The organism is Streptomyces rapamycinicus NRRL 5491 (assembly GCF_024298965.1).
GTDB lineage: Bacteria > Actinomycetota > Actinomycetes > Streptomycetales > Streptomycetaceae > Streptomyces > Streptomyces rapamycinicus.
Genome location: NZ_CP085193.1, coordinates 2,460,201 through 2,575,543 on the forward strand (window position 1 = coordinate 2,460,201; position 115,343 = coordinate 2,575,543).

The 115,343-nt window shown below is 71.4% G+C and carries 36 protein-coding genes and 1 pseudogene (2 of these 37 cut by a window edge); 21 read left to right on the top strand and 16 right to left on the bottom strand.

The features are described 5' to 3' along the window. Window positions 1-2,115: the beginning of a non-ribosomal peptide synthetase gene (locus LIV37_RS09870; protein WP_276063796.1), read on the bottom strand. Its footprint begins 14,448 nt before the window's first position; 2,115 of the gene's 16,563 nt are visible here — the first part of the coding sequence; it begins with the start codon at window positions 2,113-2,115; its stop codon lies off the left edge, out of view. A 535-nt stretch (window positions 2,116-2,650) separates the two neighbouring features. On the opposite strand from LIV37_RS09870, the gene LIV37_RS09875 reads away from it, so the two are divergent. Together LIV37_RS09875 and LIV37_RS09880 are read left to right on the top strand one after the other, a co-directional pair. Further along, window positions 2,651-17,242, top strand: coding sequence for a non-ribosomal peptide synthetase (locus LIV37_RS09875; protein ID WP_254807099.1), 14,592 nt, complete (start codon window positions 2,651-2,653; stop codon window positions 17,240-17,242). After that, window positions 17,242-26,544, top strand: a pseudogene (locus LIV37_RS09880) (amino acid adenylation domain-containing protein); the annotation flags it as partial. The gene LIV37_RS09875 and the pseudogene LIV37_RS09880, both read left to right, overlap by 1 nt. Before the next feature lie 90 nt (window positions 26,545-26,634). Here LIV37_RS09880 and LIV37_RS09885 read toward each other — a convergent pair. After that, a complete protein-coding gene (locus tag LIV37_RS09885) occupies window positions 26,635-45,135 on the bottom strand; it encodes a non-ribosomal peptide synthase/polyketide synthase (protein WP_121825641.1) in 18,501 nt (6,166 codons plus the stop codon). Next, window positions 45,132-49,805: a non-ribosomal peptide synthetase gene (locus LIV37_RS09890; RefSeq protein WP_121825640.1), complete on the bottom strand. Its 4,674-nt coding sequence runs from the start codon at window positions 49,803-49,805 to the stop codon at window positions 45,132-45,134. The genes LIV37_RS09885 and LIV37_RS09890 overlap by 4 nt, the downstream gene beginning before the upstream one ends. 242 nt (window positions 49,806-50,047) lie before the next feature. Here LIV37_RS09890 and LIV37_RS09895 point away from each other — a divergent pair, with 242 nt between their 5' ends. Together LIV37_RS09895 and LIV37_RS09900 are read left to right on the top strand one after the other, a co-directional pair. Continuing rightward, entirely contained in the window at window positions 50,048-51,250 is a 1,203-nt protein-coding gene (locus LIV37_RS09895) for a cytochrome P450 (protein WP_020866973.1), read from the top strand. A 148-nt stretch (window positions 51,251-51,398) separates the two neighbouring features. Further along, window positions 51,399-51,755: a DUF779 domain-containing protein gene (locus tag LIV37_RS09900; protein WP_020866974.1), complete on the top strand. Its 357-nt coding sequence runs from the start codon at window positions 51,399-51,401 to the stop codon at window positions 51,753-51,755. A 70-nt stretch (window positions 51,756-51,825) separates the two neighbouring features. Here the strand turns inward: LIV37_RS09900 and LIV37_RS09905 are convergent, their stop codons facing one another. Beyond that, on the bottom strand, window positions 51,826-54,132 hold the full coding sequence (locus tag LIV37_RS09905) for a putative bifunctional diguanylate cyclase/phosphodiesterase (protein WP_020866975.1): 2,307 nt from the start codon (window positions 54,130-54,132) through the stop codon (window positions 51,826-51,828). 700 nt (window positions 54,133-54,832) lie between these two features. On the opposite strand from LIV37_RS09905, the gene LIV37_RS09910 reads away from it, so the two are divergent. The 15 genes from LIV37_RS09910 to LIV37_RS09980 all read left to right on the top strand — a co-directional run bounded on the left by LIV37_RS09910 (window position 54,833) and on the right by LIV37_RS09980 (window position 89,672). Then, window positions 54,833-56,656, top strand: coding sequence for a PucR family transcriptional regulator (locus LIV37_RS09910; protein WP_020866977.1), 1,824 nt, complete (start codon window positions 54,833-54,835; stop codon window positions 56,654-56,656). A 63-nt stretch (window positions 56,657-56,719) separates the two neighbouring features. Continuing rightward, entirely contained in the window at window positions 56,720-57,352 is a 633-nt protein-coding gene (locus LIV37_RS09915) for an HhH-GDP family DNA glycosylase (RefSeq protein ID WP_020866978.1), read from the top strand. A 208-nt stretch (window positions 57,353-57,560) separates the two neighbouring features. Beyond that, window positions 57,561-58,844, top strand: coding sequence for an NAD(P)/FAD-dependent oxidoreductase (locus LIV37_RS09920; protein ID WP_121825639.1), 1,284 nt, complete (start codon window positions 57,561-57,563; stop codon window positions 58,842-58,844). Between the two features lie 39 nt (window positions 58,845-58,883). Continuing rightward, the gene (locus tag LIV37_RS09925; protein WP_020866980.1) at window positions 58,884-60,143 is read left to right on the top strand and encodes a cation:proton antiporter domain-containing protein; all 1,260 of its coding nucleotides are present in this window, start codon (window positions 58,884-58,886) and stop codon (window positions 60,141-60,143) included. 112 nt (window positions 60,144-60,255) lie between these two features. Then, entirely contained in the window at window positions 60,256-63,063 is a 2,808-nt protein-coding gene (locus LIV37_RS09930; RefSeq protein WP_020866981.1) for an AAA family ATPase, read from the top strand. An 85-nt stretch (window positions 63,064-63,148) separates the two neighbouring features. Further along, window positions 63,149-64,810 (top strand): NAD(P)/FAD-dependent oxidoreductase, encoded by a 1,662-nt coding sequence (locus LIV37_RS09935; RefSeq protein WP_020866982.1) that lies wholly within the window; start codon window positions 63,149-63,151, stop codon window positions 64,808-64,810. A 160-nt stretch (window positions 64,811-64,970) separates the two neighbouring features. Next, on the top strand, window positions 64,971-71,342 hold the full coding sequence (locus LIV37_RS09940) for a type I polyketide synthase (protein WP_121825638.1): 6,372 nt from the start codon (window positions 64,971-64,973) through the stop codon (window positions 71,340-71,342). A gap of 59 nt (window positions 71,343-71,401) precedes the next feature. Then, the gene (locus tag LIV37_RS09945; protein WP_020866984.1) at window positions 71,402-80,809 is read left to right on the top strand and encodes a type I polyketide synthase; all 9,408 of its coding nucleotides are present in this window, start codon (window positions 71,402-71,404) and stop codon (window positions 80,807-80,809) included. Between the two features lie 11 nt (window positions 80,810-80,820). Next, window positions 80,821-83,280, top strand: a complete 2,460-nt coding sequence (locus tag LIV37_RS09950; protein WP_020866985.1) for a beta-ketoacyl synthase N-terminal-like domain-containing protein — start codon at window positions 80,821-80,823, stop codon at window positions 83,278-83,280. An 8-nt stretch (window positions 83,281-83,288) separates the two neighbouring features. Next, complete coding sequence (locus tag LIV37_RS09955) at window positions 83,289-84,065, top strand: thioesterase II family protein (RefSeq protein WP_158634925.1); 777 nt, start codon at window positions 83,289-83,291, stop codon at window positions 84,063-84,065. Window positions 84,066-84,076: 11 nt separating this feature from the next. Continuing rightward, window positions 84,077-84,676 (top strand): flavin reductase family protein, encoded by a 600-nt coding sequence (locus LIV37_RS09960; protein WP_020866987.1) that lies wholly within the window; start codon window positions 84,077-84,079, stop codon window positions 84,674-84,676. Then, entirely contained in the window at window positions 84,666-85,904 is a 1,239-nt protein-coding gene (locus tag LIV37_RS09965) for an AMP-binding protein (protein ID WP_020866988.1), read from the top strand. The genes LIV37_RS09960 and LIV37_RS09965 overlap by 11 nt, the downstream gene beginning before the upstream one ends. A gap of 83 nt (window positions 85,905-85,987) precedes the next feature. Further along, the gene (locus LIV37_RS09970) at window positions 85,988-87,406 is read left to right on the top strand and encodes an FAD-dependent monooxygenase (RefSeq protein WP_020866989.1); all 1,419 of its coding nucleotides are present in this window, start codon (window positions 85,988-85,990) and stop codon (window positions 87,404-87,406) included. Between the two features lie 70 nt (window positions 87,407-87,476). Further along, window positions 87,477-88,427 carry an alpha/beta fold hydrolase gene (locus tag LIV37_RS09975; protein ID WP_020866990.1) on the top strand — a complete coding sequence of 317 codons (951 nt, stop codon included), beginning with the start codon at window positions 87,477-87,479 and terminating at the stop codon, window positions 88,425-88,427. A 45-nt stretch (window positions 88,428-88,472) separates the two neighbouring features. Next, on the top strand, window positions 88,473-89,672 hold the full coding sequence (locus tag LIV37_RS09980; RefSeq protein WP_020866991.1) for a cytochrome P450 family protein: 1,200 nt from the start codon (window positions 88,473-88,475) through the stop codon (window positions 89,670-89,672). 79 nt (window positions 89,673-89,751) lie between these two features. On the opposite strand, the gene LIV37_RS09985 is transcribed toward LIV37_RS09980, so the two are convergent. The 3 genes from LIV37_RS09985 to LIV37_RS09995 form a co-directional block, all read right to left on the bottom strand. Next, the gene (locus tag LIV37_RS09985; protein ID WP_020866992.1) at window positions 89,752-91,728 is read right to left on the bottom strand and encodes an AfsR/SARP family transcriptional regulator; all 1,977 of its coding nucleotides are present in this window, start codon (window positions 91,726-91,728) and stop codon (window positions 89,752-89,754) included. Window positions 91,729-91,781: 53 nt separating this feature from the next. After that, the gene (locus LIV37_RS09990) at window positions 91,782-93,149 is read right to left on the bottom strand and encodes a salicylate synthase (RefSeq protein ID WP_373920603.1); all 1,368 of its coding nucleotides are present in this window, start codon (window positions 93,147-93,149) and stop codon (window positions 91,782-91,784) included. An 827-nt stretch (window positions 93,150-93,976) separates the two neighbouring features. Next, complete coding sequence (locus tag LIV37_RS09995) at window positions 93,977-95,509, bottom strand: MFS transporter (protein WP_020866994.1); 1,533 nt, start codon at window positions 95,507-95,509, stop codon at window positions 93,977-93,979. Between the two features lie 134 nt (window positions 95,510-95,643). Between LIV37_RS09995 and LIV37_RS10000 the strand changes: the two genes are divergently transcribed. Beyond that, window positions 95,644-96,354, top strand: a complete 711-nt coding sequence (locus LIV37_RS10000; RefSeq protein ID WP_020866995.1) for a TetR/AcrR family transcriptional regulator — start codon at window positions 95,644-95,646, stop codon at window positions 96,352-96,354. A 176-nt stretch (window positions 96,355-96,530) separates the two neighbouring features. Continuing rightward, window positions 96,531-97,196: a TetR family transcriptional regulator gene (locus LIV37_RS10005; RefSeq protein ID WP_121825637.1), complete on the top strand. Its 666-nt coding sequence runs from the start codon at window positions 96,531-96,533 to the stop codon at window positions 97,194-97,196. A gap of 53 nt (window positions 97,197-97,249) precedes the next feature. Here the strand turns inward: LIV37_RS10005 and LIV37_RS10010 are convergent, their stop codons facing one another. From LIV37_RS10010 to LIV37_RS10050, 9 genes are all read right to left on the bottom strand, one after another. Next, window positions 97,250-98,848: a (2,3-dihydroxybenzoyl)adenylate synthase gene (locus LIV37_RS10010; RefSeq protein ID WP_020866997.1), complete on the bottom strand. Its 1,599-nt coding sequence runs from the start codon at window positions 98,846-98,848 to the stop codon at window positions 97,250-97,252. A 45-nt stretch (window positions 98,849-98,893) separates the two neighbouring features. Then, window positions 98,894-99,712, bottom strand: a complete 819-nt coding sequence (locus tag LIV37_RS10015) for a thioesterase II family protein (protein ID WP_020866998.1) — start codon at window positions 99,710-99,712, stop codon at window positions 98,894-98,896. Beyond that, window positions 99,709-104,370 carry a non-ribosomal peptide synthetase gene (locus LIV37_RS10020; RefSeq protein WP_020866999.1) on the bottom strand — a complete coding sequence of 1,554 codons (4,662 nt, stop codon included), beginning with the start codon at window positions 104,368-104,370 and terminating at the stop codon, window positions 99,709-99,711. Before LIV37_RS10020 ends, LIV37_RS10015 begins: the two co-directional genes overlap by 4 nt. 16 nt (window positions 104,371-104,386) lie before the next feature. After that, window positions 104,387-106,096, bottom strand: a complete 1,710-nt coding sequence (locus LIV37_RS10025) for an ABC transporter ATP-binding protein (protein ID WP_020867000.1) — start codon at window positions 106,094-106,096, stop codon at window positions 104,387-104,389. Continuing rightward, window positions 106,093-107,967: an ABC transporter ATP-binding protein gene (locus tag LIV37_RS10030; RefSeq protein WP_020867001.1), complete on the bottom strand. Its 1,875-nt coding sequence runs from the start codon at window positions 107,965-107,967 to the stop codon at window positions 106,093-106,095. The genes LIV37_RS10025 and LIV37_RS10030 overlap by 4 nt, the downstream gene beginning before the upstream one ends. Before the next feature lie 171 nt (window positions 107,968-108,138). Beyond that, a complete protein-coding gene (locus LIV37_RS10035) occupies window positions 108,139-109,758 on the bottom strand; it encodes a B12-binding domain-containing radical SAM protein (protein ID WP_020867002.1) in 1,620 nt (539 codons plus the stop codon). A 119-nt stretch (window positions 109,759-109,877) separates the two neighbouring features. Beyond that, window positions 109,878-110,270 (bottom strand): cupin domain-containing protein, encoded by a 393-nt coding sequence (locus LIV37_RS10040; RefSeq protein WP_121825636.1) that lies wholly within the window; start codon window positions 110,268-110,270, stop codon window positions 109,878-109,880. 115 nt (window positions 110,271-110,385) lie between these two features. Further along, window positions 110,386-111,504: a saccharopine dehydrogenase NADP-binding domain-containing protein gene (locus LIV37_RS10045; protein WP_020867004.1), complete on the bottom strand. Its 1,119-nt coding sequence runs from the start codon at window positions 111,502-111,504 to the stop codon at window positions 110,386-110,388. Next, window positions 111,504-115,343 carry the 3' portion of a non-ribosomal peptide synthetase gene (locus tag LIV37_RS10050; RefSeq protein ID WP_020867005.1) on the bottom strand. The gene runs 1,716 nt beyond the window's last position, so only the last 3,840 of its 5,556 coding nucleotides appear in the window; its start codon lies off the right edge, out of view; the stop codon is at window positions 111,504-111,506. The genes LIV37_RS10045 and LIV37_RS10050 overlap by 1 nt, the downstream gene beginning before the upstream one ends.

Consider the following 115,343-nt stretch of genomic DNA (forward strand, 5'->3'; position numbering starts at 1 on the left):
CACCGACACCCGCCACCGCCTGACCAACCCCGACAACGCCACCGGATCACCCACCTCAGCATCCGAAGCCACCACCACCCCCGCCCCACACACCAGCGGCAAAAACACCTCCAACGCCGCAATATCGAACGAAACCGTGGTCACCGCCAACAACCGATCCCCAACACCCAGCGACACCCGCTCCCCCACCGCAGCCAAAAACCCCTCAACAGCCCCCCGGGACACCACCACACCCTTCGGAACACCCGTCGACCCCGAGGTATAGATGACATACGCCGGATGCCGAGAATCAAGCGAACCGATGCGATCAGCGTCCGTCAGATCGGTGGCCGATGCCTGAGCCAATCGCTGCTGAGTGTGCTGGTCATCCAACACCAGCAACCGCAGACCGTCCGCTGCCGGTACCCGCTCGGCCGTCTCCGCCGTGGCCAGCACCACCTCCGGCCGGGCATCGCCCAGCATGAAGGCGATCCGGCTCGCCGGATAACGCGGATCGATCGGCACGTACGCCCCACCAGCCTTCACCACCGCCAACAACGCCACCACCATCTCCACCGACCGCGACACCACCAACCCCACCCGGGACTCCGGCCCCCCCCCCCACCCCACCAACACCCGAGCCAGCCGATTCGCCCGCTCATTCACCTCCCCATACGACACCTCACACCCCTCACACACCACCGCCACCGCACCCCGATCACGCCGCACCCACCCCTCAAACAACCCCGGCAAAAGTCCGTGACCAGCACCGTCGTCACCAGACGTGTCTTCGCTCCACGTCTCCAGCAGCTCCCGTTCCTCGCCCGTGAGCACATCGATCCGCCCCACCAGACACCCCGGATCAGCAGCAATCGCCTCCAGCACCCGCACAAAGCGAGCCGCGATCACCTCCACCGCATCCCGGTCGAACACATCAGGCCGATATCCCCACCGCACCTGAAGCCGCTCACCAGGAATCACCGTCAACGCCAACGTGTAATGCGTGGCATCCCGGCCGTCACTGGCCCGGAACCGCACAGCGTCATCCCCCGCCGCCCCAGGCGCGACCGGATAGTTCTCGTAAATCACCACCGTGTCGAACCGGGCCCCCGCACCCACCGCAGCCTGGATCTCCGGCAACCCCACGAACTGATGCTCCGACAACCGCGCCTGCGCCTCCTGCAACCCCGACAACAACCCCAACACCCGCACCCCAGCCCCAGCCCTGACCCGCACCGGCACCGTATTGATACACAACCCCACCAACGACTCAGCACCCGCCAACTCCACCGGCCGCACCGCCACCGTCGCCCCGAACACCACGTCTTCCCGACCAATCAATCGGCCCAGAAGGATCCCCCACGCCCCCTGCACCAACGTGTTCAACGTCAGCCCCAACCCCCGACCACGCTCCACCAACCGCCCCGTCAAACCCTCCCCAACCTCACACCACACCTCACCCGGCACCACCCCACCACCACCAGAAACCACCGGCCCCAACACCGACGACTCCTCCACCCCCGTCAACACCCCACACCACGCCGCAACCCCCGCACCCCGATCCCGCGACCCGTACCACGCGAGATATTCGCGCCAGGGCACAGCGGGGGCCAGCGTGGAGGCGGGGGCCTCGGGCTCCTGGTGGTAGAGGGTGGACAACTCCCGCATCAGAAGTTGGGTGGACCAGCCGTCCAGCAGGATGTGGTGGTTCGTCATCACCAACCGGAAACGGTCCTCGCCGAAACGGAACAGCGCGAACCGCAGCAACGGCGGTCGCGCCAGGTCGAAACGGTCGGCCCGGTCCTCCGCCAGCCACCGCTCGAAGACGTCCCGCGCCTCGACCTCCGCCAGACCCCGCAGATCCTCCTCCCGCCACGGCACCCGTACACGCCGTGCGATGGCCTGTACGGGCCGGGGCACGCCACGCGTCATGAATCCCGCACGCAGACTCATATGGCGATCCACGATCGCCTGTGCCGCAGACCGCAGGCGTTGAGCGTCCACCGGACCGTCGAGATCGAAGACCAGCTGCACCATGTACACATCCGGCGCGCCGTCGTCATAGACCGCGTGGAACAGCAACCCCTCCTGCAACGGGGTCAGCGGCAGAAGCTCTTCGATCCGGGATCGGACCATGGGAATCCCCCTGTTCGGACCGCTCGCACTGATGCACTACGCGCAGATCGCACGGAGATGGATAAGGAGAAGAAGGAGCAACGAGGAGTGCGGTGGACACGCGGGCATTCACTCTGTCCGAATAATTCAACGTAACCGAGCCGGGCGAGCCCGTCAACGATCTCGAATAGACGCCAGAGCATTCCAACGGGCATTGTTCTCGGCGATTACCGGCAATGCGGACAGGTGGCACCTAGATGCCTTCGCTGGTTCTCGACGTCTCTCGACGCAGCGCTTCTGAGCTGCACGTTCTCCCTGTTGATGGCAGCGTGTCATACCGGGGTGGACCGGCGAAGACGGCGGGGGCGCCACTGCACCAAGCTGCCATTCACTTGCTCATGAGATGTCGTCCGGCGACGCTGGTACAAGCGGGCAAGGACACTCAAAACCGGGCTGGATTCAAATAACCACTGATTCAGATAACCACTGGATTCAGATCACTACCCTTACGCGTCTCTCTACGTGATGCGACTCCCCGATGAATTGGCTGGGTGGAATGGTGGAGAACACAGCGCTTTCAGCATGCACTGATCCGGACAGGGTGTCGTTGTCGGGGTTGTTCGAGGGGTGGGTGGAACGGGCCCCGGACACGGTGGCCGTGGTGTGCGAGGACCAACGGTGGACATACCGCGAGGTCAACGAACGCGCCAACCAACTGGCCCGACTCCTGCTGCAAGCCGGCGCCGGACCCGAACGGCGTATCGCCCTGGCCCTGCCCCGCTCCGCACAGACCATCACCGCGATCCTCGCCGTACTCAAAACCGGCGCCGCCTACGTGCCACTGGACCCCGACTACCCCCAAGAACGCCTGGCCTACCTGCTAAACGACAGCGAACCCACCACCCTGATCACCACCACCGACATCACCACCACACTCCCCACACCCAACCAGACCACACCACGCATCCACCTGGACGACCCCCACACCACCACCCGACTCCAAGAACTGCCCACCACCAACCTCACACCCACCGAACAACCCACCCCACCCGACGCCCGCCACCCGGCCTACCTCATCTACACCTCCGGCTCCACCGGCACCCCCAAAGGCGTCACCATCCCCCAAACCAACCTCATCCACCTCCTCACCGCCACCCACCACTACTTCACCCACCCCACCCCACAAACCTGGTGTCAATTCCACTCCTACGCCTTCGACTTCTCCGTCTGGGAAATCTTCGGCCCCCTCCTCCACGGCCACACCCTCATCATCCCCAACCACAACACCACCCGCTCCCCCCACGACCTCATCAACCTCATCCACCAACACCACATCACCACCCTCTGCCAAACACCCACCGCCCTCTACCACCTCATCAACACCCACCAACCACACCACCAACCCCTCCCCCTCCACCACATCATCCTCGGCGGCGAACCCCTCGACCCCACCCGCCTCACCACCTTCCACCAACACCACCCCCACACCACCATCACCAACATGTACGGCATCACCGAAACCACCATCCACGCCACCCACCCCCCCCTCAACCCAAACACCCACCACACCCCCAACACCCCCAGCCCCATCGGACAACCCCTCCCCCACCTCACCACCCACCTCCTCAACACCAACCTCCAACCCACCCCACCAGGCACCCCCGGCGAGCTCTACATCACCGGACCCACCCTCGCCCGCGGCTACCACAACAACCCCACCCTCACCGCCACCCACTTCATCGCCAACCCCCACGGACCACCCGGCACCCGCCTCTACCGCACCGGCGACCTCGCCCCCCCCCCCCCCACCACCCACCAACTCCACTACCACCACCGCACCGACAACCAAATCCAACTCCACGGCTACCGCATCGAACCCGCCGAAATCGAAAACACCCTCACCACCCACCCCCACATCACCCACGCCGCCACCACCCTCCACCACGACCACCACAACAACAAACACCTCATCGCCTACACCACCACCAGCCGGAGCGTTCACCGGGCGGCGGACGTGGTGGAGCAGCAGGTCGAGGAGTGGCGCGCGGTCTACGACTCCCTCTACGGGGACCGGGCCGCCACTTCGCTGAGCGAGGACTTCGTCGGGTGGGACAGCAGCTACGACCAGCAGCCCATCCCCCTCCGGGAGATGCGGGAATGGCTGGCCACGACCGTGGACCGCATCAGCGCGCTCGGCCCTCGCGATGTCCTGGAGATCGGCGTCGGCACCGGGTTGCTCCTGTCACGTCTGGCTCCGGACTGTGCGAGCTACTGGGGCACCGACGTCTCGGCCTCCGCCATCGACGCGCTGGACCAGCGTGTGGCGCGGGATCCCGCGCTGGGCGCGGGCGACGGCCGGGTGACGCTCGAGTGCCGGCCCGCCCATGACTTCAGCGCGCAGCCCGAGGGGCGCTTCGACACCGTCGTCATCAACTCCGTCGTCCAGTACTTCCCGAACGTCGACTACCTGACCGATGTCATCACCCATGCCATGGCGGTCCTCAAGCCCGGCGGGAAGCTGTTCATCGGGGACGTACGCAACCATCGCCTGCTGCGCTGCTTCGCCACCGCGGTCGCCCTCACCCAGGCGTCCGCGGGGACCACGCCGGAGAGCTTGCGCGCCACCGTGGACAACGCCATCCGCCTGGAGCGGGAGCTCCTCGTGGACCCGGAGTACTTCACCACCCTCACATCCGCAGTGCCCGCCATCGGCGCCGTCGACGTCCGCGTCAAACGCGGCTCGGCGCGCAATGAACTCACCCGGCACCGCTATGACGTCATCCTCACCAAGGGTCCCGTCACACTGCTCGCCACCGACCGTGCGCCGCATCTGCGCTGGGGCGAGGACATCCGTACGGTGGACGACCTGCGCGACGCGCTGACGGGAGACCGCCGCCCACGAGCACTGCGGGTGTCCGGTATCCCCAACACCCGACTGACCGGTGAGCTCACCGCCCTGCACCGGGTCGACACCGGTGCCGACCCGGACGACGCCCGGCACCACCTCACGGCAACGGCCCAGACGGCCGGGCACGACGGCTCGGGGACGGATTCGGGCACCGAGCCGGACACGAAGCTGGACGCGGAGCCGGACACGACACCGGACCCGGAGGCGCTCCACCGGCTCGCCGAGGCGCACGGCTACGACCTGGCGCTGCGCTGGGCGGCCGATGAAGGGCGTCTCGACGGTGTGTTCATCGACCTCAACGCCGACCGGCGTAGGACGACCCCCGATAAGGCCATCCGCGAAACCGCCACCCCCGACGGGCCCACTGTCGGCGCCCCCACCCTCGACATCGCCGCACCGCCCTCCACCACACCCCGCCGTCCCGCCTCCGCCTACGCCAACGAACCCGGACTCGCATACGGGAACGGTGCGATAGTCGCCTCGCTCCGCTCGTATCTCAGCGAGCGGCTGCCCGCCCATATGGTGCCCTCGGCGGTCATCGCACTCGACCGGATGCCGCTCACGGCGAACGGCAAGCTCGACCGCGCGGCCCTCCCCGCACCCGACTTCTCCGCGCTCGCTTCGGGACGGCCGGCGGCCACCCCTCTGGAGGCACGGCTGTGTGCTCTCTTCGGCGAGGTGCTCGGCATCCCCGATGTGGGCGCGGACACGAGCTTCTTCAACCTGGGTGGCGACAGCGTCCTCGCCATGCGGCTGGTCAGCCGCGCCCGCGCGGAGGGCCTCGTCGTCACACCGGGGCAGGTCTTCCAGCACCGGACGCCGGAGGGCCTCGCTTCCGTCGCCCACTCCGGGAACGGCCCGGCGGCCCCGTCACAGGAGCTCACCGCCGGGAAGGCGGGATCCTTGGTGACCCTCACCCCATCCGAATACGCGAGCCTGCCGGCGAATGCCACTCACGCCACCGACGCGGCCGAGCTGCTGCCGCTGGCACCTCTCCAGAGCGGGCTGCTGTTCCACGCCGTGTACGACGAGGCGGCCCCGGATGTCTATCTGGTGCAGTTCACCTTCCACCTCGAAGGGGAGGTCAGCGGCGCACGCTTCCGGCGGGCGGCGGACGCCCTGCTGCGCCGCCATCCGAACCTGGCCGCGTCCTTCCATCACCACGGACTCTCCCAGCCCGTACAGGTGGTGGCGCCCGCTGTCCCCTCCGTCTGGCACGAGCTGGATCTCGGCGACCTTCCCGATGAGCAACGCCCCGCCGCGTTCGACCGGTGGCTGGCCGAGGACCGCGCCACGCGGTTCGACCTCACCCGGCCGCCACTGATCCGCTTCGCCCTCGTCCATTGGGGCGCGGATCAGTACCGGGTGGTGATGACCAGCCACCACATCCTGCTGGACGGCTGGTCCGTGCCGCTCGTCGTCCAAGAGCTGTTCACGCTGTACGAGCGGGACGGGGACGATTCGGGCCTGCACGCCACCGCGCCCTACCGGGAGTACCTGGACTGGCTGCGGCGGCAGGACCGGGACGCGGCCCGCGCCGCCTGGCGCACGGCGCTGGCCGGTGTGGAGGAGCCCACCCTGCTGGCACCGGCCGATCCGGGCCGTACGACCGTGGCCCCCGACGAGACGGCCGTCGATCTGTCGGTGGAGCGGACCGCCCAACTGGCGCAGCGTGCCCGGCGGATGGGGCTCACCCTCAACACACTGGTGCAGACCGCGTGGGCCATCCTGCTGGGCCGGCTGACCGGCCGGGAAGACGTGGTGTTCGGTACGACGGTGGCGGTGCGCCCGGCGGAGGTGGCGGGCATCGAGTCGTTGGTCGGGCTGTGCATCAACACGGTGCCGGTACGTGTCCGGGTGCCGGTGGGCCGACCGGTGGAGGAGTTGCTGGCGGCTGTACAACGCCAGCACGGCGAGCTTTCCGCACACCACCATCTGGGGCTGTCGGAGCTGCGGCCCGCCGCCGGGACGGGCCAGCTCTTCGACACGGTGGTGGTCTTCGAGAACTACCCCGTGGGCGCCGGGGCCCATGCGCAGGCGGCCCGCGCCGGGCTGCGGCTGACGGCCACCGATGGTCGGGACGCCACGCACTACCCGTTGGCGGTGGTCGTGGTCCCGGGCGAACGGCTGCGGCTGCGCCTCGGTTACCGGCCGGATGTGTTCGAGGCCCCGGCCGTACGGGCGGTGGCGCAGCGGCTGGTCCGCGTTCTGGAGGCCATCGCCGACGATCCGGGCCGGAACGTCGATCGGATCGATGTGCTCTCGGAGGACGAGCGGAAGCGGCTGATACCGGGCCGGGACGCCCGTGTCGCGGAGATCGACCCGAAGGTGTCGTTGTCGGGGTTGTTCGAGGGGTGGGTGGAACGGGCCCCGGACACGGTGGCCGTGGTGTGCGAGGACCAACGGTGGACATACCGCGAGGTCAACGAACGCGCCAACCAACTGGCCCGACTCCTGCTGCAAGCCGGCGCCGGACCCGAACGGCGTATCGCCCTGGCCCTGCCCCGCTCCGCACAGACCATCACCGCGATCCTCGCCGTACTCAAAACCGGCGCCGCCTACGTGCCACTGGACCCCGACTACCCCCAAGAACGCCTGGCCTACCTGCTAAACGACAGCGAACCCACCACCCTGATCACCACCACCGACATCACCACCACACTCCCCACACCCAACCAGACCACACCACGCATCCACCTGGACGACCCCCACACCACCACCCGACTCCAAGAACTGCCCACCACCAACCTCACACCCACCGAACAACCCACCCCACCCGACGCCCGCCACCCGGCCTACCTCATCTACACCTCCGGCTCCACCGGCACCCCCAAAGGCGTCACCATCCCCCAAACCAACCTCATCCACCTCCTCACCGCCACCCACCACTACTTCACCCACCCCACCCCACAAACCTGGTGCCAATTCCACTCCTACGCCTTCGACTTCTCCGTCTGGGAAATCTTCGGCCCCCTCCTCCACGGCCACACCCTCATCATCCCCAACCACAACACCACCCGCTCCCCCCACGACCTCATCAACCTCATCCACCAACACCACATCACCACCCTCTGCCAAACACCCACCGCCCTCTACCACCTCATCAACACCCACCAACCACACCACCAACCCCTCCCCCTCCACCACATCATCCTCGGCGGCGAACCCCTCGACCCCACCCGCCTCACCACCTTCCACCAACACCACCCCCACACCACCATCACCAACATGTACGGCATCACCGAAACCACCATCCACGCCACCCACCCCCCCCTCAACCCAAACACCCACCACACCCCCAACACCCCCAGCCCCATCGGACAACCCCTCCCCCACCTCACCACCCACCTCCTCAACACCAACCTCCAACCCACCCCACCAGGCACCCCCGGCGAGCTCTACATCACCGGACCCACCCTCGCCCGCGGCTACCACAACAACCCCACCCTCACCGCCACCCACTTCATCGCCAACCCCCACGGACCACCCGGCACCCGCCTCTACCGCACCGGCGACCTCGCCCCCCCCCACCCCACCACCCACCAACTCCACTACCACCACCGCACCGACAACCAAATCCAACTCCACGGCTACCGCATCGAACCCGCCGAAATCGAAAACACCCTCACCACCCACCCCCACATCACCCACGCCGCCACCACCCTCCACCACGACCACCACAACAACAAACACCTCATCGCCTACACCACCACCAGCCCGGAACACCGCGATACGCCGCCGGAGGAGCTGCGGTCGTATCTGGCGGAGCGACTACCGGCCCATATGGTGCCCTCCGCGGTCGTCGTCCTCGACGCGCTGCCCCTCACCCCGAGCGGCAAGCTCGACCGCGCGGCGCTGCCCGCGCCCGTCCGGAGCGCCGAAGGGGCCGGTGGGCGCCCGCCGTCGACACCGGGCGAAGAGATCCTCTGTCATCTGTTCGCCGAGGTGCTGGGGGTGCCCGAGCCGAGCGCGGAGGAGGGGTTCTTCGCACTGGGCGGGGACAGCATCCTGTCCATGCAGCTGGTGAGCCGCGCCCGCACGGAGGGGCTGTCGCTCACCCCCCGCCAGGTCTTCCAGCACCAGACCCCCGCCGCCCTGGCGCGCCTCGCCGCGCCACCCGGCGCCCCGGCCACGACGGACGCCCCCGCCACCTCGGGCGGTCCGGCCTCCGCCGCGCTCCCGCTGCCCTCCCTCACCACCGAGGACATGGCCGCGATCGAGCAGAGGTTTCCCGGTGCCGTCGACACGTTGCCGCTGACCGCGTTGCAAGAGGGGCTGCTCTTCCACGCCGCGTTCGACGAGGCGGCCCCGGACGTCTACATGGTGCAGTTCGCCTTCGATCTCGAGGGCGACGTCGACGGCGTCCGCTTCCGGCAGGCGGTGGACACTCTGCTGCTCCGCCATCCCCATCTGCGGGCCGGGTTCCTCCACCACGGCCTGTCCAGGCCGGTCCAGGTCGTGCCCCGACACGCGCCGACACCGTGGCAGGAGATCGACCTCAGCGGTTTCTCTCCCACCGAGCAGGAGGAGGAGTACGACCGCTGGCTGGCGGAGGACCGCGCCACGCGGTTCGACTTCGCCCGGCCGCCACTGATGCGGTTCACGCTGTTCCGCCTAGGCGGCGGGCGCAGCCGCCTGGTCATGACTCACCATCACATCCTGCTGGACGGCTGGTCGACGCCGGTCCTCGTACAGGAGCTGTTCTTCCTGTACGGGGAGGCCGGGGACGACCGTCTGCTGCCCCGCCCGGCGGCCTACCGCGACTACCTCGCCTGGCTCACCGCGCAGGATGCCACCGCCGCCCGCGAGGCGTGGCGCGAGGCGCTGGCCGGGGTGGCGGAGCCGACGTTGCTGGCGCCGGAGGCGTACGGGAGTACGGCGGTGGTCCCCCGGGAGTTCTGCCTGGATGTGCCCGCCGAACTGACGGCACGGCTCACCCGGCGCGCCCGCTCCTCGGAGCTGACGCTGAACACGCTGGTGCAGGTGGCGTGGGGGCTGCTGCTGGGGCGGCTGACCGGGCGAGACGATGTGGTGTTCGGGGCCACGGCCGCGGTGCGGCCACCGGAGGTGCCCGGTGTCGAGTCGCTGGTCGGGCTCTGCATCAACACGTTGCCGGTACGGGTGCAACTCGCCCCGGAACAGGGGCTGTCGGAGCTGCTGGAGGAGGTGCAGGGGCGCCAGGCGGCGCTGTCGGAGCATCAGCATCTGGGGCTGTTCGAGGTGCAGTCGCTCACGGGGGTCGGCGAGCTCTTCGACACGGTGCTGGTCTTCGAGAACTATCCGGTGCGGCCCGAGCGGGTGGGCGCGCCGGAGGACGGGCTGCGGGTGGTGGGCAGCACCGGCCGGGACGCCACCCACTATGCGCTGGCCCTGGTCGTGATCCCGGGCGAGTCCCTGCGGCTCCAGCTGGGCTACCGTCCCGATGCCTTCGGCCACTCGGCCGTACGGGAGCTCGCGCGGCGTCTGGTGCGGGTGCTGGAGAGCGTGGCGGACGCCCCGGAGCGGACGGTGGCGCAGCTCGACGTGCTGGCCCCGGCCGAGCGGGAGCGCCTGCTGCGGCAGTGGGGCAACGCCTCGCACAGCGTGACCGGAGCCGATGACACGGTGCTGCTGCCGGAGGTGTTCGAGCACCAGGCCGAGCGCACTCCGGCCGCTGTGGCCGTGGTGTTCGAGGAACAGCACCTCAGCTACCGGGGGTTGAACGAGCGGGCGAACCGGCTGGCCCGGGTGCTCGTCGCGGCGGGTGCCGGGCCCGAGACCCGGGTCGCCCTCTCCCTGCCCCGTGGCCCGGACCTGCTCATCACCGCGCTGGCGGTCCTCAAGGCGGGTGCCGCCTTCGTGTCCGTCGACCCGGACTACCCGTCGCGGCGCATGGCGTTCATGCTCACCGACAGCCGTCCGACCCTCCTGGTGACGACCCAGGCGATCGCCGAAACCCTGCCCGCGGAAGCGGCCACGATGCCACGACTGCTGCTGGACACGGCGGACACGGCGGACGGGTTGGCACAGGCGGGGACGGCCGACCTGACGGACGCGGACCGCGGGTGCCCCCTGCTGCCGGACCACCCCGCGTACCTCTTCTACACCTCGGGTTCCAGCGGCAGGCCCAAGGGTGTGGTGGCGTCCCGGAGCGGTCTCGGCGGGTTCCTGCGGGCCATGGCCCGGCGCACCCCGCTCACCGGGGCGGACGCGGCGCTGGCAGCCTCCACGCCATCGTTCGACGTGGTGGTGGTGGAGTGGTTCATGCCGCTCGCTGCAGGGGCCCGTATCGTCCTCGCGTCGGCGGCCCAGACGCACGATCCCGCCGCGCTGCTGGGGTTGATGGGCCGCCACGGGGTGTCGATGGCGCAGGCCACGCCCACGCTGTGGCAGGCAGTGCTCAGCGAGGTGCCCGACGATGGCGGCGATCAGGCGAGGGTGCTGTCAGGGGTGCGGATCCTCAGCGGTGGCGAGATGCTGCCCTCCCCGGTCGCGCGACGGCTGCTCGCGCTCGGCGCCGAGGTGGAGAACCTGTACGGGCCCACCGAGACCACGGTCTGGTGCACCACGGGCGCCGTCCGGGCCGATGACGACGGCGCGCCACGGATCGGGACACCGCTGGACACCACGCGCGCGTACGTCCTGGACCGGCACCTGGGCCTGCTGCCACCGGGCGTGGTGGGTGAGCTGCACATCGCGGGATCGGGTGTGGCCCGCGGGTACTTCAACCACCCCGGCCTGACCGCCGAGCGGTTCGTGGCCGATCCGTACGGCCCGGCCGGGTCACGGATGTATCGCACCGGTGACCTGGTGCGCTGGGGCGAAGACGGGCGGCTGGAGTACCTCAGCCGGGCCGACCGCCAGGTCAAGCTGCGGGGATTCCGGATCGAGCCGGGAGAGGTCGAGGCGGTGCTGGCCTCGCATCCGCATGTGGCGCGGGCCGCCGTGGCGGTCCGCGAGGACCGGCCGGGTGACCCTCGGCTGATCGGCTACTCCGTCGCCCGGCCCGGCCATGAACCGGCCCCGGCCGAGCTGCGCTCCTGGCTTCGCGAGCGGTTGCCGGAGCACATGGTGCCGTCGGCGGTGGTTCCTTTGGACGCGTTGCCGCTGACGGCGAACGGGAAGCTGGACCGCAAGGCGCTGCCCGCGCCCGGCCCCGTCGGCGCCCCGGGCGCCGGCCGGCCACCGGCCTCCCCCTGGGAGCGGCTGCTGTGCGCGCTGTACGCCGAGGTGCTGGGTGTGCCCGAGGTGGGCGTGGCGGACAGCTTCTTCGAGCTGGGCGGGCATTCGCTGCTCGCGATGCGGCTGATGGGGCAGGTCCGTACCCGCACCGGCGTCGACCTGGGCATCCGTGCGGTGTTCCAGGCGCCGACGGTCGAGCGGCTGGCGGAGGTGATCCAGGGCGCGGAGCTGGGCGTGGCACGCCCGCCGCTGGGGCCGATGCCGCGCACGGGCCGCCTGCCGCTGTCGTACGCCCAGCAACGGCTGTGGTTCCTCGAGGAGTTGGAGGGCGATCGGGCCGCGACCTACAACATCGTGGTCGGCCTGCGGCTCCGCGGCCCGCTGGACCGGGAGGCGCTGATGGCCGCGGCGGGGGACGTCGTGGCCCGGCACGAGGTGCTGCGCACCGTCTACCCACACGGGGACGACGGCCGGCCGTGGCAGCGGGTCCTGGGCCCGGACGCGGCCCGGTCCGCGCTGCACGCCGTCGTGCGGGACATGCGGCCGGTGGCCGACGAAACGGACCCGGGCGGTGGCGCGGCCAGGGCCTCGGCCGGGGGTGCTACGGACGGCATACTCCCGGCGGCGCTGGCGGAGGAAGCCGGGCGTGGCTTCCACCTGGCCACCGAACTGCCCCTGCGCATAAGCCTGTTCCCGCAGGGCGACGATGAGCATGTGCTGCTCGTGGTGGTCCACCACATCGCGGCCGACGGCTGGTCGCTGGAGCCGCTCCTCACCGACCTCGCCACCGCCTACCAGGCCCGGACGGCCGGTTCGGAACCGCGCTGGAGCGACGAGCTGCCGCTGCAATACGCGGACTTCGGGCTCTGGCAGCGCCAGGTGCTGGGCGCGGAGGAGCGGGATGACAGTGTGCTCTCCCGGCAGCTCGCGTTCTGGCGGGAGACGCTCGCGGAGTTGCCCGAGGAGCTCCCGCTGCCGACGGACCGGCCACGGCCGCCGGTGGCCGGGCACCAGGGCTCGACCGTGGACATCGCCGTTCCGGCCCCGCTGCACCGGAGGCTGGCCCGGCTGGCCCGGTCCCAGGACGCCAGCGTGTTCATGGTGGTCCAGGCCGCCCTCGCGGCCCTGCTGACACGGCTCGGCGCCGGGACGGACATCCCCCTGGGCACGGCGTTCGCCGGTCGCGACGAGATGGCCGTGCACGACCTGGTCGGCCCCTTCGTCAACACGCTGGTGCTGCGCACCGACACCAGCGGGGACCCGGACTTCCTGACCCTCCTGGAACGGGTGCGGGAGACGGACGGAGCCGCGTACGCACATCAGGAAGTGCCGTTCGAACGGGTGGTGGAGGCGGTCAACCCCGTGCGGTCCCTGGCCCGGCACCCGCTGTTCCAGGTGATGCTCACCTTCCAGAACCTGCTGGCGACCGAGCTGTCCCTGCCGGGAGTGGCCGCCGAGCCACTGGAGGTGGCCACCGACACGGCCAAGTTCGACCTGGCCTTCGCGCTCGCGGAGACACACACCGCCGAGGGCGGGGAGCCGAACGGCATCCGGGGCAGCCTCGAGTACGCCACCGACCTCTTCGAGCACCGCACGGCCCAGGCGATCGTCGACCGTCTGCTGCGCGTGCTGGACACCGTCGCGAACCGCCCCGACCAGGCCCTGAGCCGGATCGACGTCCTCGGCCACGACGAGCGGGAGCGGCTGCTGGGCTGGAGTACGGGCACGTCGGTGGCGACGGCCGGGGCGGGAGCGGTGGCGGGAGCGGGACGGGTGCTGCCGGAGCTGTTCGAGGAGCAGGCGGCCCGTACTCCGCGGGCCACGGCGGTGGTTTTCGAGGACGACAGGGTGTCCTACGCGGACCTCAACGCTCGCGCCAACCGGCTGGCCCGGCTGCTCATCGAGCACGGCGCCGGACCGGAAACGCGGATCGCGCTGGCCCTGCCGCGCTCCGTTGAACTGATCACCGCTGTACTCGCCGTCACCAAAGCCGGAGCCGCCTACGTACCCCTCGACCCCGGCTACCCACCGGACCGCATCACCTTCATGCTCCACGACAGCGACCCCACCCTCCTCATCACCACCAGCACACTCGCCAACACCCTCCCCGCCAGCACCGCCACCGTGCCCTGGCTGCTCCTCGACACCGAAGACACCCACACCCGCCTGGGAGGCCATGCCGCGGGGGACGTGTCCGACGACGAGCGTCGTACCCCGGTGCATCCCGCGCATCCGGCGTACGTCATCTACACCTCAGGCTCGACGGGTATGCCCAAGGGAGTGGTCGTCTCCCACGCCAATGTGGTGGACCTGGTGGCCTGGGCGCTGGACGACCTCGGCGCGGACCGGTTGTCATACGTCAGGGCGACGACGTCCGTCACCTTCGACGTCTCCGTCTTCGAACTGCTCATACCGCTCACGCTCGGCGGCACGGTGGAGCTCGTCCCCGATCTGCTGTCCGCAGCCGCCGACCCCGGGCTGCTGACGGCCGGTGGTCTGCTGAGTGCCGTTCCCTCCGTCCTGACAAGTCTGCTCTCCGCCCAGCGGCAAGCTGAAGACTCGGCTCTCGACACGATCGTCCTGGCGGGCGAAGCCCTCTCGCCCCAGCTGCTGGCCACCGCGCAGTCCCGTTTCCCGGGGGCGCGCATCGCCAATGCCTACGGCCCCACCGAGGCGACGGTCTACGCCACGGTGTGGCACTCCGACGGGGCAGCGCACACGTCGGTGCCCATCGGCTCCCCGGTGCCGAACTCCAGAGTGTTCGTGCTGGATGCGGGGTTGGGGCTGGTTCCGGTGGGTGTGGTGGGCGAGTTGTACGTGGCGGGGGGTGGAGTGGCGCGAGGGTACTGGGCACGGCCCGGGCTGACCGCGGAACGGTTCGTGGCCTGCCCCTACGGTACGGCGAGCGGAGAGCGGATGTACCGGACCGGAGACCTGGTGCGATGGACACCTGGCGGACAGCTGGAGTTCTGCGGACGGGCCGATGAACAGGTCAAGGTCCGCGGATTCCGCATCGAACCCGGAGAGATCCAAGCCGCGCTCACCACACACCCGGGCATCGGGCAGGCCGTCGTGACCGTCCGCGAAGACCGCCCCGACGACCGTCGCCTAGTCGCCTACCTCACTCCCGCACTGGCCGGGGCGGAGCCACCGCCTGCGGCGGAGATCCGGGCCCAACTGGCCGACCGGCTCCCCCACTACATGATCCCCTCCCACTACGTCCCACTCGAACACCTGCCACTGACCGCCAACGGCAAACTCGACCACGCAGCCCTCCCCGCTCCGACACCGGCAACCACCGGCACCGGTCAAGGACGAGCCCCCGCCGATGCCCACGAACGCACACTGTGCCAGCTGTTCGCCGACGTACTGGCCATACCCGAGGCCGGCCCCGAGGACGGTTTCTTCGCACTGGGCGGCGACAGCATCCTGTCCATCCAACTCGTCAGCCGCGCCCGCCAAAAAGGACTACTCCTCACCCCACGCCAAATCTTCCAGCACCAAACCCCAGCCGCCCTCGCCACCACAGCAACCCACATCCCCACCACCACCGCGCCGGCCCACCACGAAACCGGCACCGGCACCCTCCCCGCCACCCCCATCATGCGAGAGCTCTTCGAACGAGGCGGACCCTTCACCATCTACCACCAATCAGTCCTGCTCACCGTCCCCGCCGACCTCGACCAACAACGCCTCGCCACCGCCCTGCAAACCGTCATCGACCACCACGACATCCTCCGCCTCACCCTCAACAACGCGGAAGGCGAAACCGAGCTCCGGATACCACCACCAGGCACCATCAACGCCGCAAACCTGCTCCACCACGCCGACCTCACCGGCCACCCCGACATCCCCACCGCCATCGCCCAACACCAGACCACCGCCCAAACCCGCCTCAACCCCACCCACGGCATCATGCTCCAAGCCATCCACCTCACCCTCGGACCCACCACCCCCGGACGACTCCTCCTCCTCGCCCACCACCTCGTCATCGACGGCGTCTCCTGGCGCATCCTCATCCCCGACCTCACCCACGCCTACCACCACACCCACACCACCCACCCCCTCGAACCCGTCCCCACCTCCTACCGCACCTGGGCCCACTACCTCACCCAACAAGCCCACCACCCCACCCACACCACCACACTCCACCACTGGACCCACACCCTCCAACCCCACCCAACCACCCCCACACCACCAAACCCCACACCCATCCCCACCAACCAACTACACCACCACACCACCACCCTCCCACCCCAACACACCCAACCCCTCCTCACCACCACACCCGCCCACTACCACGCCGGCATCAACGACATCCTCCTCACCGCCCTCACCCTCGCCCTCACCCACCCCGACATCAACACCAACCCCAACCCCGACAACAGCATCCTCATCAACCTCGAAAGCCACGGACGCCACGAACTCACCCCCCACCTCGACCTCACCCGCACCATCGGCTGGTTCACCCCCCTCCACCCCACCCCACTCCACCCCGGACCCGCCACCTGGCACGACATCACCCACAACACACCCCACCTCGGCACCGCACTCAAAACCATCAAAGAAACCCTCCGCACCACACCCCACCACGGCACCACCTACGGACTCCTCCGCCACCTCAACCCCACCACCAAAACCCACCTCACCCACCTCCCCCAACCCCCCACCACCTTCAACTACCTCGGCCGCTACACCCCCACCACACCCACAACACCCACAACACCACCAAACACACCCACCAACACCACCACCCAACCCTGGCCCCACGCACCCGAAACCACCCCCCGCAACGGCAACACCGACCCCAACCTCCTCCACCACACCCCCCTCGAAATCAACGCCCACACCCAAGACACCCCCCACGGACCCCAACTCACCACCACCTACACCTACAACCCCCACCACCACACCACCCACCACATCACCCAACTCGCCCACCACTGGCACACCGCACTCAAAGCCCTCACCACCCACACCCAACACCACACCACCGGCCGAACCCCCTCCGACCTCCCCCTCCTCACCCTCACCCAACACGACATCAACAACCTCGAAGACTGGTGGAGGAACGCCTGATGGACAAGCGCGAGCTGGAAGACGTCCTCCCGCTGACCGCGGTCCAGGAGGGGTTGCTGTTCCATGCCGTGTACGACGACGCCGCGCCGGATGTCTATCTGGTGCAGCTCTCCTTCGAGCTCGAAGGCCCCGCCGCCCCTGCGCGGTTCCGGCGGGCGGCCGAGGCACTCGTACGGCGCCATCCGCCACTCCGGGCGGGCTTCCTCCACCATGGTCTTTCGCAGCCCGTCCAGTTCGTACCGCGCGAGGTGCCCCTCCGCTGGCACGAGGCCGATCTCAGGGAGCTGGACGAGGAGGAGCGGCACAGCGAGCTTCAGCGGTGGTTGGTCGAGGACCGGGGCACCCGCTTCGATCTCACGCGTCCGCCCCTGATCCGGTTCGCGCTCTTCCGGCTGGGCGACGACCGCTTCCACTTCGTCCTGACGCATCATCACATCCTGCTCGACGGATGGTCGCTACCCCTGGTCGTCCAGGAGTACTTCGCCCTCTACGACCACGACGGCGATGAGTCGGCGCTCCCGCGGGCAGTGCCCTATCGCACCTATCTGGAGTGGTGTGGGCGCCAGGACCGCGACGCGGCGCGCGAAGCGTGGCGCGAGGCAATGGCGGGGCTGGAGGAGCCCACTCTGCTGACCTCCGCGGCCCCCGGCCGGACCACGGTCCCCCCGGAGGAGTTCTCGTTCGACCTGCCCGCCGAGCTGGCCGAGCAACTCGCCCTGCGAGCAAGGGGTTTGGGGCTCACCCTCAATACGCTGGTGCAGGCCGGGTGGGGGATTCTGCTGGGTCGGCTGACCGGGCGGGACGACGTGGTGTTCGGCACCACGGTCTCCGGGCGGCCCGCCGAGATCCCCGGTGTGGAGTCCATGGTGGGGCTGTTCATCAACACCGTTCCGCTGCGGCTGCGGATGGATCCGCGCGAGCCGGTGTCCGCGCTGCTCAGCCGGTTGCAGGAGGAGCAGGCGCGGCTGCTGGACCACCAGCATCTCGGGCTTGTCGAGATCCAGCGGCTGGCGGGCATCGGATCGGGCGAGATCTTCGACACCACCACCGTGTTCGAGAACTATCCCCTTGACGAGGGGCGGTTGCTGGATCCGACCACGGAGCTCAGAACGCTGTCGGTGGACAGTTACGACGCGACCCACTACGCCCTGGCGCTCATGGTGATTCCGGGGGAGCGGCTGCACATCCGGATGGGGTACCAGCCGGACCTGCTGGCGCGGGAGTCGGTCGAGTCGATCGCGGAGCGGCTGCTGCGGGTGCTGCGGATGCTGGTGTCGGACACCGATCCGCAGGTCGGAACGGTCGATCCGCTGGCGCCGGGCGAGCGCCAGCTGATGCTGCGCACATGGGGCGGGGCACGTACGGAGGCCGCCGAGCGGACGGACGCGGTGCTGCCGCTGCTGTTCGAGGAGCAGGTGCGCAGGGCCCCCGAGGCCGTCGCGGTGGTGCACCGGGACACCAGGCTGACGTACGCGGAGGTGAATCGGCGTGCCAACCGCCTCGCCCGGCTGCTGGTGGCTTCCGGAGCGGGGGCTGAGACGCGGGTGGCACTCGCCCTTCCGCGCTCGGCCGACATGGCCGTAGCCGTCCTCGCCGTACTCAAGGCCGGGGCCGCGTTCGTGCCGCTGGATCCGGACCACCCGGCGGAGCGCCTCGCCTTCGTCCTCGCCGACAGCCGTGCCACGCTGCTGGTGACCGAGGACGGCCTCGCCGAAGACCTGCCACCGGGCGCCCCGTCCGTGGAGCGCCTGGTCCTCGGGGCGGATGGCACCGTGGCCCGACTACGGGGGCTGCCCGCGCACGACCTGTCCGACGCCGAACGCGCGTTTCCGCTCGACGCCCGCCACCCGGTCTATGTCATCTACACCTCCGGGTCCACCGGCACCCCGAAGGGTGTCGAGGTCCCGTACGGCAATGTGGCGCGGCTGTTCGGCGCCGCCCGGGAGCAGTTCACCTTCGGTGAGACCGATGTGTGGTGTCTTTTCCACTCGTACGCCTTCGACTTCTCCGTCTGGGAGATGTGGGGGGCGCTGCTGCACGGTGGCCGGCTGGTGGTGCCGGACAAGGAAGTCACCCGCTCCCCCGAGGACGTACTGCGTCTGCTGGTCCGCGAGGGTGTCACGGTGCTGTGCCAGACGCCGTCGGCCCTGTACCAGCTGATCGCCGCCGACCAGGACCTGCCCTCGCTGGGCTCGGAGCTGGCCCTGCGGTACATCGTGCTCGGCGGGGAAGCCCTGGACCCCGCCCGGCTGGCGGGCTGGTACGTCCGCCACCGCGACGACGCCCCCGTCGTGGTCAACATGTACGGCATCACCGAGACCACGGTCCATGTCACCGCCCGTCGGCTCGGCCACGTGGACGCCGTACCGGGGACTCCGAGTGCCATCGGGCGGGGGCTCACGGATCTGGCGGTGTACGTACTCGATCCCGGGCTGCGGCTGGTGCCACCCGGGGTGGCGGGCGAGCTGTATGTGGCGGGCGCGGGGCTGGCGCGGGGGTACGCGGGCCGTGCGGCGATGACCGCCGAGCGGTTCGTCGCCGATCCCTTCGGCCCGGCGGGCACCCGGATGTATCGCACGGGCGACCTCGTGCGGTGGGACGGCGATGGCCGTCTGGAGTTCGTGGGACGCGCGGACGACCAGGTCAAGGTGCGGGGATTCCGTATCGAACTCGGTGAGATCGAGGCCGCGCTGACGGCACATCCCGAAGTGGCGCAGGCCGCCGCGACCGTCCGCGAGGACCGCCCCGGCCACCGGCGCCTGGTGGCCTACGCGGTGCCCGCGCGCCGTTCCGGCCCCGATGGCGACCCCGACGGCGACTTGGCCGGACGGCAGGTGGAGGAGTGGCGCACGGTCTACGAATCGCTGTACCGGGACCGCGCCACGACCGTCCTGCGGGAGGACTTCGTCGGCTGGGACAGCAGCTATGACCAGCGGCCCATTCCGCTGCCGGAGATGCGGGAGTGGCTGACCACGACCGTCGACCGGATCATGGAGCTGGAGCCGTGCCGGGTGCTGGAGATCGGGGTCGGCACCGGGCTGCTCATGGCGCGCCTGGCACCGCGATGTGAGGTGTACTGGGCCACCGATGTGTCTCCCGCGGTCATCGGCCATCTGCGGAAGGGGATCGCGGGCGATCCCGCCCTGGCGGACCGCACACAGCTGCGCGCCCAGCCCGCGGCCGACTTCACCGGTCTGCCCGCCGGCCGGTTCGACACCATCGTGCTCAACTCGGTCGTCCAGTACTTCCCCAGTGTGGAGTACCTGGTCGAGGTGGTGGCCGGGGCGATGCGACTGCTCGCGCCCGGTGGCCGGATCTTCATCGGCGATGTGCGCAACGCCCGTCTGCTCCGCTGCTTCGCCACGGCCGTCGCCCTGGCCCAGGCCGCGCCCGGCACGACGAACGAGAGCCTGCGGTCCACGGTCGACAAGGCGATCCGGCAGGAGCGCGAACTCGTCGTCGACCCCGCCCTCTTCGCCACCCTTCCGTCCCGGCTGCCCGGGGTGGCGGCGGTCGATGTGCGGATCAAGCGTGGCCATGCGAGCAATGAGCTCACCCGTCACCGTTACGACGTGGTCCTGGTCAAGGCGCCCGCAACGGGGGTTTCGGGCGCCGGGACAGGCGAGACGGCAGGGACAGGCAGCGCGACCGGGGGGCCCGGGACGTCTCGGGTGGTCGACACGGTGACGCGGCAGTGGGGTGAGGAGGTGCGCACCACCACCGAAGTGGCGGAGACCCTTGAGCGCCACCGGCCCCGGATGCTGCGGGTGAACGGCATCCCCAACGCCCGGCTCGCGGACGAGCTGGAGGCGTTGCGGCAACTGCGGCACGGAGTGGCGCCGGACGCCGTCCGCGAGACGGCCACCGCGGGGCCGGGGCCCGAGGCGTCCGCTCCGGAGGCCCTGCACGAGCTCGCCGCGGGTCTGGGCTACCATGCCGCCCTCACCTGGTCCGACAGCGACGGCTGTCTCGACGCGGTCTTCGTGGACACGGCGGCGGGTGTGGACCATCGCGTGCTCGACCAATCCGCGCCATCCGCGATGTCTTCGATATCTGCGATGTCTGCTAAATCCGCGTCGTCCATTCAGGGCAAGGATCTCCGTCCGCTGCGCTCGTACGCCAACGACCCCGGGGCCTCCCATGAGCTGGGCGGACTCGTGGCGTCCCTCCGGGCCCACCTCGCCGCGACCCTGCCCGACTACATGCTCCCGTCCGTCCTCATGACACTAGACGCGCTTCCGTTGACCGCGAACGGGAAGCTCGATCGCGCCGCGCTGCCCGTGCCCGACCCCGGGGCCGACCGAACCACCGGCCGGGCGGCGGCGACACCGCGCGAGAAGGCCCTGTGCGCCCTGTTCGCCGAGGTGCTGGGGCTCGCCGAGGTCGGAGTGGAGGAGGAGTTCTTCGCGCTGGGCGGGGACAGCATCATCTCCATCCAGCTCGTCAGCCGTGCCCGCCGGGAGGGGCTGGTGCTCACTCCCCGCCAGGTCTTCCAGTACAAGACGCCCGCGGCACTCGCCGCCGTGGCCCGTACGCCCGACGAGCCGGCCGCCGAGGGCCTCGGCCGCTCCGAGGCGGCACTCGTGCGGCTCTCCCGGGCGGAGTCGGAGAGCGTCGAGCGGAAGGCCCCGGGCAGTGTGGAGGTTCTGCCGCTCAGCCCGCTGCAGGAGGGACTGCTGTTCCACGCCGTGTACGACGACACGGCCCCGGATGTGTATCTCGTCCAGCTCTCCCTGGAGCTGGAGGGCCCCTTCGACGCGGGCCGGTTCCGCGCGGCCGCCGACGCGCTGCTGCGCAGGCATCCGCATCTGCGCGCCGCGTTTCTGCACGACGGCCTGTCCCATCCCGTCCAGGCCGTCGCCGGTGCGGTGTCCGTGCCATGGCGGGAGGTGGACCTCACCGCAATCGCGGAGGACGAGCGCCGGGACGCGGTGGAACGGTGGCTGGCCGAGGACCGCTCCGTACGGTTCGATCCGGCGCGGCCACCACTGGTCAGGTTCGCGGTCCTGCGCGGCGCCCCGGACCGGCACTGGCTGGTCATCACCAACCACCATCTGCTGTGGGACGGGTGGTCGGTGCCCCTGGTCCTGCGCGAACTGTTCGCGCTGTACGAACGGTCCGGTGACGAGACGGGCCTGCCGCGGCCGGTGCCCTACCGCGACTATCTGGCCTGGCTGGGGCGGCGGGACCAGGAAGCCGCCCGCGCCGCCTGGCGCACGGCGCTGGAGGGGCTGGCCGAGCCCACGCTGGTCGCCCCCGCCGCTCCGGGACGTGCCGCGATGTGGCCGGAGGAGTACTCCACCGATCTGTCCCCCGAGCTGACCGCGCGGCTCTCACAGCGTGCCAGGCGCTCGGGACTCACGCTGAACACCCTCGTCCAGGCGGCGTGGGGGCTGGTCCTCGGGCGGCTCACCGGGCGGGACGACGTGGTGTTCGGCACCACGGTCTCGGGCCGCCCCGCCGAGCTGCCGGGTGTGGAGGCCATCGTGGGCCTGTTCATCAACACCGTGCCGGTCCGGCTGCGCATCGACCCCCAGGAGTCGCTGGGCGGGCTGCTCTCCCGGCTCCAGGAGGAGCAGACGGAGCTGCTCGACCACCAGCACCTGGGGCTCGCCGAGATCCAGCGGCTGAGCGGATTGCGCTCCGGGGACCTCTTCGACACCACGACGGTCTTCGAGAACTACCCCATCAATCAGGACCAGTTGCTCGACCCGGGCAGGGAACTGAGGACGGTCGACATCACGGGGCGGGACGCCGTGCACTACGCCCTGTCCCTGCTGGTCGTCCCGGACGAGCGGCTGCACATGCGGCTCGGCTACCGTGCGGACCTGTTCGGGCACGAGGACGTCACGACTATCGCCGACCGCCTGGCGCGGGTGCTGGAGGCCATGGCCTTCGATCCTGATGTCCGGGTCGGGCGGGTCGACGGCTGCTCCGAGGAGGAGCGGGAGCGGCTGCTGGGCTGGGGTACGGGCGCCTCGGTGGCGACGGCCGGGGCGGGGGCGGGGGCGGGACGGGTGCTGCCGGAGCTGTTCGAGGAGCAGGCGGCCCGTACTCCGCGGGCCACGGCGGTGGTTTTCGAGGGTGACAGGGTGTCCTACGCGGACCTCAACGCTCGCGCCAACCGGCTGGCCCGGCTGCTCATCGAGCACGGCGCCGGACCGGAGACCCGTATCGCGCTGGCCCTTCCGCGCTCGGTTGAGCTGATCATTGCCGTCCTGGCCGTGACCAAAGCCGGAGCCGCCTACGTACCCCTCGACCCCGGCTACCCACCGGACCGCATCACCTTCATGCTCCACGACAGCCAACCCACCCTCCTCATCACCACCAGCACACTCGCCAACACCCTCCCCGCCAGCACCGCCACCGTGCCCTGGCTATTCCTCGACACCGAAGACACCCACACCCGCCTGGAACGCCATGCCCCGGGGGACGTGTCCGACGACGAGCGGCCGACACCACTCACGCCTGCGCATCCGGCGTACGTCATCTACACGTCGGGCTCGACGGGCACGCCCAAGGCGGTCGTGGTCCCGCACGGAGCCATCGTCAACAACCTGCTGTGGCGGATCGGGACCTTCGGCTGGACCGAACACGACCGCTTCCTCATGCGAACACCGATGAGTTTCGACGTCTCGGCGTGGGAACTCTTCTGCCCGCTGCTCACCGGCGGAAGCATCATCGGCACCGACCCCGACCACCACGCCGACCCCGGCCACCTGCTGTCCGCCATCGAACGTCACGGGGTCACGGTGGTGCACTGTGTGCCGACCCTGCTGCGGTTGCTGCTGGAGTGGGAGGGGGCACGGCGACTCTGCGCTTCCGTACGCCACGTCGTCTGCGGTGGCGAACCGCTGACAGCCGATCTGCGCGACGCCTTCGTCGCCACGCTTCCGCAGGCGCGGCTGCACAACTCCTACGGCCCGACCGAGACCACCGTCGACACGACGGGACACCTCACCACCCCCGAGGACACGGGCCCGCCACCGATCGGCACACCCATCGGCAACACCCGCTTGTTCGTGCTGGATGCGGGGTTGGGGCTGGTTCCGGTGGGTGTGGTGGGCGAGTTGTACGTGGCGGGGGGTGGAGTGGCGCGAGGGTACTGGGCACGGCCCGGGCTGACCGCGGAACGGTTCGTGGCCTGCCCCTACGGTACGGCGAGCGGAGAGCGGATGTACCGGACCGGAGACCTGGTGCGATGGACACCTGGCGGACAGCTGGAGTTCTGCGGACGGGCCGATGAACAGGTCAAGGTCCGCGGATTCCGCATCGAACCCGGAGAGATCCAAGCCGCGCTCACCACACACCCGGGCATCGGGCAGGCCGTCGTGACCGTCCGCGAAGACCGCCCCGACGACCGTCGCCTAGTCGCCTACCTCACTCCCGCACTGGCCGGGGCGGAGCCACCGCCTGCGGCGGAGATCCGGGCCCAACTGGCCGACCGGCTCCCCCACTACATGATCCCCTCCCACTACGTCCCACTCGAACACCTGCCACTGACCGCCAACGGCAAACTCGACCACGCAGCCCTCCCCGCTCCGACACCGGCAACCACCGGCACCGGTCAAGGACGAGCCCCCGCCGATGCCCACGAACGCACACTGTGCCAGCTGTTCGCCGACGTACTGGCCATACCCGAGGCCGGCCCCGAGGACGGTTTCTTCGCACTGGGCGGCGACAGCATCCTGTCCATCCAACTCGTCAGCCGCGCCCGCCAAAAAGGACTACTCCTCACCCCACGCCAAATCTTCCAGCACCAAACCCCAGCCGCCCTCGCCACCACAGCAACCCACATCCCCACCACCACCGCGCCGGCCCACCACGAAACCGGCACCGGCACCCTCCCCGCCACCCCCATCATGCGAGAGCTCTTCGAACGAGGCGGACCCTTCACCATCTACCACCAATCAGTCCTGCTCACCGTCCCCGCCGACCTCGACCAACAACGCCTCGCCACCGCCCTGCAAACCGTCATCGACCACCACGACATCCTCCGCCTCACCCTCAACAACGCGGAAGGCGAAACCGAGCTCCGGATACCACCACCAGGCACCATCAACGCCGCAAACCTGCTCCACCACGCCGACCTCACCGGCCACCCCGACATCCCCACCGCCATCGCCCAACACCAGACCACCGCCCAAACCCGCCTCAACCCCACCCACGGCATCATGCTCCAAGCCATCCACCTCACCCTCGGACCCACCACCCCCGGACGACTCCTCCTCCTCGCCCACCACCTCGTCATCGACGGCGTCTCCTGGCGCATCCTCATCCCCGACCTCACCCACGCCTACCACCACACCCACACCACCCACCCCCTCGAACCCGTCCCCACCTCCTACCGCACCTGGGCCCACTACCTCACCCAACAAGCCCACCACCCCACCCACACCACCACACTCCACCACTGGACCCACACCCTCCAACCCCCCCCAACCACCCCCACACCACCAAACCCCACACCCATCCCCACCAACCAACTACACCACCACACCACCACCCTCCCACCCCAACACACCCAACCCCTCCTCACCACCACACCCGCCCACTACCACGCCGGCATCAACGACATCCTCCTCACCGCCCTCACCCTCGCCCTCACCCACCCCGACATCAACACCAACCCCAACCCCGACAACAGCATCCTCATCAACCTCGAAAGCCACGGACGCCACGAACTCACCCCCCACCTCGACCTCACCCGCACCATCGGCTGGTTCACCACCCTCCACCCCACCCGACTCCACCCCGGACCCGCCACCTGGCACGACATCACCCACAACACACCCCACCTCGGCACCGCACTCAAAACCATCAAAGAAACCCTCCGCACCACACCCCACCACGGCACCACCTACGGACTCCTCCGCCACCTCAACCCCACCACCAAAACCCACCTCACCCACCACCCCCCACCCCCCACCACCTTCAACTACCTCGGCCGCTACACCCCCACCACACCCACAACACCCACAACACCACCAAACACACCCACCAACACCACCACCCAACCCTGGCCCCACGCACCCGAAACCACCCCCCTCAACGGCAACACCGACCCCAACCTCCTCCACCACACCCCCCTCGAAATCAACGCCCACACCCAAGACACCCCCCACGGACCCCAACTCACCACCACCTACACCTACAACCCCCACCACCACACCACCCACCACATCACCCAACTCGCCCACCACTGGCACACCGCACTCAAAGCCCTCACCACCCACACCCAACACCACACCACCGGCCGAACCCCCTCCGACCTCCCCCTCCTCACCCTCACCCAACACGACATCAACAACCTCGAGAGCGATCTCGAAGCCGAGTGGGCGGACCTGGAGGAGTGAGAGCCGCTCAGCGCCGGGGCGCCACGCCCCGGCGCGCTACGGCCGCTCGAGACCCCGGGCGACAACGGGACCGATGTGATCCAGTGCCCGCTGCGTCATCAGGTGGTCGTGAGTACTGGGCACATCGTGGGTCCGGATGTCTCCCTCGACGTACGGCGCCCATGAATCAGCCGTACGCCATGCTGCGGTCCGGTGGTCGGTGGGTTCCTCCGTCGCGATGAAGAGGTCCATCTCCCCGTGGTACCGCCGAGGCCGGTGTTCCTTGGCGGCTCGCTCGTGCTGGGCGTGGCTATGGCACAGCGCCGTCAGGATCTCCTCATCCAGGGAGTACGCCCCGTCCGCCAGGACGTCGAGGAACATGCCCCGGATATCGCGATCTCCCGCCTCTGGCAGCGATTCCTCCGCAGGCACGGCGGCCAGGGGGTAGGTGTCGAGCACGGCCAGCAAGGCCACCTCCTCACCCTCTTCCTGGAGCCGGGTCGCGATCGCATGGGCGACGATGCCGCCGAAGGACCAGCCGAGGAGGTGGTACGGGCCGTGTGGCCGCACAGTACGGATCTGGCGCAGATAGTCCGCCGCGATCTCCTCGACCGTGGCGTGTGGTGTCTCCGTACCGGACAACCCCCGGGCCTGGAGACCGTAGACGGGGTGGTCGGCATCGATATGGCGCAGCAGCCCGGAATAGGGCCAGCTGATCCCACCGGCCGGGTGGACGCAGAAGAGTGGTGCACGGCTGCCGTGTGGCCGCAGCGGCAGCAGGACATCGAGGCCCTTCCCACCGTCGCCACTCTCCAACCTGCTGGCCAGCGCGGCCACCGTCGGCGCCTCGAACACCGCCCCAATCGACAGTTCGACCCCGAGCTCCGACCGCACCCGTGACACCAACCGCGTCGCCAACAACGAATGCCCACCCAGATCGAAGAAACCCTCCTCGACCCCCACCCGCTCCACACCCAACACCTCAGCAAACAAACGACACAACGCCCGCTCCACCGCCGTACGCGGCCCACGACCCGAACCAGACCCCCCAACCTCCGGCACCGGCAACGCCCGCCGATCCAGCTTCCCGTTCGCCGTCACCGGCAACCGCTCCAACACCACCCACACACCCGGCACCATGAACTCCGGCAACCGCCCCCGCACAAACTCCCGCACCACGGACACATCACACCCAGCCCCACCCTCAGCAGGCACCACATACGCCACCAACCGCCGATCCCCCGGACGATCCTCCCGCACCACCACCGCCACCTGACCCACCGACGGATGCACGGCCGCCGCACCCTCCACCTCACCCAACTCAATCCGAAAACCACGCACCTTCACCTGATCATCCACACGCCCCACAAACTCCAAAACCCCATCCGACCGCCACCGCACCAGGTCCCCGGTCCGGTACATCCGCTCCCCCACCCCACCAAACGGATCCGCCACAAACCGCTCCGCCGTCAACCCCGCACGCCCCACATACCCCCGCGCCAACCCCACACCCGCCACATACAACTCACCCACCACACCCACCGGCACCAAACCCAACCCACCATCCACCACATACACCCGCGTATTGGCAATCGGCCCACCGACGGTCGGTGTTCCGTCCTCAGAGCAGCGGGAGAGCGTGGACCAGATGGTGGTCTCCGTCGGACCGTAGACGTTGACCACATGGGCCGCGCGGTCCCGCAACTCGTGTGCCAGAGCCGCGGGCAACGCCTCACCGCCGGTCAGGATCCGTACGCCGGTCAGATCGGCTCGGTGGTGTTCCAGCAGTGCCGCCCACAGCGTGGGCGTGGCCTGCATGATCGTCGTGCCGCTCTCGGTCAGCAGCGGGGACAGCCGCGCCGGGTCGTGGACCTCGTCCGTCGTCGCCAGGACGACCGTGGCGCCGGCCAGGAGCGGGCCGAACAGTTCGAGCGCGGCGATGTCGAAGCTGATCGTGGTGATCGCGAGCCAGCGGTCCTCCGGTACCAGGCCCAGCTCGTCGGCCATCCCCAGCAGCAGGTTCAGCAGGGACCGCTGTGTCACGGCGACGCCCTTCGGACGGCCGGTGGAGCCCGAGGTGTAGATGAGGTACGCCGTGTTCAGCGGATGGGGCGGGGCCGTTCGCTCGGCGTCATGGATGTCGGCGTCCGAGCGGTCCCGCAGAGCGGCCTCGGTATCGGCGGCGTCCAGCAGGAGGCACGGCACCGAGGCCCCGGCACCCGATAGCTTCGCCGCCCCGGCCTCGGTGGTCACGAGGGTGACGGGGGCCGCGTCGTGGAACATGAAGCGGGCCCGTTCGGCCGGTTGATCCGGGTCGAGGGGAAGATAGGCCGCCCCCGTCTTCATCACGGCCAGCAATGCCACGGCCATGTCCGCGGACCGTGGCAGCGAGAGGGCCACCACCCGCTCCGGGCCCGCACCTCGCTCGATGAGCACACGGGCCAGCCGGTTCGCCCGCGCGTGGAGTTCCGCGTAGGTCAGTACCGTTCCGCCCGTCACCAGGGCGTGCGCCTCCGGGGTACGTGCCGCCCGCGCCGCGAGCAGGTCGGCCACGGTGGACGGCGGCAAGGCCGCCTCGGTGGTGTTCGGCGCGGCAAGTTGCCGTCGTTCCGCCGCGGTCAGCAGGTCGATGTCGGCCAGTGGCCGATCGGGGTCGGCGGCCATCGCCGCGAGCAGTCGCTCCAGACGGCGGGCGAGCGAGGCGACCGTGGAGCGGTCGAAGGCGTCGGGGCGGTAGTCCAGGCGGAGGCGCAGGGAGCGCTGCTGCGTGGCGACCAGGCACAGCGGGTAGTGGGTGGCGTCGTGGCCCTCGAATGCGGCCACCCGCAGCCCGTCGGACGGGGAGCGGAGCGCCTCCGGGTCGAGGGGGTAGTTCTCGAAGAGTACGAGCGTGTCGAAGAGCTGGGGGTGGCCGGCCAGGCGGTGGATGTCCGTCAGGCCGAGGTCCTGGTGCTCGACGAGCCGGGACGCCTGCTCCTGCGCCCTGGTCAGCAGGGCGGACAGGGATTCGGCCGGGTTCAGGCGGATCCGCACCGGCTGGGTGTTGATGAAGAGCCCGACCATGTTCTCCACCCCGGGCAACTCCGGGGGACGGCCGGACACGGTGGCCCCGAACACCACGTCATCGCTTCCGGTGACCTTGCCGAGGAGGATGCCCCACGCACCCTGGACGAGGGTGTTGACCGTCCACCCCCGGCCACGTGCGAGCGCCGTCAGCGCGGACGTGGCCTCCGGAGACAGCTCCGTCAAAACCTCCTCAGGAGGGCGCGAGGCGCCGGACGGGCCCGCGGCGGGAGCGATGAGCGTCGGGCCCTCCAATCCGTCGAGTACCTGCCGCCACGCGGCCTCCGCCGCGCTCCGGTCCCGCTCGTCCCGTTCGGCCAGCCAGGTGAGGAAGTCGCGGTAGGGAGTGACGGGCGGCAGTTCGCCCGCCACTCCCCGATTCCGGTAGAGCTGGAACAGATCGCGCATCACCACCGGCAGCGACCAGCCGTCCAGCAGCAGATGGTGGTGTGTCAGCAGCAGGTGGTGGCGGTGATCGCCGAGCCGTATCAGGGTGAGGCGGAGGAGTGGCGGATTGGTCGGCTCGAACCGCCGGTCGCGTTCGGCCGCTGCCACGGCGCGTAGCTCCTCGCGCTGCCTGTCGCCACTTGGCTGCCTGTCGCCAGGCAGCTGCCCGTCGTCGCTGAGCTGCCCATCACCGCTTAGCTGTCCGTCACCGTCCAGCTGCCGGAGGTCGATCTCCTGCCAGGGGAGCGCCACGGTGGCGGGCACGACCTGGACCGGGCGTTCCAGCCCCTCGTGCCAGAATCCCGCGCGCAGGTTCGGATGGCGGCGCAACAGCGCCTCGGCCGCCTGGCGCAGGGCGTGGCGGTCCAACGGTCCGTCGAGGTCGAGGCCGAGCTGGACGACGTAGTCATCGGTGGCGCGCGCGTCGTAGAGGGCGTGGAAGAGCAGCCCTTCCTGGAGGGGTGTCAGCGGCAGGATGTCGCTCAGCACGGCCGGTGCGCATGCTGCTTCGACGCGTTCGATGTCGTCCTGGGTCAGCGCGGCCGGTTTCACATCGGAGGGGGTGAGTCCTCCGGCGCCCGGCCTGTCGGCGTGTTCGGTGACCGCCTGGAGGACACGGAACCAGGTGTGCGCGAGGTCGTCCACCTCCCGCTGGGTGAGTGCTCCCTCCGCCCAGGACCAGGTCGCCGTCAGGCAGGGGCCCCGCGAGGTGTCGACGGTGACGGCGTTCAGTTCCAGCACATGGGCTGGTGGCATTCCGGCGTCATCACCGGCCCCCGACAGGACCCCACCGTCGTCGATGGCCGACGGCATCCACGGTGCCTCACGGTCGGCCTCGGTGAAGCGGCCCAGGTAGTTGAAGCCAATGTCCGGGGTCGTGAGCGCGGCGAGCCGGGGGCCGGTACGGGGGTTGAGGTGGCGCAGCAGTCCGTAGCCCAGCCCTTGGTCCGGTACGGCCCGCAGCTGCTCCTTCACGCGTTTGACCACACGCCCCAGACCGGGGCCCGCGCCGGTGACGTCCTCCGATGTCACCATGCCCGCCTCCAGCCGCACGGGGTAGAGGGTGGTGAACCAGCCGACCGTACGCGCCAGGTCGACGTCCGTGGCCAGCTGGTGCGACCGGCCGTGTCCTTCCACGTCCACCACCACCGGTTCGCCCGCCACGGCCCGCCCATGGCGTACGCGCCAGGCGTCGACCGCCACCGCGAACGCGGCGAGCAGCACATCCTGCACTCCCGCGTGGAACACCGCGGGGACCCGCCCCAGCAAGGGCTCGGTGTCCGGGGCTGAAAGCCGCAGGGTGAGACTGGCGGTGCCGGGCCCGGCGGCCACCTCTTCGCGCCAGGACTGGAACTGGTCCCCGTCCGCAAGGGGCCGTACGTCGGTGAGGGTCCGCTCCCACCACGGCGACTCGGCCTCCCTGGCGGGATCGCACGACTCGGCCGTCAGCAGCGCGGCCCACCGGCGGAACGACGTGCCCACCGGCTCCAACGCCACCGGCCGGTCGGCGGCCACCGCATCCCAGGCGACCCGCAGATCGCGCAGCAGGATCCGCCAGGACACGCCGTCCACCACCAGATGGTGCAGCACGAGCAGCACCAGGCCCGGACGGTCCGGCCCTGCGTCGAAGTACACCGCCTGCCACATCACACCGGACCACGGGTCCAGGCGCCCCCGGGCAGCCATGAACTCCTCTTGGAGCAGCCGCCGCCCTACGTGTCCGTCCGCGCCACCGGACACCTGGCGCACCCGCGCCGCGGCGTCCACGGATCCGGCCGGGGGCACCTCGAGCGACCACCGTCCTCCGTCGCGGTCCGTCACCCTCAGCCGCAGCACGTCATGGTGGTCGGTCACGGCCCGCAGCAGTGCGCTCAGCCGGTCCGAGCCCGCCCCGGCGGGCACGGTGACCAGCATCGCCTGGCAGAACTCGCCGACGGGGCCGCCCCGTTCGCGCAGCCACTCCATGATGGGGGTCGTGGCCACTTCGCCGACCCCGGTGTCCGCCACCGGAGCCGCCGTCCCGGCTCCCTCCGGCGCTTCAGTCGCTTCTGCCACTTCCGCCACTTCCGCCGCGGAGGCCAGTCCGGCCACGGTCTTCCGCAGGAACACGTCCCGAGCGGTGATCACCACCCCGGCCGACCTCGCCCGGCTGACCAGTTGGATGGAGGAAATGCTGTCACCGCCCAAGTCGAAGAAGCTGTCCTCGGCATCCACCACTGCCACGCCCAGGACCTGTTGGAACAGTCCGCACAGGGTCTTCTCCACGGCCGTGCGCGGTGCGCGGCCGGAGGCCCGGGAGGTGAACTCCGGTGCGGGCAGGGCGCCTCGGTCGAGCTTGCCGTTGGCCGTGACGGGCAGCCGGTCCAGGACCACGAACGCCGCGGGCACCATGTACTCGGGCACTCGCTCCCGTACGAAGGCGCGCAGCTCCGTCACGTCCGGGACCGCCACGTCCAGACCCGCCGAGGTCGCACCGCCGTCCTCGGGCCCCGCGTCGGGCGCGTGCGGGTGCGGGTGCGGGTGGGTCTGGGTGGCCGGGACCGCATAGGCCACCAACCGCCGGTCACCCGGCCGGTCCTCCCGCACCACCACCGCCACCTGGCCCACCGAGGGATGCGAGGCCACCACGCCCTCCACCTCACCCGGCTCGATACGGATCCCCCGCACCTTCACCTGCTCATCGGCGCGGCCCAGGTAGTCGAGCTGGCCGTCCTCGGTCCATCGCACCAGGTCACCGGTGCGGTAGACGCGGGTACCTGGCGGCCCGTAGGGATCGGCGACGAAGCGCTGCGCCGTCAGCCCGGCGCGGGCGAGATAGCCCCGGGCCAGCCCCGGGCCGGCGATGTACAGCTCACCCGCGACCCCCGGTGGGACCAGTTTCAGCTCGGCGTCCAGGACGTAGGCGGAGGTGTTCGGCAGGGGTGTGCCCGTGAGCGCCGGGCGGGTGAGCGTCTCCTGCCCGGCCGAATGCCACTCCAGGCAATAGACCGTGGCCTCGGTCGGACCGTAGACGTTAGCGATCCGCGCACCCGGTACGGCCTGCCTGACCTCGTTGAACACGCGCGCCGGCAGCCCTTCGCCGGCGAACACCACATCCTGCGCGGCAAGCCGGGCGCCGGAGCCGAGTACCTGCGCGACGACCGACGGCACCCCGCTGATCAATCCGCCGGACCAGCCGCCCCGTTCCACCAGCACCGGAAGGTTCTCGACCAGCTCCACCTGCCCACCGACCGTCAGCGGTGCGAACAGCTCGAAGACCGAGACGTCGAAGTTCAGCGAGGTCGACAGCAACACCGACGACAGCCGCTCGGGCCCGAAGCGCTCCCGGGCCCAGGCCATCAACCCGACCACGGAGGAGTGCTGCACCGCCACGCCCTTCGGCGTTCCGGTGGACCCTGATGTGTAGAGGACGTACGCCAGGTTTCCGGCGGTGAGGGGCCCCGGCCGCTCCCCGTCTGCCACGGGCGTGGCGTCCTGCTCGGCACGGGCGCGCACCATGTCCGGGGAGTCGAGTACGCACACTGACGCTGGGGCGGGGTGTGAGGTCGGGGTCGGCGACGGCGACGGCGACGGCAGGAGTCGTACGGTGACGGAGTCGGCCAGGACCACGACCGGCCCGGCGTCGCCCAGCATGAAGGCGATCCGCTCGGCCGGGTACGCGGGATCGATCGGGAGATAGGCGCCGCCCGCTTTGAGTACGGCCAGCAGCGCGACGACCGCCTCCGGGGTGCGGGGCAGGCACACGGCCACCACGCGCTCCGGCCCCACTCCCCGGGCAATCAGCACGCGGGCCAGCTTGTTCGCTCGCGCATCAAGCTCCGCGTAGGTCATGACATCGCCGTTGTAGGTCAGGGCCGGTGCGTGAGGGGTGTGGGCGGCTTGGGCGGCCAGGAGGGCGGGGAGGGTGGTGGTACCGGGCGAGGGGTGGACGGTGGTGGGGTTGGCCTGGCGGAGGAGGGTGGCGCGCTCGGTGGGGGTGAGCAGGTCGATGTCGCTGACCGGCAGGTCGGGCTCGGTGAGGGCTGTCTCCAGCAGGCGGCGCCACCGCTGGGTGAGCGAATCGACCGTCCGCTCGGTGAAGATGTCGGAGTTGTACTCCACGGTGATGTCCAGCCCAGCGTGCGCGCCATCGTCCGCGTGACGCTCACCGACGCTGATCAGCAGATCCATCCGGGAAGTGCCCGCACCGACCTGCTCCACCTTCCCCTCCGCACCCGGCAGATCAAACCCGGCATGCGCGGTGTTCTGCAAGGCCAGCATCACCTGGAACAACGGATGATGCGCCAACGTCCGCGCCGGATTCAACGCCTCCACCAGATACTCAAACGGCACATCCTGATGCGCATACGCCTCCAGATCCACCACCCGCACCCGCCCCAACAACTCCCGAAACCCAGGACGACCCGACGTATCCACCCGCAACACCAACGAATTCACAAAAAGCCCGACCAGATCCTCCAACGCCTCATCCCCACGCCCAGCAATCACCGACCCCACCACCACATCCTCACCCGCACCCAGCCGCGTCAACACCGCCACAAGCCCCGCATGCAACGCCATAAACAACGTCGCACCCTCCGCACCCGCCACCCCAACCAACCCACCATGCAACCACCCCGGCCACACAAACCCCACCGTCGCACCCCGATGACTCGCCACCACAGGACGCGGTCGGTCAGTGGGCAGGGGGAGTTGTTCGGGGATACCGGCCAGGTGGGTGCGCCAGTAGTCCAGTTGGTCGAACAGCACACTGCCCGGCGCATCAGCCGCACCGAGCACCTGGCGCTGCCAGAGCGTGTAGTCGGCGTACTGCACCGTCATCGGCTCCCACCCCGGAGCCCGGCCCTCCCGCCGCGCGGCATACGCCCCGGCCACGTCCTGCCACAACGGCCCCAGCGACCACCCATCCGCCGCGATGTGATGCACGACCAATACCAATGTCCACGCCGGTTGTGGCTCGTCGGTGATGTCCTGCACCAGGACTGCCCGCAGCGGCAGTTCCTCCTCCAGATCGAAGGCGTGCCGTACCACCTCGGCCACCGCCCGCTCGGCCTCGGCCCTGTCGCCCACCGCGACCGTCTCCAGCCCCGGCCACCGCCGACCCGCCTCCTCCACCGACAACACCCGCTGGCACACCACCCCATCCACCTCAGCGAACAGCGTCCGCAAACTCTCATGCCGACCCACCACATCCCGCAACGCCCACCCCAACGCCCCACCATCCACCTCACCCGACAACCGCACCACCAACGGAATGTTGTACGTCGCCGACCGACCCTCCAACCGATACAGAAACCACAACCGACTCTGCGCGAACGACACCGGCAACCGCTCCGGCCGCCGATCACATCGCACGAGCTCGGGCCGCTCCCGGCCCGCCCGACCTCCCGCATTCCTGGCCAGCTTGCGGGCCAACGCCGCCACTGTCGGCGCCTCGAACACCATCCCGACCGGTAGCTCGACCCCAAGTTCTGACCGCACCCGCGACACCAACCGCGTCGCCAACAACGAATGCCCACCCAGATCGAAGAAACCCTCCTCGACCCCCACCCGCTCCACACCCAGCACCTCGGCGAACAAACGACACAGCAGTTCCTCGGCCCCATCCCTGGGCCCGGTGTACTCCAATCCACCACCACCCCGCGGAGCAGGCAACGCCCGCCGATCCAGCTTCCCGTTCGCCGTCACCGGCAGCCGGTCCAGCACCACCCACGCCCCCGGCACCATGAACTCCGGCAACCGCCCCCGCACAAACTCCCGCACCACCCCCACATCACATGCGCCCCCAGCAGGGACCACGTACGCCACCAACCGCCGATCCCCGGGACGGTCCTCCCGCACCACCACCGCCACCTGACCCACCAACGGATGCACACCCACCGCACCCTCCACCTCACCCAACTCAATCCGAAAACCACGCACCTTCACCTGATCATCCGCCCGGCCGACGAATTCCAGGGCCCCGTCCGACCGCCACCGCACCAGATCTCCGGTGCGATACATCCGCTCCCCCACCCCACCGAACGGATCCGCCACAAACCGCTCCGCCGTCAACCCCGCACGCCCCACATACCCCCGCGCCAACCCCACACCCGCCACATACAACTCACCCACCACACCCACCGGCACCAAACCCAACCCACCATCCACCACATACACCCGCGTATTGGCAATCGGCCCACCGATCGGGGGCACGTCCGGACCGGAGAGCTGCCCCGTGGCCGTGACGTACACCGTGGCCTCGGTGGGACCGTAGGCATTCACCATCCGCCGCCCGGCGGACCACCGTTGGACCAGTTCCCCCGGACATGCCTCAATCCCGATGATCAAGGTGCGGAGGTCGGGGAACGCGCCGTCGGGAATGCTGCCCAGCACGGTCGGCGACATGACGGCGTGGCTGATGCGTTGATCGCGCAGTACGACGGCCAAGTCCTCGCCCACGAGCCTCCGGGCGGACGGAACGATCAGCGTGGCCCCGGTGGCGACGGCCATGACCATCTCCATCATGGACACATCGAAACCGGGTGAGGCCAGTTGCAGGACCCGGCTCCCCTCGCCCACCTCGAATCGGTCGGCCTGCGTCAGGGCCAGGCTCGCGATTCCGGCATGCGGCACGGCGACCCCCTTGGGGGTGCCGGTGGAGCCGGAGGTGTAGATGAGATAGGCCGGGTGCAGGGGATGCAGAGGGTGCACGCGGTCCGCGTCGGTGACATCGGAGCCGGACAGGGCGGCGATCGTGTCAGCGGTGTACGGATCGCCGAGCGCCACCGTAGGAACGTCGTCGCACCCCAGATCGCCGAGGGTACGGCTGGTCACCACCACCGCGAGAGGGCGCGCGTCGCGCAGCATAAAGCTGATACGGGACGGCGGGTACGCCATGTCGATCGGCAGATAGGTGGCGCCCGATTTGAGGATCGCCAGAACCGCGATGACCATGTCGAGCGAGCGGGGCACCGCCACGGCCACCACCGCTTCCGGCCCGGCTCCACGCCCGATCAAATACCGGGCCAGCCGATTCGCCCTTACATCGACTTCCTCGTAAGTGAGGCACTCATCTCCCCATTCCACGGCGGGCGTGTGGGGAGTGTGGACAGCTTGGGCGGTCAGCAGGGCGGGGAGAGTGGTGGCGGCGGGTGAGGGGTGGGCGGTGGTGGGATTGCCTTGACGGAGGAGTGCGGTGCGCTCGTCGGGTTCCAGTAGGTCGATGTCGTTGACCGGCAGGTCGGGCTCGGTGAGGGCTGTCTCCAGCAGGCGGCGCCACCGCTGGATGACCGACTCAATCGTCCGCTCGGTGAAGATGTCAGTGTTGAACTCCACGGTGATGTCCAGCCCAGCGTGCGCGCCATCGTCCGCGTGACGCTCACCGACGCTGATCAGCAGATCCATCCGGGAAGTGCCCGCACCGACCTGCTCCACCTTCCCCTCCGCACCCGGCAGATCAAACCCGGCATGCGCGGTGTTCTGCAAGGCCAGCATCACCTGGAACAACGGATGATGCGCCAACGTCCGCGCCGGATTCAACGCCTCCACCAGATACTCAAACGGCACATCCTGATGCGCATACGCCTCCAGATCCACCACCCGCACCCGCCCCAACAACTCCCGAAACCCAGGACGACCCGACGTATCCACCCGCAACACCAACGAATTCACAAAAAACCCGACCAGATCCTCCAACGCCTCATCCCCACGCCCAGCAATCACCGACCCCACCACCACATCCTCACCCGCACCCAGCCGCGTCAACACCGCCACAAGCCCCGCATGCAACGCCATAAACAACGTCGCACCCTCCGCACCCGCCACCCCAACCAACCCACCGTGCAACCACCCCGGCCACACAAACCCCACCGTCGCACCCCGATGACTCGCCACCACAGGACGCGACCGATCAGTAGGCAACGGAAGCTGCTCGGGAGCACCCTCCAACTTGCGGCGCCAATACTCCAGTTGGTCGGTCAGCACACTGCCCGGCACATCAGGAGAGCCCAGTACCTCCCGTTGCCAGAGCGTGTAGTCGGCGTACTGCACCGTCATCGGCTCCCACCCCGGAGCCCGGCCCTCCTCCCGCCGCGCGACATAAGCACCAACCACATCCCGCCACAACGGCCCCAGCGACCACCCATCCGCCGCGATGTGATGCACGACCAACACCAGCGTGCATCCAACCCCCGCCGAGGCAGACTCCCGCACCATCACCGCCCGCAGCGGCACTTCCTCCCCCAGATCGAAGGCGTGCCGTACCACCTCGGCCACCGCCCGCTCGGCCTCGGCACGGTCACCCACCGCGACCGTCTCCAGCCCCGGCCACCGCCGACCCGCCTCCTCCACCGACAACACCCGCTGGCACACCACCCCATCCACCTCAGCGAACAGCGTCCGCAAACTCTCATGCCGACCCACCACATCCCACAGCGCCCACCCCAGCGCCTCACCGTCCACCTCACCCGACAACCGCACCACCAACGGAATGTTGTACGTCGCCGACCGACCCTCCAACCGATACAGAAACCACAACCGACCCTGGGCGAACGACACCGGCAACCGCTCCGGCCGCCGATCACACCGCACCAGCCCCGGCCGCTCCCGGCCCGCCCGACTCGCGCCCCTGGCCAGCCGACGAGCCAGCCCGGCCACCGTCGGCACCTCGAACACCGCCCTCACGGGCAGCTCCACACCCAACTCAGACCGCACCCGCGACACCAACCGCGTCGCCAACAACGAATGCCCACCCAGATCGAAGAAACCCTCCTCGACCCCCACCCGCTCCACACCCAACACCTCAGCAAACAAACGACACAACGCCCGCTCCACCGCCGTACGCGGCCCACGACCCGAACCAGACCCCCCAACCTCCGGCACCGGCAACGCCCGCCGATCCAGCTTCCCGTTCGCCGTCACCGGCAACCGCTCCAACACCACCCACACACCCGGCACCATGAACTCCGGCAACCGCCCCCGCACAAACTCCCGCACCACGGACACATCACACCCAGCCCCACCCTCAGCAGGCACCACATACGCCACCAACCGCCGATCCCCCGGACGATCCTCCCGCACCACCACCGCCACCTGACCCACCAACGGATGCACACCCACCGCACCCTCCACCTCACCCAACTCAATCCGAAAACCACGCACCTTCACCTGATCATCCACACGCCCCACAAACTCCAAAGACCCGTCCGACCGCCATCGCCCCAGGTCCCCGGTGCGGTACATCCGCGCTCCGGCCCCAGACCCAGACCCGGATCCAGACCCGGCGAAGGGGTTCGCCACGAACCGCCCGGCCGTCAGCCCGGGACGGCCCAGATATCCCCTGGCCAGGCCCGCCCCGGCCAGATAGATCTCCCCCGCCACTCCGGTCGGCAGCGGCTGCAACCACGCGTCCAGGACATACACCTGGGCACCAACGACCGGTACGCCAATGGTGGGCGCGCGACCGGCCGACGCATGGCGTTCGGCTTCCAGGACACCGGCCGTGGCCCACACCGTCGCCTCGGTGGGGCCGTAGGCGTTCACCATCCGCCGCCCGGACGCCCACCGCCCGACGAGTTCGGGGCCGCAGGCCTCGCCCCCGACCAACAGGGTCCGCAGCGAAGGGAGTTCGGTGGTTGACATTCCAGCCAGAACGGTCGGCGAGATCAACGCATGGGTGATCCCGTATCGGCGGATCACGCCAGCAAGCTCCTCGCCCGCCAGGACCCCCGACCGCTCCGGGATGACCAGCGCACCCCCTGAGGCCCATGCCATCAGGAATTCCATCACGGAGGCGTCGAAGCTCGGCGACGCCAACTGCAGGATTCGGGACGACGGGTCCAGAGCGAACCGCTCCGCCTGGGCCGTTGCCAGCCCCGCGATGCCGGAGTGGGTGACCACCACGCCCTTGGGGCGCCCGGTCGAGCCCGATGTGTAGATCACGTAGGCCGCGGCGGTCAGGCGCACGGATGGCACCGATACCGCCGGGGAGGTGGTCGGCTGCCGGCGGATGTCGGACATCGTCTCCGGCGTGTCCGTCACCACGGTGGAGACGGCCGCACTCGGCAGTGAATCCACGAACGCGCTCCGCGTGACCACCGCGCTCACCGCGCTGTCGGCCAGGACGAAGGCGATCCACTCCGCCGGATAGGCGGGGTCGACCGGCAGATACGCCGCGCCGGTCTTCAGCACGGCGAGTGCCCCGACCACCATGTCCACGGAACGGCCGAAGGCCAGCGCCACGCGCGACTCCGGCCCGATACCGCGCTGGGTGAGATGGTGGGCGAGTTGGTTGGCTCGGGCGTCGAGGTCCGCGTACGACAGGCGGAGCGCTCCGCACTCCACGGCGAGGGCGTCCGGGGACCTGCGCACCCGGTCCTCGAAGAGCGCACCGAACGACAGCCGTGGCAGATCCGGCCGCCCCGTGTCGTTCCATGCCACCAGGGTCCGGTGTCGCTCGGTGGCGTCCAGTATGTCGACGCGGCCGATCGGCGCGTCCGGGCGCGCCACCACCTCGTCCAGTATCCGCAGAAAGCGGTGGGCGAGCCGTTCGGCGGTCTCCTGGTCGAAGAGGTCGACGGCGTACTCCAGCACCCCGTCGAGTCCGGTGTGGGTCCCACCGTGGCCCTGGCGTGCGTTGACCATGAAGGCCAGGTCGAACTTGGCGGTCCGCGCCTCCGGCCATTCCGGCGTGGCTGTGGTGCCCGGGAGGGCGAAGTCCTGATCCCACGCGGTCTGCAACGCCAAGGACACCTGGAACAGTGGGTGGCGGGCGAGCGTGCGCTCCGGGTTGAGCGCTTCGACCAGTTGCTCGAACGGCAGCTCCTGATGCGCGTAGGCCGCGAGGGCGGTGTCGCGGACCCGTTCGAGCAGCGTCCGGAAGGACGGGTCGCCGGAGGTGTCCGCACGCAGCACCAGCGTGTTGACGAAGAAGCCGACGACATCGTCCAGCGCCTCGTCGGGCCGTCCGGCGACGGGGCTGCCGATCGGAACGTCCGTACCCGCCCCCAGGCGGGTCAGCAGGGCGGCCACGGCCGCCTGGAGCACCATGAACACGCTCGCGTCGGTCTCACGGGCCAGAGCCGCCAGTGCGCCGTGCGTCTCGGGGCCGACCTCGAACGCGATCCAGCGCCCTTGGTGGCTGGCCACCGGGGGACGGGGCCGGTCAGTGGGCAGGGAAAGTTGTTCGGGGATATCGGCCAGCTTGGCGCGCCAGTAGTCCAGTTGGTCGGCCAGCACACTGCCCGGCGCATCAGCCGCACCGAGCACCTGGCGCTGCCACAGCGTGTAGTCCGCGTACTGCACCGCCATCGGCTCCCACCCCGGAGCCCGGCCCTCCCGCCGTGCCGCATACGCCCCGGCCACGTCCTGCCACAACGGCCCCAGCGACCACCCATCCGCCGCGATGTGATGCACGACCAACGCCAGCGTGCATACGGGCTCCGACGCGAACTCCCGCACCAGGACTGCCCGCAGCGGCAGCTCCTCCTCCAGATCGAAGGCGTGCCGTACCACCTCGGCCACCGCCCGCTCGGCCTCGGCCCTGTCGCCCACCGCGACCGTCTCCAGCCCCGGCCACCGCCGACCCGCCTCCTCCACCGACAACACCCGCTGGCACACCACCCCATCCACCTCAGCGAACAGCGTCCGCAAACTCTCATGCCGACCCACCACATCCCGCAACGCCCACCCCAACGCCCCACCATCCACCTCACCCGACAACCGCACCACCAACGGAATGTTGTACGTCGCCGACCGACCCTCCAACCGATACAGAAACCACAACCGGCCCTGGGCGAACGACACCGGCAACCGCTCCGGCCGCCGATCACACCGCACCAGCCCCGGCCGCTCCCGGCCCGCCCGACTCGCGCCCCTGGCCAGCCGACGAGCCAGCCCGGCCACTGTCGGCGCCTCGAACACCGCCCCCACGGGCAGCTCCACACCCAACTCAGACCGCACCCGCGACACCAACCGCGTCGCCAACAACGAATGCCCACCCAGATCGAAGAAACCGTCCTCGATCCCCACCCGCTCCACACCCAGCACCTCGGCGAACAAACGACACAGCAGTTCCTCGGCCCCATCCCTGGGCCCGGTGTACTCCAATCCACCACCACCCCGCGGAGCAGGCAACGCCCGCCGATCCAGCTTCCCGTTCGCCGTCACCGGCAGCCGGTCCAGCACCACCCACGCCCCCGGCACCATGAACTCCGGCAACCGCCCCCGCACAAACTCCCGCACCACCCCCACATCGCACCCACCCTCAGCAGGGACCACGTACGCCACCAACCGCCGATCCCCCGGACGGTCCTCCCGCACCACCACCGCCACCTGACCCACCGACGGATGCACACCCACCGCACCCTCCACCTCACCCAACTCAATCCGAAAACCACGCACCTTCACCTGATCATCCGCCCGGCCGACGAACACCAACCGGCCCTGCCCGTCCCACCGCACCAGGTCCCCGGTCCGGTACATCCGCTCCCCCACCCCACCGAACGGATCCGCCACAAACCGCTCCGCCGTCAACCCCGCACGCCCCGCATACCCCCGCGCCAACCCCACACCCGCCACATACAACTCACCCACCACACCCACCGGCACCAAACCCAACCCACCATCCACCACATACACCCGCGTGCTGTCCGTGCCACGGCCGATCGGTACCACCTCGGCGGACGTTCCGCCCCTCACCACCCGGTGGTAGGTGGCGATCATCGTGGTCTCGGTGGGGCCATAGGCGTTCACCACGGCGGTGTCCGGGCAGGCGTCGGTCACCCGCCGCACCGCCGCGAGGGAGGCGGCCTCGCCGCCCGTCCACACCTCCTGGACGTTCGCGAAGAAGTCGGGTGACTCATCGGCGAGGCTGTTGAACAGCGCTGTGGTCGCGAAGACGCCCGTGACGCCGTGCTCGGCGATCGCTTTGGCCATGGAGGTGGTGTCGAGCGGGCCGTCGGGCATCAGAACGAGCCTGCCGCCACGGAGCAAGGGGACCCAGAGCTCGTAGGTGGACGCGTCGAAGGCGAAGGGCGAGTGCACCAGCACGCAGCCGTGTGCACTGGCATCGAACGCCTGGTCGCGGGCCAGCGCCACCAGGGCATGCTGCGTGATCACAACGCCCTTGGGGGTGCCGGTCGAGCCGGAGGTGTACATCACATACGCCGGATGTGATGGCCACAGCGCCGCCAGACGATCCGCGTCGGTCACCTCGCCATCTGGACGACTCGCCACCTCACGAACGGTCTCCGGATCGTCCAGCACCACTACCGGAACACCCAACGACGGCAACCGCCCCGCCACCTCACCCGACGCCACCACCAGCACCGGCCCGGCATCCGCCACCATGAACCGCACCCGCTCCGCCGGATACCCGGGGTCCACCGGTACATACGCACCACCGGCCTTCAACACCGCCAGCAACACCACCACCAAATCAACCGAACGCGGCATCACCACCGCCACCAACCGCTCCGGCCCCACCCCACACCCCACCAAAAACCGCGCCAACCGATCCGACCGCGACCCCAACTCCTCATACGACAACGCCACCTCCCCGCACACCACCGCAACCGCCCCACCACACCCCAACGCCCCCGGCACCGTCCCCGACGACACCGTCCCAACCCCGCCGCTCCCCCACCCCAACAACTCCTCACGCTCCGCCACCGAAACCAACGCCACGCCACCCACACAACGCCCCGCATCCACCACCACCGCCTCCAACAAGGTGAGGAGGCGCCTCAGCACGCTCTCGACCGTGGCGCGGTCGAACACATCGGCGCGGTAGTCCAGTCGTAGACGCAGGCTCTCACCGGGGAAGACGACCAGGCTGAGCGGGTAGTGGGTGCCGTCGTGACCGCTGATGTCGGTCACCCGGAGGCCGGTTTCCGGTGGGCAGACGGCGTCCGGGTCCATGGGGTAGTTCTCCACCACGACGAGCGAGTCGAAGAGTCGTGGGTGCCCGGCCAGTTGGCACACCTCGGTGAGGCCGGTGTACTGGCGGTCCAGGAGACGGACGTGCTCCTGCTGCACCCGGGCGAGGAGCGTGGCCAGGGTCTCGTCCTGGTCGAGCGTGATCCGCACCGGCACGGTGTTGATGAACAGTCCGACCATGCTCTCGACGCCCGGGAGATCCGGTGGCCTCCCGGCCGTGGTGATGCCGAAGACCACGTCGTCACGGCCGGTCAGACGGTGCAGCATGATGGCCCAGGCGCCCTGGATGACGGTGCCGAGGGTCAGCCCGTGGCCGCGTGCCCAGCCTTCCAGCCGCGTGGTGAGGTCGCCGGGGAGTTCCAGTGCGACCCGATCCCGCCGGGCCGGGCGTGCCGGGTTGGCGGCCGGGGCCGGGGCCAGCAGGGTGGGTTCCTGGAGTCCGGCCAGGGCCTGCCGCCACCCTTCCTCGGCGGCCCCCCGGTCCCGCGCCGCGAGCCAGGCGAGGTAGTCCCGGTAGGGGGTCACCGGCGGCAGGTGGCTGTCGTCGCCTTCGCGGGCGTAGAGCTCGAACAGTTCCTGGAGCAGGACGGGATAGGACCAGCCGTCGAGCAGGATGTGGTGGTTGGTGAGCGCCAGCAGGTGGCGGTCGGTGCCGATACGGATCAGGGTGAAGCGGAGCAACGGGGGGTCGGTGGGGTCGAACCGATGGTTTCGCTCGTCGTCCAGGACACGCTCGCATGCGGCGTGGCGCTCGGCTTCGGTCTCGGCTTCAGCTTCGGTCTCGACTTCGACTTCGACTTCGGCTTCGGTTTCGGTTTCGGTTTCGGTTTCGGTAAGGTCGATCTCCGCCCACGGCAGCTCGATCTCGCGGGGGATCACCTGGACGGGCTGGTCCATCCCCTCGTACAGGAAGGCGGCGCGGAGGTTCTGGTGGCGGTCCAGAAGCGTTTCGGCCGCCGCCCGGAGCGCGGCCGGGCGCAGATGCCCGTCCAGCCGGAGCACGATCTGGACGGTGTACCCGTCGCTACCGCTCCCGGCATGGGCGGCATGTACGTCATGCACAGCGTGGAAGAGCAGCCCTTCCTGCAAGGGCGACAGCGGCAAGACATCGAGCAGTCCTGACTGTGTCATCGTTTCTTCCTCCACACTGCCTCGAGTCGGTCGATCTGGTCCTGGTTGAGGTTCACCAGGGGGAGGTCGGAGGGTGTGCGGCCGCCCGCGTCCGGGCGTTCGGCATGCGCCCTGATGGCCTTCAGCACGGTGAACCAGGTCTGTGCGAGGTCGCTCACCTCCTCCTCGGTGAGCAGTCCACGAGCCCAGGACCAGTGCGCCACGAGGCACGGGCCGTCGGGGCCGTCGTACGTGACGGCGTTCAGCTCCAAGGCGTAGGGCAGCGGGGCATCGGCGTCCGCGCCCGCCATGAGCGGGCCGCTCGTACCGTCCCCGGCGGGTGTCCACGGTGCCGCGCCGCGCGGTGCGGCGATGCGGCCGAGGTAGTTGAACCGGATGTCGGGGGTCGGGAGCGCGGCGAGGCGGGGCCGGGTGCGGGGGTTGAGGTAGCGCAGCAGCCCGTAGCCGAGTCCATGGCCGGGGAGGGCCCGCAGTTGCTCCTTGACTCGCTTGACCGCACGGCCGAGCGCGGGACCGCCACGCCGGGTCTCCTCCTGGTCCACCCGGCCCGGTTCCAGCCGGACGGGATAGAGGGCGGTGAACCACCCGACGGTGCGCGAGAGGTCCACCTCCTCGGCCAAGGGGTGTGACCGGCCGTGTCCTTCCACGTCCACCACCACGGGCCCGCCGCCGGCGCCCCGGCCGTGGCGCTCCCGCCACATGCCGAGGGCCACGGCGAACGCGGCGAGCAGCACATCGTGCACACCGGCGTGGAACGCCCCGGGCACTCGGGTCAGCAACGGCTCGGTGTCCTCACCGGGCATGGGCAACGCCATGTTTCCGGCGGTCCCGAAGGTGTCGCGGTCGCCGCCGGTCCGACCCGACACCACGGGCCGTACACCCGCCACCACGGGCCGTACATCGGCCAGGACCCCCTCCCAGTGGCGCAGCTCCCTCTCCCGGACCTCCGTTTCCGCCTCGGCGGCCAGCAGTGCGGCCCAGCGACGGAACGACGTGCCCACTGGCTGCCACTCCACCGGTCGTTCCGCCGCCACCGCCGCCCAGGCGGCCGCCAGGTCCGGCAGCAGGACGCGCCAGGAGACACCGTCGACCGCCAGGTGGTGGATGACCAGCAGGAGCCGCCCCGGATGCCGCGCCCCGGCGTCGAAGTGCACCGCCTGCCACATCACCCCCGCCCTCGGGTCGAGGCGGCCACGGGCGGTGGTGAACTGCTCGGCCAGCAGGCTTTCCGGGAGCCGGCCGTCCGTGGTCTCGATACGGCGCACCCGCTGCGCGGCGCGTACCGTTCCGCCCGTCGCCACCTCGGCCGACCATGCCCCATCGAGGCGGTCCGCCAACCGCAGCCGCAGCGCGTCGTGGTGGTCGGTCATGGCCTGCAGAACGTCCGCGAGCTGTGGGGTACCGGCTCCGGCGGGTGTGGTCATCAGCATCGCCTGGCAGAAGCCGTCGACCGGGCCGCCCTGCTCACGGAGCCACTCCATGATGGGGGTCGGTGTCACCTGGCCGATCGGGACATCGGCCGCCTGGTCACGGGCCGAACCGGTCGCGGGCGTCGCCGTGTGCGCCAGCCGGGCCACCGTCTTGTGGGCGAACACGTCGGCCGGAGTGATGACCAGCCCGGCCGCTCTGGCCCGGCTGACCAGCTGGATGGTGGAGATGCTGTCGCCGCCGAGGTCGTAGAAGCCGTCCTCGGCCCCCACCCGCTCCAGGCCCAGCACCTCGGCGTACAAACGGCACAGCGTCCGTTCCACGGCCGTACGTGGCTCACGACCCGAACCAGACCCCCCGACCTCCGGCACCGGCAGGGCCCGCCGGTCCAGCTTGCCGTTCGCCGTCACGGGCAGCCGGTCCAGTACCACCCACGCCCCCGGCACCATGAACTCCGGCAACCGCCCCCGCACAAACTCCCGCACCACCCCCACATCACATGCGCCCCCAGCAGGGACCACGTACGCCACCAACCGCCGATCCCCGGGACGGTCCTCCCGCACCACCACCGCCACCTGACCCACCAACGGATGCACACCCACCGCACCCTCCACCTCACCCAACTCAATCCGAAAACCACGCACCTTCACCTGATCATCCGCCCGGCCGACGAATTCCAGGGCCCCGTCCGACCGCCACCGCACCAGATCTCCGGTGCGATACATCCGCTCCCCCACCCCACCGAACGGATCCGCCACAAACCGCTCCGCCGTCAACCCCGCACGCCCCACATACCCCCGCGCCAACCCCACACCCGCCACATACAACTCACCCACCACACCCACCGGCACCAAACCCAACCCACCATCCACCACATACGCACGCATACCGGCGATCGGCCCGCCAATCGGTGCGGCGCCCTCGGCCTCGCCGTCGCACCACCCGGCCGTCGCGTAGACCGTGGCCTCCGTCGGGCCGTAGGCGTTGAGCACCCGGCAGCCGGGCAGGGCGTCACCGATGGTGCGGGCCGCCGGGCCCGCCAGGGCCTCCCCGGCGCAGACCACGACGCCCGGGAAGTCCCGTGGTCCGATGGCCTTCGCGACCTGGGCCAGGGCCGAAGGGACGCCGCTCACCAGACTCGCTTCCGGCCGGTGGGGCAACCGCTCCACCAGGGCCACGGCATCGTCCACGATCTCCACACGCCCACCGCACGCGAGCGGAGCGAACAGCTCGAAGGCGGACACGTCGAAACTCGCCGAGGTCGACATCATCACGTGGGAGAGGGCCCGCGTCCCCAGGGTTTCGACGGCCCACTCGATGGTGTTGACCAGGCTCTGGTGGGACACCACGACGCCCTTGGGGGTGCCGGTCGAGCCGGAGGTGTACATCACATACGCCGGATGTGATGGCCACAGCGCCGCCAGACGATCCGCGTCGGTCACCTCGCCATCTGGACGACTCGCCACCTCACGAGCGGTCTCCGGATCGTCCAGCACCACTACCGGAACATCCAACGACGGCAGCCGGTCCACCACCTCACCCGACGCCACCACCAGCACCGGCCCGGCATCCGCCACCATGAACCGCACCCGCTCCGCCGGATACCCGGGGTCCACCGGTACATACGCACCACCGGCCTTCAACACCGCCAGCAACACCATCACCAAATCAACCGAACGCGGCATCACCACCGCCACCAACCGCTCCGGCCCCACCCCACACCCCACCAAAAACCGCGCCAACCGATCCGACCGCGACCCCAACTCCTCATACGACAACGCCACCTCCCCGCACACCACCGCAACCGCCCCACCACACCCCAACGCCCCCGGCACCGTCCCCGACGACACCGTCCCAACCCCGCCGATCCCCCACCCCAACAACTCCTCACGCTCCGCCACCGAAACCAACGCCACGCCACCCGCACAACGCCCCGCATCCACCACCACCGCCTCCAGCAAGGTGAGGAGGCGCCGCTGGTGGTCGGCCAGATCCTGGGGGCCGTAGAGGTCGGCGTTGCCGTTCAGGTCGATGCGGATTCCGCCGTCGGGCCGTTCGTAGGCCATGACCGACACATCGGGGATCGGGCCGTTGGCCAGATTGTGGTGGGTGGCCCGGCATTCGCCGAACTCCAGGTCCCAGTCGAACGACATGACGTTGACCTCGGGCCCCACGAGGGCCGGAACACCCCCGGTGAGATGGAGGTCGCGGGCCAGATCCTCGCCGCGATAGCGCTGATGCGACAAGGCCATGCGGACTTCCCGGGAAAGGCGTCGCAGCACATCGGTCCAGGTCGTCGCGGCGTTCAATTCCACGCGGAGCGGAAGTATGTTGGCCAGCGTTCCGGGAGTACGGCGGGAAATCGGGTCCTTTCGCGCCGAAACAGCGAAGCCGAGCGTGATGTCCGCTGCCCCGGTCAAGCGGTGCAGGTAAACCGCGACAACAGCGGTCAACACCACCGACCAGTGAGTCCGGGCGGCCCGCGCGGCCTCTCTGAGGCGGTCGGCCTCATCGGCTCCGATCAGGGTGGTATGGCGCAGGAAATCGCTGGGTTCGGTGCCGGGCTCGGTGGTGAGACGCGCGGCCTGGGGCGGGGAGGCAAAACGCTCCAGCCAGTACCGGCGGTCACGCTCGAATTCCTCGGATTTCCGGTACTCGGCTTCCTGGTCGAGCAGGGCGGCCAGTGAAGAGAATGGGGACTCACCGGCGGGTTCGCCTTTGTGGAATGCCGTGTAGAGTTCGGCGACCCGGCGGGCGAAGAGCGTGCTGCCCGCGCCGTCGGTCACGATGTGGTGATATCCCTGGTACCAGACGAACCGATCCGCCGCCGTCTTGATGAGGGCGAAGGAGAACAGCGGACCGCGCGCCAGGTCCATCGGCGTCCTGAGTTCCTCGCGCATCCACTGTTCGGCGGCGGCACGGGGGCCGGGGCCCCGGCTCAGGTCGAGGGTCCGCAGCGCCCAGTCGCCGGGCGGGCCGAGCACCTGATGGGGCACGCCGTCGATGCCGCCGTCGATGCCGCCATCATTGTCCGGGAAGCGTGCGTGCAGGGTGTCGGCCTCGGCGACGGCCCGGCGCAGCGCCGATTCGAAAAGGGCGGGGTTGAGGGGCCCGTGGATCTCGACATACTGGCCTACTTGGAATTGCAGGCCATCCGGGTTGATGCGCTGCGCCACCCAGATCTCCCGCTGGGCAGCCGATAGCGGGTAGCGAGACCCCTGAGGATAGCGAGACCCATTCATTCCCCCGTCTTGCACGAGCACCACCCATTGCCTAATATCGGGTCACTTCCCGGGCAGCAGCGCCGAATTACTTTCGAAATACTCATGTCATTTTGCATCGGGAGTCTAACCCCGCCGCTATATCGCTACAAGAGCCGTGGACAGGCCTGGGGGGCCGAATGGCACCATCCTGCCACTCAGAAAATTCCCTTCCCGCGAACAAGGTCACGAAGACTCGTGATCCGGACATAGAGGAAGATACGATGACGGACGCTCTTCCGATTCCCACCGGTGTGCCCACCACGCGTCGGTGTCCGTTCGAACTGCCCAGCGAACTCCTGCTCCTCAGCGAACAGGGCCCGTTGAGCCGTATGCGCTATTCCGACGGCCATCTGGGATGGCTGGTCACCGGATATTCGGCCGCTCGGCTGGTGCTCGGCGACAGCCGATTCAGCAACCGGGCCGACCTGGCCCGTATGCCGGTGGCGATTTCCTCCGAGGCCGAGCAGTCGCGGCGTGCGGTGCCGCCCGGTGTCTTCCATCGCATGGACCCGCCCGAGCACACGCGCTACCGTCGGCTGCTCACCCGCCACTTCACCGTGCGCCGCATGGACCGGCTGGTCCCGAGGATCGAGCAGTTGGCCGACGGGCGGCTGGCGGCGATGGAGCGGCAGGGGCCACCGGCCGACCTCGTGGCCGACTTCGCCATGCCGATGTCACTCGACCTCCTCACGGAGTTGCTGGGCGTACCGGACGAGGCCCGTGAGCGGTTCCGGAAGGAATCGGCGGCGCTGTTCGAACTCGACTCCGGCGCCGAGGAGATCACCCGCGCCACGCAGACGATCCACGAGCGGTTCCGCGAGCTGATCAGGCAGAAGAAGACCGGGACGGCGGAGGATCTGCTGGGGCATCTGGCCGCCGAGCCCGATCTGCCGGAGGACGAGGCCGCGACGATCGGCATGGTCATCCTCACCGCCGGCTTCGAGTCGACCGGCAACACCTTGGCCCTCGGCGCCCTCGCGCTGATGCGGAACGCCGGGCAGCTGGACGCGCTGCGGGCCGACCCGGCCGTGCTGGACTCCGCCGTGGAGGAGTTGCTGCGGTATGTCACCGTCACCCACTTCGGGCCCATCCGCACCGCCCTGGAGGACGTCCAGGTCGGCGACGACCTGATCAGGGCCGGGGACTCGGTCACCCTCGCGCTGCCCGCGGTCAACCGCGATCCGGAGCACTTCACGGCGCCCGACACGCTGGACGTCACCCGCCCGGCGGCCCACCACGCCGCGTTCGGCTACGGCATTCACCAGTGCCTGGGGCAGCAACTCGCCCGCTCGCTGATGCGCTGCTCGTACGCCAGACTCTTCGACCGGTTCCCCACCCTGCGGCCGGCCGTTCCGTTCGACGAAATCCATGTCCGTACGGACAAGAACACCTATGGGCTGCGCGAGCTGCCGGTGACGTGGTGAGGGCAACGCCGTGATGGCAACGTGGTGAGGGGAGCGTGGTCGGGGAAGCGTGGTGAGGGCAACGTTCTCGCAACGTGGCGGAGGGTTCGCTGGGCCGGACCTCTGACGGCTCGGTGAGCATGACCAGCATGACGGAGAGGGATCGCCCATGGACCGTATCGCGCTGACACCGGCCGCGGCCGAGCTGATCCGCAAGCTGCGGGCGGATCACGGGCCGCTGATGTTCCACCAGTCGGGCGGCTGCTGCGACGGCAGCGCGCCGATGTGCTATCCGCTCGGCGAGTTCCGTACGGGTGGATCGGACGTACTGCTCGGGGAGCTGGAGGTGGACGGGGTCGAGGAGCCGGTGGGCTTCTGGATGTCGGCCTCGCAGTTCGAGCTGTGGGCCCATACGCATCTCACGGTGGACGTGGTGCCGGGCCGCGGCAGCGGCTTCTCCCTGGAGGCGCCGGAGGGCGTGCGCTTCCTGATCCGCTCACGGCTGCTGGACGACACGGCGAGTTGAGCACGGCGCACCGCCGGACCGGCGCGAGGGGAACACCACCTCCTCCTTGCGCCCTCGGCCGACCGGGCACTCAGCTCGCGTCGGCCAGCGCCAGAGTGTGCAGCCGCTCGGGCGGGCCCGGCCGTGCGTAGTACCAGCCCTGCGCGGTGTCGCAGCCCAGCCCCCGCAGATGCTCGGCCTGTACGGCCGTCTCCACGCCCTCGACCGTCACCGCGAGGTCCAGCGTGTGCGCGAGCGAGACGATCCCCTCGACGATCTTGACGTCGACCGGATCGGCCGGGGCCCGCTGCATGCCCCGGGTGAAGGAACGGTCCAGCTTGAGCTGGGAGACCGGGAGCCGGCGCAGATACGACAGGTTGGAGTAGCCGGTGCCGAAGTCGTCCAGGGCGATGTCCACGCCGAGGTCGGCGAGTTGCCGCAGCGGCCGGAGGGCGGTCTCGTCGGCGCCGATGAGGTCGTTCTCGGTGACCTCCAGGCACAGCGCGCTGGGGCACAGCCCCGCGTTCTCCAGGACCGCCACCGTGTCGGAGACCAGCGTGGGATGGCTCAGCTGGCACGGCGAGAGATTGACGTTGACGCGCAGCGACTCGTCGTCCTCGGCGGCGTCGCGCCACTCACGCGCCTGCCGGGCCGCCTGTTCCAGGACCCAGCGACCGAGCGGGACGATCAGCCCGGTGTCCTCGGCGAGCGGGATGAACTGATCGGGGCCGAGCACTCCGTGCAGCGGGTGCAGCCAGCGTACGAGCGCCTCGGCGCCGCGCACGGTGCCGTCGGTGAGCCGTACCAGCGGCTGGTACTCGATGAAGAACTCGCCCTTCTCCAGGGCGGAGGGCAGCCCGTTGGTGAGGCTGTGGCGGGCGATCACCCGGGCGTTGGAGTCGGCGTCGGCGATCTCGAAGCGGTTGCCGCCCGCGGCCTTGGCCCGGTACATGGTGATGTCGGCGCTGCGCAGCACCTCGGCCCGGCCGATCTCCCCGGCCCGGCCGTCGACCACGCCGATACTGGCCCGTACCCGCAGCTCACGGCCCTCGATCCGGACGGGTTCGGCGAGCGCGGCGAGCATCCGGCGGGCCAGCCCGGCGCCGTCGGCCTGTGCCGCGGGGCCGGTGACCAGGGCGAGGAACTCATCGCCGCCGACCCGGGCGAGCAGTTCGGCGGGAGCCTTCACACAGCGCTGGAGGCGTTCGGCCACGGTCTTGAGCATCCGGTCGCCGACGACGTGCCCGAGGCTGTCGTTGACGGCCTTGAAGCCGTCCAGGTCCAGGTAGCACACGCCGAACCGCTCGGCGTCGGCGTCGGCGGCCAGCACCTGGTCCAGCCGCTCCAGGAACAGGGTGCGGTTGGGCAGTCCGGTCAGCTCGTCGTGGGTGGCCTCGTAGCGCAGCCGCTCCCGGAGCAGCCGGTGCTCGGTGATGTCCTCGGCGAGGGCGAGCTGGTACTGCGGGGCGCCGCTGGAGTCGCGCAGCAGGGTGACCGTCAGATTGGTCCACAGCTCGCTGCCGTCGTCGCGGTAGTGCGGCTTCTCGATGCGGAAGTGGTCGCGCTCCCCGTTGACCAGTTCGCGGTAGAGCTCATGGGCGCCGGGGACGTCGTCGGGGTGGACGAACTCGGTGACGTTGCGGCCGGGGCGGAAGAAGTCCATCCCGCCGAACATCCTGGCCATGGCGTCGTTGACGACGAGCACCTCGCCGTCGAGTCCGGCGATGCCCACGCCGATGACCGCGCCCTCGAAGACGGCCTGGAACTTGGCCTCGCTGGCGTGCAGCGCCTTCTCCGCCTCGGTACGGGCGGCCATCGCGGCACGCGAGATGGCCTCCTGCTCATCGCGCTCACGCTCGCGCAACTCGCGGACGAATCCGGCGGCGAGGGCGTGCTGCAGCCGCACACAGCGGGCCCGCGCCTCCTCGTCGGCCAGGGACTCGTGGGAAGGCCCATCGGCCAGGGACTCGTGGGAAGGCTCGTCGGCCAGAGGCTCGTGAGAAGGCTCGTCGGACGGGCCTGGGAACGATTCACCGGACGGCGGGGAGAAGGTCACTCCGGGCGGCGAGCAGGACACCAGATGCGCGTCGATGACGCCCAGGATGGCGGGCAGCGCGTCGGGCTCGGTGCACTGGGCGTCCACCAGCGCGGCCCCGACCTCGTACGCGGCCTCGGTGTCGAAGGGGGAGGAGCGCAGGGCGGCGCTCAACCGGTGGGCCAGCGGCAGCAGATAGCCCTCGAACTCCTCGGCGGTCATCGTGGTGGCGGCCAGTGGGTGGACGGCCCGGCACCAGATGCCCGCGAATCGCCTCAGCGGATCGTTCTCCCTGGGGGCGGGGTGTCCGGCGGCGTCCCCGGCGCCGCGGTCACATCTCGGCCCGCCCGATTCGGAAGTCATATCGTGCGCTCCCCGGGGCAGTCGCCATGGGCTGTGTCCCTGTAGCCTGCCGCGTCCTCGCCTGTGGCGTCGATGTCCTCCGGCCGCCAGTCCACGTCCTGCACTTCCTTCGCCCTCTTCCGGCTTCCGGGGCCGCCCTCGGGTCGTCCGCGTCCTCGGGGAAGTGGAGCACGACGAAGAGCGGCACGGCAACCCGCTGCTGAGGCGAGATTACTGATCAACCGTTCGATGAGGAAAGGAAAAACGGAAAAGTTCAATCCGGATCCGATCATGGAGACGGGCGCCGCCGGGGGCTGTCAAGCACCTGTCAGGGGCATCTGCCAGCGGCCCGAACCCCGCGCTGACCTCGGCCCTCCACAGGGCGGGCCTTTGAAAGCGCCTCGGCGAAACCCGTTCGGGAGACCCGTTCTGGTGGTGCGCCAACCCCCGGCGTGAGCAGTCGAATTAGGAAATCCATCACGTCCGCCGCGCTTGAACGTCACACCGGGATCTCCGCGGCCGAGGCAGTGGAGACCCGGCCGTACACCCGCTCCCCGCGCCCCACGGATCGAAATCCGTGCAGCCTTTTCGCCCTCATGCGGTGAATTGCCATGAATAGGGGTACTCGGCCGCCGGATCTCCACAAGGAGGCGCCCCCAAGGAGGCCCCACAAGGAGGCACGACGACGCACGGGACGCATAAGGACGCACGGAGTGACCGCATGGCCCCACCAGGTGTCGCCCAGGATCTGCTGCTGCGACGCTGTCTGACCCTGTTCACCGGCTTCGACAGGATCGACGGCGAGGACGAGGCGGGGATACTGCGCCGGGCGATGGCCCAGGTCGGCGCGGTCGGCACCGGCCGCGCCGAGGCGGGCTACCTACGGCTCGGCGAGCGCCTGGTCCGCTGTCCGTACGACGGTCAGCGGGCCACCGAGGCCCTGGACACACAGGTGAGGGAGCTGGCCGGACGGGACGGGCCGGTGCGGTTCCCCCGGCGGGCCTGGGGCTGGGCCTTCGGACTGCGCGAACGGGACGGCCTGCGCGGGCCGCATGAGCGGGACGGCCTACCTGGGCCACATGAGCGGGATGGCCTAGCCGGGCCACATGAACCAGACCGGCCCCACAAGCCGCATGCGCCGGACGGGCTGTACGGCGCCCTGGTGGTGAGCTACCGCGACCGGCCCGGCGAGGACGAACGGCTGCTGCTCACGCTGCTCGTACGGCAGACGGCCGCGGCGCTGTCCACCGCCGCCGCGCACCGCCGCGCCCGCGACCAGGCCCTGGAGCTGCGCCGGGCGTGGGACGAGCGGGAGGCGATACGGCGGCGGCTGGACTCCTCGCTGACCGACCTCTGCCATCTGCGGGAGGTGCATGACGCCCTGGCCCGCTCGGCGGCCCGTGGCGACGGCGAGGACGGGATCGTCCGGACGCTGCACCGGATCACCGGGCTCGCGGCCGCGGCCGAGGACCGGTTCGGCAACCTCAGGGCCTGGGCGGGGCCGGGTCGCCCCGACCCCTACCCCAAGCCCGATCCGGAGCGGCGCGAGGAGCTGCTGCGGGAGGCCGCCCGCCGGCCGCGTCCGGTGCGGGTGCGGGACCGGCTGGTCGCGGTGGCCGATCCGCGCGGTGAGGTGCTGGGCGCGCTGTCCCTGGTGGATCCGGAGGGCAGGGCCGATGACCGGGCCGTTCGCGCGCTGGACCACGCCGCGACCTCGCTGGGCCTGGAGCTGGCCCATGTGCGCGAGCTGGCCGAGGTGGAGCTGCGGCTGCGGCGGGAGCTGGTGGACGATCTGCTCTCGGGCGCGGGCGACACCCGTGCGGCGGACGACGGCAGTGCGGCAGGCGACACCAGTGCGTACGCCCGCGCGGAGGCGGTCGGCCACGATCTGCACGGTCCGCACCATGTGATCGTGGTGCGCTGGACCGACCGCCCGGCCGACGATGTCTTCCTCAAGGCGGTGAGCCGGGCGGCCACCGGTCTCGGCCTGCGGATCCTGCCCGCCCTGCGCGCGGACACCGCGGTCCTGGTGGCCCAGGGCGCACCGGGCGGGCGGTCGCTGCATTCGGCGCTGAGCCGTGAGCTCGGCACCGGCGGCGGGGCGATCGGGGTGGGCGCGTCCTGCGGCTCCCCGCACGAGGTGCCCCGCTCGTACCGGGAGGCGCTGCGGGCGCTGGAGGTGCGCCGCCGTTCGCACCGCCCGTACGGCATGACGTGCTACGACGAGCTGGGTCTTTACCGGATCCTGCCCACCGGGGACGACCACCGGGAGGTCGAGCGGTTCGTCCGGGAGTGGCTGGGCCCGCTGCTGGACTACGACGCCCGGCACCACACGGACCTGGTGGAGACCCTCTGCGAGTACTTCGACCGCGGCGGCAACTACAGCGAGACGGCCGCGGCGCTGGTGATCCACCGATCGACGCTGCGGTACCGGCTCCAGCGCATCCGTGAGATCGGCGGATGCGATCTGGCGGAGGTGGACAGCAGGCTCAACCTCCAGGTCGCCACCCGAATTTGGAAGATCTTGCGGAGCGGCCCCGAGTGAGCGGGGCGTCGCCGGGCACTCGTGACCGACGCAACGGCACCACACCACGAGGCGGGATGGGCAATGAGCGACAAGGACAAGAGTGTGGCGCGCGCTCTGCTCGACCAGCAGGGCACGACCTTCGCCGCCGAGGCCGGGATCAAGCTGCGCGACACCCCCGGCCCGCTCTACCAGTTGCTGGTGCTCGCGCATCTGCTGTCCGCGCGGATCAGTTCCGACATCGCCGTCGCCGCCGCCCGCGCCCTGTTCGACGCCGGGATGCGCGATCCGCGGCGGATGGCGGAGGCCACCTGGCAGCAGCGGGTGGACGCGCTGGGCGAGGGCGGCTACCGGCGTTACGACGAGCGGACCTCCAGCCAGCTGGGCGAGGCGGCCGAGCTGGTGAACCGGGAGTACGGGGGCGATCTGCGGCGGATGCGCGAGGCCGGGGACGTGAAGAAGCTGCTGCAGGGGGTCAAGGGCATCGGGCCGGCCGGGGTGCACATCTTCCTGCGCGAGGTGCAGGGCGTCTGGCCCGAGTTCGCCCCGTACTTCGACAGCAAGGCGCTGGACGGCGCCGAGCGGGTCGGGCTGCCGAAGAGCGCGCGGTCGCTGGCGGGGCTGGTGGCCGAGAAGGACCTTCCCCGGCTGGCCGCCGCCCTGGTCCGGGTCGCGCTCCACGCGGACGCCGCGCGGGAGGTGCGCGCGGCGGCGTGACCGGACGCGACGGCCGGGGAAGGTCCGGGGCGATCAGCGGATGTCGTGTTTCCCGGTGACGAGCCGTGTCGCCAGGAAGGGTCCAGACAACATGTAGAGCCCTTGCAGAGGTGGTCCTGCAAACTGGCCGCGCGTTCCGGTCGGACAGCGTCGCACAGGCTTTCCGGCCTCCGAACGCGACCATAAGGCCACTAGGGGAGGTCCCAGCATGTCGTCCGCTCTTTTCGGGGTCCCTGACGAGTACGACGTCATTGTCATCGGCGGTGGGCCAGCCGGAGCGACCACCGCCGGGCTTCTCGCGAAACGCGGTCGTCGTGTCCTCATCCTGGATCGGGAGCGCTTCCCCCGCTATCACGTCGGGGAATCCCTCATTCCCGCATTCATGCGCCCCATGCAGGAAATGGGGATAACCGAGCGCATGGACGCGCGGGGATTCGAGAGGAAGTACGGAGGCACCCTGGTCTGGGGAAACAAGCAGGTGCCCTGGAATTTCTCGTTCATCGAAGGCGGTGCGCACGAATACGCCTTCCACACGCGGCGTGCCGACCTGGACGCGCTGATCCTGGACCGGGCCAGGGAGCTCGGAGCCTTCGTGATCGAGGACGCCACCGTCAAGGAGCCCGTCGAGGTGGACGGCCGGATCAGCGGGGTCCGCTTCTCGCTGCGCGGCCTGGACGGGCTGCACGAGGTGCGGGCCCGGCTGGTCGTCGACGCCTCGGGGCAGGCACGTGTGCTCGGGCGCCGGCTCACCGAGGTCGAATGGCACGACGAGCTGCGCAATGTCGCGGTGTGGACGTACTTCGACAACTGCGAGCGACTGCCCGGCGACGAGTACACCAACATCCTGATCGAGGGGCTGGACGGCGGCTGGTTCTGGGCCATACCCATCGACAAGGGCACGATCAGCGTCGGCTATGTGACGCGCTCGGCCACCGCCGGGGAAAACGGCCACTCGCTGGAGGACTTGTTCCACACCGAGCGGCAGCGCACTACGAAGCTCAAGAAGATGCTGGCCGGCGCCCGGCAGTCCGCGGGATTCCGCACGGCGCGCGACTGGTCGTACCACAGCAATCGCTTCTACGGCGACGGCTGGGTGCTGGTCGGGGATGCCGCGGCCTTCGTCGATCCGCTGTTCTCCACCGGAGTCGCGCTCGCCACTCTCGCCGGCAGCACCCTGGCCAAGATCGTCGACCGGATCGTCGAGCACCCGCGGATCGAGGAGAAGGCGCTGGACCGGTACGCCACCGCCTACTCCGGGTTCTTCGATGAGATCCGGACGTTCGTGGAGCGCTTCTACGACCAGTCGAAATACAAGGAGTTCTACTACAGCCTCGCCCAGGAAATGGTCGACCCCGAGCGCAAGAACGAGCCGTCCGCGGACTTCGTGACCCTGATCTCCGGGCTCAGTGGCCGGCACCCGCTGTTCCACATCAGCCTCGACGACCTGATCGCGGACGCGGCGGCACCCGCCTCCGGTACCCCGCACGCCTGATCCGCGGTCGGGAGGAGCGGCGAACCGGACGACCTGGACATGACTAGTCATCAGCTGCAGCTGCTGTTCGCGGACCTCGCTTTGATCCTGCTACTGGCCCGTGGCCTCGGCTGGCTTCTCGCCCGGGTGGGCCAGCCGCCGGTCGTCGGCGAGATACTGGCGGGAGTGCTGCTCGGCCCCACGCTGTTCGACGGCGCGGTCGCCAGCACCTTGTTCCCCACCGACGTCCGCATGCCGCTGACCGGCATGGCGGACGTGGGTGTCGCCCTCTTCATGTTCATGGTGGGACTGGAGATCGACACCGCGTCATTGCGCGGGCAGGGACGGGTGACGGCCGTGTCGGCCTTCGGGTCCACGGTTGTTCCGTTCCTGCTGGGCACCGGCCTGGCCGTGTGGCTGCTGCACGAGCACGATTCCGCACAGCCGACGGCGTTCGTGGTGTTCATCGGTCTTTCGGTGTCGGTGACGGCGTTTCCCGTCCTCGCCCGCATCCTGGCCGACCGGGGGCTGTCCGCCACCGCGCTGGGCGGGATCGCGCTGGCGGCGGCCGCCATCGTGGATGTGGTGGCCTGGGTGGCGCTGGCCGGTGTGCAAGCGGCTGCCGGGGGCGGCGGGCATCACTGGCGGGTGGCGTTGATCGTGCCGTATGTGGCGCTGATGCTGTTGGCGGTGCGGCCCCTGCTGGGCCGGGCACTGCTGCGGGGCGGCACGGCCGTCCGGGTGACCGCCCCCGCCACCGCGATCGTGCTGATCGGGACGCTGATGTCGGCGACGGCGACCGAGGCGATGGGGATGCACTTCATCTTCGGCGCCTTCCTGTTCGGCCTGCTGATACCGCGGCAGGACACGGCCGGGCTGCGCGCCGAACTGCTCGACCACACGGGGCGGATCACGACCCTGCTGCTGCCCGTCTACTTCGTGGTGGCCGGGCTGCAGGTCGACCTCAGCCGGCTGCGCGGGGCAGAGCTGCTGCAGCTGGGGGCGATCCTGCTGGTGGCCGTGGTGGGGAAGTTCGGCGGCACCTTCGTCGCCGCCCGCTCCCAGGGGCTGCCGACGCGGCCCGCGGCGGCTCTCGGTGCGCTGATGAACACCCGCGGCCTGACGGAGCTGGTGATCCTCGGCATCGGGCTGCGGCTGAAGCTGCTGGACGGCACCTTGTACTCGCTCATGGTCGTGATGGCCGTGGTCACCACCGCCATGACGGGTCCCGTGCTGTCCCGCGTCTACGCCGAACCCGTGGAGGTGGGACGGCCCGCGGCGAGCCGCGAGCCGGATCCCGCCCGTGCGTCCTCGGTCTAGGAGGTCTTCGAGTCGGCCGCGACGCACCGTTGCCACCCGTCGGCCCGAGCCCGAAGACACGCACTGACGGCCCCCCATGACGCGCAGATGGCGCAGGAAGTGAGCCGAGACGATGCGGTTGGTGGAGCGGGCGGCGGAGCTCGCTCAGCTCTTGGAACTGCTCGGGAAGTGCGCGCCGGGCCGCGGCGGAGCCGCCGTGATCAGCGGTGGCATCGGATGCGGCAAAACAGAGCTGATGTCGGCCATACGCGACGCGGCGAACCGGGAGGGCTTTCTGGTCCTGAGCGCGGTCGGCTCCTGGGCCGAGCGCGAGTCGCCGGGCAGTGTCCTGTTCCAACTACTGCGCGGCGCGGAGGGACCTCTCGGCGAACGCGAGGAACTCACCGCGCTGCTGGACCGCGTCACCCGCAGGCACGACGGGCCCGATGCCGCAGACGGCACGGGGACGACCGCGGGGTTCGGGCAGCAGACCCTGGACGCGGCCACCACGGGCGCCCTGCACCGATTGTGTCTGGCGGTCATCGGCGCGGCCGCGCGTGTGCCGGTCCTGCTGTGTGTCGACGACGTGCAGTTCACCGACTCCCTGTCGCTGTACTGGCTGCTGCAACTGCTGCGCCGTGCGCCTTCGGCGCCGATCGTCGTCGTGGTGGCGGAGTGCACTCTGTCCAAGCCCGCCCATCCTCAGCTGCACGCCGAGTTGCTGTCCCGGCCCGGGTACCGCCGGCTCTCCCCGTCCCGGCTGTCCCCGGCGGGCGTTGCCGAGATGATCGCCGATCAGCTGGGAGCGCCGGCGGACCGGACGCCGGCCGCTGCCTGCCATGCGGTCAGCGGCGGCAATCCGCTGCTGGTGCGGGCGTTGGTGGAGGACTGCCGACGGACGGGCGAGCCGGCCGAGGGGTCCCGGCCTCGGCTCATGGTCGGTGAGGCCTACGCCGAGGCCGTGCTGAGCTGCATCCACCGCGGTCGCCCCGTGCTGCTGCGGCTGGCCCAGGCCCTGGCCGTGCTCGACGCGGACCCCCAACCGTCGCTGCTGGCCCGGCTGCTGGAGGAGGGCGAGGCCACGATGAGCCGGGGCGTGCTCGCCCTGGAGGCCGCCGGGCTGCTGGACTCCGGGCGGCTGCACCCGGTCGCACGGACGGCGGTGCTGGAGAGTGTGGCGCCGCGGCGGCGGGCCGAGTTGCACGCGCGCGCCGCCGAATTGCTGTATCAGGACGGAGCGCCCGCGACGACCGTGGCCCGTCTGCTGATCGCCTCCGAGGGCCGGGGGCGGCCGTGGGCGTGCGGCGTGCTGCGCGAGGCGGCGGACCGGCATCTGACGGGCAACCGGATCTCGGACGCGCAGGTCTGCCTGGAGGCGGCGCTGCGGGTGTGCGACGACGACGGAGACCGGATGAGTCTCAAGGCCCTGTTCGCCAGTACGGCTTGGATGCTCAACCCCTCCATCAGCGCACGCCATCTGGGCGAACTGGCCACCGCGCTCCACGACGGGCGGCTGCCGGACCGGCACGCGCTCACCCTGGCCAAGTTCCTGCTGTGGCACGGCCGTTTCGACGAAGCGCTGGAGGCCGTGGACCGCATCGGGGAGGGGCGACCGGAGTCCGACCCGGCGGCCGCGGCGGAGATCCGGGCGACGCGCGAGCTGCTGTCGGCGACCTATCCGGCCTCGGTGCGCCGACCGTCCGGCCGCACCGACGCACCGTGGCCGCGGGCCCGTGCGGGGGAGGATCCGCGGGTGCTGGGGGCGGCGGCGCTGTCCTACGTCCTCACTCACGGACCGGACGACGAGGCGGTCGCCGACGCGGAAGCCGCGATGCGGGCGATGCGGCTGAGCAAGGGCACTCAGGAGTGGATCGTCTGCGCCACCTCGGTGCTGGAGTTCGCCGATCGGCTGGAGGCGGCGGCCACCTGGTGCGACCACTGGCTGGAGCAGGCCCGTACCCGCCGGGTGCCGTTGTGGGAGGCGGAGTTCGCGTCGCTGCGGGCGCGGGTGGCGCTGCGCCAGGGGGCTCCGGTGGAGGCGCGCCGGCTGGCGCAGGCCGCGCTGGCGCAGGTGCCGGCGGAGAGCTGGGGGGTGTGCATCGGAGGGCCGCTGGCCAATCTGGTGCAGGCGGCCACGCGGACCGGGGACTACGATGCCGCGTCGGAGTACCTGGAGGTGCCGGTGCCCGCGGGGCTGTTCCGGAGCCGGTTCGGCCTGTACTTCCTGCACGCGCGGGGCCGCTACCACCTGGAGACCGGGCGCCCGTACGCTGCCCTGGACGACTTCACCGCCTGCGGAGACCTGATGCGGGCGTGGGGTTTCGATCAGCCGACCCTGGTGCCCTGGCGCTCTGAGTCGGCCCGTGCACACCTGGCCGTGGGCGACCCGCAGCGGGCCTGCGAACTGGCCCGGCAGGAGCTCGCCCTGGTGGGCGAACGGCCGTCGCGGGCGCGCGGGATCGCATTGCGCACGGTGGCCGTCTGCGGACCGGTCGACGCGCGGGTGGAGCTGCTGACCGAGGCCGTCACGCTGCTGCGCGGCTGCGGTGACCGGCTGGAACTGGCCGGTGCCCAGGCGGAACTGGCACACGCCCTGGTGTCGGCCGAGCACCCGGCGCGGGCCCGGCAGGAACTGCGCACCGCCGTCCGACTGGCCAAGGCCGCCGGAGCCCTGCCCCTGGTGCGGGCGCTGGCGGCACAGGGCGAAGCAGCGCCGTGGAGCGGCCCCTGGACAGCACACCTCACCGGGCTGGACGTGCTCAGCGGGGCCGAGCGCCGCGTCGCGGTGCTGGCCGCCAAGGGGCACACCAACCGGGAGATCGCCCGACGGCTGGCGGTGACCCCGAGCACTGTCGAGCAGCATCTGACCCGCGTGTTCCGGAAGCTCGGGGTGCGCACCCGGCAGGAGCTGCCGGCCCACGGCATACCGGTGGACGGGTGACGTGCCCGGCCCCGGGGACCGTGTCCCTCTCGATCGTCCCTTCTCCCACAGCCACATCCCACAGCCACAGCAGAAAGGCGAGGCCATGCAGAACAGTCGCGGCGCGCAGGGACGCGCGGACACTTACGACGTGGCGATACTCGGCAGCGGCATGGCCGGCGGAATGCTGGGCGCGGTGCTGGCCCGCAACGGTGTCCGGGTGCTGCTGCTGGACGCCGGCACCCATCCGCGGTTCGCCGTGGGCGAGTCGACCATTCCGTACACCTCGGGCATGACCCGGATCATCGCCGACCGCTACCGGGTGCCCGAGCTCAAGCCGCTGTCCAGTCACAAGGGGATCAGCCGACAGGTGTCGCGCTACTGCGGCCAGAAGCAGAACTTCGGCTTCGTGTACCACCGCGCGGGCACCCCGCAGAACCCGCGGGAGATCAACCAGTTGGTGGTCCCCTCTGCCATCCGCACCGAGACCCACCTGTTCCGGCAGGACGTGGACTCGTACCTGTTCCACACCGCGGTCAAGTACGGCGCTGAGCCGCTGCTGAACACCCGGATCACGGACGTGGACATCGACCCGGCATCGGGCGCGGTGCTGCGCACCGAGCACGGCCGGGAGTTCCGGGCGAGCTACATCGTGGACGGAAGCGGGTTCCGCTCGCCGCTGGCGGAGAAGTTCGCGCTGCGGGAGACGACGACCCGGGCCCGCACCCACTCCCGATCCCTGTTCACCCATATGATCGGGGTGCGTCCCTTCGACCAGGCGCCGGCCGCGCGGGAACACGATCAGCCCAACCCCTGGCACCACGGCACCTTGCACCACGTCTTCGACGGTGGCTGGCTGTGGGTGATCCCGTTCGACAACCACGCGGACTCCCTCAACCCGCTGTGCAGCGTGGGGCTGACGCTGGATCCCCGGGTCCTCCCCAAGGAGGACACACCTCCGCAGGCCGAGTTCGACGCGTTCCTGCGCCGGTTCCCGCAGATCGCCTGGCAGTTCCAGGACGCCCGGCCGGTGCGCCCCTGGGTGTCCACCGGGCGGCTGCAGTACTCGGCCAAGCAGGTGGTCGGCGACCGCTTCTGCCTCACCTCGCACGCGGCCGGGTTCATCGACGCGCTGTACTCGCGCGGGCTGACCAACACCCTGGAACTCGTCAACGCCCTGGGCTGGCGACTGATCGCCGCCGCCCGCGACGGCGACTGGTCGACCGAGCGCTTCAGCTATCTGGAGACGCTCCAGCAGGGCCTCTTCGACTTCCACGACGACCTGGTGTTCAGCTCGTTCGTGGGCTTCGGCGACTACGAGCTGTGGAACGCGGTGAACCGCACCTGGATGCTCGGCACGATGCTGGGCAACGTCATGCTGGAGGACGCCTACCACCGCTTCACGCGCAGCGGGGACACCGAGGTCTTCCGGGAGCTGGAGGACTCCGCACACCCCGGCTCCCCGCTTCCGGTGAGCCAGGGGTTCAACGCGATGAGCGCCCTCACGCGTGACCTGTGCATTCAGGTGGACGAGGGCTCGCTCGCCCCGCGAGAGGCGGCCCGACGCATTCTGGAGTGCGTCCGGGAAGCGGATTTCGTCGCCCCGTCCTTCCGTCTCGGGCTGCGCGACACCCGCTGCTTCAACATGTCGCCGGGGAAGATGGCGAAGAACGCGGTGTGGTGCCGCAGGGATGCCCCCGAGGAAATCGGACAGCGGATGATAAACGCAAGCAAGGGGCTGGTCCGGATGCGCCTTCTGGGCGGATAGAAACTCTCCGGATCGGGGGCGCCGATACCACCCCCTATTCCTGCGCTAGGGGCTTCGTCGCGGAATCCGAGAAAAAAGGGGGCTGTGTCAGGTGGTCACGTTCGCATAGATTTCCGATAGTGCGGCTGGAAGTTCCGGACTGCAGGAAGTGACTCGGATAATGACTGCGAATTTCGAGCGGGATCCCGCTGATCCCATTGCCGTCGTCGGAATTGCTGGACGATTTCCCGGAGCGCCGGACACGGAGAGTCTGTGGCGGCTGCTGATGTCCGGCGGCGATGCGATCGGCCCCGTTCCGGCAGACCGCTGGGACGCCACCGAACAGCTCGATCCCGAGCGGCGGATCCAGGGGGTCGGCGGATTCCTGGACGGAGTGGACCGGTTCGACGCCGGGTTCTTCGGCATCTCGCCTCGTGAGGCGGCCGCCATCGACCCGCAGCAGCGCCTGCTGCTGGAGGTGGGCTGGCGCGCCCTGGAGGACGCCGGGCAGCGTGCCTCCGACCTGGTCGGCTCCCGCACCGGCGTGTACGTCGGGGCCTCCTGGCACGACTACGAACTACTGCGCGAGGAGCGGGGGGCCCGTCCCACCCCGCACAGCCTGGTGGGCAACGCCCTCGACGTCATCGCCGCCCGCTTCTCCTACGTCTTCGGTCTGCGCGGGCCCAGCATGACCGTGGAGACCGGCTGCTCGTCCTCGCTCGTCGCCCTGCACCTGGCTGCCCAGGCCCTGCGGCAGGGCGAAATCGACGCCGCCGTGGTCGGGGCGACCAACCTCATGCTCGACCCGCATGTGACGGTGGGACTGACCCACTTCGGCGCCCTGTCACCAGACGGCCGCTGCAAGACCTTCTCGGCGTCGGCCAACGGCTTCGTACGCGGCGAGACGGTCGCCGCGCTGTATGTGAAGACGCTGCGCCGGGCACTGGCGGACGGCGACCGTATCCACGGCGTCGTGGTCCGCACGGCCGTCAACAACGACGGGGGCGGCGAGAGCCTGGTGACACCGAGCTCTGAGGGGCAGGAGGATCTGCTGCGCCAGGCGTACGGCGACGGACGCCTGCCGCCGAACGCGCCGACGTACGTCGAGGCGCACGGCACCGGCACCGGGCGCGGCGACCCGATCGAGGTCACCGCGCTCGGCAGGGTCCTGGGCCAAGGCCGGGGGGACCAGCCGCTGATGGTGGGGTCGGTCAAGACCAACCTCGGCCACTTGGAGGCCGGCGCGGGCATGGCCGGCCTGATCAAGCTGCTCCTCGCGCTGCGCCACCGCGCCCTGCCGCCAAGCCTGCACGCCGAAGAACTCAACCCGGCCATCCCGTTCGACGAGCTGGGGGTGCGGGTGGTGCGCGAAGCGGTGACGCTTCCCGCGTCCGGTCCCGTGTATCTCGGTGTCAACTCCTTCGGCTGGGGCGGCACCAACGCCCACGTCGTGGTGGCGAGCCCGCCGGAGGAGCCACCCGCCAAGACGGTGGTCCCGCCCCGGGTGCGTACGGACCGGGTCCGACCCCAGGCAGCCGGAGAGGGCGTGCCGGAGGTCGCGGCGGCGACCGGCGCGGTGACGGGTGAGGAGCTGCCCGTGTTCGTCCCGTTGTCGGCCCGGGACCGGACGGCCCTGGCCGAGCGGGCACGGGAGCTGACGACCTGTGTCCCGGAGACCTCCGACGGGATCGGCGCCCTGGCCGGCACCCTCGCCTGGCGCCGCGACCACTTCCCGCTCCGCGCCGCGCTGACGGCCGCTGGGGCCGACCGGCTGCGCACGGCCCTGTCCGCCGTCGCCACCGCGGCCGACCGCGAGGAACTCTCCGAGAAGGCGGCCGAGTTGCCCGACGCGGTCGTGGGGCGGGCCCGCCCGCACGGCCGCACCGCCTTCGTCTTCCCCGGGCAGGGTTCGCAGTGGAAGGGCATGGGCCGCGAGCTGTTCCGGGACGTCCCGCTGTTCGCGGAGGTGATCCGCCGCTGCGCCAAGGCTCTGGAGCCGTACATCGACTGGGACCTCACCGCCGTCTTCGAGGAAGGTACCGACGACACCTGGACGACCCGCATCGACATGCTCCAGCCCACGCTGTGGGCCATGTCCCTGGGCCTCGCCGAGCTGTGGCGGGCCGCCGGGGTGGAGCCCGACGTCGTCCTCGGCCACAGCCAGGGCGAGATCACCGCGGCCACCCTCGCCGGCATCCTGTCGTACGAGGACGCCGCACTCGTGATGGCCCGCCGCAGCGCGATCGCCCGCCGCACCTCGGGGCGGGGCCGGATGCTCGCGGTCGACCTGGACCGGGACGCCGCGTTGGAGGCGCTGGAGGGCTTCGAGGACACCGTGGCCCTCGCCGTGCACAACGGGCCCAGGGCATGTGTGCTGTCCGGTGCCGAGGACTCGGTGCTGATGCTCAAGGAGCTGTTGGAGGCGGAGGGCACGTACTGCGGGCTGGTGAACGTCGACTACGCCTCGCACAGCCCGCAGATGGACGAACTGCGCACGGACCTGCTTCAGGCCCTCGCTTCGGTCCGGCCACGGCCCGGGGCCATCGGCCTGCTGTCGACGGTGCGGGGCCGCATGCTGAACGGCCCGGAGATGGACGCCGCGTACTGGGTGGAGAACCTGCGCCGGCCGGTGCTGTTCGCCGATGCGATGAGCGCCCTCTTCGACGACGGTGTCACCCACGTCGTGGAGATCAGCCCACACCCAGTGCTGGCCCCGGCCGTCGAACAACTCGCCGCACCGCGGCCCGAACCCCCGGCCGTGCTGACCACGATCCGCCGCCACCAAGGCGATCAGGCGGCCCTCGCACTGGCCCTCGCCCGCGGTTACGTCGCCGGGCTCGAACCGTTCGGCGGCCTGTCCCGGCACGCGTGCGTACCGGTGCCCGGCTACCCGCTGCGGCCGGAGAGCCACTGGGTCCCGCGCCGCCCCCGTCGGTCCGGTGCGGCCCGTGGTTTCGCGGCGCCGCTGTCCCCGGCGCCGGGGACAGCGGGCACCTGGCACGCGTCGCTGGAGCTGTCCCTGACGGACCAGCCCTGGCTGGGCGACCACCGGGTGTACGACACGGCCGTGCTGCCGGGCGCTGCGATGCTGGCCCTCGCCGTCAACGCGGTTCGGACACACGGTCGTTCGGCACCGTTGCGGCTGACGGATGTCGCGTTCCGCAAGGAGGTGGCGCTGTCCGAGCAACCCGCCCGGCTCTCCGTCGAATGGCGCGAGGACATCGCCGACGGAGGGCGTTTCCGGCTGCTGGCGCTGCCCGAGGGCGACAGCACCTGGCAGGTCGCCGCCGAGGCGCGGGCGTACCGGTGGGCCGATGAGTCGGCCGCTCCCGAGTTTCCGGAGTGGGCGTCGGTGGCGGAGCCCGCGGATCCCGAGGAGTTCTACCACCGGTGGAGTGCGCGCGGGCTGGGCTATGGTCCGGCCTTCCGGGGCGTACGACGGCTGTTCCCCGGGCCCGAGGGGCAGGTCCTGGGCGAGGTCGTCCTGGCGGATGCCCTGCGGGAGACCAGCCGGCCGCGCGAACCGCACCCGGCCCTGTGGGACGGCGCGCTGCAGGTGGCGCTCGCCCTGTGCGGGGACGTGGGCGGGCAGGCCGCGCTGGTGCCCACGTCGGTGCGCCGGGTGCGGCTGCTGGGCGAGGCGGAGGAGCCGGTGACGACCGTGTGGTCACACGCCGTGCGCCATGCGGACGCAAGCGTGGACGTGCGCCTCTTCGACGCCGCGCAGGCGCCCCTGATGGTGCTGGAGGGGCTCCGGCTGGAGCCGCTGCCGGCCGCCGACGGCGTGGAAGAGGACTCCGGACGGCTGCACCACCTCGCTTGGCTGGACCTGGCCGAGGACACCGACGATTCGTCCGGCTCCCTGACGCGTGCCGCCTCCGCCGCGGTGGCGATGCGCTGGATCGTGTGCGGCGACGGCGCGGACGAGCGGGCACTGGCCGCGGCTCTGTCGGCGGCGGGGGCCGAGGCCGCCGTGTCCACCGGCGCCGGCGAAGATCCACTGGGGGATGTGCGGCCCGCCGAGGGTGTCGTCTTCCTCGCCCCGCGAGCCGCGGCCGGACCGGAGGCGCAGGAACACGGCCTCGGCCGGCTCGCCGACGTCGTGCGGAGCTGCGCCGAACGGGGCGAACCGCCCCGGCTGGCGGTGGTGACCGCGGGCGCCCAGGCGGTGTCCGCCGGGGACATACCCGATCCCGGCGCCGCCCTTTACTGGGGCTGGTCCCGGGTCCTGCGACGCGAACACGGCGAGCTTGCGCCCCGCGTGGTCGACGTGGCCGCCGACGCGACCGACTGGGCCGAACGCTGCGCCGCGGAGCTGCTCACCGACGACGGCGAGGACCAAGTGGTCCTGCGCCACGGGCGGCGGTTCGGGGCGCGGCTGGCCCGCGGTGCCGTACCGGAGGAGCGGCTCGCCGCCCTGCCCGCACAGCGCACCTGCCCGCAGCCGTTCCGGTACGGCGGCTCAGGGCCCGGCGGCGGCGCCCGGTACGTACCGTTGACGCGGCGCGCTCCGGGCCCCGGTGAGGTGGAGGTCGAGGTGTCCGCCGCCGCGGTCGAGCCCCCCGAGGCGGCGGCCGCTTCATCGGGGCGTACGGACGGCGCGGGACCCGTCGGGCACGCGTGCGCGGGCCGGGTCGTGGCCGTCGGCCCGGACGTCTCGAACCCCGCACCGGGAGACCGGGTAGTGGCCCTGGCCACCGGAACGGTCGCGACCCACGTGACCGTGCGGGCCGACCACACCCGGCCGGTGCCCGCCGGGTGGGCGGATCCGGACGCCGCGGCCCTCCCGCTGGCCCTGGCCACCGCCTGGTGCGCCCTGTCCGGCCTCGCCCGCCTCGACGCGTCGGAGACGGTGCTGATCCACTGCGGGGGCGGGACGACGGGGCCGGCGGCGGCGCAGGTCGCCCGGGCGCTGAGCGCCCGGGTCCTCGCCACCGCGCGGAATGCCGCCGAGCGCACGGCCCTGTGCGAGCTGGGTGTGGAGGAGGTGTACGACGCACGGGACCTGTCCTGGATCGATGCCGTGCGAGCGGCCACCGGTGGCCGCGGCGCGGACGTCATCCTCACACCACCGACCGGGTCCGATCTGGAACACGGACTCGCGGCGCTGGCCGAGGACGGCCGACTGCTCGCGGTCGGGCGCCCGACGGCCGACGGCCGGGACAGGGCAGACGGCTGCGGCTTCGCCCCGGCCGCCCTCGCCCGGGGCGCCTGCGTGTCGGGGGTGGACGCGGCAGGGCTGCTGCGCCGTGCGCCCGAACGGCTGGCGCGGGCCCTGGAGTCGGCTTGGGACCTGCTGGCCGGGGGCAGGCTGCGGCCCGTCGCCGTCCGCACGTCCTCCTTCGACAGGGCCGAGGAGGCGCTGCGGGAGCTCGCCGCGGGCCGCGATCCGCGGGCGTGCGTCCTGACGGGCCCGGAAAGCGTCGAGCGCGTGGAGCCGCTGGTGCTGCCCGACGGCGGGTTCCGCTCCGACGGCACCTACCTGATCAGCGGGGGCTTGGGGGCGCTCGGGCTGTCACTGGCGGAGTTCCTCGCCGAGCACGGGGCCGGCGCGCTCGTGCTGCTGGGCCGCTCGGCGCCGCACCCCGCGACCGCGGCCCGGCTGGCAACGCTGCGTGCCGCGGGCACGGTGATCGAGACGGTGCGCTGTGACGTGACCGACCTGACCGCGCTGAGGGCCGCGCTGGACCCGGTCCACTCCCACCTGCCGCCGGTACGTGGGGTGTTCCATGCAGCCGGTGTGTTGAACGACGCCACGGTCCGCACCGTGACGCCGGAGCAGATCGCGGACGTCGTACGGCCCAAGGCGGCCGGTGCCCGGAACCTGGAGACCGTCACCGCCGCTGATCCGTTGGACTGCTTCGTGCTGTTCTCCTCGGCCGCGGCTCTGTTCGGCAACGCCGGGCAGGCAGCGTACGCGGCGGCCAACGCCGGCCTCGACGCCTTCGCCGAGTCCCGGCGGCTGCGCGGACTCCCCGCCCTGAGTGTGCAATGGGGCCCGTTCACGGACATCGGCCTCGCCGCCGACGACGCCCGGCGCGGTGAGCGGCTGGCGGAGCGCGGCATGGGCGGCTTTCCCGCCGTGGAGGCCTGGCCCGCGCTGCTGCGGATGCTCCGGCGGGGCGACGTGGTAGCCGGCTATGTGCCGCTCGACCTCCGGCAGTGGTTCGACGCCTATCCCGAGACGGCCGCGTGCGGCAGCTGGCAGTGGTTGCGGGAAGCGGCTCACGAGGGCGGCGCCCATGAGGCGCACGCCGTGGAGTTCCGTGGCCTGCTGACGCGCACGGCGGCCGCGGAGCGGCCCCCGCTGGTCGAGGGCAGGATCCGCGAACTGGCGGGCCGTGTGCTGCGCATGGCGCCGGACGGCATCGGGCACGAGACGCCGTTCAAGGCCCTCGGCCTGGACTCCCTGATGAGTCTCGAACTGCGCAATCGCCTGGAGACGGCCTTCGGTCTCCGGCTCTCCCCGACCCTCCTGTGGGCCCACAGCACCCCCAGGGCGCTGGCCGCGGCCCTGACCGAGCAACTGACCACCACAGCCGGGGACGGCTGAATCGGGCCGCTCAGGCCCTGGTAAGGCTCCGTCGGACCCGATCGCGAGGAAATCTGTTCATGGCTCAGACCACCATCACCAGCGCGTCCGGCGAGCCGGAAGCGTCCGGCAGCGGAAAGCAGACCCCCCTCACCCGCGCCCTGGGCACGATCAGGACACTGCGCAAACGGCTGGAGGACCAGGAGGGTCGTCAGCCGATCGCCGTGGTCGGCATCGGGCTACGCCTGCCCGGCGGCATCGACACCCTCGACGGTTACTGGGACGCGCTGGCAGCGGGCCGTAACCTTGTCGGCCCGCTGCCCGAAGCGCGCAAGGGCCCGTTCGCCGACGCCTGGGAGGGCCTGCCCCAGCGCGGCGGCTTCCTGGAGGGCGACGTGCTCGCCTTCGACGCCGAGTTCTTCGGGATCAGCCCGCGCGAGGCCCGCCATCTGGACCCCCAGCAGCGGCTGTTGCTCGAGGTGACCTGGGAGGCCCTGGAGAACGCCGGCATCCCCGCGACCGCGTTCGACGGCACGTCGGCCGGGGCCTACCTCGGCATCATGTGGCAGGACTACCGAGAGTGGCTGGAAGCGGAGTCCGACGCGTACGCCACCACGGGAAACGGGCACAACTTCGCGGCCGGCCGCATCGCCTACGCCCTCGGCCTACGGGGCCCCGCCGTCGCGGTGGACACGGCCTGCTCCTCCTCGCTCGTCGCGGTGCACCTGGCGGCGCAGGCGCTGCGCCGCGACGAGTGCGAGATCGCGCTCGCCGCGGGCGTCAACCTCATCATGTCCCCGCGGTCGATGCGTCTGGTGCACGAGACCCGATCGCTGGCCCCCGACGGTCTGTGCAAGACCTTTGACGCCCGCGCCAACGGATTCGTCCGCGGGGAGGGCTGCGGTGCCGTCGTCCTCAAACGCCTTGACCACGCCCTGCGGGACGGCGACCGGGTGTACGCCGTGGTGCGCGGCACGGCCGTCAACCAGGACGGCCGCTCCGGCGGGTTCACGGCGCCCAACGTGCTGTCCCAGGTCTCGCTGATCGAGACGGCTCTCGCGCGATCCGGGCTGGAGCCACGGGACATCGGCTACGTCGAGGCCCACGGCACGGGCACCTCGCTGGGCGACCCGATCGAGATGGAGGCGCTGGCCACCGCGCTGGGCCGCAGGAACGGCGGTGCCCCGCTGCCCGTCGGCGCGGTGAAGACCAACTTCGGGCATCTGGAGAGCGCGGCCGGGGTAGCGGGCCTGGTCAAGGCCGTGCTGTGCCTGCGCCGTCGCCAGGTGCCGCCACTGGTCCACTTCCGCACCCTCAATCCACGGATCGACCTGTCGGGGACCGGGATCACGGTGCCCGCGCGACTGCTGGACTGGCCGGCGGAGAGCGGCCGGTACGCCGGAGTCAGCTCATTCGGGATGAGTGGCACCAACGCCCATGTCGTCGTGGGCCCGGCGCCGGATCAGCCGACCACGGCGGCCGGCGCCCCGGTCACCGGCTTCGAGATATCGGCCCGGACCACCACCGCGCTGCACGAGCTGGCCGCCCGGTACGCCGACCACCTCGCGGCCGACACGCACGGGACCGAGCCGACCGGCTACGCGGCGTTCGCCCGCACGGCTTCGTACGGACGCGCTCGGCTCCCGGTACGCGCCCGCGTCACGGCGCCGGACGCCACCACCGCGCAGGCCGCGCTGCGCGCCCTCGCCTCCGGAGAGCCGCACCCCGCCGTCGCCCTCGGCGCGGCGCACCGCGCCGAGGGCGGATCTAGCACCACCGTCGGCGAGCCGGACGATGCCGAAGCGAGCGGCGCCGTGCCGCCCCGGCGAGTGGTGGACCTGCCGTCGTATCCGTGGCAGCGGCGGCGGTACGCGCCCGAGCGGTGGCCCTCGACCATCGTGCGTCCGACCGCCGGTACCGGGACGGATCAGGCCGACCCGCCCGCGGCGCACGAGGTCGTGTGGGAGACGGCCGGGCCGGGCGGTACGGACCCCGACGCCCGGTTCGTGGTGGCGGGCGACGACGACGAGCTACGGGGGCTGCTGGTGACCGAGGCGGCGGCACGCGGCGCGCGCGGCACCGTCCTCGCTCCGTCGCCCGTGGCCGTTCCGGAGGGCTGGGCATACGCCCCGCTGCCCGTAGGCGCCCAGGAGTGGGCGCGGTTCTGGGCCACGGTCGCGGAGGCGACGCCCGCCTCCCTGCTGCTGGTGCCGAGTGCACCCGCCGTGCCGAGGACGCTTGCCGAGGCCGCCGACGCCCCTGACCCCGTCGCCGCCACCGCACGACTGTGCGCCGCCGTGACCGGTGCGGTGAGTGCGCTGGCGAAGGCCGACGGGGCGTACCGCGCCTACGTCCTGACCCAAGGCGTCCTGCGCGTCGACACGACGGACCGCACGGCGCTGACCGGGCACGGCTCGCTGCACGGCCTCGCGCCGGTCCTCGGCCTGGAACTCGGCTCCGTCTGGGGCGGTGTCGTCGACCTGCCGACCAATCCCACGTCAAAGGACGCGAGGACGGCGCTGGAGTTCACCGCGGCGCAGACCCGCTCCGTCGTCGGCGACCCCAGGGCGGTCGTCGAGGACACGGCGGCGGTGCGCGCGGGCGTGGTGCGGGTGGCCCGGCTCCGCCCCGCGCGCGGCCGTCGCGCACAACTGCCGGTCCGTGCCGATGCCACCTATTGCGTCACGGGCGGACTGGGCGCCGTGGGACGGGAGTTGACCGCCGAGCTGGTCGACCGCGGAGCACGGCATCTGCTGCTCGTCGGCAGGCGGGCGGAGGCGGACCTCACCCAGGACGCTGTCGCGCTGCTGGCCGGGGTGCGTGGCGCTGGTGTGGAGGTGCTCTACCGGGGAGGCGGCTGCGACTCGCCTGAAGCGCTCGCGGCGCTCGACGCGGATCTGGGCACGATGCCACCAGTGGCGGGCGTCGTCCACGCCGCCGGCACGCTCGAGCGCAGTCCGGTCGCGGATCTGACGGCCGAGGACTTCGCCTCCGCGCTGAGCGCCAAGGCAGGGGCCGCCTGGTGGCTCCACCTCGTCTTCGCGAACCGGCCCTTGGACTTCTTCGTCCTGGTCTCGTCGGTGTCCGCGCTGTGGGGCACCGAGGACTGTGCGGCGTACTCCGCGGCCAACGGCGCCCTCGACGCGCTCGCGGCCCACCGCGCCGGCCTCGGTCTGCCGGCGGTGAGCCTGGCGTACGGTCCCTGGGACCTGGCCGGGGCGGGGATGGCCGACAGCACCTCTCGGGAACGGTTCGCGCGCCTGGGCGTCGGGGCGCTCACCCCCGTGGCCGGCCGGGCCGCGCTGACCGGTACGGCGGCGGCCGCCACCGGGCACGTCGTGGCCTGCCCGCTCGACCTGCCCCGACTGGCCGTCGTGTTGTCGGGGCTGCGGCCCCGCGGCCTGTTCGCCGGGGCGCCGGGGACGGGCGACACCACCGGGGGCCTGGGTCCGGAAGGCGAGCCGTCCGTCTCCGCTGAACTGGCGGCCCTGCCGCCGGAGGCCCTCCCGGACGCCGTCCGTTCCCATGTGCTACGGCTGCTGGCGGCCCAGTTGGGCCACACCGACCAGGGTGCGCTCCGCGACGACCTCGGCTTCCTCGACCTGGGGCTGGACTCGATCATGGCCGTGGATCTGGCGGTCCGGCTGTCACGCGCCTTCGGCACCCATGTACAGGCGGCGGACGTCTTCGACCACCCGACGGTGGCCGAACTGTCCGGGCATCTGGTGCGACGCTGGGAGGAGGAACGGGCTGACGGTTCCGGAGCCGACGCCTCGCCCCCCGTCTCGGTCCCTGCCGCTTCCGGACCGGCGGACGGCTCCGGCCGTGCCCGATGCGCCGGTCCCGCGCCCACCGCCCCGGCCGTACGCGAACGCCAGGAGGCGCACGCCGGCGGTCCGGCCCCGACACCCGCCGCCCCGGCGCCGCTGCCCCCGCCCGACGGCGCCCAGCCCATCGCCATTGTCGGCATGGCGGGCCGTTTCCCGCGGGCCGACTCCGTGGAGGAGCTGTGGGACCTGTTACGCGAGGGCCGCGACGGCGTGGGGACGGTGCCCGAGGGCCGTTGGGACAGGGCGGTGTTCCATGGCGGTGGCGCCGATGACCTGACTGCCGACGGGGTGCGGATCACCACGGACCAGGGCGGTTTCCTGCGCGACATCGACCGGTTCGACGCGACGTTCTTCGACATCCCGGTCCGGGAGGCGGAGCACCTCGACCCCCAGCAGCGGCTGCTGCTGGAGTCGGCCTGGCACGCCCTGGAGGACGCCCGGATCGATCCCCGGGGCCTCAAGGAATCCCGCACGGGCGTGTTCGTCGGCATCAGCTACGCCGACTACGCCCGGCTCTTGGCGCGCGGCGGGCCCGAGCGGATCGACGCGTACTACGGCACGGGCACCGCGCTCAACGCGGCCGCGGCCCGCATCGCCTTCACCCTCGGCCTGCGCGGCCCGGCGATGGCGGTGGACACCGCCTGCTCCTCCTCGCTGGTGGCACTGCACCTGGCGGTCCGTTCGCTACGCTCCGGCGAGACCGAGGCCGCGCTCGCCGGCGGGGTCAACCTCCTGCTCGACCCCATGTCGTCGGTGGCGGTCAGTCGCGCCCATATGCTTTCACCGGACGGCCGCTGCCGTACCTTCTCCGCCGCCGCGAACGGCTTCGTCCGCTCGGAGGCCTGCGGGATCCTGGTCCTGAAGCGGCTGGACGACGCCCGCCGGGACGGGGACCGCGTACTGGCGCTGATCCGTGGCAGTTCCGTCAACCAGGACGGCGCGTCCTCGGGACTGACCGCGCCCAACGGCCGGGCCCAGGAGCAGATGCTCGCCGCGGCCCTGGCCGACGCCGGCATCGACGGCTCGCGCATGTCGTACCTGGAGGCGCACGGCACCGGCACGGCACTGGGCGACCCCATCGAACTGCGCGCCGCGTGGCGGGCCCTGGGCCCGGGACGCGGCCCCGGAGAGCCGCTGTACGTGGGGTCGGTCAAGTCCAACGTCGGCCACTGCGAGTCGGCGGCGGGCGTCGTCGGTGTCATCAAGACGGTGCTGGCACTGCGGCACGGCGTGATACCGGCCAACCTCCACTTCGACACGCCGAATCCGCAGGTGCCCTGGGCCGATATGAACGTCCGCGTGATGGATGCCCCCCTGGCCTGGCGCACCGGCGCCGGGCCACGGATCGCCGGAGTCTCCGGCTTCGGCTTCACCGGCACCAACGCGCACGTCGTGCTCTCCGAAGCCCCCGACAACGACCGGCCCGCCCTTGACGATCCCGCGGCCCCTCGCCCGGAGCCGCTGCTGGTGCCGCTGTCCGCGCCGGACGCGGCAGGTCTGGACCGCCTGAGCGAGACCTGGGAGCGATGGCTCACGGCCGCGCCGGAGGAGGCGCCGGCCCCCGCCGCGGCCACCGCCGGCGCCGCCCGCGCCCACTTCCGGTACCGGCGGGCGTTACTCGGACGCGATCGGAAGCAGCTGCTGACGGCCCTGCGCGGCACACGGTCTCCCTCAGAGCCGGTGCACACGCCCCGGATCGCCTTCATCTTCTCCGGTCAGGGCAGTCAGTACTACGGCATGGGCCGTGAGCTGTATGAGACCGAGCCCGTCTTCCGGGACGTCTTCGACTCCTGCGACCGCCTGCTGGCCCCGGCGCTCGACGCGTCGCTGACCGAACTGACGCTGTACGGCGGGGACCGTGAGGCGATCAACGAGACCAGAGTGACCCAGCCGGCCCTGGTGACCCTCGAACTCGCGCTCGCCGCCCTGTGGCAGTCCTGGGGCGTGACGCCGAAGGCGGTCATGGGACACAGCGTCGGAGAGATCGCCGCCGCGGTGTGGGCCGGTGTGATGGACCGGGCGACCGGGCTCGGCCTGATCGCACACCGCGCCGGACTGATGCAGCGGACCAAGCGCGGAGCAATGCTCGCGGTGGCCGCGCCCGAGGAGCGGGTGCTGGAGTGGATCGAGAGCCGCGGCCTGGATGTCGCGGCGGTCAACGGCCCCGAGGCGACCGTGGTGTCGGGCGCGCCCGACGCGATTTCCGCGCTCGCGGCGGCGCTCAAGGAGCGGGGGATCCGCGTGCGCGCGCTGACGGCGTCCCACGCCTTCCACTCCCGGCTGCTCGACCCGGCGCTGCCCTCGCTCACGGATCGTCTGCGGTCCCTGGAGTTCGGTCCGGCGCGGTTGCCGATCGTATCGAACGTGACGGGGCGGCTCGCCGAGGCCGGGACGTACGACGCGGAGTACTGGTGCCGGCACGCCCGCGATCCGGTGCGGTTCCACGACGGCCTGCGGCAGCTGGCCGGGCTCGGCATCGACCTCTGCCTGGAGATCGGACCGGACCGCACCCTGGTCAATCTGGTCCGGTCGGGCGGCCTGCTGCCGGCGGAAGGGCTCACGGCTTCACTGCGGCGCGGCGCGGCCGACCGCACGTCCCTCCTGACCGCCGCCAAGTCCCTGTACGAACGCGGACAGGACCTGGACTGGGGCCGGGTCTACCCGCGCGGCAGCCGGCCCCGCGGCGACGCGCCGCGCTATCCCTTCGCCAGGACCCGCCACTGGACACCGCTCGCGACGGCCGGGGGCCCGGCGCCCGAACCCGCGGCCGTACCGGCACCGCGGACTCCCGCCTGGGGCACCGAACTGCGCTCCCCCGCCCTGCGTGGCCGGGTGTTCAGCACCGAGCGGAGCACGGTGTACCCGCCGCACCTGACCGACCACCGGCTCTTCGGCACGGTCTCGGTGCCCGGCGCGTCCCAGACCGCCACCGTCCTGTCCGCACTGGGCGCCGGGGGCGCCCCGGTCACGCTGGAGGACCTGCACTTCCCGCGCGCGCTCGTGCTGCACGACGGCGAGCGCTACGAACTCCAGGTCATCGACGTCGAGGCGCGGCACGGTTGCCGCACGGTGAGCGTGCAGAGCCTGGTCGATCCCGAACAGGGCAGCTGGCAGGAGCACTTGGCGGCCCGGAGCGTACCGGACCACGAGGACGAGGGCCGGCGGACACCCGACCGCCCGGCGTTCACCACGGCCGCGGAACGACGGCTGAGCGGCTCCGACTTCTACCGTCACCTCCACTCCCTCGGCTACCACCTGGGCCCGTCCTTCCGCTGGATCGCGGAGGCCTGGATCCGCGGCGACGAGGCACTGGTCCGGTTCGCCGAGCCGGAGCGGATGAACGAGGACCCGTCCGGTTACGAGATCCATCCCGGGCTGCTGGACTCGTGCCTGCAAAGCGCGGTGGTCTTCGGGGTAGGCGGACCGGACGGGGGCGCGACGGCGGAGGGCGAGCTGTTGGCCATCCCGTTCGCGGCCGCCCGGCTGACCTTCCCCGGACGGCCCGGCCGGGCACGGGAGCTGTGGGGCCATGTGCGGGCGGTGCGGCGGCGCCGTTCCGGTGACTTCCAGCAGGTGGACTCCGCTGACCTGCATCTCTTCGACGCGGCGGGCGCGACCGTGCTGGCTGTGGACGGATTCCGCTTCCGCTCCGCGCCCCGTGCCCTGCTGGAGCGCTCACTGCGCGAGCCGTCGCGGCACGGCTACGAACTCACCTGGGTACGGGACGCCTCCGCCCCGGGCGGCGCCGAGGAGCCGGAGGGTACCGGCCGAGAGCTCACGGTCGCCGTACTCGGCGCCGAGGAGGACACCGGGCGAACGGTGAGCACCGCGCTCACCGAGCTCGGGCACCGTGTGGTGGCGGTGGCCGGGAAGGAACCCGCCTGGCCCACCGCCGACCTCGTCGTCGACGCCCGCTTCTGCGACGCCCCGCCGGCCACGGCGACCGCGGCCGGTGTCCCGGCGGCTCTCGCCGACGCGGCCCTGATGGCGGCCTGGCAGCTGACCGAGTCGCTGCGGGCGGCGCGGGCCGACATCCCGTACGCGGTGCTCGGCGTGGAGACGCCGGTGGGCGACGGCGGCCACGACTCCACCACGGGTCCGGACGGCCCCGGGGACGTGGCCGACGAGCCCTCCGACGGCTCCTCCGGCACCGCGCCGGGCGCGGACCGCGCCCCGGTACGTGACGCGTTGTTCGGGCTGCTCGCCTCCCTGGCCGCCGAGCAGCCAGGCCGTCCGCTGCTGCGGATCACGCTCGCCGACGGCTGGGCCGCCCCCGTGCTCGCCCGCGTGCTCACGCGCTCGGCGGCCTCCGGAGCGTCCGGGGCCATGGTGCGGCTCGGCGCCGGCACGGTGCACACCGCCCGGCTGACGGCGTGCCGGGCCGACACCGGTGTGGCCGAGTCCGTCGGTGGCGCGGACAGTGCGGCTCTGATCACCGGTGGGCTGGGCGCGCTCGGCCTGAGCAGCGCCGTCTTTCTGGCCCGCCGCGGGGTGCGCGCGATCACGCTCATGGCCCGGTCCGCCCCGGACGCCGCCGCGCGTGCCGTCATCGACGAACTGACGGCGGGCGGCACGCTCGTCGAGGTGGTGCGCGGCGATGTCACCGACCCCAGCGCCTGCCGGGCGGCGGTGACCGCCGCGGCCCGGCACGCCCCGCTGCGCACCGTGCTGCATCTGGCGGGGACGAACGACGACCACGCCTTCGAACGGCAGACCCCCGCTTCCTTCGAGGCGGTCTTCGCCGCGAAGGCCCGGGGGGCTGCGGAGCTGTACCGGGCGCTGTGGGGCCACCGGCTGGACGCCTTCGTGCTCTTCTCGTCGGCCTCGGCCGTACTGGGCTCCGCCGGGCAGACCAACTACGCGGCGGCCAACGGCTTCCTCGCCGGGCTGGCCGAGTGGCTGCGCGCCCGCGGAGTGCCCGCGACCAGCGTCGACTGGGGTCCGTGGGCGCCGGGTGCCAAGGGCGGTCTGGCCGCCACCGACGCGGCCGATCGGGCCATCGGCAGACTGGGTATCCGTACGCTGACCGACGCGGAGGCCGAGGAACTGTTCGGCATGGTCCTCAGCGGGCGGCGGTCCCGCATCGTCGCGGTCGCGGTCGGCCCGGAGGCCGCCGCCACCGCGCCGGCGGGCCACCCCATGGCGGCGCTCTTCGCCGCGCCGCCTCAGCCGCGTGCGGCGGGCGGGGCCGGACCGGAGCGGGGGTGGCTGAGGACCGCCCTCGACGGTCTGCCGGCCGAGGACCGCGGGACGCTCCTCCTGGGCACCCTGCGGTCGTTGACCGGCGAGGTGCTGGGCGACGGCTCGAACGTGGACGACGAGCTCGGCTTCGGCGACATGGGCGTGGACTCGATCATGGCCATCGATCTCCGAGGCGGCCTGGCCCAGGCACTGGGCCGCGATCTGCCCGCCACGGTCGCCTTCGACCACCCGAGCATCTCCCGCCTGTGCGGATACGTCCTGGACCTGCTGTATCCGGCGTCCGCGAGCGGCCCGGAGCCGCACCCGCGCCCCGAGCCACCCGTACCCGGCGAAGCGCTGGAGGACCTGTCGTTCGACGAACTCCTGCATGCGGTACAGGCGGACGTCGCGGCCGGAGACGAGGAGAACACCGGCATCCGGACGGACGTGCCGGCAGACACAGCAGCAGAGAAATGAGGCCGGACACCATGGACCCCACACAGATACGCACCCTGATGGAGGACCAGCTCAGGCTGTCGCGCCGACTGCGCGCCCGGATCAGCGAACTGGAGGAGGAGCGCCACGCGCCCGTCGCCGTGGTCGGCATGGGCCTGCGGCTGCCCTCCGGAGGTGACGGAGTCGACCTCGACTCGCCCGAGGCGTACTGGGACTTCCTGCGCGGCGGGAGAACCGCGCTGTCCGGGCTGCCCGGGGAGCGGCCGGGGTTGCGCGCCGTGTACGACCCGACGCCGGGCAGGCCGGGCCGCTCGTACGTCGGCCGGGCGGGGTTCCTCTCGGACATCGCCCACTTCGACGCCGAGTTCTTCGGCATCTCCACGCGCGAGGCCCGGCTCATGGACCCGCAGCAGCGGCTGCTGCTGGAGACCTCCTGGGAGGCGCTGGAACGCGCCGGCATCGCGGTGCGGCGCTCCGATCGCCTGAACGTGGGGGTGTACCTCGGGATGATGGCGTCCGAGTATACCGAGCGGCTGGAGGACCGCGCGGACACCACGCGCATCGACCCCTACTACACCACCGGCGGCGGGCTGTGTTTCGGGGCCGGACGGATCGCGTTCGTGATGGGATTCTCGGGGCCGGTCGTCAGCGTGGACACCGCCTGCTCCTCGTCGCTGTCCGCCCTGCACCTGGCGGTTCGCGGACTGCGCGCCGGCGAGTGCCGTTACGCGCTGGTGTGCGGCTCCAACCTGCTGCTGTCCGCCAACCTGATGGTGTCGCTGTGCCAGTCGCGGGCGCTGTCCCCCGAGGGCCGGTCCAAGTCCTTCCTCGCCTCCGCCGACGGCTACGGACGCGGCGAGGGCGTGGGTGCGCTGGCCCTCATGCGGCTGGACGACGCGCTGCGGGAGCGGCGGCAGGTGCTGGCGGTGGTACGCGGCACGGCCATCAACCACGATGGCGCCGCGTCCGGTTTGACCGCGCCCAACGGCGGTGCCCAGCAGGAGGTCATCCGGGCCGCGCTGGACGACGCCCGGGTCGGCCCGGAGGAGGTGGGCTGGGTCGAGGCCCACGGCACCGGAACCGTCCTGGGCGATCCGATCGAGATCGGGGCGCTGGCCGGGGTCCTGGGCGAGGCCGTGCACGAACGGGGGGTTCCGCTGGCTCTGGGCAGCGTCAAGTCCCGCCTGGGCCACCTGGAGGCCGCCTCCGGGATCGCCGCCGTCATCAAGACCGTCCTCATGCTGCGCCACGGGGAGATCCCGGCCGCGCGCGACGAGGCCGACGGCGAGCTGAACCCCCATATCCCCTGGGACGAACTGGCGTTCAGGGTGCCGCTGCGCGGCGGTCCTTGGCCTGCGGCCCTCCCCCGCAGGGTCGCGGGCGTCAATTCGTTCGGTATGAGCGGCACCAACGCGCATGTGGTGCTCGAAGGCCACGTCGGCGCCGGGGCCGACGGGACCGCGGCCGCCGTGCCATCGGGCAGCGGTGTCGAGCTGCTGACCGTATCGGCCAGGGACGAGCGGGCGCTGGCCGTCCTCGCCGCACGGGTACGGGACCGATTGCGGGACACACCGGCGGCGGACCTCCCCTCGCTGTGCCACACTCTGCGCTCCGGACGGGTCACGTTCGCCCGGCGGCTGGCGGTGGTCGGCGCGACCGCGGCCGAGCTCGCCGAGGCACTGGAGCGGGCGGCGGGGGACGCCCCCCGGCAGCCGGTGACACCGGCCGACGCCGTGCGATCGGTCACGGTACGCGTGACGGACGACGCCGAGCGTCTGGCTCCGGCACTCGCCGCGCTCACCACCGCCTTCCCCGGGCTGGCCGACGGCACCCCGGACACCACGGACGACCCGACCGCGCTGCTGCTCCGACTGCTCGGCCGACTCGGGCTGCGGGTCTCGCCGGACACCGGCGCGCCCGTGGCGGGCGGCCTGGCCTCGGTGCACTGGGACGCCCCAGGCGAGGTGGCGCGGCCGCTGCTGGGCGGCGGCGCGGACGATGCCCCCGCCCGGTTCCTGGAGGCGCTGGCCTCGCTCTTCACCGCGGGCGCCGACCTGCGCCTGGAGTTCCTGTACGGGCCGTCTGCGCGGTTGCTCGGCGACCTGCCCACCTACCCCTTCCAGCGCCGACGGTACTGGGTGGCCGAACCGGTGACGGGCGTACGGGGCGAGGACGCGGACGACGTCTCGGCGGAGTCCCGCGCGGACCTGCCGGAGCCGCACGACCGGGCGGCCGTACGGGAGTACCTACTGGCCGTGCTCACCGACGCCCTGCAGTCTCCAGATCCCCTGGACCCCACGCGGTCCTTCCTGGATTCCGGTGGGGACTCGTTCACGGCCACGGTGTTCGTCACCCAGGTCGAGGAGAACTTCGCGGTGGGCCTGTCGCCCGCGGACCTTCCGCTCGACCTGCCGCTCGCCGAGCTGTTCGGCAGACTCGCCGACGACATCGCCGTGTCCACGGGCGACCCAGCGCAGGCGGTCGGCGCATGACCGCGTTCATGCGACCCCGCCGACTGGACGACGCCGCTCTCCGGCTCGCGGTGTTCCACCACGCCGGCGGTTCGGCGGCCGCGTACTTCCCGCTGGCCCGGGAGCTCCCGGCGGACTGGGACGCCCTGCTCATCGACCTGCCGGGGCGGGGGACGCGGCATGCCACGCCGCCGCCCTGGGACGTGGGAAGCGTCGTCGAGGGGCTGGCAGAGGATCTGCTGCCGTGGGCCGACGCCGCGCCGCTCGCGCTCTTCGGCCACAGTCTGGGCGCGGTGGTGGCCTTCGAGACCGCCCGTTCCCTGGAAGAGCGGGGCGTCCCGGTCACCTGGGCCGGGGTGTCGGGGCGCGTGGCGCCGGGCGGGCGGGTGACAGTGGACCGGCTCGATCCCCGTGCCCCGGACGAGGAGCTGGCCCGCACCCTGGCCCGGTTGGGCGGTCTGCCGGAGCGGCTGGCGGAGTATCCCGACATCCGCCGCCGGTTCCTCCGTCTCATCCGCGCCGACCTGACGGCGCTCGACGGCTACCACCCGGATGACCACCGACGGCCGCTGGCCGCGCCACTGACCGCCTTCGGCGGGGCAGCCGATCCGCTCGCGCCACCCGCGGCGCTCGCCGCCTGGGCCCGGGAGACCACCGGCCGGTTCGGGCTGCGCACGCTGGGCGGCGGCCACTTCGGCCTGCTCGCCGGCGGATTCAAAGAGTTCACGCACGTGCTTGTCGACGAGGTCCGCGCGCACGTGCCTGCGCCACGGTCCGTCGTCCCGGCATCCGTCCAGAGCAGGTGAAGGGGCATGACATGACAACCGAACCGGCCGGTCGCGCGGGCTCCACCGGCCCGCCCGCCGATCTGCGCACCCTCATGGCGGCTTTCCCCACCGGGGTCTCCATCGTCACCGCCACGGCCCGCGACGACACCACCTGGGGGATGACCTGCACCTCCTTGTGCAGTGTCTCGCTCGACCCGCCGATGCTGCTGGTGTGCCTCAGATGCGGCAGTCCCACGCTGGACGCCATCTGCGAAAGCGGCCTGTTCGCCGTCAACCTGCTGCACGGACAGGCCCAGCCGACGGCCGAGCTCTTCGCCTCGGGAGCCCCGGACCGCTTCGAGCGCATCATCTGGCACGCCAAGGACGGCGCTGCCGGACCCCATCTGACGGGCTCGTCGCACACCATCGCCGACTGCTCCGTGTTCAGTACGCAGGTGGTCGGCGACCACACGGTGGTGCTCGGCAAGGTCGACCTGGTCACACCGATTCGCGCCCAGCACCCGCTGCTGTACGGCCTGCGCGGTTACGCCTCCTGGCCGGGGCCCGCCCCATCGCCGTCAAGAATTCCGCCAGAGCGTACGGCGAAGCTGAACTCGGCCCCGAACCCGAGGAAGCACAGTGATCGCTGACCAGATGGTGGCCGGCCGTTCCCCTGAGGTCGCGGTCGGGCCCCGGCCGAACGTCCACCCGCCCCGGACCGCCGGCCAGACCCTCGACGGCGCCTTCGTGGCGGCCGCGCTGCGCCGCCCCGGTGCGGTCGCCGTGCGGGACGACCACGGCCTGCTCACCTACCAGGGGGCCGATACCCAGGCCGGGCAGCTCGGGTCGCTCCTGGTGCGCGGCGGGGTGCAGCTCGGCGATCCGGTGATCGTGCACTGCGACGACCATCGGCAGTCCCTGGTAGCGCAGTTGGCGGTCCTCAAGGCGGGGGGCGTATGCGTGCCCTTGCCACCGGGCACGGCCGACAGCCGCCTGGCGGCGGTGGCCGCGCTCACCGGCGCCTCGGCCGTCCTGTGCAGCCGGTCCACCCTCGACCAGTGGCGCCACCGCTCCGCGCTGGCGCTCGACGACCCCCGGACCTCACGGCTTACGGCCGCCCACCGCGTCGAGCGGGCCCTCCCCCGCTCCACGCCCCACGAGGCCGCCCACCTCCTGGTGTCCGGCACCGGCCGGGCGGTCACCGGACAGCTGGCGGATCATGTCGCTTGGCATCTGGCGCTTGCCGGGCGGACTCGTGCGACCGGTCCGCTGGTCCGCCATGTGTTCGTGAGCGGGCCTCCCGGCACGCCGCACGCGCTGTCGGCCCTGTGGTGGGCGCTCGCGTGCGGCGGCACGCTGCACACCCTGCCCCGTCCCGGTGCCGAGGTACCCCCCGTCACGAACACGGGCGCGGTGGTGTCGAGCCCCGAGGAGTACGCGGAGTCCGTGGCCGCGCTGCGGCTGCGCCCCCGGTTGGTGCAGCTCGTCGGGAGCGCGGTCGCCGGGGAGCTGGCCGCCCGGCACTTCGCGGCGCTCCCCGATGCGCGGTTGCGGGCGGAGTTCGCCCCCGGCGGCCTGTTTCCCTGGGCCGTACGGGACTTCACGCCCCAGGAGGCGGCGGAGGACGAGCGGGTGATCGGCCGTCCGGCGGCACGCGTACGCGTCCGGGTGGCGGACCGGGAGCACCGTGCGCTGCCCGCCTGGCGCACCGGTGAACTGTGCGCCGGGGGCCGGGCGCTGCCGTTCGACACCCTCCACGCCCCTGGCCGGGCGGCGCCGCCCGCCGGGCATCCGGTGCTGCTGCGTTCCGGGATCCCGGGTCGGCGGCGCGCGGACGGCCTGCTGGAGCTGGTCGACCCGCCCGGCCCGGACGGCTGAGCCGCGCGGCCGACCGCACGCCGCCCCGGGGGTCACCCACCGCCCGAGCCCATCGCGAGCCACCACGCAGAGAGGAGACCGGCATGCCGACACGGCCCGGCCGGAGTTCAGACACAGTCGGTCAGCACGGCCTCGTCCTCGGCGGCGGATTCGCCGGCATGCTGACGGCGCACGTCCTGGCCGAGTACATGGACTCCGTCACCGTCGTGGAGCGCGATGTCCCGCCCGATGGTCCCCAACCCCGCAAGGGGGTCCCCCAGGCCCGCCACTCGCACCTGTTGATGGGAGCCGGCGCCCGGGCGGTCGAGGAGCTGCTGCCCGGTACCCTGACGGCTTGGTCGGAGGCCGGCGCCCATCTGCTGAGCGCGCCCGGCGACGTGGCCTTCCTGACCAAGTTCGGCTGGCTGCCACGCACCCGGCACGAGGAGTTCGTGGTGTGCTGCGGACGCGACCTGCTCGACTGGGTGGTACGGCGCCGGGTCCTGGGCGACGGGCGCGTCCGTCTCCTGCCGCATACCGAGGTGGTCGGTCTCCTCGGCGATGCCTCGCGGGTGACCGGTGCCCGGGTGCGCGACCGCGGCACCGGCCGGTCCGCCGAGGTCGAGGCGAGCTTCGTCGTGGCGGCCACGGGCCGTTCCTCGCACGTGGAGACGTGGCTGGAGGGCCTCGGCCTGCCGCCGGTGCCGGAGGAGCTGGTCGACGCGGGCACCGCCTACGCCACGCGGCTGTTCCGCCCCACTCCCGAGATGCACCGCAGCACCCCCGGCATCGTCATGATCGCCAACGTCACCGGGGAGGCCACGGGCGGAGTGCTGCTCCCGCTGGAAGACGGCCGGTGGTCGGCGACGGTGATCGGGATGCGCGGATCCGAACCCCCCGCGGGGGAGGCGGAGTTCCTCGACTTCGCCAAGCGCCTGTCCCATCCGGGGCTGTCCGAACTGATAACCGACGCGGTCCCGCTGGGTCCCAGCCGCGGTTTTCGCGGCCTGTTGAACCGGCGGCTGCGGTTCGACCGTCTCCCCCGGCACCCGGAACGGTTTGTGGCACTTGGAGACGCGGCGTGCGTCCTCAACCCCTCACACGCACACGGCATGGCGGTGGCCGCGTTCGGCGTGGCGGCCCTGCGGGACCGGCTGCGGCGGCACGGCAACGTTCCCGGTCTCGCCAGGGGCGTCCAGCGCTCCGTCGCCCGAGCCGCCGAGACCGCCTGGCAGCTGTCCGTCGGCGACGACCTGCGCCACCCCACCGTGATCGGCCCGCGCCCCTCGGCTGCGGCTCGGCTGCAGAACGCCTACGCCGACCGCGTGCTGCGCACCGCCACCACCAACCCGGCCGTGGCGCGCTCGCTGGTGGACGTCATGGCGCTGGCCAGGCCGGTGACATCGCTGGCCGCGCCTCGGGTCCTGCTCCCGGCGCTGGGCGGGCGGGGCCGTTCCGCCTCCGTCACACCGGCCGACCCGCTGGCACCCCGTGGTCCGGATGCTCCGCCCCGGTCCGCTTGACCATCCGCCGGGCAGCCGGTCCCGGGGCCGACCCGGCCCCGACGGCGCCCATCCCTTGGAAGGAAGCGACATGCCACAGCACCGCACAGCCGACATCAACGGTCTCAGGCTGCATCTGGCCGAGGAAGGAGAAGGCCCGCTCGTCGTCCTGCTGCACGGTTTTCCGGAGTTCTGGTACTCCTGGCGCCACCAGCTGCGGCCGCTGGCCGAGGCGGGGTTCCGGGTGGTCGCGCCCGACCAGCGGGGTTACGGCGACAGCGACCGCCCGGCGTCGCCGGAGGCGTACTCCATCCTGCACCTGGTCGGCGACGTGGTCGGGCTGATCCACGCGCTGGGCGAGGAACGGGCGTACGTGGTGGGACACGACTGGGGCTCGCTGGTCGCCTGGCAGACCGCGCTCCTGCGGCCGGACGTGGTGCGCGCGGTGGCGGGGCTGAGTATCCTGCCGATGCCCCGCGGCCCGGTGCCCCCGCTGCTGAGCACTCGCGAGCAGACTGGCGGCCGGTTCTACTGGAACTACTTCGAGCAACCCGGAGTGGCGGAGGCCGAGTTCGGCAAGGACCTGGACCGCACGTTCCGCCGCATGCTGTACGGCGCCTCCGGGGATCGCCCGGAGCCACCAGCCCCGCCGCTGGTGCCGCCGGGCGGCGGCTTCCTGGACCTCGCGGCCGACCCCGAGACCCTGCCCGGCTGGTTGACCGAGGAGGACATCGCCGCATATGTGGCCGCCTTCGGGCGCTCCGGCTTCACCGGCGGACTCAACTGGTACCGCAGCCTCGACCGCAACTGGGAGCTCACCGCCGCGTGGCAGGGCGCCCGCATCGAGGTCCCGGCGCTGTACGTCGTGGGCGACCGCGACCGGGCCTTCCCCGGCGAGGACCGGATCGTGCCCGCGCTCTCGGCCGCGGCCCCACACCACCACACCCCGGTGGTCGTCCCAGGGGCGGGTCACTGGGTCCAGCAGGAACGTCCGGAGGCCGTGACCGCCGCACTGCTCGGCTTCCTCCGCTCCACCGCCTGAATTCCAGCCACTCGTACCGACAGGCACCCGTACCGAGGAGACACCTTGGCCAGTGAGACCCCCCTCGATCTCGCCGCGCTGGGCGACGACTTCGCCCGGGACCCCTATCCGGTCTACGAACGACTGCGGGCGCAGGGCCCGGTGCACCGGGTCCGGATGCCCGAGGGCGCCGAGGTCTGGCTTGTCGTGGGCCACGCGGACGCCCGCGCCGCGCTCACCGACCCCCGGCTGTCCAAACAGTGGGAGAACGCCGCGGACTCCTTCCCGATCAAGAGTCCTTCGGGCAGTCACATGATGAACTCCGACGCACCGCGCCACACCCGGCTGCGCAAGCTGGTGGCGAGGGAGTTCACCCCGCGCCGCATCGAAGCGCTGCGTCCCAGGGTCCAGGAGATCACCGACGAGTTGCTGGACAAGATGCTCGCCGCGCCCGACGGTCGCGCCGACCTGGTGGACTCGTTCTCCTTCCCGCTGCCCATGTCGGTCATCTGCGAACTGCTGGGCGTGCCCTTCCTGGACCAGGCGGAGGTGCGCCGCTGGGCCGACGCGGCGATCTCCTCCCAGGACCCGACGGAGCGCCGGGCCGCGGCCGCCGACGCCGCGCGGTTCATCGCCGCCCTGGTCGAGGAGAAGCGCACGCGTCCCGGTGAGGACCTGCTCAGCGCCCTGATCCGCACCGTCGACGAGGACGGTGACCGGCTCACGATGGACGAGCTGATGGGCACGGTGTTCCTGTTGATCGTGGCCGGGCACGAAACCACCACCAACCTCATCGGCAACGGTGTCTACGCGCTGCTGCGGCACCCGGAGCAACTGGCGGCACTGCGGGCGGACTTCTCGTTGCTCGACGGCGCCGTGGAAGAGATGCTGCGCTACGACGGAGCCGTGGAGAGCGCGACCTTCCGCTTCGCCACCGAGCCCTTCGAGATGGGCGGCCACCGCATCGCGGCCGGTGAGGCGGTGATGGTGGATCTCAACGCCGCCAACCGCGACGGGGCACGCTTCCCCGACCCGGACCGTTTCGACATCCGCCGGGCCACGGCCGGGCACGTCGCCTTCGGCCATGGCATCCACCACTGCCTGGGCGCCCCGCTGGCCCGTATGGAGGCACGGATCGCGATCCGTAGTCTCCTGGAGCGCTGTCCCCGGCTGGGGCTGGACGCGCAACCGCACCAGGTGATGTGGCGGCACGGCATCCTGGTCCGGGGCCCGCACCACCTGCCGATCCGCTGTACGACCTCCTGACCCACCGCCGGGGCGGTGGGTCCCGGCCCCGCCGGGGCCGCGGAGGAGCGTCCTCTCCGCGGCCCCGGCGGCACCCCCGTCACAGGGGCAGTGCCCCGGCCCACGCCTCGTCGCGGTCCGCGGCCTGTGCCACCCGCCGTTCCGGTACCGGCTGCTCCGCCTGGAGCAGCCGGGTGAGGGCCGCCTCGCGCAGCGGCAGCGGTTCCCGCTCGGCGCACTCGGCGGCGAAGATCCGGATCAGGTCGTGGAACCGGTACTTGTGTCGGCGCGCCTCCTCCAGCAGATGGCTGTCGACCAGCAGATCGAGCAGCCGGCGGGCGGTGGCCCGGCCGGTGCCGGCGAGCGCGGCCGCACATCCGACCGTGAACGTGCCACCCTGGTAAAGGCCCAGGTAGCGGAACATCCGCGCCGCTTCGGCGGGCAGGGCCAGGTACGACGTCTCGAAGACGGTTCGCACGCTGGCGGAGGCGTCGTCCTCCACGGCGAGGCGGTCGAGCCGGCCGCGCTCGGCGGCGTACTGCTCGACCAGTGAGGCGGGCGGCACATCCGGACTCGCGGCCAGCTGCTCCGCGGCGATGCGCAGTGCCAGCGGCAGCCCGCCGCACAGCCTCACCAGCCGCAGTGCGACCGGGTCCTGCCCGTTTAGCCGGCCACCGCTCAGGTCGGCCAGCAGCCCCGCCGACTCGCCTTCGTCCAGCGGTCCGAGCCGGACCAGATGCGCACCGTCCCGCACGGCCAGGCCGGTCAGCCGCTGACGGCTGGTGGCCAACACACAGGACGGGCCCGGGGGGATGAGGGGCCGTAGCTGATCGGCGTTCGGGGCGTCGTCGAGCACCACCAGCATGTGCCTGCCATGCAGCAGACTGCGGTACAAGGACGCCCGCCCGGCCAGACCGGCGGGGATCCGGCTGCCCTCGACGCCGAGGCTGCGCAGCAGTTGTTCGAGGGCGTCGGCGGCGCTCAGCGGTCTGGCGCGCAGGCTGGTGCCGCACAGGTCGACATAGAGCTGGCCGTCGGGAAAACGATCCAGCAACCGGTGTGCCAGCCGCAGGACGAACGCCGTCTTGCCCACGCTGGCAGGGCCGTCGGCCACGACGACCGGGGTGGTGGCGCCCTGCTGTGAGCACGACTCGTCCAGCAGCTTCTCCATTCGGGTCAGTTCCTTGGCACGGCCCACGAACCCTCGGGCCAGCGGAGGGAGCTGAGCGGGCCGGAGAGGCGTCGCCACGACGGTTTCGGTGTCGGCGGGCGGCACTTGGGCGGTCGGGCCGCCCACGGTGGGCTCCGTCCGCCCGGTCAGAATCCGCTGGTGGAGACTGCGCAGCTCGGCGCTGGGCTCGATGCCCAGTTCCCGGCTGAGCAGCCGTCGGGTCTCGCCGTACACCGCGAGAGCGTGGGCCTGGCGGTCGCTGCGGTACAGGGCGAGCATCAGCAGCCAGCACAGCCTTTCCCGCAGGGGCTCCTCGGCCACGGCCGCGGACAGGTCGGCGACCGCCTCGGCCTGCCGCCCGGAGGCCAGCATGCCCCCGGCCCACTCCTCGATGGCCGTGAGCCTGAGGTCCTGCAGGCGGGTGCGTTCCATGGCGGCGAACGGTCCGGGGATGCCGGAGTAGGCGCCGCCGCGCCATAGCGACAGGGCGTCCGCGTACAGCCGCAGGGCCGTCGCGGTGTCGCCCTCGGCATCGGCCCGGCGAGCGGCGGCATGGCGCCGGGCGAAGAGCGTGGCGTCCACTCCGTCCGTGGCCACGCGCAGGCAGTAGCCGCCGGAGGCCGATGTGAGCACCGAGCTGCTTCCCCTTCTGCCTCGTCCCGGGTCGAGGACGCGGCGCAGCCCGGCCACATAGGTGTGCACGCCGTTGGCGGCACTTTGTGGGATGTCACTGCCCCAGACGGCGTCGATGATGTGCTCGACGCACACGACCTCGCCCGCCCGGCTGGCCAGCAGGCCCAGGACGGCACGTTGTTTGGGCGGGCCCGTCAGGACCTCCGTGCCGTCCCGCCAGGCACGTATCGGCCCCAGAAGCTGAATCCGCAGGGGTTCCCCCGTGGTTGGCATTGGTCATTCGCCTCCAGAAGTCGCGCATTGCCTGCCTTTGCCACCGAGGCCATTCAGCGGTGGGACCGTTCGTCCGCCGCGGCGGACACACCCACCGGCTCCGGAGGGCCGTCCACGCGCGCCACGAGAGACCGGGCCACGCACCGCAGCTTCTCCTCGGTCTCCTCCAACTCGCGCTCAGGACGGGACTGGTCGACGATTCCGGCGCCGGCCCGTAACCAGGTACGGCCCGCCCGTGCGTAGACGCTGCGCAGGACGAGGGCGGCGTCCATGCTGCCGTCCCGCGCCAGCCTCATGACGGTGCCCGCGTACGGTCCGCGGGGCGTGGACTCGTAGCGCCGTATGGCCTCGTACGCGGGGCGTTTGGGTACTCCGGAGGCCGTGACGGCGGGGAAGACGGCGGCGAACGCGTCCCAGGGGCCGGCGCCCTCGGGCATGCGCCCCACTACCCGGGACGCCAGGTGCTGGACGGAGCCCCGCTCCTTGACCGTCATGTACTCCTCGACCACCACGGTGTCCGGCTTGCAGGGGCCGGCGAGTTCGTCCACCGCGACCTTCACCGAGATGGCGTGCTCGTGCAGTTCCTTGGGATCGGCCAGCAGGTCCTCGCGCAGTCGGCGGTCGGTGTCGGCGTCCCCGGTCAACGCGCGGGTGCCGGCCAGCGGCTGGCTGGCGACGCGGCCCGTGGCGTCCACCTCCACGACCGTCTCCGGGCTGAAGCCGAAGCACCGCAGGTCGCCCATGCACAGGAGGAAGGAGCGGGCCGGGGTGTTGGCCCGTCGACCGGCCGCGTAGCTCGCCGCGAAGTCGATGTCGCCGTCGACCGGTACGACACGGGAGAGCACCGCCTTTTGCAGGGCGCCCGCGCGGATGTCGGCCACGACGGAGGCCACGGCGCGGCGGTAGTCGTCGGCGCCCGCGTCCAGGCGCACCTGGACGGCCCGCCGAGCGGGGGCGGCCGGGCCCTCGGAGCGGACGATGACGTTCTCCACGGCGGAGAGCGTGCCGCTGTGGGTGCTGCGCACCAGCGCGCGGCCGCCGTCCAGCAGCACTTCGGTCTCGGGCACGACCAGGTGAAGGAGGACGCCGGAGTCCAGGGGCATCGCCGCGATGGCATGGGCGAGTTCGAAGGCGCACCAGCCGTACGCGGTCCAGTCGGCGATGGGCAGCCTGGCCAGGTACCGCTCCACCGTGGCCAGCGGGTCCCCGTACCAGGGCTCCTCCGTAGTGTTGCCCTGCCAGGTACATCGGACGCTGTCGGCGGTGACGACGACCTCCGCCGCGATCCCGCCGGCGACGCACCACCCGTCCGGGCACTCGTAGACCACATAGGTGCCGAAGAGTCCGGAGTCCGCGAGAGCCACCGCGGTGTCGAGCGGCTCGCGGCCGGTTTCCACCACAGCGGTTCGGTAATGGATCATCATTCCTCATCCCTCTGGGATTCAGGGGCGACCGCGGGTACGGCGCCCACAGGTTTCGGCCGTCACGCCCATCGGAGGGCAGACTTTCAGCCAAGGAGGAACGCTGCCGAGGGGGTCGCGGACAGCACCATCGAACCGCGACCAGCAGGCACGGAAATACCTGATCTCACCTGCAAAAAACGTGCACACACCAGAGGGGAGAAACACACTGGCCGCCCATCGGGAAATGGACGGCACAGAGAGGCAGATACAGGAAATCAACAACCACGGGAAAGCAGCCGAAGGCTACTGACAAGAGGTCTCAGAGATCTGGAATAGCGAATTCCAGAATAGCCCTTCGCGAAAAGGACAAACGTACGAACACCTGCCTCGACCACCGGTCTGACTGGAGGTCGGACACCCCTCGTGGTGCACGCTCTGGCAACATCACAAACCTCGGAATGAATGAAGTACCCACCGGTCTGGAATCCCAAACCGGCCGACCGGGACTCAATCTACCCACTACACCGCGATTACAGCAACTAAAATCAACGAGGCCTTTGGAAAATACACTCGTATTGTGACGACACTCACATCTCCGTCGCCGCGCGATTCTCAGAGTCGGAAAAGTTATCGGGTTTGCTCATGTTTATCCGCGGCCAGGATTATTCACCATGCCGTTGTCATTTCAGGTCTCCTCGTAAACCTCCTCTTCGACGGCTCGGCCGAACCTGGACATCCACTCCTTCCGAAGGCCACGGCGGCGGAGACCCGACGGGGGACCAAGCCCCCGCCGCCGCGCCTGGTCGGCTCCGTCACGACCTGGCGACCACGGAGCCGACGCCTCATCACGGCTTCGGAGGCACCCCGCGCGCCGCCATGCCCGAAGCCGCGGCACCCGGCGGGTCGTCCGTGGCCGAGACCCCGGCACCGGACCTCTCCGCCGCCGTCTCCGGCTGCCCGGCGGCCGACCGGGGACGGCCCGGGAGCACGAGCGCCGCTACCAGGACGGCCAGCACCAGGAAGCCGCCCGCCAGCACGAAGCCGAGGGAGTATCCGTCCACCGCCGCCGCGTCCGGGGAAACGCCCGCGGCCAGGCGGTGTTCGGTGCGCGTGGTCGCCACGGTCACCAGCACCGCGAGCCCGAGTGCGCTACCGACCTGCCGCGATGCGTTCAGCAGGGCCGAGGCCATGCCGGCCTCCTGCGGCGGCAGTCCGACGGTGGCCGCGGCCGTCAGGGGCACGAAGGCGATGCCCACGCCGAGGCCCGCCAGCAGGGATGGCAGCAGCACATCGGCCAGGAAGCTGCCCGAGACGTCGGCCATGCCGCACCAGGCGAACCCCGCGGCGGCGATCAAACCGGCCGGCACGAGGAGGGTCTTGGCGTCGGCCAGCTGTCGGCGCAGCACGCGCGTGGTGACCTGGATCGCGACCATCGCGGTCACACACAGGGGCAGGAAGGCCGCCCCCGCCTCCGCGGCCCCCAGCTTCAGGATCCGCTGCAGATACAGCGACAGGAAGTAGAACACCGCGAGCTGTCCGGCCGCCAGCAGGGCCATGTACAGGTTGGCACCAGCGACATTGCGCTTGGCCAGCAGACCGAGCCGGATCAGCGGATCCGTCATCGGCCCGTACTTCTCCCACAGCACGAAGGCGACGAGCAGGACCACGGCGGCGGTCAGCGTGACCACGGTGGTAGCCGATGTCCACGACAGTTGGTCGGTGCGCAACATGCCGAGGATCAGCAGCCCCACACCACCCGTGGCGAGGATGGCGCCGACCACGTCGATGCGGCCGCGCGGGTTGCCGAAGGTGCCGGCCGGGACGTTGCCCAGGGCGAGCAGGAAAACCGCGAGAGCCATCGGGAGGTTCACCAGCATCACCCAGCGCCAGCCGGCGTACTCGGTGAGCAGACCGCCGATCAGTACGCCCGCGCCGCCGCCGACCGCGGCGACGGCCGCGTACACGCCGAGCGCCCGGGTGCGCTCCTCGCCCTCGCGCTGGGTGAGGGTGAGGACCGCCAACGCGGCGGGCGCCATCACCGCGGCGCCCACGCCCTGCACGGCACGGGCGGCGATCATCTGCCACGGCTCCTGGGCCAGTCCGCCGACGAGCGAGGCGACGGCGAATGACGACGCCCCCCACAGCAGGATGCGCCGCTGGCCGTACATGTCCGCCGCCCGGCCGCCGAGCAGCAGGAAGCCACCGAAGAACAGAGCGTAGATGTTGACCACCCATGGCAGTTGGGCCGAATCAAAGCCCAGACCCGCCCCCATGTCGGGCAGTGCCACGTTCACGACCGTCATGTCGAGGGTCACCATGAACTGGGCGAGGGCGACCGCGACTAACGCCCGCCCCCTGTTCAAGGACGTCTCGGACATCCGCCCCTCCAGAGTTTTCGTACTTGTATTACGTACGCGTACGATAACTCTAACCTGGGCCCGCCCGGTTGTCACCCGACAACACCGGTGAGCGACAGCCCCGGCAGGCGGAGACACACGGAAGGTGAGGACGCATGCGGTCCAGCGATCCGGGCGGAACAGGCCGGAGAAGAGTCGGACGCCCCTCCCAGCTGTCCCAGGAGGCGATCATCGAAGCGGCCCAGCGGATCATCGGCGAGGAGGGTGACGGCAGCCTGTCGATGCGGCGCCTGGCGCGGGAGCTGTCCATCACACCCATGGCGCTGTACCACCACGTGCGCGACCGGGACCAGCTCCTGCGGCTCCTGCTGGAGACGAAGGCCCGGCACCTGCCCCGGCCCGCGCTGCCGGAGGATCCCCGTGAGCGGCTGGTGGCCGCCGCACAGCTGTTGTACGACGTCCTGGCCGAATGTCCGTTCCTGGCCGAGATCCTCACCTCCGACGAACTGATGACCGTCACCAGCCTGTCGGCCATCGAAGCGATCCTGGAAGCGGCGCTCGCGTGCGGCTTCTCCCTCGACGAGGCCGTCGAACTGTACTGCGCCGTCGCCCACTACACGGGCGGTGAGCTGCTGATCCGGCTCACCCGGGAGCGGCACCTCGCCCGCCTCGACCACCCGCCGTACCGGACGCGCGCCCTGGCCGCACTGCAGCCGAAGACCCATCCCCGGCTCTGCTCGCTCGCGGACCGCTGGTCCGCGCTCACCTCGCGCGACACTCACCGAGCGGGCCTGGAGGCACTCCTGGAGGGCTTCTTCCGTAACCTCGACCGGAGCGTGCCGCGGCCCTGCGCCGGGCACGAGTGATCCGTCGCTCCCTCCTCGCCATGGACGGTGTCCAGACTTTGCCCAGAACCGTCCCGGAGAGTGGACGGGCCGGGCGGGACCACCGCGCGGACGGTGTGCCGGGCGCGATGGCGTCCCCCGCGTACGAGGTGCGGATACCCGTACGCACAGGCCGGGACGTGACGGAAGATGGACGGATGCAGCCCCGAACCCAACGCACCGGCAGGACCGGCCGCCCGCCCAGGTTGGCCCTCGAGGCGATCCTGGCCGCCGCACAGCGCATCCTGGACCAGGAGGGCGCGGAGAACCTCTCCATGCGCCGGCTCGCCAAGGAGATGTCCAGCACGCCCATGGCCCTGTACCACTACGTACGGGACAAGGACGAGCTGTTGCTGCTCCTCCTCGAGGAGCACGCCGCGAAGTTCCCCCGGCCCGGGCTGCCGACCGAGCCCCGCGCCCGCCTCCTCGCTTCCGCCCAGGTCCTGCACGACATTCTGGTGGGCTGCCCGTGGATCGTGGAGGTCGTCGCCTCCGACGATCTCTTCGCCGTCTCGGCGATGTGGATCGTGGAAAACATCCTGGACGCCGCGATCGGGTGCGGGATGACCCCGGAGGACGCCGTCTACGCCTACCGCGTCATCTGGTACTACACCGCGGGCGAGCTCACCGTCCGCTTCAACCGCGAGCGCCGCCAGGCACATCTGGACCGGCCGCCGCACCGCGACCAGATCGCCGATCTGGACCCCGAGGAGTTCCCCAACGTCACCTCACTGGGCGGCCAGTGGGTCGAGCTGACCACCCGGGACACCCACCGCCGGGGTCTGGAGGCAGTGGTCGCGGGACTGCTGGCCCAGGCGTCCTGACCGACCCCCGGCACGGACGGCCCGGGGCGGATGCCCCGGGCCGTCCGGCGCGCTCAACCCGCCAGGCTGTCCCGCACCGCCCGCTTGTCGACCTTTCCGACGCCGGTCAGGGGCAGCCGCGGCAGCACGACGAGGCGGTCCGGCAGCTTGTACGCGGCAACTCCGCGCTCCCGCAGCGAGGCCTGCACCTGCCGGAGCGTCGGCTCCGGTTCCCCGCCGCGGACCACCACGCACGCGCACGTCTGCTCGCCCATCAGCGGATGCGGCAGCGCGACCACCGCGGCCGCGACGATCCGCGGGTCCGCCAGCAGATGCTCCTCGACCTCCTGGCAGGGCACCTTCTCCCCGCCGCGGTTGACCACGTCGTTCGTACGGCCCACCACCTCCAAGTCGCCCGCGGGTGTGCGGCGCACCAGGTCACCGGTGCGGTAGTAGCCGTCCTCGGTGAACCTCGTCCGGTTCCGCTCGGCGGCCCGGTAGTAGCCGCGCAGGGTGTACGGGCCGCGGGTGTACAACTCGCCCACCTCCCCGGGCGCGGCGTCCACGCCGTCCTCCCGGATCACCCGTAGCTCGTCGGCGGGGGACAGCGGACGGCCCTGGGTGTGGAGGATCACCTCCTCCGGGTCGTCCGGCCGGGTGAAGTTGAGCAGGCCTTCGGCCATGCCGTACACCTGCTGGAGGGTGCAGCCGAGCCGGTCGGGCACCTGCTTCGCGGTGGCCGGGTCGAGCCGGGAACCGCCGACCTGGAGGAGTGCGAGGGAGGACAGGTCGCCGTCGGTCCACTCGGCGGCCTCCAGCCAGAGCGGCACCAGGGGCGGCACCAGCGAAGTGACGGTGACCGAGGCCCGCTCGATGAGCGGGAAGCACTCCTCAGGCGTGGGGGCCGGCGCGAGCACCGCCGTACCGCCTGCCCGCAGCGTGCCCAGCACGCCGGGGCAGGCCAGGGCGAAGTTGTGTCCCATGGGCAGGGCGCACAGATATCGGCTGTCCCGTCCGACTCCGCACAACCGCGCGCTGGCCCGGAGTTGGTAGGTGTAGTCGGCGTGGGTGCGCGGGATCAGCTTGGGCGGCCCGGAGGTGCCTCCGGACAGCAGGAACAGCGCCACGTCCGCCGGGTCGGGCGCCGACAGCGGTACCGGGTCCGCGTCGACGTCCGCCAGCGCCGTGAACGGGCCCGGATCTCCGGCGACCAGGACGTGCGCGAGACCAACGGTGCGGACAAGGACCTGCCTTGCCAGTTCGCGGTGGTCACAGTCCAGGACCCGGTCCGCGCAGACGTAGGCCACGGCTTCGGAGGCTTCCACCAGATGGGTGATCTCCACGGCGCGGTGTGCGGGCAACGCGAAGACGGGCAGCGCGCCGAGCCGGAAGAGGGCGAGGCACACCACGACCATGTCGGCGCCGTTGGGCAGCTGGACGACGATCCGGTCGCCGGCCGCGATGCCCCGGGCGCGCAGACCCGCGGCAAGCCGGTCGGCGGCCAGGTCGAGTTCGCCGTAGGTCAGGGTGCGGTCCGGGGTGATGACCGCGGTCCGGGCATGCCGACCGGCGTCATCGTCCGGCCGGTCGCCCAGTACCTCGCCGGTCCAGTACCCCTCGGTCCGGTAACGGGCCGCGACGGACTCGGGCCACGATATACAGCCCTCAAGCATGGGAAGACCCCCGTTTCTTTGGTGTGGACGGCCGGACGGCCGAGGTCAGGGCAGCGACGGCCAGACCGCGCCCGCGGCGGGCAGCGCCGCGCGGACGCCGGCCACGACTCGGGCGAGCACGGCCTCCCGCTGCTGTTCCAGGTAGAAGTGGCCGCCGGTGAAGGTGATGACGTCGCAGGGCCCGTCGGTGATCTCGCACCAGGCCCGCGCCTCGACGGCGTCGACTTCGGGGTCGTCGTCGGCGTACAGCACGGTCACCGGCACATCCAGCCGGCGGCCGGGCAGCGACCGGTAGGTCTCGATGAGCCGGTAGTCGCTCCGGATCGCCGGCAGCAGCGCCCGCAGCAGGGAGTCCTGCTCCAGTACGCCGGACGACGTGCCGCCCAACCGCCGCAGATCCGCCAGCAGTTCCTCGTCGGAGGAAAGGTGCAGGGTACCGCCGCGCGAGCGGTGAGGTGCGGGTCGGCCGGAGACGATGAGGGCCGCCGGCGGATGCCCGGCGGCGGTCAGCCTGCGGGCCGTCTCATAGGCCACGGCCGCCCCCATGCTGTGGCCGAACAGGACGGTGGCCCGCTCGGGGCGCGCGGCCGCCTCCCGGATGAGGTCGGCTCCGATCCCGTCGACCAGTTCGGTCAGGCCGGACACCGTGGGCTCTCCGTAGCGGTCCTCCCGCCCCGGGTACTGCACCGCGGCCACCTCGATGTCCCAGGGCGCGTCGAAGCCCCACAGCCGGTAGGCGCCGGCCCCGCCGCCGGCGTGCGGGAAGCAGACCAGCCGGGCGCGGGCCTGCGCCCGGACGGCGAAGGTCCGCAGGCCCGATCGCGGGAGCGGGACGCCGTGTGCGCCCCCGTGCCCGTCCCTCACAGCGCCCCCTCCTCGTACTCGCCGTGCTCCTCGCGTTCTCCGGGCACCCGGTGGCCCGAATCCGGCGGCATGGGCGTCGCCGTGCGGGAACGCTCGATCAGCGCGCCCATGGCGGCGACCGTCGGTGACCGCAGCACCTCCCGCATCGGCAGTTCGACGCCCAGCCGACGACGGATGCCGGTGACCAGACGCGTGGCCAGGACGCTGTCTCCGCCCCGCAGGAAGAAATTGGCTTCGCGTCCGACGGCCGGTAGGCCCAGTACCTGGGCCCAGATCTCCGCCACGGCCTCCTCCACGGCGCCGCGTGGCGGATCGGTGCTCTCGCCCGGACGCTCGGCGCCGCCTTCCAGCACCTCGCGCACCCGGCGCCGGTCCACCTTTCCGTTGGCGCTCAGCGGCAGCTCGGCCAGAGCCACCACGGTGCCCGGGATCATGTGGGCGGGGAGCCGGTCGGCGAGCCAGTCCCGCAGCGCGCCGGTGTCCAGACGGACGGCGTGCGGTGCGCGGAGCGCGGTGATCAGTACGGCCCCGTCCGGTTCGGTGTGCGCGAGACGGACGTCGATGAAGCCCTCACCGGCCAGGAGGTCCGCCCACTCTTCGGCGACAAGGCATTCGCCGGTGCGACCGGCCGGAAGGCCGAGGGGCGAGGCCGCGGCGCGGGCCACCAGGAAGAGACGGCCGCCCGGTGCGAGCAGGAGGGACAGAGCGGCCGCGGCGGCACGCGGGTGGCGCAGGCCGTGCAGCGCGTCGTTGGCGACCACCGCGTCGAAACGGTGCAGCCGCGCCTCCGGAATGCCCGATGTGTCCTGCAGCGCCGTGCGCGCCACATGGCCCGCCGCGGACAACCTCGCCTCCGCGGCGGTGAGTTGGGGCACCGACTCCGCCAGCAGCAGATAGTCGACCGAGGCGGGCTTGAGGGCGTCGAGGAGGCGCACGGCGTTGCGACCGCTCGCTCCGCCCCATTCGACCACGGCGAGCGGCTCGGGCCGTCCCTCGGCGAGCCCCTCCAGCGCCTGTGCGATCCGCTCCAGGCAGGCGCGGGCTCCGGGCAGGGCGTCGGCCAGGGAGCCGGGGGACATCTCCGGGTCATCGAGCAGTACGGTGGGCGGCGCCTCGCCGCGCAGCACGGCGGCCATCAGGGGCATGGCCCGTGTCCAGGCGTCGACCACGCCCTCCAGCCGGCTGCCGCGTATCCGCTCGCGCAGCCCGGCCGCGCGCTCCGCGTCGCGCACGTGGGCCCAGCGGGGTCCGGGCACGAGCGTGCCGGCCGGGCGTATCAGGACCTGGCGCTCGGCCAGTTGTTCCAGCACCGCCTCCAGGAACCGCCGGTTCGCCTCGGGAAGATCCGGCATGCTCCGGACATCGGGGAGTGGGGCCTCGGTGGCGGTGCCCTCGGGTGTGCTCGGCCCCGGTGCGGCCAGGAGCGCGCCGAGCAGTGTCTCGGTGAGAGCCCGTTCCAGCTCCACGGTGGCGGGCACGTCGGGGGACCGCCCGGGGACGGGCTGGGGAGCGGTGCCGCCGGGGGCCGAAGAGGATACGCCGCCGGGAGCGTCCCCGGCGCCGTGGCCCCGGTCGCCCCCGGCCACCGCCCGCGCCGGTACCACGGCGACGGCGAGTTCCCTGCGCGGTCCGCCCACCGCCGCGGCGACCGCGCGTGCCACGGTGGGATGGCTCCGCAGCGCCGTTTCGATCTCGCCCAGTTCGACCCGGAAACCGTTGACCTTCACCTGCTGGTCCACCCGTCCCAGGAACTCCAGTGTCCCGTCGGGCCAGTAGCGGCCCAGATCCCCGGTGCGGTACCAGCGCTCGCCCGCGACCACGGGGAAACGGTCGGCGGTCAGCCGCGGGTCTCCGCGGTAGCCGAGCGCGACCCCGGTTCCGCCGATCCACAGCTCGCCGGGGACCCAGTCGGGGCAGTCGCGACCCTGCGGGTCGACGACCCGGAACCGCTGATTGCCCAGCGGAGTGCCGTAGGGGATGGACCGCCAGTGCGCGGGTACGGTACCGACCTCGTGGAAGTTGGACCAGATCGACGCCTCGGTGGCGCCTCCCAGCCCCACGAGACGGCACCGGCCGGCGCTCGCGCGGGCCAGCCGCTCGGGCAGGTCGAGTCCGATCCAGTCGCCCGAGAGCAGGGCCAGGCGCAGGGTATCCGGCAGCGGCGCGGGCTCGGCCGCGGTCAGGAGCATGTCGAGGAGCGACGGCACGGAGTTCCAGACCGTCACCCCGCGCCGCCGGCACAGGTCGAGCCAGCGGTGTGCGTCGCGCCGGTCCTCCTCCGCCACCAGCACGAGCGCGCCGCCCGCGCCGAGCAGACCGAAGATGTCCCACACGGAGAGGTCGAAGTCCAGGGCGGACACGGCCAGGACGCGGTCGGACGGGCCGATGCCGTGACGTTCGTCGATGTCCTCGACGGTGTTGACCGCGGCCCGGTGGCTGATCTCGACCCCTTTGGGAGTGCCTGTGGAGCCCGAGGTGAAGATGACGTACGCCGGATCGTCCGGCTCCGCGGGTACCGGCGCCGCCGACGGCCGCGCCCGCGATGCCTCGGCCAGGGTGAGTACGGCGGCCCCCGAGCCGGCGGGGACGGGCGCCCCGGTGCCGTCCAGGACGAGCCGGGCCCCGCTGAGCTCGAGGATCCGCCGGCGCCGCTCCGCGGGCTGGTCGACACCGACGGGGACGTAGGTCCCGCCCGCCGCCAGCACGCCCAGGACGGCGACGATCTGATCGGGCCCCTTGGGCGCCGTGACGAGCACCGGAGTGCCGCGCCGGACGCCGCGGTCGGCGAGCGCGGCGGCGACGCGTAACGCCCGGTCCGCGAGCTCGCCGTGGGTGAGGGCGCCGTCCGTCCCCCACAGCAGCGCGGGAGCGCCGGCCCGCTCCCGGGCCCGGGCGAAGAACTCCTCATGCAGCAGCCGCCCGCTCTCGTCCCGGTGCGTGGAGTTCACCTCTCGCCGCCGTCGCGTCTGGGCGGCGGGCAGCGGAATGTCGGGCACGACGGTCCAGTCGGCCGTGGCCAGGTCGTGGAGCAGGGTGACGCAGGCGGCCGACATGGCGTCCAGCAGACCGTCTGGGAACAGTTCTTCCACCGCGTCCCAGGCGAGCAGGAGGCCGCCGTCGCGGGTGCGGTAGATCTGGTGGTCGAGCCAGACCTGCGGCGTCTGGGACACCATCCAGGACAGCTCGCCGAAGCGGTGGGCGAACGCGTCGGGGACCAGCGGAGCGTCGATGTTGCAGGCGAAGACCACCGGCGCGGTGCGCGGGGTCTCCGCGTCGGCACGTGCGAAGTCGCGCAGCACGTCCACCCCGGTATAGGCGGCGTGGCCGACGTCATCGTGCAGCCTCTGCTGTACGGCCCTGGCGCGCCCGGCGAATCCCGTGCCGCGGCCGAGGTCGATCTCCAGCAGGACGAGGCTGGTGAAGTCGGCGACGACGCGGTCGAGATCAGGGTGGGCGTCGTGGTCGCGGCCGAACAGCGGGACGTTGAGCAGGAAGTGCCGCTCGCCGCTGAACCGGGCGAGGACCTCGGCGAAGACGGTGGCGAGCACCACCGAGGGGGTGACACCGTACTCGGTGGCACGGGCGCACAGTCGCTCCCAGAGGTGCGGGGCCAGCGTGTGGGAGCGGCGCACGAAGCGCGGCCGGGCGACGTCCTCGGGGTCAACGGCCAGGGGCAGCCGCGGGCCACCCGGGAGGCCGGGCAGGCGACGCGTCCAGTACTCCCGGGCCCGTTCCCGCTCGACCGCGCGGGCCGTGGCCCGGTCGGCGAGATGGCTCGGGAAGTCGTAGCCCAACTCTCCCAGGGCGTCCGGGTCCTCGTAGAGCTCCGCGAGGTCGGCGAGGAGCAGCCGGATGCTCTGCACGTCGGCGACGAGCAGGTCGACGTCGAGATGAATGCGGTCGGCGCGGCAGCCGCCGTCACCGGCGGGCAGGCGACTCAGCTGAACGTCGAGGACCTCGCCTTCGGCCACCCGCAACCTGCGGTGGGATAATCGCTCGCGCAGCTCGCCGACCGCCTCGTCGGCCTCGCCCCGGGGCTTGTCCGTGTGGTCGTGGACGGTGAGGCCGGGCCAGGGCGAGGCGTCCCCGACGCGCTGGGTGCCGTCGTCGCCGAAGCGGGCCCGCAGCATCGGGTGGCGGCGCGTCAGGGCGCGTACGGCGCGCTCCAGGCGGTCGGGGTCGATGTCCAGGGAGTCGATCTCCAGGTAGGCATGGCAGCCGACGCCGCCCAGTGGACGGTCGTCGCCGCGGCCGATCCAGTAGGCCTGCTGAACCGGGGTGAGCGGAAACGGGTCCCGTCCCGGGGCAGAGGCCGGTGCGGATGCGGGTGTCGGTACCGGTACCGGTGCCGGCTCGAGCGGCCCGTCGACGGCGTCCGCCCGGGTGCTCAGCAGCCGGTGCCAGGAGGTGAGCCGGGGCTCCTTGGCCAACGCGGTGAACCCGGCCCGCCCGCCACCGGAGCGGTTGATCCGATTGGTGAACTGCATCAGCTGGAGCGACTGCAACCCGAGTTCGAACAGGTCGGTGTCGTCGTCCGCGGCGCTCAGTTCGGTGCCGAGCAGCGCGGCGACCTCGGTCCGGAGAACTTCCAGCGTCCATGCGGAAGTTCCGGCACCGGTACAGCCGGACGAGCCTGACGACGTGTCCTTGCGTGCCATCCCTACCTCATTCCTCTCAGGCTGGCTGGTGTCTGGCGGTCTTCCAGAACTCGGCGTACTTCCCACCGTGTTCGAGGAGCTCCTGGTGGCTGCCCGATTCGACGATGCGGCCGTCCTCCAGGAAGGCGATGGTGTCGGCGTCCCGTACGGTGTGCAGCCGGTGCGCGACCATGACGACGGTGCGGCCGCTCATCAGCCGGTCGAGGCCCTCCTGGACCGCGCGCTCGCTCTCCGGGTCGAGGGCGGAGGTGGCCTCGTCGAGCAGCAGCAGGGGGGCATCCTTCAGCAGGGCACGGGCAATGGACACCCGCTGGCGTTCACCGCCGGACAGGGCCGCGCCGCCCTCTCCGACCTGGGTGTCCCAGCCCCGCGGCAGCCTCGCCACCACCTCGTCCAGACGGGCCGCACCTGCCGCCCGGCGCACCTCGGCCACCGTGGCGTCGGGGCGGCCGATCCGTACGTTGTCCTCGATGGTGCCCTCGAACAGGTAGACGTCCTGGAAGACCATGGAGAGCCGGGACATCAGCTCGTCGGAGTCGATGTCGCGGACATCGACGCCGCCGAGCCGCACCGCACCGGCGTCCACGTCGTGGAACCGCGCGGCGAGCTGCAGCAGCGTGGTTTTGCCGGCGCCGGAGGATCCGACGATCGCCAGCCGCTCGCCATCCTCGACCCGCACGCTCAGGCCGTTCAGAACCGTGCGCCTGTCGCGACGGAAGGTGACGTTCTCCAGTTCGAGGCTGTTGCCGTCGGGAACCATCGGCCGCTTGGGGACCGGCAGTGGCTTCTCCCGCAGCACCGCGTCGATGCGTTCCAGCTCGCCGCGCGAGGCCCGCATGACGCCGCCCAGGTCGGCGAGGGACAGCAGCGGGTCCACGCAGCGGGCGCACAGCACGAGCAGGGCCAGGACGGACGCGGCCCCCACCAAGCCGTCGAGCGCCAGGTAGGCGCCCAGGGCGAGGACGAGCGTGAACACCGTCTGCACCGTGAGGCTCAGGCCCAGTAGGCCGGGCAGCCCCTTGAGGGCGGCGCGCCGCTCACTGCGCCACTGGGCGTGCAGCGCCTCGTCCAGCAATCGGAAGCGCTCACCGGTACGGCCGCCGGCGCGCAGCACCGGCTGGGCCCGGACATACTCCACCACCCGGCCGGAGGCCTCGTCGCCGGCCCGGGCGCGTTCGGCGTCCTCGCGTGCGGTGGCCCGTCCGGTGGCGTATTGCACGGCGACGATCAGCGGTGCCGCCACCAGAGCCGCCAGCGCGGGACGCCAGTCGAAGAAGAACATGACCGCGACGACCGTCAGCGGGACGAAGGTGGCATCGATGAGCGGGCCCAGCCGGTGCGCGGGCACCGACATCACCTGCATCACACTGCGGCTGGTCAGTCCGGAGACGTCACCGATACGGGAGGGCGTGAACCAGCCCAGAGGCAGACGGGCGAGTTGGTCTCCTAGGCGGTGGTGGAGTGCGCGGGAGAGTTCGCCGCCGGTACGGAAGCCCGTCAGGACACTGCGATAGCCGAGGACGGCGCACAGCGCGAACGCGGCGGCGAAGCCGCCCAGCCACGGCCAGGCGTCGGCGGGGTGCTTCCCCAGCAGAGCGCGCAGCAGCGGCACGAGCAGCGCGTACGAGACGCCTTCCGTGATCGCCCGGAGCGACATGAGCACGAGGGTGCGGCGTACCGGGCGGTCGTCCGGCTCGCCCAGGACGCGCAGGAGCAGTCGGATCATCGGTGTGCCTCTCCCTGCGGGCCGGCGCCGGGGCCGTGCTGGGCCTGCCACATGTCCGCGAGCCTTCCCCCGGCGGCCATGAGTTCGGAGTACGTTCCGCTCTCCACGATGCGGCCGGCCTCCATGACGACGATGCGGTCGGCGCGGGTGATGGTCTGCAGCCGGTGGGCGATGACCAGTTGGGTGCGGCCCGCGCACAGGACGCCCAGGGCACGACGGATTTCGGCCTCGGTCTTGGCATCGGCGAAGGACATGGCCTCGTCGAGGACGAGTACCGGGGCGTCGATGAGCAGGGCGCGGGCGATGCCGAGCCGCTGTGCTTCACCGCCGGACAGGCCGGTGTCCTCGCCCAGCACGGAGTCGTAGCCGTGCGGAAGTGTCTGGACGAGGTCGTGGAGGCCCGCCGCGCGGGCGGCGGTGACGACCTCGGACCGCGCGGCGTCGGGGACCGCCAGCGCGATGTTCTCGGCGATCGTGGCGCGCAGCAGCCGGACGTCCTGGAAGATGAACGCCACCCGTTGGTAGAGCTCCTCGTCGGGGATGTCGCGGACATCGGCGCCGCCGAGCAGGACCGAGCCCTGCGTCGGGTCGAAGAACCGCGGCAGCAGCTGGGCGAGGGTGGACTTGCCGGCACCGGAAGGACCGACGAGGGCGGTGGTGGTGCCGGGCTCCAGGACGAGGTCGATGTCGTGCAGGACCGGGTGGCCATCGTCGTAGGCGTAGCCGACGGCGCGGTATTCCACGCGGTCCCCGTGCGGGGCGGCCGGATGGACCGGCCGCGGCAGCGGCTCGACGCTGAGCATCTCGTGGATGCGGTCGGCGGACCGCTCGGCGGCGTGGATGTTGTCCATGCCGTGCCCGAGCGCCGCGACCGGCGCCGTCAGCGCTACGGACAGCAGCAGAAAGGGCAGCAGGTCGGCGGGCGGCATGGAGCCTTCGGTGATCAACACGGTACCGCCGGTGAGCACGAGCAGCAGCACGAAGGGCGGCGACAGGACGAGGGCGGACAGCGAGGCCAGGCCCGCGCTGCCGGCGACGTAGCCGAGGAAGAAGTCGGCGAAGTCGTCGGCGGCCCGGCGGTAGCGCTGGTGGACCCGGCCCGCCCCGCCGAAGGTCTTGACCACGGAGATGCCCTCGACGAACTCGACGGAGGAGGCACCGATGCGGCCCATGGCCTGCCCCACCGCCATGCCTTCGCGGCGCCGTTCCTCGGTCGACAGCAGGCGGTGCACCGACACGCCGAGCACGACGGGAATCAGCGCGACGAGCGTCAGACGCCAGTCCACGCAGGCCAGGTAGACGAACGAGGCGGCGGGGACGACGACGGCGGACGTGAACTCGCCGGGGGCGTGGGCGATCAGATGGTGCAGGGTGTCGACGTCGCCCTGCACGACGCCGTTCACCTCGCCCGAGCTGCGGTGGGAGTACCAGCCCAGGGGCACCCGTCCCAGGCGCTGGGCCAGTGATCTGCGCAGCGACAGGTGCAGCTCCCCGTCGACGAGGTGGCCGAGCCCGCCGGCGGCCGCGGTGAGCAGGACGCGCAGCAGCAGTCCCGCGGCACCCCAGACGACCGAGGTCCACGCCCTGCCGTGGTCGACCGGTCCGGGGGCGAGCAGCTCCCGGCCGAGCTCGATCACGGCGAGCAGCGGGGCCAGACCGGCCAGGGCGCCCACCGCCTGCAGCAAGAGGGCGGCGGCGAGCCGGCCCCGGTAGGGACGCAGCAGCCCGATGAGCATCCTGCGCCCCTGCGCGGCCTGGTCCGCCGTGGCGTCCCGTGCGGTGCCGGACGGCTCGCTCGCGGGGGTGACGTCGTCGGACGCACTGCCGTCGGTTCCGTCGGTGAGCGTGCTCACCGGTTCTGTCGTGGCCATAGAAACTCCCGCCCTCCAAGGCCGGGTCGGCGGCCCGCGCATGGCACACGGCCGCGCCGACAGCCGCTCATGACTGGACTCCACCCAGAAACTATACGCGTACAAGAAATAGGGTGGCAACCCATTCCGGCCACCGCCGGAGAGGCCAGGAGGTCCGGCCGGAGCCGCCGGTCACAGCGGATCGAGGCACAGTTCCCGGCCCTCCGGGGCCGGCTCGATCCCCAGGGCCCGCAGCCGGTCCAGCTGGGTCCGCATGGCGTGCGCGCCCTCGTCCGGATCGGTGAAGTCGCGCGGTGCCATGGCGAGCAGTTCCAGGCTCTTCTCGACGGCGAGGTTGGTCTTGCGGTCGTGCTGCGGCAGCAGCCAGTGCTGGTAGTTGTGCTGCCAGAACTTCAGCACCGCACGGTCGTTGGCCCGCCGGACCTTGTCCAGGGTCTCGGTGAGCAGTTCGCCCGCCCGGACGCTGTCCATGCCGATGTGCGACCAGGGGGAGCCCGGGTCATTGGGGTCGTCGGCCTCGATCCGGAACTTCTCCCGGTCCTGCCACATCGGCATGTTCTCGTCGGTGATGGTGAACCGGGCCATGGAGAAGTGGCCGATGTACTCCTCGATCAGATAGTCCTGGGTGTCCTGGAACATCTCGGGGGTCTCCCCCGGATACCCGACGATGAACAGGCCATAGGTGTTGATCTCGCTACGACCGAGCAGATCGTGGGCCTTGCGGTTCTGCCTCACCGAGACCCGCTTGCTCATGTTCTTCAGGGTCTGGTCGTTCATGGACTCGAAGCCCACATGGATCTGGAAGCAGTGGGCCGCCTCCAGACCAGCCACCACCGCCTCCGAGTTCAGTGTGTTGGCCCTGCTGAAGCCCTCCCAGACCGGGATGCCGGAACCGGGCAGAATCTCCAGCAGCTCGCGGAAACGGACCGGCGGGATGGTGAACGTGGAATCCATCGCGTACATCATTTCGGCGCCGTTGTCCGTGGCATAGCGGACCCAGTCGTCCCGGATCTTCTCCGCCGACTTGTACCGCCATTTCGGCGAGGCCGCGGGGAAGGAACAGAACTTGCAGTCGAAGGGACAGCCGCGCATCGACTCGTAGGGCACCACCGCGGCCCGTCCGGAGAGGCTGGGCGACGGGAACGCGTCGAGATCCACGTACTCCACCGGATTGACCCGGATCCGCTCCCCGTCCCGCCAGACGACGTTGGGGACCGCCTCCAGGCTCTTGCCCGCGGCCACGGTGTCCAGCGTCATGGGCAGCGCGACCTCGCCGTCGCCACGCACCACCGCGACGATTTCCGGGTGGTCGCGCAGGGCCATCATGAACTTGAGGTTGGTGAACTGGCCGCCGGCCACGATGCCGACGCCGGGCAGGTTCTCCCTGATCCAGCCGACCGCCCGGTCCAGGATCGGCTCGTTCCAGATGTACGTCGTCGACAGCAGCACCAGGTCGACGTCACCGGTCGGCACCCGCGCCTCGCCGGTCCACACGTCCGCCAGATCCACCCGGACGAAATCGTAACCGCCGGTCTCCAGAATCGAGTGGAGCGTCACCGTGGTCAGATGCGGTCCCGCCGCCGCCCGGGGACGCAGCAGTCCGTACTGCCGGCCCGACCACTCGAAGCCGAACCGGTCGAGCCGCAGCCCCCGGTGTCCGGCACGGCGGAGCATTTCCCGGCCGAGCTCGCTCGGGCTTGCCCCGAAGAGCGTCCCGGCCATGTACGGGGAGTTGAAGTGCGTCGGACCGAGTTCTCCGGGGCCGAGCCCGCTCAGTAACAAGAAACGCATGAAGAGCCCATTCCTGTGAGGACATCGGATGGGGATGCGAGGGCCGGCCTCATCAGGACCGCCCGTTGAGAAGAATCGTGACAGGCCGCTCTGTACGAATTCTGGCCGTCGCCGCGGGCTCAGTGGCCGTGGCGCTGTTCCACCAGAGTCCCCTCGGCCCGCAGTACCACCACCATTTCGGTGGGCGCCTCCAGCTCCACCCGGTGCCAGGCCTCCGACGGCACGACGAAGGCCTCTCCCGCACCGATGCGGGCCCGCAGCTCGCCATCGGCGTCCTCCGTGCCGCCCCTGCGGTAGTAGATCCGCAGCGCGCCGGACAGCACGCACATCACCTCGTCCCCGTCGGGATGCCGCATCCAGTTGGCCGCGGACTTCAGGTCCGCCGTCGTCTCGGCACGCATGGCCACGGCCGTCCAGCCGTCCAGGTCGGGGCGCATGGCGAACTCCTCGGCGGCGACTGTGCCGTCGTGACGCAGCCGGAACATGGAGGAGAAGAGTTCTACGGCAGACATGACGAATCCTCTCGGAGGGGCTTGTGCGGCGAACGCGCCCGTACGGGCTACCGGATGGTGGCAGGCCCGACTGGACGGAGTCTGTACACGCCATCGGCGCCCGCCGCGTGCCGCGTCACAGGACGCCCTCCTCCTCCGCCTGGTGAGCGGGGGCCGGGCCCGGTGCCGCGTCCCCGCCCTCCTCGGCCACCACGACACCGGGGACAACCGCACGCAGCCGGTCCACCACCCGCCTGGGCGAGAGCACCCCGGCCGCCCGGTGCACCCCGGCGGGCACCCTCCCGTCACACACCTCCGCGACCGCGAACGCGCCCACCTCGCCGGTCAGTTCGGACCCATCCCCGCCCCGGATCAGCACGGCACGACGCACCGCCGCTCCGCCGTGCCCGACGCCGTCCAGACTGCCCCACAGCACGTGGTACGGCGTGCGCCCGGCCGCGTCCAGGGCGCCTGCCCTCACCAGCTCGGCGGCGTGGGAGTCCAGATCCCGCCCGGTGCCGCGGCGCGCCCGGTTCAGGACTTCGAGCAGAGCGCGGCCGTCGAAGGCGTTGTACCAGCGCGTCTCCTCCAGCCCCAGCGCCCCGGCCCGCTCGGCCACTTCGGAGGTGAGGAAGGGAACCGCCGTCAACGGCCGGGGCAGGCCCGGGATCCGGAAGTCCTCGTCGGTGCCCAGTGCGCCGGGCACCACCCGGCCGCGCCAGAGCCCCATCGGCACGCCGTATCCGCGGTCCAGGCTCAGCAGGTAGTCGAGGGCACCCGTATGGGTGAGCGCGCCCAGCCCGGCGTACGCGCCGGTGAACCGCAGCGGTCGGGCCATCGACCCGGCGAGCAGACCGGGCAGCAGCCCGGACAGACCCGGCACCAGCCCCGCCGACAACACCGCGGTGCGTGACCCGGCCGGTGCGGGGGCCGTGCCGTCGTCCATCACGTCCACGTAGTCCGCGCCCTGGGCGAACGCCGCACGCCGGACCCTGTCCAGCAACAGATAGGCGGGACCGGAGCAGTTGAGCACCGCGCGGCAGCCCGCGGCGAACGCCGCGAGGCTCCGCTCGTCCCGGGCGTCCACCGCCGTGGCCCGCGCCACCGGGCCCAGCTCGGCCGCGAGCCCCCGGGCCGACTCGGGGTCACGACCGCCCAGCCGCAGCCGGAAGCGGCCCTCGGCGGCCAGCCGACGGGCGGCGACCGTACCCACCTCGCCATAGGCGCCCAGGATGCCGATCAGCGGCGCGGCCATCAACGCCGTCCCCGCGGTCGCCGGGCCGCCGGTTCCGCGGCCAGCAGGGCCGCGACCGCGTCGGCGTGCGGCGGGCGCACGCACGTGAAGTGGTCGCCCGGCACGTCCACGATCCGCAGATCGCCGGTGCACACCTGCTGCCAGTACGCGCCCATGTCACGGTGCATCCCGGGGAAGATCTCGGCCTCCCCGACCTGCCGGACCAGCGTGGCGCGCCCCGCGTACGGCGTCGCCTCGTGCAGGGCCACTGTCACCAGGCTGTGCTGGACCGTGCGGTACAGACGGGAGAGCCGCTCCAGTGAGCCGAGCTCCGCCTCCTCTTGGGGCATATGGGCCCCGATGGCCTTCAGCCGTTCCTCCTGCGGCCGCGTCCCCAGCGTTCGCAGCGTACGCAGGGCCGCCGCGGCGCCCGGGTCGAGTCCCTCGAGGGACCGCCCGGTCAGGCCGCCGCGCGGCACCCGGCCGCCGTGTTCGACGGTGACCGCCTCGACGAGCGCGCGGGTCGTGGCCTCGTCCTCGGGGTAGCCGAGTCGCACGGTGTCGGCACGCATCATCCGGGCGAAGACGTACTCGGCCAGCAGGTCGTCCTCCACCAGGTAGGGGACCCGGTAGCTGCTGATGATCGTCACCTCGGTCACCTCGGCGCCCGCCCGGGTGAGCCGGTCGGCCAGCTCGGTGACCAGCAGACCACCCATGCAGTAGCCGACGAGGTGGACCTTCGGGTACCCCTTGGCCAGCAGGACGCGCGCGTACCGGTCGGCCAGATCGCCGACCAGCGTCGCGGGCGCGGCGGCGAGATAGGAGTCGAGGTCGTCGACGACGAGACCCAGGACCGGCAGCCGCCCGGACAGCTCCTGGATCAGCGCGCGGTAGGGCGCCACCGTCCCTGTGCCGTCGTGCACCAGGACCAGCACGGGCGCGTCGGCCGCGCCGTCGGGCCGCGGGGCCAGTTCCACCAGGGGCGACGGCTCGGCGCCGAGGCCCGCGGGCGCCTCGGCCGCCCGCAGCCGGTCGGCGAGCGCCGCCACGGTGGGCCGGTTCAGCACCATCCGCAGCAGATCGTCCCAGCTCACCCCGGCCAGCTGCGGCAGCCGTTCACGCATCCGGCCGACGAGCTGCGCCACCAGCAGCGAGTCCCCGCCGAGGGAGAAGAAGTCAGCGTCCCGTCCGACGGACGGGACCTGCAGCACCCGCGCCCACAGGTCGGCCAGCGCACGCTCCAGTTCGTCACGCGGTGCCGCGCCGCCGCCCGCGGCGGCCGCGCCGGGGGCGTCCTGGCCGGCCAGGTCGGTGAGCTTGGCCCGGTCCACCTTGCCGTTGCCGGTCAGCGGGATCGCGTCGACCACCTGGATATCGACCGGGATCATGTAGGCGGGCAGGCGCTCGGCGAGATGGGCGTGCAGCTCGGCGGGGGTAACGGCGGCACGGTCGGCCTTGAACCGGGCCGCGAAGACCTGCTGGCCGATCTGGGCCAGCGCGCTTTCCGGCGCCGGCAGGCACAGGGCGCTGTCGGCGCCGGCGGCGTCGAGCAGGTCCAGCCACTGCCGCCGGGTGAAGAACGTGGCGCCGGTCCCGGCCCGTTCGTCGGCGAAGCCGGTCAGCCCGTCGTTGAACTCCATCGATGTCATGCCCCGGTAGGTGTCGCGGGTGGCGTCGATGAAGACCAGCCAGCCGCCGGGTGCGATCAGTTCGCGCAGCTTCTCGAACATCTCGCCCGCGTGAACGGCGTTGTGCAGCACATTCGCCGCGACGACGATGTCCGCGGAGTTCGGCCGGAATCCCTGGGCGCGGTGGTCCGCGTTGAGATCGAACAGCCCGTAGCGCACCCAGGGATGGGCGGCGAAGGCCTCCTGCGCCGCGTTGAGGAAGAAGTGCGACACATCGGTGAAGTGGTAGTCGACGGGGAGGTCTGCCAGGGCCGGGATCAGCTCGGCGCTGGTCCCGCCGATCCCGGCACCGATCTCCAGCACCCGCACGGGCCCCGGGCCGCGGTGCCCGGCCACGATCGCGCGGACCGCGGCGATGGTGGCCGCGTTGTTGTACCGGCTGATCAGATTGTTCCGGTAGGCGGCCGCCGCGGTCTCCAGACGGCCCTCGGGGAAGAGGAGGTCGCGCAGCGGGAGCTCACCGCTCAGCAGGTCGCCCAGGTGCCGTTCGCAGTCGCGGTGGAAGCGGACCAGGGCGGCGCCCCAGCCGACGACGGGTTCCAGCGCGTCGATGCGCTCGCGCACGGCCTGGATGCTTCGCTCGTCGGCCGGCTCCAGGCCACACCAGCTGTCCGCGACCGGGTCGTGGACCAGGCGTCCCTCGTCGGCCAGCGCGGTGAGCCAGCGTCGTACGAGATAGTGGTGGTCCGGGGCGGCGCCGCTGGCCGCGATGATCTCGTCGGTGGTGTGTACGCCGTCCGCCGCGGCGAACAGACCGCGTTCACGCAGGAGCCGTGCCATGGACAGCAGCGCGGACTCCTCCAGTGCGGCGCACATCGCCCGCACGTCCTCGCCGCGGACGCCCTCGGCCATTCCCGAGGCGAGCGCGGCCTGGTCAGCCGGTGTGGTCTGCCAGGAGGCGGGCGGCGCGCTCGGCTCGATGCGGGCGGTTTCCGCGAAGGCGACCAGCCGGCGGCCGCCGCCCTCCTCATGGATGACGGCCGCGGCCAGCTGGGCCGCCGGGTGCCCCTGGAGCGCCGCCTCCACCTCGGCCAGCTCGACACGGTGCCCGTTCAGCTTCACCTGTCCGTCGACCCGCCCCAGGAACTCGATCTCGCCGTTGGCCATGCGACGGCCCATATCGCCGGTGCGATAGAGCCGTTCACCGCTGTGCGGATGTTTGACGAACCGTTCAGCCGTGCGCTGTTCGTCGCCGAGGTAGCCGAGGGCGAGGCCCGCGCCTCCGATGTAGAGCTCACCGGTGACGTGTTCCGGGCAGTTCCGCATCAGCGGGTCGAGCACCAGGAAGCTCTGATTGGCCAGCGGCCTGCCGTACGGGATGCTGCCCAGTTCGGGGTCGACCGTGTCGATGGGGTGGCAGATCGACCAGATCGCCGCCTCGGTGGCCCCGCCGAGGCTGACCACGCTCAGGCCGGGCACCAGCGCGCGGACGGCGTCCGGCAGCGTCACCGGGATCCAGTCGCCGGAGAGCATGGCGAGCCGTAGTCGGCCCGCGCCGGCGGCGGGCTCGGTGCGCAGGTACTCCTGAAACATCTGCAGCTGGGCGGGTACGGAGTTCCACACGCTGATGCCGTGTTCCCGGACGAGCGCGGCCCAGTGCGTGGGGTCGCCGCGGCGCGAGGCCTCGGGCAGGACGAGGGCGCCACCGACCGCCAAGGGGCCGAAGATGTCGTACACCGACAGGTCGAAGCCCAGCTGGGCCAGTCCCAGCACTCGGTCATCGGGCCCCACGGCGAAGCGGGAGTTGATGTCGTCCACGGTGTTGCGCGCCGCGCCGTGGCTGATCATCACGCCCTTCGGGGTGCCGGTGGAGCCGGAGGTGTAGATGACGTAGGCGAGGTCGTCGGGGTCCGCTCCGGGCGCCCCGGCCGCCGGTGTGCCCTGGGCGGCGGGCTCCATCGTGTCCACCGCCAGGGCCATCGTCCCCGGCGGCAGGCCGAGGGTGGGTGCCAGCCGGGACTGGGTGAGCACCAGCCGTACCCCGGCGTCCCGGAGCACGGTGTCGCGGCGCAGCGCCGGCTGAGTGGTGTCGACCGGTAGGTAGGCGCCCCGGGCGAGGAGAACCCCGAGGACCGCGACCACCTGCTCCCAGCCCTTGTCCATGACGATGGCCACCCGTTCCCCGGGGACGCTGCCGGAGGTGGTCAGCGCCGCCGCGACGGCTCGGGCCCG

Excerpts from the sequence above, each read along its gene's own strand:
- LIV37_RS09875 (WP_254807099.1), top strand. The coding sequence starts at position 2,651 with ATGGTGGAGAACACAGCGCTTTCAGCATGCACTGATCCGGACAGGGTG.
- LIV37_RS09885 (WP_121825641.1), bottom strand. The coding sequence starts at position 45,135 with ATGACACAGTCAGGACTGCTCGATGTCTTGCCGCTGTCGCCCTTGCAG.
- LIV37_RS09890 (WP_121825640.1), bottom strand. The coding sequence starts at position 49,805 with ATGAATGGGTCTCGCTATCCTCAGGGGTCTCGCTACCCGCTATCGGCT.
- LIV37_RS09895 (WP_020866973.1), top strand. The coding sequence starts at position 50,048 with ATGACGGACGCTCTTCCGATTCCCACCGGTGTGCCCACCACGCGTCGG.
- LIV37_RS09900 (WP_020866974.1), top strand. The coding sequence starts at position 51,399 with ATGGACCGTATCGCGCTGACACCGGCCGCGGCCGAGCTGATCCGCAAG.
- LIV37_RS09905 (WP_020866975.1), bottom strand. The coding sequence starts at position 54,132 with ATGACTTCCGAATCGGGCGGGCCGAGATGTGACCGCGGCGCCGGGGAC.
- LIV37_RS09910 (WP_020866977.1), top strand. The coding sequence starts at position 54,833 with ATGGCCCCACCAGGTGTCGCCCAGGATCTGCTGCTGCGACGCTGTCTG.
- LIV37_RS09915 (WP_020866978.1), top strand. The coding sequence starts at position 56,720 with ATGAGCGACAAGGACAAGAGTGTGGCGCGCGCTCTGCTCGACCAGCAG.
- LIV37_RS09920 (WP_121825639.1), top strand. The coding sequence starts at position 57,561 with ATGTCGTCCGCTCTTTTCGGGGTCCCTGACGAGTACGACGTCATTGTC.
- LIV37_RS09925 (WP_020866980.1), top strand. The coding sequence starts at position 58,884 with ATGACTAGTCATCAGCTGCAGCTGCTGTTCGCGGACCTCGCTTTGATC.
- LIV37_RS09930 (WP_020866981.1), top strand. The coding sequence starts at position 60,256 with ATGCGGTTGGTGGAGCGGGCGGCGGAGCTCGCTCAGCTCTTGGAACTG.
- LIV37_RS09935 (WP_020866982.1), top strand. The coding sequence starts at position 63,149 with ATGCAGAACAGTCGCGGCGCGCAGGGACGCGCGGACACTTACGACGTG.
- LIV37_RS09940 (WP_121825638.1), top strand. The coding sequence starts at position 64,971 with ATGACTGCGAATTTCGAGCGGGATCCCGCTGATCCCATTGCCGTCGTC.
- LIV37_RS09945 (WP_020866984.1), top strand. The coding sequence starts at position 71,402 with ATGGCTCAGACCACCATCACCAGCGCGTCCGGCGAGCCGGAAGCGTCC.
- LIV37_RS09950 (WP_020866985.1), top strand. The coding sequence starts at position 80,821 with ATGGACCCCACACAGATACGCACCCTGATGGAGGACCAGCTCAGGCTG.
- LIV37_RS09955 (WP_158634925.1), top strand. The coding sequence starts at position 83,289 with ATGCGACCCCGCCGACTGGACGACGCCGCTCTCCGGCTCGCGGTGTTC.
- LIV37_RS09960 (WP_020866987.1), top strand. The coding sequence starts at position 84,077 with ATGACAACCGAACCGGCCGGTCGCGCGGGCTCCACCGGCCCGCCCGCC.
- LIV37_RS09970 (WP_020866989.1), top strand. The coding sequence starts at position 85,988 with ATGCCGACACGGCCCGGCCGGAGTTCAGACACAGTCGGTCAGCACGGC.
- LIV37_RS09975 (WP_020866990.1), top strand. The coding sequence starts at position 87,477 with ATGCCACAGCACCGCACAGCCGACATCAACGGTCTCAGGCTGCATCTG.
- LIV37_RS09985 (WP_020866992.1), bottom strand. The coding sequence starts at position 91,728 with ATGCCAACCACGGGGGAACCCCTGCGGATTCAGCTTCTGGGGCCGATA.
- LIV37_RS09990 (WP_373920603.1), bottom strand. The coding sequence starts at position 93,149 with ATGATCCATTACCGAACCGCTGTGGTGGAAACCGGCCGCGAGCCGCTC.
- LIV37_RS09995 (WP_020866994.1), bottom strand. The coding sequence starts at position 95,509 with ATGTCCGAGACGTCCTTGAACAGGGGGCGGGCGTTAGTCGCGGTCGCC.
- LIV37_RS10000 (WP_020866995.1), top strand. The coding sequence starts at position 95,644 with ATGCGGTCCAGCGATCCGGGCGGAACAGGCCGGAGAAGAGTCGGACGC.
- LIV37_RS10005 (WP_121825637.1), top strand. The coding sequence starts at position 96,531 with ATGCAGCCCCGAACCCAACGCACCGGCAGGACCGGCCGCCCGCCCAGG.
- LIV37_RS10010 (WP_020866997.1), bottom strand. The coding sequence starts at position 98,848 with ATGCTTGAGGGCTGTATATCGTGGCCCGAGTCCGTCGCGGCCCGTTAC.
- LIV37_RS10020 (WP_020866999.1), bottom strand. The coding sequence starts at position 104,370 with ATGGCACGCAAGGACACGTCGTCAGGCTCGTCCGGCTGTACCGGTGCC.
- LIV37_RS10025 (WP_020867000.1), bottom strand. The coding sequence starts at position 106,096 with ATGATCCGACTGCTCCTGCGCGTCCTGGGCGAGCCGGACGACCGCCCG.
- LIV37_RS10030 (WP_020867001.1), bottom strand. The coding sequence starts at position 107,967 with ATGGCCACGACAGAACCGGTGAGCACGCTCACCGACGGAACCGACGGC.
- LIV37_RS10035 (WP_020867002.1), bottom strand. The coding sequence starts at position 109,758 with ATGCGTTTCTTGTTACTGAGCGGGCTCGGCCCCGGAGAACTCGGTCCG.
- LIV37_RS10040 (WP_121825636.1), bottom strand. The coding sequence starts at position 110,270 with ATGTCTGCCGTAGAACTCTTCTCCTCCATGTTCCGGCTGCGTCACGAC.
- LIV37_RS10045 (WP_020867004.1), bottom strand. The coding sequence starts at position 111,504 with ATGGCCGCGCCGCTGATCGGCATCCTGGGCGCCTATGGCGAGGTGGGT.